Here is a 115,343-nt window from a genome sequence, read left to right as displayed (position 1 = left end):
CAGCTGCTTCGATTTCTTCTGGCGTTTCATCTTCAAAAAACTCTGCAGGTAAAGTGAGTTCAACATTTAAAAGCCCTTTTTCTACCTCTAAACTTTGTTCCTTTTGACTATCTGATTGCTTCTTATCTTCTTCTGCACTACAAGCCGTTAAAAATAATAGAGCTGTACTTATAATAAATAATGATTTTTTCATCCTATATACTCCTTCGTTTACCAAGTGAAGCCGTAACTTTTTACTTCGATTTTATTTACTTTTGAACCAATATTATCTGGTAAGGGCGGGTAGCTAAGTTCAAATCCTGCTTCACCGCCAGCAGCTAATCCTACATCAACACTGCCTGATAATCCGCCTAAAATTTTACCGTTTGCATCATATAAAATGGCCGCAAGACGTATATCTTCTTGCTGAACGTCTGTAGGGTTTTTAACAATACCAGTAACACTATAGCCGTAGTCACTGGGAATCCCTTTAACTGCACTAACTTCCATTAAGTTTGAATCTTCTTCAGTGGCATCAAAATTAAAATTAAAGGTTGTTTCAGCAAAATTATCCAGTGATGTTGCTTCATCGAGTGTTGTGCCTTCTACGATAATTGCTGATTCTCCAGGCTGAACAATTTCAGGAACAGCATAAATCATAGTTGAAGTTCCTAAAATACTACCGTCTTTTCCTTTGTAATTCATTTGGGTTTCACCAATATCAACTGGCACATCGCCTGTGTTTTTAAAAATGGCTGCTGTATTGATCCATATTGAGTCAATAGAGTCGCTCCATACATTAGATCCTGAATCTTCAATTTCTAATTTAGCATTGGCTTTTACTTCAGTATTTGCACTTTCTTCAGTTTTATCAGTTTTACTTTCTTTATCTGCAGATTGTGAAATTGTTTGTTTTGAATCTCCACATGCAGTCAATATGAAAAGTAAACTAAACATTAATATCGTAAGTTTTTTCATTTAATTTCCTCCTTTTATAATACTTTATATTAATATAATTCCTGAATAATTATAGCATAGTCTAAAAGTTATATTTAATTTTTCCATAAATCAAAATTATTAATTGGTTGTACCGAAAATTTTACATAAATAACCTAAAATTACCTATCATTTATGGTGATATTTAGGTACGATAAACTAAGAAATAAGTAATGGGGTGGGGAATTTTGTGGCGGCATTGACTGAAAGTAATATAGGTAAAGTATTAGAATGGACATACGAAAAAGTGATAAATGGAATTCCAGGTACAGATTCAGCATATGAATTGGCGGATAACTTTTTAAATAAACATGCAAATGTTGATGCAGCTATTAATAGCCTTGTGAATTTCCAAGTTACAAAATGTGCAACATCAGGTTTTATAACAGGACTAGGTGGGGTCGTGACTATGCCGGTAACTATTCCTGCAAATTTGGCATCCGTAATGTATGTTCAAATGAGAATGATCGCAGCGATAGCACATATGAGAGGGTACGATTTAAAGGATGATCAAGTTCAAACTTTTGTATATGCTTGCTTAACTGGCCAAACTGTAAATGAAGTGGTTAAAGGTGCTGGAGTAAGAATAGGCTTAAAAGTAGGGGAAGCACAAATCAAAAGAATTCCAGGTGAAGTAATCAAAAATATTAATCGAGCTGTGGGCTTCAGGCTAGTTACAAAATTCGGACAAAAAGGTGTATTGAATTTAGGCAAGATGGTACCTTTATTGGGCGGAGTGATTGGTGGAAGTTTCGATGCAGTGAGTACTAAAACCATTGCTTTTGCTGCAAAAGAAACCTTCAAATCAGGTGCTTATAATGATGGGACAATTATAATTGATATGTAGAATATTAATTTAATGGGGAATTAAAATGACGAGTAATGAACTTAGAGAAAAGTTTATGGACGTCTTAAAAAGAGAATTTCCGGCAGTTATTTATAAAAAAAGAAATCTAAAATCAGGATATATTAGATATTCACTTTACGTACCGGACAATAATAATAAAAAACGTTGGATGCAGCTAGATGCAAACACTCAATACCTATCAATTGCCATGGATCATAATTTTGGAGAAATAAAAAAAGATGATTTAGTTAATCTAGGTTTGAAATACGGATTAAATAGTTCATGCAATGCAATACATCTGCGAAAAAGTAATGATGCAGTCAATATTTCCATATTTATAAATGAGCCTTATGATTTTACTAAAGAAGTGTTTCTTCGTTTTTTTACATAAGCATTATCAATCTTATATAAGATAAATTAACAAATAGGACACTTTTTTAACCAATTGAAAAGGCAGGAGTTCGATAATCAATCGAATTCCTGCCTTTACTATTGCTGTAATTGTAATGTGCTTCCTAGCAACCAAAAACCTACAATATTTTACTATCTTCCCCGTACTTTTTTTAGCATTTCCTATCTACAGCTAGACTTCAAATAGTAAGATTTTATATGCTAATTTCAACAAGATTTGAACACAAAGGATGGGATACGATGCAGCAGCATAGTACGGCGGTTTATAATATTGAACAGTTTGGTGCGGTTGGTGATGGCTGGGCCAATAACACATCGGCGATTAAGCGTGCAATAGAGGCTTGTTCACAAGGCGGAGGAGGAACGATATATGTGCCTGCCGGTGTGTATGTTACCGGTGCGATTGAATTAAAAAGTAATATGCATCTGCATTTGGAAGCGGGTTCCGAGCTTTTGTTTTCAAATGATCGAGCGGATTACCCGGTCATTTCTTCACGCTGGGAAGGGGCGAGTCGTGATGTGTATATGTCCTGTATTTATGCCTGTCATGCGGAAAATATCGCCATTACCGGTTTTGGCACATTGAATGGACAGGGTGCCTATTGGTGGAAGCTGTTTAAAGAGGATTCTCTTGCATACCCACGCCCTAATTTAGTGAGCTTTGATCATTGTGAGCGTGTACATATCGAGCAGGTGAAAATGATCAATTCTCCGAGCTGGACCATCCATCCGAATGTTTGTGATAATGTGACGGTTTCGGGAGTTACGATTATAAATCCGGCGAATTCCCCGAATACGGACGGCATTAATCCTGAATCATGCCGCAATGTGAAAATTTCCGATTGTTCGATTGATGTCGGGGATGACTGTATTGCGATAAAAGCGGGTACCGAGGATGCGGAGCGCGCAATTCCTTGTGAAAATATAACGATTACGAACTGTACGATGCTGCACGGTCATGGCGGGGTTGTCTTTGGCAGTGAGATGAGCGGGGACATTCGCAATGTCGTCGTATCGAACTGTATTTTTGAAGGAACAGACCGGGGCATTCGCTTTAAATCACGGCGCGGCCGAGGCGGTACGATTGAAAATATCCGTGTAAGCAATATTGTGATGAATAATGTCATTTGTCCGTTTATACTAAACTTATACTATTATCATGGTCCAAGAGGTTTGGAGCCCTATGTTTCGGATAAGAGTGCGCAGCCTGTGACAGCGCTGACACCGAAGTTCAGGCATATTCATTTTTCAAATATTACTGCAACAAACGTAACGGCGGCTGCGGGATTCTTATACGGTTTACCTGAAATGCCGGTTGAGGATATTACATTCAGCCATATCCGTGTTGCGATGAAGTCGGGTGCTGAACCGGATCTGCCGGCAATGATGATGGATTTGGAACCGATGAAACAACGTGGTTTTTTCTGTTCCAATGCAGAAGATGTATTGTTTGAGCATGTGACGGTCCAACAACATGAAGGGCCGGCATTTGAAATAATAAATAGTAAAAATATCGTAATGGAACATTGTCGCTCCAAAGAGACGGCAAAGGATGAAAGACTTGTTCAAATGACGAATGTTATAAGCTAGCTGGCGTTAAGGGGGAATCACATTGAGCAGCTTAAGAAAAACCTATTTTTTTTATGTCTTCCCCATTTGTTTACTATTCTTGCTCTCGGGTTGTTCAAGTGAGGAAGCAGAAAAAGTGGATGGCACGCAAAAAGATGTGACATTAACTTTTTGGTTTGATGATGCCGGTCCGTTAAGAAATGCTATTTGGGAAGAAATGATCGCCGCTTTTGAAGAGGAGTATCCACATATTCATATTGAATACAAAGGCTTCGTGAAGGATATTGCAAAAGTGAAATTCAATTCGGCACTCGCGATGCAGTCACTGCCGGATGTAGGAAGTATATATACAAGCTGGTTACCGGAATATACATACCGTGAAGCATTGGTGCCACTCGATACCTATTTTGGAAATTGGCCGGACGGTGATAAAATTGAGGAATCTGTCATTAATTACAATCGTCAATTAACACCGGATAATAAATTGTACGGATTGCCTTACACGCGAAATATGGATGTCCTTTGGGTTCGCAAAGATTGGCTCGCCGACTATGGTCTGGAAACGATTGAAACATGGGATGACTTTTTTCATACCGTTGAAACCTTTACGGATAAAGAGCTGCAACAGTACGGCTACAGCATTCGTGGCGGGGAAGGGTCGTCACTGCAGCTGCAGCGGATGATGTATGCCTACTCCGGGATTTCGATGTATATCAAAAATGGTGAAAGTACGATTGATGATCCCCGCCATGTGGAGTTTCTGGAAAAATATTTGTCGCTATATGATTTGCATACATCCAGAAATGATATTGTAAAAGATTATAAAGGAATGCTCGATGATTTTGAGCATGGGGCTGTCGGTTTAATCCAGCATAATATCGGCTCTTATGCAGAACATCAAAAAGTGCTGTCTCCGGATCAGTTCCAGTCATTGCCATTGCCGAAGTCGGTCGATGGTCATTACACTGTCGAGGCAGGCAACACGATGGACATGGTGATGTTCGAGGGTACGAAACATCCAAAAGAGGCGTGGACATTTATTTCTTTTATCGCGTCGCTAAAGGGACAAAGCCATTGGAACAAACGGGTTGGACAATTGCCGACACATCAGGAAGTGCTGCAGGAAGATTGGGTGCAAAATTCGCCGCATTTGCAGTCGGCGCTTTCTGTCTATGAAGATCCGCAAACAAAAATGTACGAGCCACCTTTTTATTTAATTAGGTACAACTCCATCCGGTATACGATTGTTGAACCGGGGCTCCAGGAAGTGCTGAGCGGTACGAAAACAATCGAGCAGTTCTTGAAAGAGTGGAGCGTGGCCATTGAAAATGAATATGCACTATATGAAAAATATCATGCCCAAACATCGAAGCGCTGAGTAAGTGAAAAACTTGCTCGGCGCTTTTTTTATGACATCTAAATGTGAAGATTCTTAAAATTTTTATCTAACATCTTAATATTTTGAATATTTCGGGAAAGCGTTTTCAATTAGAATAATGTGTAAGAAGGGAGGAAATTTAATGAGTTATTCCCCAGAAGTAAATGAACCAGTATTGGAAAAAAAGAAAAGTGAAAAAGTCCGCAAATTTAATAAGGCGAAGTTGGTTCCTTATCTATTCATTACGCCGGCCGTACTAATGGTAGTAAGTTTCCTTTTCTACCCGATAGGAATGGTATTTTATTATAGCTTCCAAAACTACGATATTTCGGCACCTTACTATAATAGTTTTGCAGGGCTCGATAACTTCGTGAATATTTTTACCAGTGATAAGCTGTTCTTCCCGAGTTTACTCAACAGTTTGAAGTGGGTTGTTACAGAAGTGGGGCTTCAATTGGTATTTGGTTTGATTTTGGCTCTGTTGCTGAACCAGACATTTAAATTCAGAGGGATTATACGTGCGGTTGCTTTTATTCCTTGGGCGATTTCAGGTGTACTGGCATCTGTTATCTGGTCACTGATGTACAACGAACATATGGGTGTACTGAATGATATACTGATGCGTTTCGGCATTATAGATTCACCGCAAGCCTTTTTGGCAAGTACATCTACCGCATTTGGTGCAGTAGTTATTGCCGAACTGTGGAGGGGGATTCCATTCTTTGCGATTACCCTTTTGGCCGGTCTGCAAAGTATTCCGCAAGAATTGTACGAAGCAGCGCGCGTAGATGGTGCGAGCCGCTGGAAATCATTCCTGTTCGTAACATTGCCGCAGCTGAAAAATACGATAATTTTAACGACACTGCTGCGAGTGGTTTGGGAGTTTAATAACGTTGACCTGATCTTCAACTTAACAGGCGGCGGACCTGCCCATTCAACAACGACACTGACTATGTATATTGCAGAATTAGCTGTTCATGGCAGTAACTTTGGATATGGCTCAGCGCTTACAGTCATTTCGTTTGGTATTCTATTAGTTTTCGCGGCGCTTTATCTGAAATTATCGCGCTATGAAAAGGAGTGATAGCCTATGTTTTCTAAAAATAAAAAAATAGATAAGTTATTGACACTTTATGTGCCGCTCGGTATGTTATTAAGTTTTACCCTTTTCCCGCTCTATTGGACAATCAATACGGCATTCAAGCCTGAGGGAGATATTATGAAACGTCCGCTTGAATATGCGCCGCTTAATCCGACAGTGGAAAACTTTGTGATGGCGTGGAATAATGTCGGGTTTGCCACATTCATGAAAAACAGTTTGATCGTCGGCGTCAGTACAGTGATTGTCGTATTGATCTGTTCAACATTATCCGGCTATGCATTGGCCCGTTATCAGTTCAAGGGAAAACGCGCCTTTATGCTGATGCTGTTATGTACGCAATTTATACCGAGATCAATGATGATTATCCCGTTATTTATCATTTTCAAAAATTTAGGGCTGATCAGCAGTCCACTCGCTCTAATTATTACGTATACGGCGATTGAGATTCCGTTTACGACCATATTGATGAGCGGGTTCATCGCAAACGTTCCGAAAGAGTTGGAGGAAGCGGCGATGATTGATGGGTGTACGAAACTTCAGTCCATCCGTCATGTCGTGTTCCCGCTGCTGCTTCCAGGTATTGTCGCAACAGGGGTGTTTACATTCATTTACACATGGAATGAATTTTTAATTGCCTTAATGCTCACGAATCGTCAGGACCGGTTCACCTTGCCGGTCGGTCTGAGTACGATGATGGGCGAATTCAATGTCAACTACGGTGCGTTGGCAGCAGGCAGTGTCATTGCCTTAATTCCGGCAGTAATTTTATTTGCATATGCACAAAAGCATTTAGTCAATGGTATGGGTGGAGCAGTAAAAGGTTAATTGTACATGAATTTATAAGGGGTGAAGGTTGATGTTCAAAAGCAAGTTCAGAAAATCGATTGCAGTAGGTACGATTGCAACAGCACTATTATTGGCCGCTTGCGGGGATGATGAGTCGGCGGGTAAAAAAGAGGTGTCTGCAGAAAACGGAAAGCCGGTAAAAATTACGTTCTGGGATGAAAATGCCGGACCGCAGCGTACACCGATTTGGGAAGAGTTAATCTCCCGTTTTGAAGAAGAAAATCCGATGATTGATGTGGAGTATGTCGGATTACCGAAAGACTCGGCAAAATCAAAAATGGATGCAGCCATTGCAGCGGACGATACGCCTGACTTGGCGTCTGTCCAAACGAGCTGGCTACCTGAATTCTCGATTCGTGAAGCATTACTGCCACTGGATGATTACTTTGCTGATTCGGAGCTGAACGGTCTGATCAATGAAGGGGCACTGAATTTCAATAAAGAAATCGTAGCGGATAAAAAGCTATATGGAATTCCTTACACACAAAACCTGGATATCCTTTGGGTACGTAAGGACTGGTTTGAAGAAAAAGGAGTAAAAATTCCTGAGACTTGGGATGAGTTTTATGCTGCTGCAGAAGCAATGACGGATAAAGCGAATAATCGCTACGGCTACACAATCCGTGGAGGTGCAGGCGGGTCATTCCAGATTCAGCGTATGATGTATGCATACAACGGGTTTGAAGATTATTTGACGGAAGACGGCAAAGCAACGATCAATGATCAGAAAAACGTCGAGTTTATCGAAAAGTATTTATCGTTATATGAAGATTACACACCGAAAAGCGATATTACAAACGGCTATAAAGAAATGATCGCCGGCTTTGATACAGGTGTAGTGGCAATGGTACAGCACAACATCGGTTCATTCGGTGAGCACAAAGAAGCACTGGAAGAAAGTCAGTTCCAGGCGATCCCATTGCCTAAATCGGAAAACGGCAACTACGTGGCAGAAGGCGGTAATACGATCGGTATTTCAATTTTCAACGGGACAGATAATCCGGATGAAGCTTGGAAATTTGCAGAATTCCTGAACTCGGCTGCTAGTCAAAGTTTCTGGAATGAGCAAGTCGGTCAGATCCCAACGAACAGTGACGTGTTAAAAGAAGACTGGATTAAAAATTCACCTCATATTCAAACAGCATTTGAAGTGTATGATGATCCGAACACAGTTCTTTATAAGCCGCCATTCTATTTACCAGAATACCGTTCAATCCTGGATGGTACGGTCGATGCCGGAATTCAATCGGTTATGAGTGGTAAAGCGTCAGCACAGGAATTTTTAGATGAGTGGGCGGGTGCGATGGAAGCTGCAGAAGCTAAATACTCAGAGCACTTCGGCAAATAATACAAAAAAAGGGTGCGGTGCTTCAGCCACACCCTTTGTTTTTTGAAAAATACAAACAACGCTAAAGCTAAAGGAGATGGCATAAATGAGAACGACATCTGAAAATATTACGGTTAATACACCGCTTGCACTGGCGGAAAAAGCATGTAAGGCGATTATGAATACGTATACACCGGACCAGCTGCCACCGGCGAATTCCTTCCACTATCATCAGGGGGTATTTTTATACGGTATGCTTCGTGTATGGGAAGCGACAGGTAATCAGCAGTACTTTGAATATATGAAAGGCTATATCGATAGCCTGATTGACGAAGAAGGTAACTTATACTTTGCACGGGATGAGCTGGATTCTGTGCAGGCCGGCATTTTATTGTTCCCATTATATGAACAGACGAAGGACCGTCGTTATTTAATTGCAGCGAAAAAACTCCGTCATCTGCTGTATTCGATAAACCAGACGACAGAGGGCGGCTTCTGGCATAAAGACAAATATCCTTATCAAATGTGGCTGGACGGGTTATTCATGGCAGGTCCGTTTATGCTTATGTACAATAACCATTTTGTCGAAGAAGAGCTTGTGCAGAATGTCGTACGCCAGGAAAAACTGATGCGTACACATATGAAAGATGAGAAAACGGGCTTACTATTCCACGCATGGGATGAAAAAAAAGCTCAACCATGGGCAGACCCGGAAACAGGGTGCTCACCAGAGTTTTGGGGACGTTCTGTCGGCTGGTACGGGACGGCGCTCGTCGATATATTGGAACTGATCAACGGTGCACGCGGTCAGGAAGATATCGTCCAGTCATTGAAAGATCTAGTGCCTGCTATTAAAAAGTTCCAGGATGAGAAGACGGGATTATGGTATCAAATCGTGGATAAAGGTGATCATACCGATAACTGGCTGGAATCTTCATGCTCGTCCCTGTTTATTTACTTCATTGCAAAAGCGATTAAACTAGGATTAGTTGATGATTCGTACCAATCAGTAGTAAATAAAGCGTATGACGGGTTAATCGAGCATATGGTCGATGTGAAGGAAGATGTGGCCAATCTAAAAGGCATCTGCATCGGCACATCGGCAGGGGTATACGACTATTATGTGGACCGCCCGACATCAGAAAACGATTTACACGGTATGGGCGCATTCATTCTAGCAAGCATAGCTTTGCATGATATAACGGTAAAATAGTAATAGTTAAGAAAAGGTACCCGAATCAAGGGTACTTTTTTCTTGCCTCTGAAAAAATAAATGTCAAGTGTTTACATATTATGTTAGAATTATTGGAATATAAAGAAAATATAGATTATACTACTTTATTCTATTTGTATGCGCTTTAAGCTTGGAATATCTTATTTTTATATGAAAACGGAATGTTTGGTAGGTGTGGTATCTGGAACGACTAAGGACATTTATGTATAAATATATTTTTCATTCCTTTAAAACAACGATGAATATGTTATTTTTGCCGATTGTGATTATATGTATTTTAGTAACCGGCGGTGTGTCGACTTATATTGCTACCGCCCAAATTGAAGAGAATACGTATCAAAGTATGAATGATACGATTTATCAGACGAAGAATTATTTAGACCATACCCTTTCGGATTTGTTTTCGCAGCTAGTGTCCATTTCGTATGATACACGGCTCGTCAACTTATTGATGAAGGAGCAGGAGCAAATCGTACCGGAAGATTACATTCCGATCGATAAAAATCTGCAGATCATTTACGGACGTTACAGTACGATTTTGGAGTCGGCTACGATTGATCTGAACGAAGGGGAATTTTTGATTTATCAAAGTGAATTTACGAGGAAACCTGTCATTGATTATGATGACTTTTTCGTGAATTACCGGGCAGATAGTGAGAATTTTAAATGGAAAAATGTGCATGAAGACGTAGCGTTCCATACCGGAAATGCGGTGATGTCGATGTACAAGCTTTTGGAACTGAATGATCTGGAGAAAAGAGGTATTGTGCTCTTTAATATTCGTGAGGAATTTTTCGGAAAGGTGCTGAGCCGATCACTCATCGGGGAGAATGGTTATTTGGCGCTCATTTCAGAAGATGGTATCTATCAGTCGAAGGAACTTGAGTCTAAATATACGCTTGATGATGAGACCTTTCAGAAATTGCATCAATTATCAACTCCAAAAAATCAAATTACATATACAAATGAAGACAATGAAGAAATGATTGTCATTTACGATACGCTTGAATCCAATGGTTGGAAAATCGCGGCGATTGTACCTGAAGATGATCTTTTGAACAAAGTGGAGTATATCAAAATATTCGCTGTGTTTTTAGTAATCATCATGATCGGTCTCGTCGTATTTGTGACGAATATTTTTATTTCCTATATGTCGAAACCGTTTCAGAAATTAGCAAAACAGATGGATCTGGTCAATGAAAACCATCTTTATCTGGAAGAAAGAATTTCAGGACCGAAAGAGATGCGCGTGTTGAACCGCGGATTTATCGAACTGATCGACCGGATTAACGTGTTGATGGACCAGGTGATTTTGGAGCAGGAAGAAAAACGCCAGCTGGAATTTGCGATTATGCACGCGCAAATCAATCCGCATTTCCTCTATAATACGCTTTACTCGATTAAAGGGCTTTGTGACATGGGCATGACAAAGGAAGCGAGCCATATGGTCACGGCGTTATCGAATTTTTTCCGTATCGGGATTAGTAAAGGGAAGGAAATTATCTCGGTCAAAGAAGAAATCGAGCATATCGAAAACTATTTAATCATACAGGAGATGCGCTATGGGGATGATTTCACGTATGAGATCGATGTGGAAGAAAGTATTTTAGATAATGAGATTGTTAAACTTTCGTTGCAGCCGATAATTGAAAATGCGATCTATCATGGCGTAAAGCAAAAGCGCGGTCAAGGAAAGATTGTTATTAAAGGGTATTGCGACGCAAATTATGTTTACTTGGAAGTTTCTGATAACGGCACAGGGATTTCGGAGGAGCGGCTTGAAGCGATTCATGCAGAGCTGCAGCTGAATTATCAAGAGCAGAAGCAATATATCGGAATTGGCATAAAGTCTGTCAATGACCGGATTAAAATGCAGTACGGGGAAGCTTACGGACTCACAATCCGAAGCAAATATGGTGAAGGAACATCGATGATTATTACTATTCCGGTGACAACAGGGGGCTTGACAAAGGATGTATAAAATAATCGTAGTAGAGGATGACCGCATTATTCGTCGAGGCATTTGCCAGACGATTCCATGGGAGGAAAACGGGATAGAGGTTGTAGGTGAAGCAAGTGACGGGGAAATGGCACTTGAACTGATTGCACAGCAGCAGCCACATCTCGTCATTTCAGATATTAATATGCCTTTTTTAAATGGGCTCGATATGGCACGTCAATTAAAAGAAATTAGTCCACAGACAAAATTTATCTTTTTAACGGGTTATGAGGATTTTAGTTACGCGCAGCAGGCCGTTCAGTTAAAGGCATTTGACTACTTACTGAAACCGGTCGATTCGGAACTGCTGCTGGAAAAGGTGAAGGAAGCACTCGCTGAATGGTCCGAAACGTTTTCGAATGAACAGTTGCTCGTGGAGTCGCGTGCAATACGGCAACAGAAATTCTTTAAACAGCTCATGGCAGTTGGTGAAACGGAAACCGATATCGAAAAAGGGCTTTCAGATTTGGATGTACACTTAGATGGGACATGCTATTCGGCAATTGTTGTTCATGATGGATGCGAAGGACAGTTGTTTGATGAGCAGATTGTTCAACTTGCTTCGAAAAAGCTTGATGAAGATAAATTTCATCTGCTCTCGGTCGAGGACAATGAATGGGTACTGCTGATCGGACATGATGCAGCAGTAGAGGCTGTAGACATGGCAACCTTCTTGCTTGAACAGCTGCCGGATGTAACGTTGGCATATGGGCGTCCATATACGAATTTGTTCGAGATTGGCCGTTCGTTTATTGAGGCCAAAATGGCGCTGGATTTGCGCTATATTATGGGGACAGGCAAATTGTTTTCAATTGACGATAAAGTGACGAATGGTGAGCAGACAGCGGAAAATTTAAGAGCGTTTGATGTGAAACTGATTGCACAGATTAAGCAAGGAGTCCCGGAAAAGGTGGAAGAGCTGCTTGAAGAATTTCATGACGCAATCATCAACTATCAATCGTTATCGCTCACGGATCTTAAAGTGATGACGCTAAAATATGCAACACTGTTATCATTTGAAATCGACCGCTGGAGTAAAGACGAGGCATCGACCCATTCGGCTGATGTATATAAGGCAATAATGGAAATGAATTCACTGTACGACATGATGCAAATTATCCGGGAGCTTATTCAACAATGGTCGGAAACTCTTTATCAAAAAGAGGAAAGTAAGTTTAAAAGCCATGTTGATTTAGCGATCCACTATATGAATGAATATTATTCGGACAGCACATTAACATTGCAGAAACTGGCCAAAATGATTCATGTAAGTGCACCGTATTTAAGCAATCTGTTTAAACTCGAAAAAGGGTTTAATTTTGGGGACTACTTACTGGAATTGCGCATGAAAAAAGCGATGGAACTGCTGCGAGAAGAAAGTTTGAAAACATATGAAATCAGTGAGCAGGTAGGGTACAGTAACCCGCAATATTTCAGTATTTGTTTTAAGAAATACACTGGCCATACCCCGGCCGAATTTAAAAAGAAACTGAATCCTAATGTCAGCTAGCGGTATTAAATGCCGCTAGTTTTTTTATGTTTCAGACTGAAGCAATGCTTATGAGTACAAATATTTAAGAAAAGCGTTTGATATTTTAAGGACATCGTTACGTAACATTGTAAACCCTTACATCGTTTTTTATAATCGGGTTGTAACAATATTCAGAAAACAATAGTAGAGGTTATGGAAAACAGACCTAGATGATTAAAACTGTTCATTAACCGGAGGAGGTAGCAAAATGGAAACACGTTATGCCAATCACCCTGAAGAGATTAAACGCTATAATACGGACAAATTACGTGAGCATTTTTTAGTGGAAGCATTATTTGAACTTGGAAAGGTACATTTAACATATACACATGTCGACCGTATGATTTTTGGCGGGGTGACACCAGCTGATACGGAACTGACGATTGAACTGGATAAAGAATTGGGCGTGAGTTACTTTTTAGAACGCCGTGAACTGGGCATCATCAATATCGGCGGTGACGGGGTTGTCGTATTGGATGGTATTGAATATGACATGCAGCGCCGAGATGGATTATATGTGAGCCGCGGTACGAAACAAGTGCTGTTCCGGTCAAACGATGCAGCAAACCCGGCGAAATTCTATATCAATTCCACACCGGCGCACCATACATACCCGACGGTGAAGATTGATATTAACAACATCAAACCGTTAGAAGCTGGTGCACCGGGTACATTGAACGAACGAAAAATTTATCAATATATTCATCCGAATGTTTGCGAGAGCTGCCAGTTGCAGATGGGCTTGACGATGCTGTCACCGGGAAGTGTGTGGAATACAATGCCTGCTCATACGCATGAACGTCGCATGGAAGTATATTTATATTTTGATATGGAAGCTGATACACGTGTTTTCCACTTTATGGGGCAACCGGATGAAACACGTCATCTTATTCTGAAAAATGAACAGGCGGTAATTTCGCCGAGCTGGTCGATTCATACAGGTACAGCGACAAGTAACTATACATTCATTTGGGGAATGTGCGGAGAAAACATTACGTATGACGACATGGACCATGTAAAAATGGAAGATTTACGCTAAGCGAATGGAGGAATAATAGATGACACAGGAAGTAGCCGGTTTTTCATTAGATTACTTTAGCTTAAAAGGAAAAGTTGCCATTGTAACAGGCGGCAATAAAGGATTAGGCCAGGCATATGCGGTCGCTTTGGCAAAAGCGGGTGCAGACATTTTTGTTGTTGCACGCAGCGCGGACTGGAGTGAGACAGAACGTTTAATTAACGAAACAGGCCAAAAAGTGACGTTTTATCAGGGGGATTTAAGCGATCGTACGATTATCAAACCTGCTGTAGAAGCTTGCCTGCAAAAGTATGGCACAGTGGATATTTTAGTAAATAATGCCGGTACGATCCGCCGTTCACCATTACTGGACTACCAGGAACAGGACTGGGACACGGTAATGGAAATTAACTTAAACTCTCTATACCTCTTAAGCCAGGAAGTTGCGAAAGTAATGGTAGAAAAAAAGAGCGGGAAAATTATTAATATCGCATCGATGCTATCATATCAGGGTGGCAAATTTGTTCCGCCATATACAGCGAGTAAACATGCCGTTGCCGGTTTAACTAAGGCATTTGCCAATGAACTCGCAGAACATAATGTACAGATTAACGCGATTGCGCCAGGTTATGTGGCGACAGATAATACGGCGCCAATTCGCCAGGATGAAAAACGCAGCGCGGAAATTTTATCCCGTATTCCTGCAGGACGTTGGGCTACGACTGCAGACTTGATGGGATCTGTCGTGTACTTGGCTAGCCGCGCTTCGGATTATACGAACGGTCATATTTTAGCCGTTGATGGCGGCTGGCTGGCAAGATAACTACTAAAAATAATAGGAAATAATTATAAGCCGTATCACGCAATGCTGATACGGCTTTTACTAAAGGATGTGGGAATAATGAAAGCAAATTTAGGTATTCGTGCACATGATCTGGAAGCTGAAAATTTACAGGAACTCGCCGCAAACGTCAAAGCTAGAGGTTTCTCAGCTGTCCAGTTGGCGCTTGCAAAATCCATAACTGCATTTTCAACTAGTACAGGGGCATTATCACCTGGGTATGGCCACTATATAAAATCGGTATTTCAGCAGCACGATGTTCGGATCGCTGTTTTAGGCTGCTATATTAACATGATTCATCCAGATTTAACTGAAAGACAGCGTCAGCTTGATCGCTTTAAAGAGCATATCCGCTTTGCACGTGATTTCGGCTGCAGTATTGTCGGAACAGAAACGGGCAGTGTCATTCCGTCACTCGGGTACAGCGAAGATAATTTTACTGAAGAAGCTTATTCAGCAGTTGTAAATAGTGTGCGTGAGCTCGTAGAAGAGGCAGAAAAATTTGGTGTCATCGTCGGCATTGAAGGCGGTATCAATCATCCGATTCACACACCGAAACGGATGAAGCGTTTACTGGAAGATGTACCGTCGCCGAACTTGCAAGTCATTTATGACCCGGCGAATTTTATGAGCTTGGAAAATATCCATGATCAGCATTTCGCAATGGATGAAGCCTTCGAATTATTCGGCGATCGGATCGTTATTGTTCATGCGAAAGACTTCATTGTGAACAACGGTGAAATTGTAATGGTACCAGTCGGGACCGGCCAGCTCGATTATAAGTATTTAGCGGAACGACTGAAGAAGGAGAAGCCGTTCATCAATATTCTTTTGGAAAATACGCGTGATCCTCATATTGCCGAAAGCATTCGTTATATACAAGACCGGTATGAACAAGCTTAAAAGAGTGCAGTAGTGAAACACAATGTGCATATATGCCACTTATTATAAGATTTTAAACAATTATCTAAAAATTTTAAATTATTTCTGAAAGCGTTTTCTATTACTATTAAATTAAGAAATACATTAGCAGTGTTCACATGGAATCGATTGAGGGGGTAAGGAAATGGCAGAATTAAAATTAAATAATATTTATAAAATTTACGATAATAAAGTAACCGCTGTAGATAATTTTAACTTGCATATCGAGGATAAGGAATTCATCGTTTTTGTTGGTCCTTCGGGTTGCGGAAAATCGACAACATTACGGATGATGGCCGGTTTGGAGGAGATTTCAAAAGGGGATTTCTATATTGATGATAAGCGTGTCAATGACATCGCACCAAAAGACCGCGATATCGCAATGGTATTCCAAAACTATGCATTGTACCCGCATATGACGGTTTATGACAATATTGCATTTGGTTTAAAATTACGGAAGCTGCCGAAGTCGGAAATCGATGAGCGAGTGCGCAATGCGGCGAAAATTTTAGGCATTGAAAATTATTTAAATCGTAAACCGAAAGCTTTATCTGGTGGACAAAGACAACGTGTTGCATTGGGCCGTGCCATTGTACGGGATGCGAAGCTATTCTTAATGGACGAGCCGCTGTCAAATCTGGATGCAAAGCTGCGTGTCCAAATGCGTGCGGAAATTATTAAATTGCACCGTCGTATCGGAACAACGACAATTTATGTAACACATGACCAAACAGAAGCAATGACGATGGCGAGCCGTATTGTCGTAATGAAGGACGGTATTATTCATCAGGTAGGCGCACCGAAGTATATTTATGATAATCCGGAAAATGTGTTTGTTGGCGGCTTTATCGGTTCACCGTCTATGAACTTTTTAGATGGACGTGTAGAAGATGGCTATTACCAGCTAGGAGATAGAAAAATTATCATTCCTGAAGATAAAATGACGATGCTTCGTCAGCAAGGCTATGTCGGGAAGGAAGTTATTTTAGGAATTCGTCCTGAGAGCTTTTTCGTAGGAGAAGAGACGGCAGAGCTTGATCCTTCTGTTGTGTCTCAATATGAAATTGAGGTTGCGGAGTTAACAGGTTCTGAAATTATGCTGTATTTCAAAATCGGTGATCAGGAAGTTGTAGCATTGACGGATGCCCAACAAACAATTGAAGCAGGACAAAAAATCAGTTTTGCCGTTAATACGAATAAAATGCATTTCTTTGATAAAGAAACAGAAATCCGTATTCGTTAATAAAGGAGTGGAAGAAACAATAGAAAAGCTTCTAACTTAATAGAAGAAATAAGGCTGTCCAAAAGTCATTCACTTTTAGGACAGCCTTTCTTTCAACGATTACTTGTATGAAGGCAGGGGGAGAGCTCATGGAACGACACTATATTTTTACTTTAGGGGATGCACTAATTACATTTAATCCAGTGACTACAGGTCCGTTACGCTATGTTAATTCCTTTGAGCGCAAGTTAGGCGGGGCCGAGCTGAATTTTGCCATTGGCTGTGCCAGATTAGGGCTTCCCGTTAAGTGGATGAGCCGATTAGGCGGGGATGAATTTTCGAAATATATTTATAACACAGTGCGCGGTGAAGGCATCAATATGGAATATGTGGAGCATGTTTCCGGCTATCCGACTTCGCTGAATTTTAAAGAAATATTGGAAAACGGCTCCGGAAAGACGTTTTACTACCGGTATCAGTCACCGATTTTAACAATGACCGAAGAGGATATCGAGGAATCGATGTTTGATGACATAGCGTATGTTCATCTGACGGGCGTATTTCTGGCAATTGCACCTCAAAACCTGCAAATTGCATTGGCTATTTTACGCATCGCAAAAGCAAAAGGTATTCCGGTTTCTTTTGACCCGAATATCCGTTTGAAACTTTGGACATTGGAGCAAGCAAGGGCTGTCTATTTTGAGATTTTCCCGTATGTCGACATTTTATTGACCGGGCTGGACGAAATCGAAATGATTATCGGTACTCAGCCATTTGAGCAGTTTGCCGCACAGTATAACATTTCCGAACTCGTCATTAAGGACGGTGCAAATGGATCGAAAGCTTATGTAGACAGACAATGGCATATAGCGGAACCGTTTCAAGTTAAACCTGTCGATACGGTAGGTGCTGGTGACGGCTATGATGCAGCATATATTTTCGGGGTGATGAAAAACTATGATGTGACCGAGCGTCTGCGCATGGCGAATGCTGTTGGTGCAATGGTGACAACGGTAAAGGGTGACAATGAAGGTTTGCCTGAATACACAGATGTGGAAGTGTTTTTAGGACAGAAAACGCTAGTTGAAAGGTAAGGGTCTTATGAAAAAATATGAAGTGATTCACCAACTGAAAGAACATAAAATTGTAGCGGTCATTCGCGGAAGTTCGGTTCAGGAAGCGACAGAAATTATTCAAGGTGCTGTACAAGGAGGAATTCGCCTTATAGAGCTTACATATACAACACCATTTGTTCAGGGAGTATTTGAGAAAATCCGTTCTTTAGATGCAATCATAGGAGCTGGAACCGTATTAGATTCGGAAACGGCAAGACATGCCATTTTATGTGGTGCGAAATTTATTGTCAGCCCGAGCTTTAATGCGGACATCGCGAAATTATGCAACCGCTACGGCATACCCTATTTACCAGGGTGTATGACTTTAAATGAAATAGTAACCGCATTGGAAGCGGGCTGTGACATCGTAAAACTTTTCTCGGCGAACCATTTCTCACCCGGCTTTATCCGTACGGTGAATGGGCCGTTGCCTCATGTGGAAATTATGCCGACAGGCGGGATTAACGCCAACAATATGCAGGAGTGGCTCGATGCAGGTGCTGTCGCTGTAGGGATCGGCAGTGATTTAACGAAGGCCTATGCGACAGGTGGAATAGATGCTGTCGTAGCTGCAAGTCAGGAATATTGCAGGAAGCTGTAAGCAGAGTTTGGTTGACAGTTAGTTCACTCCTCATATTCTCCATTTAAAACGTCAAAACCTTTTATCAATGATTGGTTTTGACGTTTTATTATTTATTCTTAAACACCCACAAACCGTCTACAGTTAGTCAATAAAAAATTAATATTAAGAATCCGATATAACGAGTGGTAAAAGTGTAATTAATAACCAATAACGGGAGCGCATTAATTTTATTTTATCAGTATAATATTTCCATATGCATACATAACGAGTCTGCACAATGTTATACAAGAAATAAAATGAAGCAGGAGGCTGTTTATGAAAACGATGTTGCAGTTACCTTTCCAATTAAAAAGCTTTTTGGAATTGGGTGATGCTGTACTGATTACAGACAGTGATCATATTATTTTAGCTGTTAATGATACATATGAAGAGGTAACAGGCTTTGAAAGAAATAAAATCATCGGTGTGAAAGCGGGCTTTATTAAATCGAACCTTACGAGTAAAGAAACGTATCGGTCAATGAAAGATTCATTAAAGCAGCATATCCCTTGGTCAGGAATTTTTGTGAATCGAAAGAAATCCAGGGAACTTTGGCATTCATCTATTACCATTACGCCTTTCAAAATTGAGGATGAATGGTTTTATATAGGAGTTTTTCGCGCGTTAGAACAGCTGGAAGAGGGCTTATACTTATCGGAAGACAAGATGATAGAAGTGCAGAGAGAGCTGTTGAAAGTGCTGGCCATCTCCTGTGAAATCCGTGATCCCGGAACGGAAGAGCATTTACTAAGAGTTCAGGCATTGACGGAAAAACTTCTGAAGGCACACAATGAGAAAAACAACCTTCAATTAGAATCTAATTATATTAACAATGTGATTCATTCCAGCATACTGCATGACATCGGAAAAGCGGGTATGCCAGAAGGAATTTTATATAAACCGGGTGCATTGTCCATTTATGAAAGAAAAATAATCGAGATGCATCCGTTGACAGGGGCAGACATTCTTAACAAAATGTCGAAGGAAATCAATTATGATTTTATAAAAAGTATGGAAGTGGCAGAAAATATTATTTTGTATCACCATGAAAAATGGGATGGAACGGGCTACCCATTCCAGTTAAAAGGCGAGCAGATTCCACTTGAAGCAAGAGTCGTATCAATCGTCGATGTGTTTGATGCGTTAACGACGCGCAGACCGTATAAAGATTCCTGGCCTGAAGAAAAAGCATTGGCATTTATTGAGGATAACAAAGGTAAACATTTTGATCCGTTAATTGCGGAAACGTTTATCAGCCTGTTTTAAATATGGGTCCGGTATTACACCGGACTCATTAATTTTAAGATGAAATTTTTTAATAGTGGTGCTAACATATTAGAAGTTCTCGGCAGCTTATTAGAAGACCTCGACCACTTATTTGAACATCGGCGACTTATATTAGAAGATCGGTGTTTTATTAGAACCTTTTCGGGTTTATTAGAACATCTCACCACTTTATTAGAAACATAGTAAGTAAATAGTAGTGAAAGGGGAGGAAAACAAAAAACCAGTCCCCGGTATGGTTACCGGAAACTGGCCATTTCTCCTTCATAATAAATTAAGCCGTTTTCTTAATCTGCAACGCCATCGCTGCACCGAAGAATTCATAATGAATTTTCTCAGCAGGTACACCCAGCTCAACTAAGTATTGGATTACAGTTTCCATGAATACTGTTGGACCACATACATACACTTCTGTACCGGGCACCAGGAATTCCTCGATTTGCCCTTTTGTAATATAGCCGTCTAAATCTGAATATACCGCTTTATATTTACCGTCTGTCGCTGCAACGTTTTCTTCGATTGTTTCTTTAAATGCCGCTACATTTTCATTGCGTGCACATTGGATAAATGATGCTTGGCGGCCTTCAATTGTTTTTAGCATCCCTTGTAATGGTGTTACACCAACACCACCGCTGATGAATAGAACTGGGCTATCATTTTCCACTAATGTGAATACACCTGCAGGAGCACTAACATCCACTTTTGTACCGATTTCTGCTTTGTGCAGGAAGTTTGAAACAATTCCGTTTGGTGTTACATCATCTTCACGTTTTACAGAAATGCGGAAATAATCTTCCGAACCGTCTGTTAATGTATATTGGCGGTTCATTAAGTATTGTTCACCAGGTACTTGTGTGCGCAATGTAATGAATTGTCCAGCTTTGAATGGAGGCAGTTTCTCGCCGTTAACTGGTTTTAAGTAGAATGATTTTACTGCTTCGCTTTCTTCCACAACTTCTGCAATTGTAAATTCTTTGAATGCGCGCCAGCCTCCAGCATTTTCTGTTGCTGTGTATAAATCTTCTTCAACAGAAATGAATACATCTGCAATAACTCCGTAAGCTTTACCCCAAGCGTCGATAATTTCATCTGTCGCCGCATCTCCTAGAACTTCTTTGATCGCTTCTAATAAATACTTGCCGACAATCGGATAATGCTCCGGTAAAATGCCTAAACTTACATGTTTATGGGCAATTTGAACAACAGCCGGAACGATTGCCTCCAGGTGATCGATGTGAACTGCTGCTGCATAAACCGTGTTTGCTAAAGCTGTTTGCTGACGATCTTTCTTTTGGTTTGTATGGTTAAAAATATTTAATAATTCAGGGTTTTCTCTGAAAAGGTTTGAATAGAAAGTTTTAGTAATTGCTAATCCGTGTACCTCCAATACAGGTACTGTTGATTTAATAATATTAATTGTTTGTTGTGCTAACATATAGTGCACGTCCCCTCGAAATTGGTTTGTTTATTTCTTGCACCATCAATATACTGCTAAAAAAAACTTAAAGCAATATTAAAAATACATCTTTAACAGATCTGTCACAAAGATATATCAAAAATACATCTTTAACAAAATGGACACAAAACATTATAATGAATTCATCGATAAACATAAGCCGTTCTATTCGAACATTTTATTTAAAATGTTATACTTAAGTTGAAGAAAGATGGTGAACAGCGTGCGGTTAACAGTATATACAGATTATTCTTTACGTACGCTCATGTATTTAGGTGTACGGGGCAGAGAAAATTTAGTTACGATTCAGGAAATTGCAGATGCGTATCAGATTTCCAAAAACCATTTAATGAAAGTAACCCATGATTTAGGGAAACATGGCTATATTGAAACGATTCGCGGACGCGGTGGCGGCATTCGTCTGGCACTTGAACCTGAACAAATCAATATCGGTGATGTTGTCCGTAAAACAGAAGATGACTTTCACCTTGTAGAATGTTTCAATCCGGAAGGAAACCTTTGTAAAATATCACCGGAGTGCAGGCTGAAATTTGCTTTACAGGAAGCATTAAAAGCGTATTTGGCTGTGCTTGATACCTATACATTGGCGGATGTGCTCGTATCGAAAGACATTTTAAGTGAATTATTCGGCATTACCCAAACTAGTAAATAATCATTTACTAGTTTTTATATACATAAAAATAAACGGATAAAGAGGGAAGCTATGAAAAAAACAGTTTTTATTACAGGTGCGACAAGCGGTATTGGACGCATCATTACAGAATTGCTTGTAAAAGAAGGTCATACTGTTTATGCAACCGGCAGAAATGACAGTGCCATTAACTATTTAAATGGGATAGGAGCGGTCGCCTTTAAAGCGGATTTAAGAATTCCATCTCATATAGATGAAGTCGTATCGCAACTACCACCAATCGACATCGCCATTTTAAACGCCGGACTGGGCTATTTTGAAAGTGCAGTTGACTTGGCAGACCAGGAAATCGACCAGATGCTCGATGTAAATGTTCGTGCGCCGATATACTTGGCGAAGCGTTTGGCACCGGCAATGATTGAAAGAAAGAATGGTCATTTTATCTTTGTCGGCTCACAGGCAGGCAAGGTCGCTACGAAAAAAGCGAGTGTTTATGCAGCGAGTAAACATGCAATTACCGGTTTTGTGAATGGACTTCGTCTGGAGCTGGCGGAATACAATATACACGTTACCGGAATTTATCCGGGACCGATTGATACACCGTTTATTCAAAAAGCCGATGCAACGAACGCTTATAAAGAAGCAATAGGGAAATTTCTGTTACCGGCTGAAAAAGTCGCGAAAGAAGTTGTCCATGCAATCGGGAAGCGTCCGCGCGAAGTGAATCTGCCTCGTATTATGAGTGTAACGAGTAAATTGTATGCGGTAGCGCCAGCACTTGTAGAATTTGTCGGCAAAGGATTCTTTAATAAGAAGTAAGTGTGAGAGCATTCGATTTTTAATCATAAAAATTGAAATGCTCTCTTTTGAAATCTGCTGCAATTAATAGCATATTTATGCATGAACGAGAGCTTGTGAAAACTTCCGGAATGAATGTTTTTAGATTGTATCAAAAAGTGAAAAAATTTATATAAATGCAGTTGCGTTTATTTTTATAACGTGTTACTATTCGTGTATAAACTATTAATTCAATGTATAAACATACATCATTTGGGGGCAATTAACATGGCGAACAAGAAAGTCGTATTAGCATATTCAGGTGGTCTTGATACATCAGTAGCAATTCCGTGGTTAAAAGAACAAGGTTGGGACGTAATCGCAGTATGTCTTGATGTTGGTGAAGGTAAGGACTTAGAATTTATCCGTAACAAAGCACTTCAAGTAGGTGCTGTTGAATCATATATGATCGATGCAAAAGATGAGTTTGCAGAAGACTTTGCATTAATCTCATTACAAGGACACACTTGGTATGAACAAAAATATCCATTAGTTTCTGCATTATCTCGTCCATTAATTTCTAAAAAATTAGTAGAAATCGCAAATGAAACAAATGCCGATGCAGTAGCACACGGTTGTACTGGTAAAGGAAATGACCAAGTACGTTTTGAAGTATCAATTAAAGCATTAAATCCGGATCTTGAAGTATTAGCACCTGTACGTGAGTGGGGCTGGAGCCGTGACGAAGAAATCGAATATGCAGCAAAACACGGTGTTCCAATTCCTGCAACACTCGATTCACCATTCTCGATTGACCAAAACCTATGGGGCCGTGCAAACGAAGCTGGCGTAATGGAAGATCCTTGGGTTGCACCACCAGAAGAAGCATACGGTTTAACGGTTTCATTGGAAGAAGCACCAGATACACCGGAATACGTTGAAATCGAATTTATTGAAGGAAAACCTGTTTCAATTAACGGAATTCAAATGAAACTAGCAGACTTAATTCAAGAATTAAATAAAATTGCCGGTGAACACGGTATCGGCCGTATCGACCACGTTGAAAACCGTCTAGTTGGTATTAAATCTCGTGAAGTATACGAAATTCCAGGTGCGAAAGTGTTATTAACAGCGCATAAAGAATTAGAAGATATTACATTAGTAAAAGAATTGGCGCATTTCAAACCAATCATTGAACAAAAACTATCTGAAATTATCTATAACGGTCTTTGGTTCAACCCGATCCGTACAGCTCTAGAAGCGTTCTTAAAAGAAACGCAAAAGTATGTAAACGGAACAGTTCGTGTAAAACTTTACAAAGGTCATGCGATTGTTGAAGGACGTAAATCTCCAAATTCTCTATACTCTGAAGAATTGGCGACATATTCTAAACATGACCAATTCAACCACGCTTCAGCTGTAGGCTTTATCGAATTATGGGGTATGCCAACAGTTGTAGCATCAGAAGTAGCAAAAAGCACAAAACAAACAGTAAATAAATAATTAGATATACGGTTAATGAAGTGAGCGATTCGGAACCCGAGTCGCTTCTTCTATTATGAGGAACAAAAGTTGAGGAGTGAAACTACTATGGCAAAATTATGGGGCGGTCGTTTCCAAAAGTCTGCAGAAAGCTGGGTTGACGAGTTCGGGGCATCGATTGGCTTTGATCAGCAGTTAGTATTGGAAGATATTGAAGGATCTGTAGCGCATGTTACAATGCTTGGAGCACAAAATATTTTACCAAAAGAAGATGTCGAGAAAATTCTGGATGGTCTGGCACAATTAAAAGTAAAAGCCGAAGCAGGTGAACTGGAGTTTTCAGTTTCAAATGAAGACATCCATTTAAATCTTGAGAAAATGCTGATTGATCTGATCGGTCCTGTTGGCGGGAAGCTGCATACAGGGCGCTCACGTAATGACCAAGTCGCAACAGATATGCACTTATTTTTGAAGAAACGCGTACCTGAAGTGATCGGTTTAATCGAACATTTCCAAAAAACGATTATCGAACAGGCGGAGCAGAATGTGGATACGATTGCACCTGGCTACACGCATTTACAGCGTGCGCAGCCGATTAGTTTTGCCCACCATTTAATGGTGTACTTCTGGCAGCTGCAACGTGATAAAGAGCGTTTTACAGAATCGATAAAACGCATTGATATTTTACCGTTAGGTGCCGGGGCGATGGCAGGAACAACATTTCCGATCGACCGTCTAAAATCGGCTGAACTGCTTGGCTTTGCTGAAGTATATGCCAATTCAATGGATGCGGTAAGTGACCGTGACTTTATCGTCGAATTTTTATCGAATTCAGCACTATTAATGACACATTTATCACGTTTTGCGGAAGAAATTATTATTTGGTCGACAGATGAATTTAAATTTATCGAGCTGGATGATGCGTTCTCAACGGGTTCATCCATTATGCCACAAAAGAAAAACCCCGATATGGCGGAACTGATCCGCGGGAAAACAGGCCGTGCTTACGGGAACTTAATGGGGCTGTTAACAGTTTTAAAAGGTACGCCGTTAACATATAACAAAGATATGCAGGAAGATAAAGAGGGCATGTTCGATACGATGGAAACGGTATTAGGCTCACTGAAAATCTTCGAAGGTATGGTTCGTACGATGACGGTCAATAAAGCGCGTCTACACAGTGCGGTACATTCAGACTTTTCGAATGCAACAGAGCTTGCGGATTATTTGGCGACAAAAGGAATGCCGTTCCGTGAAGCGCATGAAGTAACAGGGAAGCTTGTATTTACATGTATTCAGCAAGGAATCTACCTACTGGATTTGCCATTGGAAGAAATGCAGAAAGAATCTGCATTAATTGAAGAAGATATTTATGCAGTACTTGCACCGGAAGCTGCTGTGAGCCGACGTAATTCATTGGGCGGCACAGGTTTTGAGCAAGTGGCACTTCAAATCCAAAATGCGAAACAGCTATTAGTTTAACAATGGATGTCCTGTAAAAATTTTTACAGGGCATTTTTGTTCCTTTTTTTGGTACTTTTACTTAGTCAATTTCAAAATTAGCAGTATAATAATAGGTAACTTAAAAAGAAAGGTGTCTTTTTATGACGAATGCGAAGACTTCACAAACATGGGTGCTTACGTTATTTGCACTTGGCGTATTTATGGCGGCACTCGATAATGGAATCATCAGTGCAGCTCTCACTACGATCAACAGCTCGTTTAATGTTGAAGCAAACTGGGGAGCTTGGGGTGTCACGTTGTATACTCTTGGCTTGGCTATCAGTGTTCCGATCGTAGGGAAACTTTCGGACCGTTATGGTCGAAAAAAACTGTTTATTGTTGAAATTGCATTGTTTGGTCTAGGTTCACTGCTCGTTGCACTAAGCCCGAACTTTACGTTTTATTTAATTTCCCGCTTTATCCAGGCGATGGGCGGAGGCGGTATTTTTATTATCGGTACTTCGTATGTCGTGAGTACACTGCCAGCAGAAAAGCAGGGGAAAGCATTAGGATTACTTGGCGGGATGAATGGGGTTGCCGCTGTTTTAGGTCCGAATATCGGAAGTGTCATTTTGGATCTGACAGGCAGCTGGCATTGGCTGTTTTTAATTAATGTGCCAATCGCAATTTTCCTTGTCATCATGGGTTTTCTCAAACTGGAAGAAACGAAAGACGCAGCACCCGGCAAGCTTGATATGACGGGTACGGTCCTACTTTCTGTCGCAATTTTAGGGATTATGTACGGACTGACAAATATTGAGGGCATCAACTTCTTTAGCTCTCTTATCGAACCAACAGTATATCCGTATTTGCTAGCTGGCATTATCGTACTTATTATCCTTTATTTCTATGAAACACGTCTTGAACGCCGTGGAGGGGACCCGATTTTACCGGTGGCATTAATGCGTCAGCCGACTTATTTACTGACATTGCTGCTAGGTCTTCTTTCAGGTGCGATGCTTGCGGCAATGATTTTCATTCCGGCCTTTTCAGAACAAGTATTGGGCATTAAATCCGAGCATGCTGGGTACTGGATGACACCATTTGCACTAGCTGCAGGTATTGGGGCAGCGGTTGGCGGTATTTTAGTTGATAAGCGTGGCCCGGTTTTAGCAGTACTGTTTTCAGGTCTCGTTGCTGCAATTGGCTTTTTCCTGTTCCCGACATGGATTGATGCCAAATGGCAGTTTGTTATTGCATCCGTAATTGGCGGTGTCGGCATGGGAGTTCTTCTAGGAGCACCACTGAACATATTGGCGACGGAAAAACTCGAAGCAAATAAAGGGACTGCTCTAGCGTCATTATCGTTAATCCGAACAATCGGGATGACGATTGCGCCGACAATATATGCAGGATTTATCGCACGCGGATTCAGCGAAATCCCATCGATTTTTAAAAACGATTTTCAAGGAATTTTGCAGCAAAATGTACAACAGGCGAATTTATCGGAACAGGCAACTGCGGAACTTGCTCAAGTGGGCAGTCAGTTCGCGGCGGGCGGTCAGTTTTCCGAAGACCAAATGATGACTGTCGTCCAAAATATTCAGGATCCGACATTAAAGGAAGTCATTTTGAATTCTGTCAATGAAGTAACAGTCATGGCGGCACAAAACGGCTATGGAGGCTTGTTTTACTCGGCAGTTGTCATTGCCATCTGTATTTTTGCAGTTGGTTTGATTTTAAAACCGATTCGAAAAAAATCATTGGAAATATAAAAAAGTGTTTTAGGTTGAACGATTTGGGGTAATTTATCTTTAGACTCATGCAAAGCTTGTGTGGGTGTGAAGTCTCTCCCCCAATAGTAGACTTACAAAAAGTGCCCTTTTGCGCATAAAAGGGCATTTTTTGTTGTCTGAAAGCGATGCATTTATTTTTGGGTAGCCTCAAATTAGAATATTCACAATGTTTTGCGTTATAATTAGCAGCAACAACATGAAACTTTTCATCAAAATTTACGTAAATACTAGTAATACATAGAATGGAGGAATCGAACATGGCTGAAAATCCATTATTTGATGATTTAAATAAACGAGCTGAGCAAGAGCCGGCACCGACGACTGATATAGTCGAACAACCGCAAAAACAACTTGTTTCGGAACAGGAGCTTTCTCAAATCCGTCAGCGTCAGGAACAATTAAAACAACAGCCGCAAGTTCAGCAGCTTGCAGAAAAAATTGACGTGAAAAACCAAATCGCGGTTCTCGAATTCGGTAAAGAAACGGCTCAGGGCATTTCAACGTTTTCAGATCGTATGCTTGCAACAATTAAACAAAGCAATTTGGAAAAATCAACTACACTACTAAACAATTTAAATAAAATTATGGACCGCTTTGATCCCCAGGATTTCCAGGAGGAGCAGAAAAAAGGCTTCCTGAAAAAACTGTTTTCAAAAAGCAAGGAGCAATTGGAGCGCATTTTATCTAAATATGACACGATGAACAAAGAAGTCGATGTCGTTTATAACGAAATTCAGAAGTATGAAGTGGAAATGAAACAAAACACGGTGCAGCTGGAACAAATGTATGATGAGAACTTAAACTACTTCCATACGTTAAGCGAGCATATTGCGGCAATCGATATTAAAGTAAATGATTTACGACAGCAACTGCCGGCATTGTCAGCGAAAGCGGATTCCGGTGACCATGAAGCAATTATGGAGCTTGAAACGGTTACACGCGGAATCGAGTTACTGGAGCAACGAGGCTACGATCTTGAAATGGCACAGCAAGTTTCATTCCAGTCAGCGCCGCAAATTCGTTTAATGCAGCAAGGGAACAACCATTTGATCGGAAAAATCAACTCAGCATTCGTGACGACAATTCCGATTTTCAAACAAGGTCTGATCCATGCCGTTACAATGCAGCGACAAAAGCTTGTTTCCGATTCGATGGCTGAACTGGACCGTCGAACAAATGAAATGCTTGTACGAAACGCGGAAAATGTGCGACAAAATTCAGTGAACATTGCGCGTCAGGCAGGCAGTCCGAGCATCAAAGTCGAAACGATCGAAACAACGTGGAAAACGATCATTTCCGGTATTGAAGAAACAAAACAAATTCAGGCAGAAACAGTGCGCAATCGTGAAGAAGGTCGTAAGCGTATTGAACAATTACAGCTTGAATATGAAAAATTAAAGAGCATGTAATCAATACATTATTCTTACAGGCATCGAGCAACCTTTGCTCGATGCCTTTTATCATTTTTCCGAACGCCCTTTACTTTTTTTGAAATGCCAATCTTTTAATATTTTCAATTATAGGAGGGTTGGGGGCTACCATCTATTGTGGCATACACCTAATATTCGATAAATATATATTCAAAAATACGAATTAACATTCAATTTAAAAGCTTGTTATATTAGGCAAATAAGCGGTCTAAAATTTCCTCTTGGTGATTAATTAGGGGTGAATTTGGTGAAATTGGGTAAATAACAACAAAAGAAGATTTACACAAGTATTGCCATGAGGGAAGGGAAGACAAAGATGGAAAAGAACTTAATGAAAATCGACGAATTTCTTAAAATGCCGAAAAGTGTTATACGCAGAGCAAATGAACGGGACGTATTGAGTATAAAGAATGAACTGCTGATATTAATGAATGAAAAAAGCGATATGTATGATAAGGCACATATCCGAAAATTAATTAATGAAATACAGTTTTTAAATGTGTTTGTAGTAAAGGATGATTTTGATAAAACCGTATTTTCCTACGAACCCCCAAAGTATGCATCACCCCGTGTAACGATTAAAGAAAGTGGCTGGATTGAGCTAATCAAATAATAAATACTATATTCCCGACAATGGAATCATGATAAAATTTGATTATGATTAGAACGTTGGAAGAAGGTAGTAGTTGTGGAACGATTGAAAGGCATAGCGATGATAATAGTAGGCTCGATGTTTTGGGGGGCTACCGGTCCAATGATGGAATGGCTCCTGCAAAATACAGCAATGACCGCAGAGTTTATGCTTGCAGTACGATTAACGATCGCAGGCATTTTAATACTTGGCATTGCAGCTATGCAGAAAAAATCGATATTCTCCATTTGGAAAAACCGGAACCATTCCGTACAATTACTTGTTTTCAGTGTAATCGGAATGGTAGGGTTACAATTTACGTTTGTAAAGTCGATTGAAGTGAGCAATGCGATAATTGCAACACTACTGCAGTTTTTAGCGCCCATCTTCATCGTCATTTATACATCGATTATTGGGAAGGTTCTTCCACCAAGCAGTCAACTGATCGGTATTTGCGGTACGCTTGTCGGGCTGTTTCTATTGCTGACAAATGGCTCGGTTTCTGGGTTACTTGTAAGCAATGAAGCGCTTGTATGGGGACTGCTGTTAGGATTTACGTATGCATTTTATACACTGTATCCTGCTCGGTTAATGGCTGAAGTAGGGGTAATCATTATAATCGGCTGGGGTATGATCATAGGCGGGCTTATATTTTCGGTAACGGGACAGCTTTGGAAACCGGGGCAATGGCTGTTGCTGCTGGAACCGGTAAATGTAGTCATCATTATTGCTACGGGCATTTTGGGATCCTTCGCCTATATTTTATTTTTAACAAGCCTGAAATACATATCACCAGTTGAAACGAGTATTTTATCGAGTTTCGAACCGTTGACGGCAATGGCGATTTCCGTTGTCTGGCTCGGTGCGACATTGTATAACTGGCAGTATGTCGGTATTTTATTAATGCTAGTATTTGTCGCCTATTTATCAATTGCCGGGAGCAAAAAGTCTCCCACTTCGAATGTCTAAGTGAATGTCACTTAGGCATTTTTGGGTATAGAAAACGAAGGAGGCGTTGTTATGGAAGCATTCGATTTTTTTACATTGCATGAAAAGGATATAAAAGATGATATTAAACGCTTAGTATTAGCCGATTCACCTTCGCAAAACAAAGAGTTGCTTGATCTATGCAAAGATGTACTACAGTCGATGTTTTATGACTATTTTCATGTAAAGGCAACGGAATATGCGATGGAGCATAACGGCAATCATCTCCGCTTTGAAATGGGCGAAGGAACCGAACAGATTTTAATGATCGGTCACTATGATACCGTTTGGGATAAAGGGGCTTTACCGTACCGGGAGGAAGAAGATAAAATTTTTGGTCCTGGTATTTTGGATATGAAATCAGGTCTCGTCAGTGCTATCTGGTTTTTTAAATATGTTCAAAAAATGAATCTACCTTTGAAGCGGCGGGTTGTTTTTTTCCTGAACAGCGACGAAGAAATTGGAAGCCCTACATCCAGAGCGCTAATCGAAGAAGAAGCAAAAAAGTCGGTGGCGGCTTTTATATTGGAGCCTGCTGTTACTGTTTCGGGTGAACTGAAAATTGCGCGGAAAGGGACATCCAGGTATTTACTGAACATTCGAGGGTTAGCATCGCATGCGGGCAATAATCCGCGGGATGGTGTCAGTGCGATTACGGAAGCAGCAAGGCAAATCCTGAATATTGATGCACTCAACGATTACGAGAAGGGGACAACGCTGAATGTCGGTATGATTCAGGGCGGCGGTAAACTGAATGTCGTACCTGATGAAGCGCACGTAGGAGTCGATGTCCGATCGGTTACTCGCACAGAGCAGGAACGTATCGACGATTATTTTGAAGAGCTTAAACCATATGATCAGCGTACGAAAATCGAAATCGATGGGGGAGTTAACCGGCCGCCGATGGAACGTGATGAAGACAGCGAAGAATTGTTCGAAATTGCGCAGGAAGAGGCGGAGGAACTTGGTTTTGATGTAGATGAAGCGTCAGTCGGCGGTGCAAGCGACGGCAATTTCACGTCGTTATACACGCCAACATTGGATGGTCTTGGACTAGTTGGGGACGGTATTCACGCAGAACATGAGCATATTTTAAAAGAGCATATCATTGAACGTTTTGCACTTTTTACGAATACATTGCTGGAAGTTGTGAATGAAATTGAGATGGAGGGAAATCGAAATGACGGCTGAAACACTGGCTCACTTGATAAAAGAATCGAATCGTACGGTCGTGCTGACAGGTGCGGGGATGTCGACTGAATCGGGCATACCGGATTTTCGCTCGTCAACAGGCTTGTGGCAAAATATCGATCCACGTATTGTTGCCTCTACAGAAAGTCTGCAAAAGAACTATGAACAGTTCCGTGAGTTTTACCAGATGAGGATTACCGCATTGGTCAATTGCAAACCCCATCAAGGACATCTAATATTGGCGGACTTCGAAAAGCGCGGACTTGTTTCGCTTATCGCAACCCAAAATGTCGACCAGCTTCACCAGCAGGCCGGAAGTAAAAATGTAGCGGAACTTCATGGCAATATCGTGTCAATTCGCTGTCAAAAATGCGGCAAACCCCATGGAAAAGAGCAGTTTTTGAATAACAGTATTTGCACATATTGTTCGGGGAAATTACGACCGAATGTAGTGCTGTTTGGTGAAACATTACCGACAGAGGCATGGGAACGTACGCTACACGAAATACACGAGGCAGATCTTGTCATAGTGATCGGCACAAGTTTGGAAGTATACCCTGTCAATCAGTTGCCGAGCATGTCGAAAGGGAAGCTCGTCTATATTAACCGCGAGCAAACATCCACGAGCTTACATTATTCTTTTGATTTAGTGTTGGAAGGGTCGGCCGGGGAGATTTTGGCGGATGTTCATCGAGAGTTGGGGGATTTCAAAAAGTTATAACAAAGCCTGTATGAAAATGCAGGCTTTTTACTTTGGCAGTAATGAAAGCTATAAACAACAAATTGCAAATTTACAAACATTTACTCAAGCACTCCTTTATAATAGAATTTAGTAATTATCCCTAAAAGGAGAATATGTAACATTATGCAATTATCTATTTACACGAAAAATCCGCATGCGAGAGCAATTTCACATTTACTGGCGAAAAACCCGGCTACCGTTTATGAGCGCAAAGTAAAAGGGCACGCAGTACGATTTGTATATCATAAAATGACAGATGACGAATTATACGCTTCCATCTTTGTTACACCTGATTCATTGGCGCTTGTAAAAGACAATGAAGCGTTTGATATTACCCATTACATTAATGACCGTGAATTTGCTGTAAGTACCATTTTCTTATCGCTTATTCGTTCAGCTTTAGGCACAGCGCTGAACGGAAAGCCTAAAGAAGAATATTTACAATTTGCAGCAATGGACTTTCCGTTTACATTTGAGTTTGGTCCAATTTCATCAAAGCTCACAGACGAGGAACTCCGAAATTTATGGGAACCGTTAGGCTATGAAGTAACGATTAACACAATGACTGACGCTAAACGCGCACGATTCTTAACGCTTGCAAATACCATTACGTTAAAGAAAGCACTACAGCAAATTTTTATATTAATCCCGGTTATGGATGACTATAAGCATTATTTTATTGATGAAGCCGAGCGGGAGCGTATAGAAAACTACGGTGAGGGCTGGCTTGAAACTCATCCGATGCGTGAATTTATTTACAAAAAAGCATTGCGCTTTAAACAATTGTACATGACAGAAGAGAATGAGCAAAAAGTCGATAAACCATCTTTAAATACGCGTCGCTATGAAACAATTGCCGAGGCAGTTACAGCATTAAAACCTAAAACGGTTATCGATATGGGGGCAGGAGAAGGAAAGTTATCGATGCTTCTTGCGCATATCGATACGATTAAAAAACTGTACAGTGTCGATCCTAGTAATCATGCACTTGCTAAAATGCAAAAACGTTTTGCCGATCAGCAATTTGCTACAAGACCTATTATTAAGTGGGGATCACTTTACTATGAAGATAAAGAGTTTACAGAGGCGGATGTCTTTATTTTATGCGAGGTTATTGAACATATAAATGAGGAACGACTGCCTCAAATGATGCAGCTCATCACACAAAATTATACGCCTAAGCATTTAATTATTACGACACCAAACGCAGAGTATAATACGGTTTACGAACTTGAAGATATGCGCCACGATGATCACCGCTTTGAATGGAATCGCAAGCAGTTTGAGGCATGGTGTAAAGCAGTTGCGCCAAACTATGATTTACAATTTGAAGGGATCGGTTCTGTACATGAACAATATGGTGCTCCTACTCAAATGTGTATCATGACAAGGAGAGATTCACATGCAATTTAAACTTCCAAACGGGGCCATCGTACTTGTAATAGGGCCATCAAATAGCGGGAAATCCACATTACTGCAATCATTAGTCGATTCAGGTCAGCTCCTTGAAAGCGAGATCATTAGCTCTGACTACTATCGTCGGCTTGTGGCGGATATAGATTTCATCGATTTTACAGCGGTATCTAAAGATGATGAGGATATTGTTTATGAAGAATATCAGCGTATTTCAGAGCAGGCGTTTCATGTGCTTCATACGGTTGTGGAAGCCCGTGCAAAGCTAAATAAAGTATCGATAATTGATGCCACAAATTTACGCGGCTTTGAACGTGCCAAATATTTTGAAATTGCTAAACGTCAACATGTACCTGTTTTAGCGCTAATTTTGAATACAACAAAAGAGCAGCTGCTTGCACGTGATGTATTGCGTGATAACCCTAGAGGTCGTAAACGTGTGCTGCAGCAATTTAATACGTTGAAATATGAGTTGAAAACAATAAAGAAAGAGCCATTCGCCAAAATTTATAAAGTAAATGACGAAAGAATCGAGATAGTGCGAGAACCGAATAAGCTTTGTTTAGAAATCGAAAGCGGTTTTGATATTATCGGGGATATTCACGGCTGCTATGATGAGATGCTTGTGCTCTTGAAGGATCTTGGATATGAGCAGCGCGGCGATGTATATGTTCACCCAACTGGACGCCGGTTAATTTCTGTCGGCGACATTATGAGCCGCGGCCCTAAATCAATTGAAACAATGCAATTTTGGTTGAATCAGATTGAAGCAGGATTAAGCTATATGACAGACAGCAATCATGGCTGGAAATTAGCGCGCTGGTTGGACGGGAAAAATGTATCTCTAAATCATGGGGATGAACTTGTCGAGCAAGAATTTACCGAGTATGAGAAGGTGCATGGCGAAGAGGCTGCTAAGGCACTAAAAGAACAATTTGCTAACATGCTTTTAAAAGCACCGTCACATTATATTTTAACGAAAAATAATATGACAAAAGCTGTTGTTACACACGCCGGCATTAAGGACCATTACACCGGGAAGGAATCTAAACGCATATCTGATTTTTGTCGATACGGTGATATTCAGCAAACGGACAGCTCCAGTAAGCCTGTTCGCGGTGATTGGTTCTCGCAGCATAAAACGAGCGAACTGATCATTTGGGGACATGACGTGAAAGTACAGCCGTTTAAAGCAAACCGAACAATTAATATTGACCAAGGTGTTGTATTTGGCGGGGAGCTTACGGCATTTCAATATCCTGAGCAGACATTAAAAAGTGTTAAGGCATTCGCGAATTATGCCGGGACTGAGGAAAACCCTATTTTAGAGGCGAAAAATAAGCGGTTTAGTCCGCCAAATGTTGCACAATTTATAAATGGCTTTGCGGTTCATACAACGAGCGGGGATCAAATAACAATCCCGAGAGAAAATGCATTGGCAGCAATGGATACATTTTCTCACTATACATTGCCCTTGGAGCAGGTAATTTACATTCCGCCAACAATGAGTCCAACTCCCCAAACATCTGCGTTACCGGATTACTTGGAACACCCTGCAGATGCTTTTCATTACTATAAGAAAAACGGTATTCAAAAATTGATTGCCCAGAAGAAGCATATGGGTAGCCGCGCTGTTATCTTTATTGCAAAAAATAAAGAAGTTGCAAAAGAGCTCATTAACAGTGATAGTCTGGGCTACATTACAACTCGTACAGGCCGCGCCTTCTTTGAACAAAAAGAGCAGCAACAGATGGTGGAGAATATTCATGCTGAGCTAGTCGGTAAAAATTACTTCGAGCAATTTAATACAAATTTCGTCTTAATGGATGCCGAAATATTACCATGGAATTTAAAAGCACAAAGCTTAATCGATCAACAATATGAAACGGTCGCTGAAAATGCGTTGATGGATCGCTATAAACTTATCGAAAAGTTGAAAGCAACAGAGCATGTGGACGTGACGAGCTGGATGGAGGAATATACCGATAAATATAAAAATGCTGCACGCTTCGATGCGGTTTTCAAAAACTATTGCTGGCCAACAAATGAGCTTTCAGGCATACAAATAGCACCGTTCCATATTCTTGCACATAGCTCATCAGCAAACTTCCACCAGTCTCATAGCTGGCATATGAAAATGAATGCGTATTTGGCCGAAAACAGCTCGCTATTTATAGCGACAGAATACCGTTTGATTGAAAGCGAGCAGGATGAACAGGAAGTAATAAATTGGTGGAAGGACATGACTGAAAATGGTCATGAAGGCATTGTTATTAAGCCATTTGATTTCCTGGCTTATCATAAAGGGAAATTACTGCAGCCGGCTATAAAAGTACGTGGCCGTGAATATTTACGCATCATTTATGGCATGGACTATACAAATGAAGACACTATGAAGAAGTTAAAACAGCGTAACCCTTCCCGGAAAATGAAGAACGCTTTATTGGAATTTAAATTAGGTCTGGAAGGGATTTCACGCTTTGTAAGTTTGGAAAGCAGCAATCGTGTACATGAATGTGCACTTGCAACGCTTGCGTTAGAAAGCGATACAATCGATCCGCGCTTATAAAATAATATGAGACTCTCTTTAATTCAGTTAATTGGATTGGAGAGAGTTTTTGTTTTGCTGCAAGACTTTAAATTGCTAGGCAAACAAGTAGAAATTAGCCACTGTATAATTAGGTGTATAAATCCTAAAAAGGAACTTTTTTGAAGGTGTTTCGTTAAAATAACTGATCTTTGAGTGCATGAATCAACATAAAGGGAGGTTGAAAAGTTGAAAAAAGTTATAATTACAGTGGTTGTGATATGTTCAATATTGTTAGGCGGGTGTAATAAAATTGAGGTAATAGAAAGCGAGCAGGAAGTTATAGTTTCTTATAAAACCTTATTTGCGGAATTACAAAATGAAATTATAGTATCAGTTACAGAGAAAACGGAACTTGAAAGTGATGCGCTCGCACTAATGATAGATGGTGGAGCAAGTGATTTAACAGTTTCAGTAGGTTACCCGAAAGATTCAAAAATTGATGCTACGTTGATTCAACAAATAGTAGAAGACTCGATCAATAATATTTCTGAAAAAGATACAACTAGCGAAGAGAGAGTAAAAATAACTATTAAAATCGAGAAATACTAGCAGATAGTATGGTTGAAAAGAGTATGTGGAGGTTTGAAGTTGTTTAAGTATGTGTTGCAAATTATAGCTGGGATCTTAACATTAGTAGTATCAACTTTTATTGCATGGTATGAAGGAAGCGCAATTATAGAAAATACATTAGAATGGAAGTACTCAACACCTTTTACTAGTTTGTTTCAAAGGGAGATTATTAATGGGCATGATATTAGCCAACTCGATTATTTCGTTTATGCAGCTAAATTTCAGCCTTTCTTTCCCACAATTATGATAGCAAGTGTCCTCTATATTCTAAGTGTAACTGGCTATTTTCTTATAAAAAGAAAACCGAAATGGGAAATTGGTTTCTGTGGATTAATAGGTATTATACTCTTATTATTTAGTAGCTTGTTTTATAATTCCACAACTATGGGGGGGAATGTTTTTTTCTGGATTTCCTCAATAAGCGGACTTTTATTTATAGTAATTACAGTTTTACAGTATAAGTTGCATAATACTAAAATGTTAACGGAGGTTAAATAATGCCAGTTATTATGACGAGTGTTTTTTCGGCAATCATCATTTTTATTACTGTTTTTTCTATGATTAAAGTATTAAGTATAGCCTATAAAAGAAAAGAGATTTCTATGTCAAAATATAGAGTGTATGCAACATCTTTTATAGTAGCAGGGATTTTAGTTGCTGCAATACTACCTTTTGGTTATCAAAAAATATATGAAATGATCCTCTAACTGTGTCATGCAATTTAGCATAGTGAAATTATGATTGGAGCTGGTTAAAGCAGTGAAACTATTAATATCTATGAATGAAGTTGAATACGATACATACATAAAAGATAAAACGGAGAGGTATGCTCTTACCCTTGAAGAAAATACTTTTGAAATGATAAGTGAAACTGCTTTTGTTAGAGCAGAAAAAGCGATAAAAGGATATTTGCCAAATGGATTCAACACAGAAAATCATGAATTCTATAATATTTTAGAAAATGAAAAAGTGGTAGGTTATGTATGGATAAAAATAGTAAAAGAAAACAAAAGTGCCTTTTTATATGAAATCTATCTCAAAGAAGAGTTTCGTTCTAAAGGGATTGGGAAAAAGGTGATGACTGAGCTTGAATCCCTTTTAGCTGTTCGTAAAATTGCCTTTTTTAAATTACATGTTTTCGGAAATAATGAACATGCTCTAAATTTATATAATAATCTGGGTTTTCAAGTAGCAGGTATCAACATGTATAAAGAAATAGACAAATAAATATCTATTTTAAATCTATGAATTTATTTTAATATAGGGAGGGGTAGTAATTAGCCCAGCAACTATCGGCTTCCTTAAACTAGCGCGACAATCTGTAAGAAGGTGAGTAATAAAACAAATGAGCCAGTATATGGATACAAAAATTTTGTATTATAAAAAATTTAAAGGTGAAGAAATGCCTATTAACTACATTAATTGGGCTAACAGTATGTTGGAAAACGAAAACTCTACAACATCCCTAAATATCCTTGCTTTTTTGAGAGAACCGTTAAATATTTTTGAAATTGAAGAATATTTTAAAAGAGCTTTGGGTGAATTAGGTATGAAGGAGCCTTCACATGTGGAATGTGCTAAATACTACATACGTCATTTATTGAAGGAAATATTAAATGATAAAAATAATGCAATAAACTTAGCTTATGAAATATATGAAGTGGTGCGTGAACACTTCTTTAATGAGGAGTTAGAGATATGGTATATATGGTATGGAATAAGTGAAATGATAGACGACTTTCGATATGGAGATAATCCAAGAAACATCACTCATGAATACCTGATTTCCATTATTGTACACGAAACGAAAAAACAATTAAGTAACAAGTTTTATATTTACTAAGATGATTTTTCTGAAAAAACGTATTTCAACAAACCTGTGTTTTCCTTGAAAATGTAAAGGGTCTTTTTCCGTTAAGTACTGGTTTGCAACATCGGTATAAAATGCTGCATTAACAATATCAAAAGAATAGGCACGAAATGCTGATATAACTACATTCGTGCCTTACTGCTGTATTCCCGATCTTTTAGAAACATTATTTTGTTTGAAGATGTGTAAGCTTATACTCCATAAAAGGATATATTCTACCAGGTATAACTGTTGATTCCACATAAATTATTCTTTTTGCACCCATTTTTAAGTAAAATTCATACGCATTTGGATCACTATTAAAATGGAAGCTACTTAATCCAAATTCTGCCGCCTTCAGTAAAATATCTTTCCATAATAATCTCCCTAAGCCTTGACCAATGTATGTAGGGGCTACAAATAAGGATTCTAATTTTTTCGTTTCTATACACAAACAATAGAACCCTTTAATAGCCTTATCTTCTTCTAGCAGATAAATAACTTTAGACTGGATATCGTCTACTGTAAGTGTTAAAATATCTTTCCATGCATTCATAAAATCATCTGAATAACCCCAATAGCCTTTTGCTTTAAAAGCTATATCCGTCAGTGTCGCTGCATCCTCGACATTTGCTTTTCTTATCTTATTCATAACTTATTCCTCTTGATTCATATTTTCAATATGCCGCATTCATTCCAATTAACAAATTCTTAATTCCTGATGAAGGATTGGGCTTAAACTTTTAGTATTTACTGCATCTTTTAATCTCCCTTATTTCGTAATGCGCTGTACAGACGGAAAAAACGAGAAATAGTTTCAATATATTTTAGATTTTTATGAAACGCCCATATCTCCATATATGCCAGTCCTTGAATTAGAATGGTCCTTGTCATTATCAGGCGTTTTCCTTGAGGAAGGGTCTTTTTTTATTGAAAGCCACACATTCAATTAAGAATAATTGAGGATAATTTTGGTTAATAGTTGTAAAATAGTAAAAGAAAGAGAATGTTTGGTTATAAGAGGGGAATTCAAATTGTCATATTTTAAAGTTATCGTTGATGGAAATTCTAAACAAGGTTTAACGGAAAGAGAACAACTAATTTTACATTTTTCAACAATGACAAATGCAATTATTACAGACGCAGGTGTAATGTTAAACCCGCCGGATGAAGGTACAATAGGGATTACTTTTGCATAACCTGAAGCGCTAGATGCTGAAAAGGAAGTTGAAGTTCGGGAAAGTATTGTTAAAAGATTGAACAGCTTTTTTGTAATGTCAAATCTTGAATTAAATGCAGTTATTACTTGAAAAATCAATCATCAACAATTGGGCACTTTTGCAGGAAGACTGTCAGAGTGGCCTTTTCTGAGGAGGAAAGATGAAAAGCAAAAAAATTATAAAAACGATAAACTGGGTTACATTTATTATAATTTTATTGGTCGGATTTTTTACAGCAGGGTTTTCGCTGTATGACTTAAGTACACAGGTTGCCTTAGGGGAAGAAGGGCAGTCTCGCGCAGGATTCCGGTGGGGGATATTCCACATCATCATTTTAGTTATAATAGTAATGTCGGCTGCCTTTTTAGGTTTTACTTGGAAAATATTATTCCCATTTAATGTACCCATTGCAATAATAATAGCTGGTTTATGCTATCAACTATTTTTCCTTACGTTCACTATTGGTTGGATCGGTTTAAATGGAACATTTGGCTTCGTTATCGCATTTTTGATTGGAATAATATTAATTATTTCTTACACAGTTTTAAAATTTCTAGAAAGCCGTAAGCGCAGTGAAACGAATTAAAAGGTTCAATGCTATTTTATTCAATTAGGGCTGTTAAGAGGGGGCATTATTATGGGCGGAGATTCTATTGTTTGGTTGGTTATAATTTTGTCTATTTTAATTTGTGATGGAATAGCCGTGTATTTATACCGTATAAAAAAATTCCCTATATGGGCATCGGCAATTTTTATAGCCCTTTTAGTTCCAGTGATCGTTTATATTTTTGTTTCTTTAGGAATTGATTATTTTAAAAAAACCAATACCGATCTGGATGATACAGGAGAAGGAATAGCTTTTGCAGGTGGATTTATTGCAATAGTACTGGCATTCAATGCGATAGTTATGTTTGGAACTGGAGTTATTTTAAATATCTACACTTTCATAAAAAAGAAATAAAGGGTATAACTGCATTTGAAATAATCCTTTGGGTGATAGTTTGTTTAGAATAATTTTTTCGGTAGTATCCGCATTTCTTTGTATTTTAACAATTTCATTATTTAATAAAATACCTTTTCATTTGGGGGGGATTTTTAATAAATACAAAATATAAGAGGTTTAAATTGTGAAATATAAGCTTTGGAATGGTGCATCAGCCATTATAAATAAAGATAATCGTGTAGTTGTATCAGTGTCTATAACCTTCAGAGAATGTCCTTAACACATCAATTCGCAACATCGCATAAATTTATGTGGTCTTGTTAAAATCGATGTTAAAACTTGTGTGAAATGTTAGCATATATCGATCGAAATTCTTTCTTTTGAAAGGGATATGGAAAATTTACGCTAAAATGAATTTATATATTGTGAAGTAATGTACTTAAACAAACGGGGCAGTTTAGTTTAATAGCGGAAAAAAGGGGGCGTCGTTTTTGCAAAAATGTATAAAATGCAATAGTCAATTTGGTTGGAGAAAAATCTTTCAATCTTATAAATGGACATACGGACCACTTGAATGTGACAATTGTGGTTCTATACATAAGATAGCTATTTTTGGGAGATTTACGGTTGCATTCCTGACGATGTTACCATTTCTGATAGTTCAATTTTTTCTTATTCCTTCCGATAATGTCTTTTTAACCATTGGTGGGGCAGGTCTTATGGCAACGGTCTGTTTTTTACTCTCGCCATTTGTTGTTCGATACAAAGAGAGATTGTGAGGAAAACTTTTAGTAACGGAGGGCTTTAGTTTAATTAGGTTAGTAAAATATTATATCAAAATTTTTCGCCCTTTTTTGATTGATTCGAGATATGTTTCGTGTAATGCCATTTGATGTATCATGAATTCTCCTCCAGTTACATTTAATTTTTATTCTAAATGTAATAAATCACTTTTTGTATTGGATGTAGAAAACCCTTGTTGGGTAATATCATGTTTATTACGAGCGAAATATGTATATTCCACTTGTGGTTCATTATCAAATATGACACCAATAAAATATGGATTCGAGGATTCATAACCATCTTCACGATGAGGCACTGTTCGAAATTCCCATGTTTCCCCAGGGTACTTTTTCTCCAAATGCAACTGTATATAACTTACCTTCTTTTCAATTTGCATATCTGTCCAAGATGGACGTACGAAATAAATGATGCCAAAAGACACTAAAAATAATAGAGCCAACCCCTGAATCCTTTTTCTCCGCTTTCCTTTAAAGATAAAAGAAATGAATAAAATAAAAACTAAAATTCCACTGGCTAGCATCAATTGAATAAATTCTATTGGGTGCAATGAATCCCCCCCTTTTTCAGTTAGTCCGTTAATCAAATTAAAAAGTCCCCAAACCTGAAGTGACTATTCTTCCGATTCACTATAAGGATATACATACATATCAATATCAATAAATGCATTGATATCAGAATCAAATTGACTAAATTCAGGTGAAATTACCAAACCGGGTGTTTGACCATCATGCATTGTTATCATTAACCACTAGAACTCTTTAATAAATGCGTTCAGTAAAAGAATTAAAATTCCTAATACAACACAAATATCAACAATGACTATACCAATTTTGTTATTATTCTTTTCTTCGTTACGCTGTTGTTTTATTTCCCTATATAAACCTTGCACTTTTCTTTGCATTTGAATTTTATCGTGTTTATTTTTGCTCAATCATTTCTCCTCCTTTAATTATAATAATATTTCTAGAAGACTTTTCTGTATTCCTTTAAATGTGCCGAAAGCGGTGGCAACTTTTGAACAATGACTTCTACCAATTCCGTTATATAATAGCTGGATTGGTAGTCCTCATTCGGGTTACAACGCTTGGGGAATGCTAAAATTGAACTAATAAAGGTTTGACAAATAGAAGGGGAGAATAAAAATATGAAAGAATTTTGCTGTGAGTATATGGATTATCATGCAAATTTCAATTGTGATATTCATAAAAATCCTTATGATTGTCCTGATAATATAATTATATTTTATGAAAAATCTAATGACTACGGAATAATAATTCATGATGGTGGTTCTTCAAGAATAGAAATTAACTTTTGTCCATGGTGCGGAAAAAAATTATAATATGTTCCCAATTTGTCAAAGGCATTAGGGAAATAAGCAAAAGATTATCAATGATGAATAGTGAAAATTAAACTTAAAGGTGTTCTATGAAATATTCATTGGCAATGAATATACTTAAACTAAAACTAATTAGTTCCATTGGTAAATAATCCTAAGTAAACTGAAACCAAATGAGAGTTCAACCGTATTAGTAGTATTAGTTTACTGGGGTGATGCTAAAATGCTGCAAAAGGTGTTAGAAATAATTATAGGGGTTATCTTAACTATTCCACTATATGGGGTATTAATTTGGAGTTATTTCTACCCTGAAGAAAGCTTACTAGTTGGAAAAGGGTGGATGTACAAAGAGGAACCTGAAATATCGGACGGCGCTATTCGGTACATAAAAATTGCATCAGTAACCAGTATTATTGGTTTAACACTATTTTTCGGTATTTTCATATTAGCACAACTTAGAAATTGATACTTTGCAGGGAGATTGAGATTTTGGAATGGCATTACAAGTAAATAAAAAGGGTAATACATAATCGTGCACTTTCCTTTAAAAAGGAAGGTGCATTTTCCAGTAAAGGCCATAATTAGCTCACATTTAAGTTGATAGAAAATATCTGTTGTTACTCTTCTCTTTTCAGCCAATCTTCTAAAGTCATCATCTTAAAATCTTCTTGGAAATCTATTCGGATGGGAGCGATTAATTCAATTGAATTACCATCTGGGTCATCAAAGTATATTGCAGCATGTGCATGTGGATGATTAGGTAATACTAGTGGTTGACGATCTTCATTAAAGCCAAATGAAGTACGAATAGCGATTCCTCTTTCATTCAGCCATTTTTTAGATGAGATGATATCCTCTTTCTCTACTCGAAATGCGATATGACGTATAGAAGGATGATAGGCTAGCTCAACTTTTTCGCTTTCCCATAAACCAAGCCAGCTTTCATCTTTTACAATCCAAAAAAAAGCTAAATTATCTTGTTTGTAAGCTAACTCTAATCCTAAATTTCGGTAAAATAAAATGGAGTTTTTTAAGTTACTTACTGGTAAATGTGCTTCATATAAACCTTTTATCATAGTGACACCCCTAGTTTCAAATATTGTATTCATATTACCGTTTTATGGGAGTTGCCGCTTCATTCAAAGGTCTAATATTCCTTCATTAAGTCCTCAATCTATCTTCTTTAATCAGCATACATGCCCTGATGCTCAAACATATTTGTCTATTTATGTTAAAATATAACAGAATGAAATATATTTAAACTAACGAATCGTATAGTAAATCAAGAAAGATTGCTGAAATCTCGAGTTGTTTATGGAGATATTAAATGTCTATTTCAATACATCTGATTTATAAGAAAGGAAGAGAAAAAATCATGTCGATTTTTTATAAAGAGATTGGAGAAGGATTTCCAATCGTTATGTTGCATGGTTGGACACTTGACCATCAAGTGATGTTACATGCAATGGAACCTTTATTTGAGAATAGAAGCGGTTGGAAGAGAATATACATAGACCTGCCTGGTATGGGTCATTCCCAGTCACAACAATCTATTCAAAATTCTGATGATATTTTAGCATCAATATTGCTTCTTTTGGATGACATTATCCCTAATCAACCGTTTATAATTTGTGGTAATTCGTATGGTGGATATATTGCAAGGGGTATAGTCCATTCACGACAGGATACAGTTCGTGGATTATTGCTGATGGCACCATTAACTATACCTGAAATCGATAAAAGGGTAGTACCACAGCATACCGTCTTAAAAAGAGATTGCAACTTAATATCAGATTTGTCTCCGGAAGATGCTCACGAATTTTGCTCTATGGGTGTAGTGCAAGGTCAAACTGAGTGGGAGAGGTTTCAAAAGGAAATTTTAGTTCCTTCTCAAAAAACAAATTACGAATTTTTAAACCACATTCGTCAAAACGGGTATGGATTTACCTTCGATATTAAATGTAAACTTGAGTATCCCACGCTCATTATTACAGGGCGTCAGGATAATGTAGTCGGTTACCATGATGCATGGCGATTAATTGAAGATTATCCAAGGGCAACTTTTGCCGTACTTGATATGGCTGGTCATAATCTTCAAATCGAACAAACTGATGTCTTTAACGAATTAGTTCATAACTGGTTAAACAGGCTTGAGTTAGAAAATTTTAGACCGGTATCACCTTAATGATTAAGATTGCGAAGAAACTTAAAATAAGACTCTTTTCAAAAGGAGAATATCATGAGCTATATTGAATCACTTAGAAGTATTATTGGAACAGCACCAATTATTGCTCCCGGATCAGCGATAATTGTGATGAATAACGATAATGAGTTATTACTACAATTGCGTTCCGACACAGAAGATTGGGGAATTCCAGGAGGCGGTATGGAATTGGGCGATAGTTTTGAAGAGACAGCTAAAAAAGAGTTGTATGAAGAAACAGGACTTATTACAAATCACTTAGAAATTTTAGGAGTAGCTTCTGGTAAGGAGTTTTATTATAAATTTCCTCATGGGGATGAGATATACAATGCCACTGTTATCTTTAAAGCTATGGATATAAGTGGAAAGTTGAAAAAAGATGAAGAAAGTTTAGAGCTGGCATATTTTCCATTAGATTCTTTACCCGTTTTAAATTATACTACCCAAAAGATTTTAGAAAAGATTGAACTCATAAAGTAGTAGAGTAGGTTTGTATTCCTTTCCGCGGAATAATCCGTGTAAACCTAGATTTTTGCAGTATTTAAGACTCGTGAACAATCGTGCGCCATTCACATTATATACTTTTGAAGTAAATGAAAACGCACAACAATTTTTCGAAAAGAACGGCTTAAATCATATCTAGAGGGCACGAAAATGAAGGAAATTTACCTGATGTTCTTTATAAATGGATTTCCAATAAATAATGGAGAAAATGGAGTGATAGTTTGTTAAGAGTAATTTTTTCAGTTGTATCCGCATTTCTTTGTTTTTTAACAATTTCATTATTTGCTGAAATGCCTTTTCGTTTGGGGGAAAAGATTTTTAACTTAATAGTTGCTCCTAATTTATACTTACCATTTGGATTAGGTGTTTTAGGATTTTTATTTGCTATGTTCGGTATGAAAGGATATATAAGGCTTACATTACTAGGATTAAATATAGTTGGTTTGGTTGGCTATCTTGTGATATTTCTAATGGCAACAGTGGGTTTTCAAGAGCCATAATATTTTCTACTTATCTTCTAAACAGTATGTAATAGCTAACAATGGAAGGGGCAGCGCATTTGTATCAATATTTTAATAGTTTCGTCATTAGAGAAGGCACTGAAGGGATACCTGCGGAGTTTATTGAATCCTTGTTTAAAGACGCCGGATGGGCAAAAAATATTCCATCATGGCAAAAAGAAAAATACTCACTAATTTTCAAGAATTCAACTTGGGCATTTACTGTCTGGGATAATGAGAGAATGATTGCGATGGTGAGGGTGATATCTGATCAAATCATGGCAGCGAATATTATGGATTTAGTCGTTTTAACAGAATATAGAGGCAATGGGATAGGAAAAAAACTTGTTGAGTTATGTATTCAAAAGCTTCCGCATGGAGACTGGTTTGTGCACACTTCAGCAAATAATTTCAAATTTTATGAGAGCTGTGGAATGGAATTAAAAGATTTATCTACCCATGGGACGTGTGTCTATTATGGTTATATCCAAGCAAGGAAAGATGGACACCGTTAAACAATAGCCATATTTGTGAAAAATCTTGGGAAGAGGCGGTTTCAATGCGAAATGTTATATGGATTAATGGCAGCCATAAAGATGATACCCGTGTTTTTGATTCGGATTTTGAAGTGGAAGAATGGGCGAGAGCATTATATCCGGATTTCGTTGCGTATTTAAGTGAACAAACAAATGTAGGTTATGCAACACCTGACGAGAAAGTAATTAACTATTTAGCATCTCATTTTCCTCAATGGGCCGATTATATCAATTTAAAAGTCGGCGTTTGTACAGCGGAAATAGAAAGAAACGGTCAAATCATTTATAAAATTTGGACGGTGAAATTATAATATCGTGCGCAATTCTTGAAAAGGAATTGTGTTTTTTCTTAATATGGCGATAATTTAATTTCGGACAAGATACCATTTGAAACCAAAATACAAGAACCATAGGATAGTCTTGTAGAAGGATAATTGGACAACAAGGGAGTTGATGTGTTGATTATAATGGTAAATGGAGCATTTGGTGTAGGTAAAACTACAATTGCAAATAGGCTCTTAAACGAAATTGAAAATAGTATGATTTATGACCCTGAAGAAATAGGTTATATGTTAAGAAATGTTATTCCCATCGATATCAAAAGAACAGAATCCACTAGAGGCGATTTTCAAGATTTGGATTTATGGAGAGAGTTAACAGTTGATATGGCAAAGAAGTTAATTTCTAAATATGAAATCAATCTAATCGTACCAATGACAATCAGAAAAATTGAATACTTTCAATACATATACAACGGATTTAAAAGTATTGATGAACAAACCTATCATTTTTGTTTGAATGCAAGTAAAGAGACCATTTACGAAAGGTTAAGACTACGTGGGGAGGAAGAAGGTAACTGGTGTTTTCAACAAACCGATAAATGCTTAGAAGCCTACAATCGATACGATTTTGGAGAATATATAGATACTGAAAGAAATAGTATCGATGAAATTATTCAAGAAATAAAAGGAAAGTTAAAGCTTTCTTAAGTAATAAATTCAATTATATTAATCTGTAATTCTTTAAAAATAGAGGGGTGTTCAATGAAAAAATTCGCTGCTGCAATACTATCTTTAGTGTTATTAACAAGTTGTTCTCAAAAGGAGCTTGTTATAGAGGACAAAATACAATTTGAAATTCAAAATGTAAACGAGCAGGAACTTGAATTATTGATTAATCGTGCAAGTAACTTTACTAAACAAGAGATTGATCAGTATTATGCAGTGATTGTTGTAGACTATCAAATATTAAACGGGAATGAGTTTAACAAGTTAACCGTAAAACATGATTTTGATTGGGCTGCATTTATGGATGAAATTGAATTAGAATATGGACCTATGTACATGAATGGTGAAGGTAGATCAAGCAATTATAAAAATGGCAGCTTTAAGCAGGATTCTATGCGTTTTATTTATTATACGAAAGATTTTTCGAGAGAGCAGTTACAAAGTATTTTTGAAACATATAAGCTTAATTTATCATGGCAACAGAAAGATGATGGTGAAATTATGGAAAAGACGATTCAAATTGGGGATTACTTTCAGGATAAGCGCTGAGTTATTCTACCGTAAAGGATGATGTTAATATGGAAATTTTATATCCAGTAAGTGCTTTATTGTTCTCGATCCTATGGTTTCTAAATTTAACTCAGCTCTTAGAAAAGTTACATCAAGGGAAAAATATACATAATCAAAAGATATTAGGCTGTGTTTGGACTGCTTGTTTAATTTTATCAATCATCATTTCTACATCTATCGGTTTATAACATCTTAAACTGACAGATGACGAATTTACTTTACTTTAAAGTTTAATATTTTTACAATTGTGCAGATTTTTATAGGATAGAAAGGGAAGTTAAAATGACAACACAGATTACACTAGCGCCTGTACAACATGACGAGCTACAGCAATTGAAAGAAGAATTACAGGAAGCTTTTATGAAAGGTTTGCAGGATAGTTTTATAGATGTAGAGGACCCGACGGAAATGGGACCATTACCGTCTGATGAGGACTACGAGCATTCATTGCATGCAAAAGGCTCGGTTGTACGCCAACTGATGCAAAATGGTAAAAGAATCGGTGGCGTTGTCCTTCAAATAAATGAAGAAACAGGACGAAATGAAGTTGATTTCTTGTACACATTATCTTCAGCACACGGCAAAGGCATCGGTACGAAAGCATGGTTTGCAATTGAATCAGCATTCCCGGAGACGAAGGTATGGGAACTGCATACACCATATTTTGAAAAGCGTAACATACACTTTTACGTCAATAAGTGCGGCTTTAAAATAGTCGAATTTTATCATAAAGGAAATCCTGGTCCAAATGTGGAAGGCGAGGAACCAACATCAGATGAAGAGTATGAGTTTTTCCGCTTTGAAAAGGTCATGACAAAAGAAAATAGTGACTTAGAAAAGCTAGACCAATCTTTAACAGGTCTCATTTCGGAAAATACGAGAGCGATTATGCTGTTAGAGCAAAATGACTATGATGAATCCTATACGCTATTTAAAAAGCTGGCTAGAGAAACACCGTCTGTTCAAAGTCTTAATAATTTGGCATGGTTTATGCTGCGTGAGGAAGAGAACCGAGATGAAGCAAGGACATTATTAGAGCAAACGTTGGTCTTTAACCCGAAGTCTTCCTTTCCGTATATGCTGCTCGGTGAAATTGCATTACATAACAAAAAATATAATGAAGCAAAGCATTATTTATTGCAGGCACTCAGCTTCAGCGAGACGGAGGAAGTGACCTATAATTTAGCAATGGCGCATTTTCAGCTCGGTGAATATAAGCAAGCAGCGAAAGTCTTTTCTCGCTGTGATGGTGATTCAGGAATTACACAATTACACGAGGTCGTTTCTTGGCTGTATGCAGGTCATGTTGATAAGGCAAAGGCACTTTTAGCCAATTGGAATGATGAAGCGGATGATTACACAGGTGCTATGGAAATTGCAGATGTTTACGTAGAGCTTGGTTGTTACAATGAAGCACGAGTACAGTTTGAAAAAGAATGGAACAGCTATTACACTTCACCTTATTGCGTCAGTCGCTATGCGTATACCCTGTGGCAATTAGAGGACTACGATGCTTGTCGGGCAGTCGTTCAACAAGCTATTCAACAGAAAAAAGAAGAACGAATCGATGAACAACAAAGGGAGCTAGATGAGCATTGGACAGCGCAGGATCGTGACGAGTGTGTAATTGAATTAATCGAACAGCAACAAACCATCGAAACGCTATGGCATCGCTTAGAAAATGGTGTTGTACCACCCTTTGAATATGATATGTACCCTAATGGCGGCTGTCAGCTATTTGGCTGCATGCAGCATGGCCATCCTGAATATGAAGAGGTGACGTGATGGACGTCGAATTAATTAGGCACTGAATGAATCACATTAGCGCTTTCCAGAAGAAATACATCAGGCGGCAATAGAGTCCGAGATGCTTAAAATTTAAGCTATACGACTGGCTAGCAACCAGTAGTGATTAAATATGTTAGTTGAAGTGGATGGGTATGATCAGCAAGTGCTGTTATCTGGACCAAGCTATACATTAGAGCAGTTAAACAGATTTTATAGACAAGCAAAAAAGCAGGCAACCTCAAGCATAGAAATTACGCATTTTTGTGTTCATATTATCAATTTAGCCGAATTCCGTATGATGCAACGATTCAGGTGGGATTTGTGATTGATACCGATACAAGGAGGATTTATTCACCGACATATTAAATAATGAGGGATAAGGAGAGTTGAGTTGGTAAAAGGAAATACAGTACTGAAGCAATTCATCCGTGAAAATTGACTTACTTAATAAAAGAAGGTGTTTAAACGTGTTTACAAACGAACAGTTGAAAGCAATGATTCGTCAGGAAATCATTAGCGAGCAATATCCGTATTCGGAGCAAGATGACCAGGTACTCAAAAATTATTTGAAGGCGGTTCTTGCTGAGCTAGCACAAATGAACATTCGCTATAAAGTAGAGCCCGACCATTTCGGCAGCGGCTTTGCTTCGTACATACAGTGGTTTGTTTATGAGGATTCAGGAGTGCAAATAGAAGAAGACCGCTTTACACGTACGGAAAACATAACGGGGCTCCATGTACTCATTAGCCGATTGGCACCCGTCATTGGGATTGGTGATGCGGACCAAACAAGCTCGTATATCCTGAAAACAGGCGCGTATTCAAACGGAGGTCAGTCTGTTATTTGTGAACCAAAAGATCTTTCGGTTGATTCAACACGGCAACAGCTTGCCAATCAACTAGAGCGTCTATTTATGAAGTATCAATTTACGATTTTACGAAAAGAGGATTTGGAATCACCGTTACCGTTTAATGCCGACATCCCAACCATTTGGCGTAAAAAACGTGATTATTTAGTTTGGGATGCGGTGTTATATTGGGAGGATTAGATGAAAAATTAGCTATCTGTTTTGGTTAATGAGCCCATTTGTTCAGTAAAACAAAGAGAACTGTTAATATTGTAAATATATTGAAACTATTAAGTGATGTAATCGTATATTAGGTACAAGATGATTTTTTGGGGGTGAAAATGGTGGAGGTATTTTTATCGATCAATATTATATATGGAGTTTTAATATGGACCTATTTCAACCCAGAGGAAAGTTTGTTATGGGGAAAACGCGGGATGTTCAAAGAAGAACCTCAATTAACTGAGAGTGTAATTCGCAACACAAAATTTAAAGCCTTAATCAGTATTATTGTAATAACGCTAATCATTATTATTTTTATATTTACTCAATTTTAAATAAGTAAAAAACAGCAATCAGGAGTCATACTTGAAAAATTGATGCTCATTTATTCAATGATAATAACAACTTAAAGAATTATCTTTTCTCCAATATTTTTTAGATCCCTTTTTAAGTTAAAAATAATAAGTATTTTATGAGACCTTTCTGTGACTCGACCAAAATCCACCACTTGCTGGATTTCCACTATGTCATTTGTATAAACTTTTTGTGAATCTCTAACTTCAATAATTTTCTCGCCTATATTAGTAGTATCCCAATTCAAAATGTTTAGTTCTACTGCATCTTGATAAGAAGTTTTTTGACTCAAGTCTTCATCTCCTGTATTTTTTAATAATTATAACATCTCCCATCAATTAAATGGAATAAAAAGGATTTTATCTGGATTAGGGAACCAAATTATTACAATTCATGTCTATATTAGCAATGGAAGAAAAAAGGTCTGGAGGCAATATGATGTGGATATTAATAGGTGTTATTGCAATAGTGGCAACTTTTATAAACTTGTTTATGTACATAACCGGTAAAGATTACAAACTTGCGATGGCAATGGGGCTATCATTTACAGCATTAACACTTTGTGCCGAATACACTATAATAACGAATTGGGTAGAAGTAAAAGATTGGGCGGCAATTGAAGATGTAGTTCCAAGTATGGAAAAAGCATTATGGTTTTTATCTATTGTTTCTATCTTATTAAATATAACACCGATATTTCTAGAAAAAAAAAGAAATAGCAGCAATTAACGTATCGCAATTGGTACTTTAAAAAACCGTGGAACACTAAGTATTGGATAGCATAAAAAAGGCTTTAATTTTTTATGCTATTTTTTCTCACAAATCACCGGAGACCAAAACCCATCTTTCTTTACCACTACTTCTTCTGCTTGATCGAAGTTTTCAAAGCATTTCTCAATAATAAGTTCATTTGCTTGATGATTCTTATAAATTTGGTTAAATGCTATACCGCCAATAGTTAGAATAAAAATACTTCCAACTATGGCCATTAACATACTACGTTTATTATTATTCAATGGCAATATCTCCTTTCTTGTAAATCCATATATATTTTTTCTAACTCACTCATCTATTGAACGAAATACTGATAAAATAATTTATCCACTTGTAATACAGGGAAGCTTTCAGGTAATTCGTTAGGATTTATCCTTGTAAATCCATTCTTTTCGTAAAATCGGTGAGCGGCTAAAAATTGTGGTGTAGTTCCTAGATAGATAACCTCTACTAAATGTTCTTTTGCCCATTCGATTGCACTGTTTAATAAAAGACTTGCAGTTCTAAATTTGGCTCCGCGATAGTTTTTATCAACAAACATCTTCCTTAATGCAACTCGGTTATCACCTATATCCAAAAGACTTATTGTACCTACAACCTTTTCATTATAAATAGCTACCCAAAAGTTACCGTTTCCTGTCTGATAAAATTCTTCTATTTTAAACAAATCGGGTTGATCATTTTTAGTTATCGGAATGTTGTATTCCTGCTGCTGAATATGAAGAATTAAATCTACCACTTGAGCTTGATATTCATTACTATACTGTTTCACAATGGGGTAGTTCATTTTCTGTTTACACCGCCTATAAATATATGTATTTTCTAAATTTTACAATATAATTCAGTATTAGCAACTCTATATTTAGAAACTCTAAAGATATGAAAGTATATTTTGTCGAAATTATTATTTAATATAGACTAAAAGAATAACTTGGAGTTGACGAGAGGACCAAATATGGGGATTGATTTTCATAATGAAAATTCCCGCAATACTTATACAAATCGAAAAGCAGTTAAGTAATTTAGTCGGATGATTAAAAGAATAGAAGGAGCTAGGAATCAATGATAGATAAAGAACTTTATAATACAGTAAAAGAATTAGTGAATGTGAGATATCCGATTGGTTGGGGTGGTGCAGCAGCGGTTCGTGTTGAAGATGGGACGATTTATACAAGTGTGGCACCAGAAATTATCAATGATGCAACAGCTCTTTGTATGGAAACGGGTGCTATTTTAGAAGCGCACAAATTCAATAAAAAAGTTACACACAGCATTTGCTTAGCAAGGGAAGATGAACATTCACCATTAAAAGTACTTTCACCTTGTGGTATCTGCCAAGAACGCTTATTTTACTGGGGACCTCAAGTACAATGTGCGATTTCAAATGATACAGGAGCAATTATTTTTAAAACTTTAACAGAACTGCAGCCTTACCATTGGACAGATACATATTACGAAGAAATGGACGAACATTGGCAGAAATTATAGTCGCTTAGAATTAAATTTCTATACATAAAATCGAATTTGTTAGAGGTGAGTGGAGATGTTAATCAAACCTGAAAAATTACAGCCGGAAGACCGGATTGCTACAGTAAGTCCTTCTTGGGGTGGTGCGGGTGAACCAGGTGCGAATGTTGATTAAACAATATTCGTACCTTTTTGTTGTTTAAATCCGACATTTTGTGGAAGAGTTGATTTTATTTCGGTATATTAAATGCAAGGAAATAAAAAAGATTTTATTTTTGATCTTACCGATTGAATTAATAGAAATATCACATGTTATGGAAGGGAGAATCATATGGGGAGTTTTAATACTTTTAAAGACAAACGTTACTGGATTCTTTTAGTTCCATTCCTAATCATCTTAGTCCTGTACATTTATTTTACTCCTAGTTATATCCTTGAAAAGCCGTATGTTTCAGCACTTTCACTTTTTATTTTTCCGACATTATTTTGGGCTACATATCATCTTTGGAAATATTTTGGAGATAAAAAGAAAAGAAATGATATGGAAAGTGGTAGCGACTTGTAACTTGTATGAGATGACATCAGATAACCTTGTGCTGTTTTTTTATCATAGTACAAATCAAATAGCCCCCAACTTACAATAGATGGGGGTATGCTGTTATTGCCGCTTCTTCGTTTTCTTATTATTAAGTCTCTCGGCAGCTGTCAACGGTTCGTTTGCTAGTTCGTGATCAAGCTCCCTTGATAAATTTTTTCTTATTGCTTGCTCATCACTAGTGCTGCGATTGTTTTTATTGTTAGAACTCATTCTATACACCTCCATGATCGTAGTTTGCCACAGGGTGTCATGAGTATGCATTTTAGTTAAGACACGCTAAGGTCATTGGACTCATTAATACTACTCCGATTAACAAAGGCTATTCTTCAACAGAAGAGCAGCTTTTTTTTATAAAGGGTGTATGCTAGGGTTCAAGACATGAAAAGATACATGAATGATTTTCCGGATGATCTTTTTGATGAAAAGAAGATCAAGAAAGCAGTAAGAAGAGGGAAAATGAAAACAATCATTACGGTTATTATTATTTCTTTCTTGGTATTCGTCGTTTTAAACATAGCTAATTCTGCAATTTTGGCAAACTATAGTGAAAAGGCATTTAAGCAGTGGGATGCTTATGTCCGTCTCAGCACGCCAAACGGTTACATAAGTGAAACCGTAGAGTCCAGAGGTTTATTGGGCGGAGTAAGCAACTATGAAATTTCGAAAGACTTTAAAATCAAATCGGTTGTGATAGAACGAAAACAATATTCATTTGGTCTGTTGCCATCTGTTCTAACATCTAGATACTCAGGTGGAAAAATAGGGTTGAAAGATAGAGAGGCAAAAGAAAATGATGGGTCTTCAACATTTATTAGGGAATATGATACGCTGGGGTTGGAACAAAGAAAGAAATTGTAGAAATATTAAAAGAGCCGATGATAAAAGCTTCATCAATAGGAGGAGTCATTGAAAATTATTAGTTTATGTGAACCTGATATTCTAACGGAAAGGTAATAGAATCCTTACTAAAGAAGGGTTTAATCCGTAAAGGAAATTTTGCGGAAAGTAAAAAATCCAGTTTTCTTACAAAGGAAAACTGGATTTTTGTTTCGTTTCCAATGGGTACGGTATTTTACAAATCAGCGCACAGCACAAAACTATTTAACGATAAGGGAGGCTTTGCCTGCTCATTCATTAAATAGGCATAACTATGAATCAATGACTGGATTTTAGTCGGAACCTCCGGGAATTCATTTAGCAAGTAATTACTGTAGTCGACTTCCCAAGACCCGTCCTGCAAATAGCTGGCGTCGACGGTTTGTTCAACATTGATCGAAAAGCCTTCACTATGCATAAGTTCCTTTATTTGTGTTTTATGAAAGAGATTTTGGATATTCCCATCATTTTCTGTAAAAGCTGTATAAAGCAACGCAATATTGGCTGCGCAAAAATGGGCACGCTGGGCATCCAGCGTATAATCGATATCCCATTCAGCAAAACAGATTCGATCTGCTACTTGCTTGATTTTTTGCATGTAATTCTTTAAGAGCTCAATACTTTCGAAATACCATGAACAATGGGATAGTACTACGACATCAAATTTCTCGTCGAACTCCATTTGCAAAAAGTCCGTTTCAAAGTGGAAGTCGATTCGCTGTCCTAATGGGGATTTAGAAATCGTTTCTGCAGCTTCGCCTAATGTGATTGGTGCACCGTATTTAGGAGATGCGATATCGATTGCAACAATATGTCCTGTTTCTCCGACGGCATCTGCCAATACGACCGTTGTGTCACCTTGACCGCATCCGATTTCAAGTACTTTCATACCTTTCTTAACTTGAAAGGTTTTTACAAGCTCAATACGATGTGTTAATTGTGTGCGTTGGATTGTATCGTCCCCGATGATTTTCATACAGTTTAATAAATGTTCCAATGTTTTCAGCTCCAATAATGTTTGATTTTTAAGCCTATTTTTCAGCTCAATATTAGTTCTGAACGTTCCACCTGTTTTATAACATCAATTCATCGACTCCTTTTTATAAGTCTATTAATACATGGTGACGAGTAAGAGAGCAATGATTATTTGAAAGTAAAATTACAGAAATAAGAAAATAAGATGTTTTAATAAATAATTTGGTAATGGCTATTGTTGAAATAGGTAAATATTAGTATTTTGTAAATTCCAAGTTGACTAATAAGGAATGTTTGTAATAAGATGATTTTAATTCAATAATCAAGTTAGTTGATTGGAAAACCAAAGACTACAATTATCTCTTTTTCTATAAGGGGAAAATTGTGGTCTTTTTTCTTTTTTCTTATTTACATAACTTACTTACATTAGAGGGGGATTACCATGAGCAAATTTAGTTACGTATCACATTTAGAATGTCCGAAATGTGATGAAAAATATAGGGAAGATCAAATTCATCACTTATGTAATTGTGGATCACCATTATTAGTTCGTTATGACTTAGAAAAAGTTAAGAAAAATGTTTCACGGGATGATATTTCAAATCGTAAAAATAGCTTATGGCGCTATCATGAACTACTACCTGTACATAGTGAAGAAAATGTCATTTCCCTTGGTGAAGGTATTACACCATTTGAAAAACTCAATACTTTGGGCGCAGAGTACGGTTTAAACAATTTATATATTAAAGATGAAGGCATTATTCCAACCGGCTCTTTTAAAACGAGAGGAGCTAGTGTAGGGGTATCAAAAGCATCAGAGCTTGGCGTTAAACAATTAGCGATGCCGACGAATGGTAATGCAGGTGCAGCATGGGCACTTTATGCATCGAAAGCGAACATCAAAGCAACGATCGTTATGCCACTGGATGCGCCCGAAATTACACGAAAAGAAGTGTATATTGCAGGCGGTGATTTGCATTTAATTAACGGTTTAATCAGTGATGCAGGGAAGGTAGTTGGCCAATTAGTACAAAATGAAGGAGTTTACGATGCTTCAACACTAAAAGAGCCTTACCGTATCGAAGGTAAAAAAACGATGGGATATGAAATTATTGAGCAGTTTGGCTGGAATGTACCGGACGTCATTTTATATCCGACAGGCGGCGGTGTAGGGATTATTGGGATTTACAAAGCAATTGTTGAGTTACAGGAATTAGGTTGGATCGAAAAAGGGAAATTCCCTCGATTAGTGGCTGTCCAAGCTGAGGGTTGTGCACCGATTGTAGAAGCGTGGAAGAAAGGCCAAAAAGAATCGGTTTTCTTTGAAAATTCTAAGACGTGTGCGTTCGGTATTAATGTCCCGAAAGCATTAGGAGATTTCTTGGTACTAGAAAGCATTTATACGACGAAAGGCTGTGCGATTGCAGTTTCAGAGAAAGAATTATTAGAAGCACAGAAGCAGGTAGCTTCTTTAGAGGGAAATTTTATTTGTCCGGAGGGTGCGGCTACATTTGCGGCTGCGAGAAAATTGCGTGAGCAAGGATGGATTCAAGCCGATGAACACGTAGTTTGTCTTAATACGGGATTAGGGGTTAAATATCCTGAAACGGTTGAAATTGAAGGTGTGCAAACACTACAGCCAGGAGACAAGATTTATGTAAATAATTAATCGTTAGCTAGCGGGGAGATAAATTATGGATTGGCAATATTTCAGTGAAGTATTACCACATTACAAAATGGCACTTTGGCTAACGGTAAAGCTTGCTACAATCGGGATTTTCTTTGCGGTAATTGTAGGTGTTATTTGCAGTGTCATTCAATACTTCAAAATTAAAGGGTTACATCAAATAGTTCAAGTATATTTGGAAATTGCTCGTAATACACCGCTGTTAATCCAGTTATTTTTCCTGTATTTTGGCTTGCCGAAAATAGGCATCACGCTCAGTGGCGAAATGTGCGGAATTATCGGATTAACTTTTTTAGGTGGTAGCTATATGGCAGAAGTTATCCGATCTGGAATGGAGGCAGTTTCGAAAACTCAATTAGAAAGTGCAAAGGCATTAGGGCTGAGTAATATACAGTTAATGCGTTATGTCATTATTCCACAGGCAATTTCATATAGCGTGCCAGGTTTGGGTGCCAATTGTATTTTCTTAATTAAAGAAACATCTGTATTTAGTGGAATTGCAATTTTAGAGCTGACTAATACGACAAAAAATTTAATGGGAATCTACTACAAAACGAATGAAGCTCTTTTCATGCTCGTCATTGGTTATTTAATCATTTTACTTCCTCTTACATTCTTCTTGATGTGGTTGGAAAGGAGAGTGCGAAATGCTGAATTCGGGGCTTAATGTCCTTTTTGAAGGAATAAATTTTCTTCGCTTATTAGAGGGGCTTGTTCATACGTTACGTATTGCTTTTATAGCAGTTATTATTTCGCTAGTGATGGGGACGATTATTGGGGTTATCCGAACATCCAATAATAAGTTTGTTCAGTTTCCATTTAAAATTTATTTAGAGTTATTTCGTATCATTCCAATTCTAGTCTGGCTTTTTGTCATTTATTATATTGTACCGGTAAACTTCGATGTGGAATTAAGTGCAGAAACAGTTGCACTCATCGTTTTTAGTTTATGGGGGGCAGCAGAAATGAGTGATATTGTGCGCGGTGCAATTATTTCATTGCCTAAACACCAGGTGGAGTCAAGTAGAGCATTGGGTCTTGGGAAAATTCAAATGTACCGTTATGTACTGGTGCCTCAAGCTGCAAAACGTTCGATTCCGCAGATAATCAACCTTATTACACGTATGATTAAAACTACAGCATTGCTAACGATGATCGGTGTAGTCGAGGTGATTAAAGTAGGGCAACAAATTATTCAAGTGAATAACACTGAATATCCGACAATTTCGTTTTGGATATACGGAGTGATATTTTTGTTATATTTTTGCATCTGTTTTCCATTATCACGTATTTCACGAAAACTGGAACAGAAATGGGCGATGTAAGGAGTTGGACATAATATGGCAGAACAAATGCCGATTTTACAAATTAATGGCCTTGTCAAAAAATTTGATGACAAAGTCGTCTTAAATGGCATCGACTTGCATGTTGAGCAAGGGAAGGTTATTGCAATTTTAGGGCCGTCTGGTTGCGGGAAAAGCACATTTCTACGCTGTTTAAACGGGCTGGAGGAAGTGCAGAGTGGTGAAATTATCTTTGAAAACCAAAATCTTATTAAAGAAACTTCCAGATGGCGCGAAGTACGCCAAAAAATCGGAATGGTTTTCCAAAGCTATGACTTGTTTCCGAATTTAACGGTGATGGAAAATATTTTATTGTCTCCTACGAAAGTGCAAAAACGTTCGCGACATGAAGTTGAGGCGCAAGCAAATGAGCTGCTTGAACGAGTTGGACTGGCGGATCGTGCAAATGATTATCCGCGCCAATTATCTGGTGGGCAAAAACAGCGAATTGCAATTGTCCGTGCACTTTGTATTAACCCGGAAATTATGCTGTTTGATGAAGTAACCGCTTCTCTTGATCCAGAGATGGTACGGGAAGTATTGGATGTTATCGCGCAGCTGGCCAAGCAGGGTATGACAATGCTTATTGTGACACATGAAATGAATTTTGCAAATCTAGTAGCGGATGAAGTGATATTTATGGATAAAGGAAAGATACATGAACGAGCATCTGCGAAGGATTTTTTCTCAAATCCTAAAACGGAGCGCGCCAAGCAATTTTTGAATATATTACAATTTTAGGAGGAGAAAAATTGAAAAAGATTTATTTATTCTTTTTTGCGGGGATATTAACTTTAGTATTAGCTGCATGTAGTGGTGATAATGAGGCAGTATCAGGTAATGCAATATCAGAAACAGATTCAGCAATTGATAAAATAAAAGAGCGTGGCACATTACGTGTAGCAGTATTTAGTGATAAACCGCCTTTTGGTTACGTTGATTCAAATGGTGACAACCAAGGCTATGACATTTTACTAGCAAAACGTGTTGCGAAAGATTTATTAGGTGATGAGTCAAAAATTGAGTATATCATTACAGAGCCGCAAGCACGTGTTGACTTATTAAAATCAGATAAAGTAGATATTGTTTTAGCAAACTTTACAGTAACACCAGAACGTAAAGAGCAGGTTGATTTTGCCAATCCATATATGAAAGTAGCAGTAGGTGTTGTGTCACCGGAAGGGTCGCAGATTACCTCGGCAGAACAATTAGAAGGTAAAAAACTAATTGTCCCAAAAGGTACCACTGCAGAAACATACTTCATGAAGAATCACCCTGATGTGGAGTTAGTTAAGTATGACCAAATTACAGAGGCTTTTGAAGCGTTAAAAGATGGTCGTGGCGATGCATTGGCACAAGATAATGCACTATTATTCAGCTGGGCAAATAATAATCACGGATTCGTAGTAGCACTGCCAACATTAGGTGAACAAGATTACATTGCACCAGCAGTTAAAAAGGGCAACAAAGATCTATTAGATTGGTTAAATAGTGAGCTTGAAACATTAGGCTCTGAACAATTCTTTACCCAAGCATATGAAGAAACATTGAAGCCAGCATTCGGTGATTCAATTAGTGCGGATGAAGTAGTAGTTGAAGGTAAGACAGAATAAGTAACATTTCCTATTCTAATAAAGCCTAAAGAAATTACAAAACTAGGTAAATCGAAGAAGCTACTGTCTGTATTTTACAGGAAGTAGCTTCTTAATTTGGGTTTAAATAAAGTACTTCTTTTAATTCACAAAATGTTTCTCTTCCTCTGGAGATAAATAATATTATGTTAAATTAACTGTATGTAGCTATTTACAAAGGAATAATCTCAAGAAAATAGCTGAAAATCCGAACGATTAACTTTAATCTAATAAAATAATTCGTTTTTAGGTTGACAACGCTTTCAATGTTTTGTAAAGTAACAGATGTCGAATGATTATTATAAAAACACGAAAAATGTTCGTATTTAGGAGTGTAGTGAAATGATAGATACAGTTTTTGATTATGAAGATATTCAATTAATCCCTGCAAAGTGCATAGTGAAAAGTCGTACAGAATGTGATGCAACAGTAACTTTGGGTAATCATACATTTAAACTTCCGGTAGTTCCGGCAAACATGCAAACAATTATTGATGAGCAATTAGCAGAAAAATTAGCTGCACAAGGCTATTTCTATATTATGCACCGTTTCCAACCTGAAAAGCGTGCGCAGTTTATCCGTGATATGCACAGTAAAGGCTACATCGCATCAATTTCTGTTGGTGTAAAAGATGAAGAGTATACGTTCATCGAAGAGCTGAAAGATGCTCAGCTTGTACCGGACTATATTACGATTGATATCGCACACGGTCATTCAAACCAAGTCATCGAAATGATCGGTCATATTAAAAAGCATTTACCGAACAGTTTTGTTATTGCTGGAAATGTCGGTACTCCTGAAGCAGTACGTGACCTTGAAAATGCAGGTGCGGATGCGACAAAAGTTGGTATTGGTCCAGGTAAAGTGTGTATTACGAAAATTAAAACTGGCTTTGGTACAGGGGGCTGGCAGTTGGCAGCACTTCGCTGGTGTGCAAAAGCTGCTTCAAAACCGATTATCGCGGACGGCGGTATTCGTACACATGGCGACATTGCCAAATCAGTACGTTTCGGTGCATCAATGGTAATGATCGGTTCACTTTTTGCAGGTCATGAAGAATCACCGGGTCAAACCGTGGAAATTGACGGCAAACAAGTGAAAGAATACTTCGGTTCTGCATCGGAATTCCAAAAAGGCGAGCGTAAAAACGTTGAAGGCAAGAAAATGTATGTTGACTCAAAAGGATCGATTTTCGATACGTTAACTGAAATGGAACAAGATCTGCAGTCATCAATTTCATATGCAGGTGGTAAAACATTATCTGCGATTCGTAACGTTGATTATGCAATAGTAAAAAATTCAATTTTCAACGGCGATAAAATTTAACTTATTTTATTGCGCAAAAGAAGTTAGCCCTGGCGGATTTCAACTTCATTATGCTGAATTGAAATTTAAATTTTCTGATAATAAGTGTTGACATTTTATTTCATTGCCGGTAAACTTCATTTCAAGGTAATATCTAGGCAATGATTGGAAGTAGTAAATAGCTTGTATACTTTAAGAGAGCCAGTGGGTGGTGCAAACTGGCAGATACAACTGTTGAACTCGTCCATGAGCTACGACCTGAAATTAGAGTAGGGAAGTCGGAAGTCTCCGTTAAAAGACTGGCAAACTATTTGTCGATAAGTGGAATGTTTCAGCAATGGACATTCAATTTAGAGTGGTACCGCGAGTTTAACCTCGTCTCTATGGAATTTTTCATAGAGGCGAGTTTTTTTATTTTTATTTACTGTTTAAAAATCAATTTGAGAAGAAAAGGGGAAATGAAAATGAGCAGAAAAATTTGGGTTTTTGATACAACATTACGTGATGGTGAGCAAGTGCCAGGGGCTAAACTGAATTTATATGAAAAAGTGGAAATTGCCCAGCAGTTAAAAAAGCTCGGTGTTGATATTATTGAAGCCGGATTCCCAGCGTCTTCACAAGGTGATTTTGATGCAGTAAAAGCTGTGGCGCAAAAGGTCGGCCATAATTCGAATATGATGATTACGGCACTTGCCCGTGCTGTAAAAGATGACATTGATTCTGTTTACAATGCAGTCAAATATGCAAATAATCCGATGATTCATATGGTTCTAGGGACATCCGATATTCATGTGGAGAAGAAGTTCAGTAAATCGAAGGACCAGATTCTGCAAATCGGGGTAGACGCAGTGAAATACGCGAAAACGTTACTGCCGCAAGTACAATATTCAACGGAAGATGCATCCCGCTCTGATTTTGAATACCTTTGGAAAACGATTGAAGCGGTCATGAAAGCCGGAGCAACGATGATTAACGTACCGGATACAGTCGGGTATGCCGAGCCGGAACAGTGGGGCGAGATGATTGCCAAGCTGAACGATCGAATGAAAAACCTGGATGATTCCGTACTGCTTTCAGTTCACTGCCACAACGATTTAGGGATGGCGACTGCCAATACGTTAGCGGCGATCAAAAACGGTGCAGATAAAGTAGAAGTGACGATGAACGGTATTGGCGAACGTGCCGGAAACGCGGCATTAGAAGAAGTGGTTATGGCAATTAAAACACGCGGGGACGTTTACGATGTGTTCACAGATATTAATACAAAGGAAATAATGAATACATCTCGCTTAGTGTCGAGCTTTATGGGACTGGATGTCCAAGTAAACAAAGCGATTACAGGTGACAATGCTTTCGCCCATTCATCAGGTATTCACCAGGATGGCTTACTGAAATCACGTGATGCTTATGAAATCGTTCATCCGGAAGATGTAGGCCTTGATGATATGGAACTTGTCTTAACAGCACGCTCTGGTCGTCATGCAGTAAAAAATGCACTGTCTAAACTGGGATTTGATGATTTTGCGGAAGAAGAGTTTGAAGGCATTTTTGAAAGCTTCCTAAAGCTGGCTGATTCGAAAAAAGAAGTTTACAATCATGATTTATATGTCATTGTTGAAAACTACTATGAAAAAACAGAAAAGAACAATCCGAATAAAGAATCATACTCTGACCAATTTTATGATATTGAAGACTTACAGATTATTTCAAACGCTGCTTTCCCGTCTGCCAGCGTAAAAATCCGCCGCGGAGAAGATATTTTCAAATCAAGTGCGGTCGGCTCCGGTCCGATTGACGCCCTTTACTCAGCGATTGCGGATGTTACTGGAATCAAGGTAAAGCTTGTTGAGTACAATATCAGCTCCGTATCACGCGGCCAAGAAGCATTAGGGAAAGTTAAAATCATTATCGAATACGGCGGGGAAAACTATATCGCAAAAGCAGCAGATACTGATATTTTAAAAGCTTCTGCAATGGCTTATATTAATGCGGTAAACAGCGTCATCGTATCAAAAATCGCCCCGCAACCCGTTACGACGACAGCTACAGTGTAACTAAACAGGTAGAAGTGAATAAGATTTAAAAATGAGAGCCAGTTCAAATTTTACGATAAGTAAAGTTTGGACTGCTTTTTTAGCAGCTTTGTCATTATTATTCTTAGACTGCATTACCAACGGACTATATGTAAAAGAAAAAGGTAGTGCCACTTGAAATTTCAAACGGCACTACCTTATTAAACTATTATTATTTATTAAACTGTTCCATTAATAGACGATAGCTGTTCAGGCGCTGATCAATCGTATATAAATTACAGTTTATCATCGCTTCGTCAAAGCCATAGTATTCCTGTTCTTCTCTAATCTGATTCGCTACTTCCTCAGCAGAGCCGATCAGCATAAGCGGACGGTTTTGCTCCAGAAGCATTTTATCCATCTCAGTAAGCGGGATGTCATTCGCTTCTTCAGGAGAAAGCACGTTTATAATCTTTCCGCGCATTAAGTTAAGACGACTGATCTGCATCGGCATTGATAAGTATTCCGCTTCTTCAGCCGTTTCAGCTACACTGATTGCATAGGTAGTAATAATTTGCGGCTGTTCCATGAAGTACGAAGGCTGGAAACTGTTACGGTATGCATCGAATATCCCTTTAGACATTTGTCCATTGAAGAACTGGGCAAAGGAATAGCCCACACCCGCTTCACCCGCTTTTTTCGCACTTTGTCCGCTTGATCCAAGCAGCCAGCTTTGCGGAAGCTGTATTTTGAAAGGAGCGGCTACAACATTATCATAAACCGCTTCACCTGTACGCTGTTCATTCATTAATTGTAAAATGACTTCGAGTTTATCATATTGTTCCGTCAGATCAGGTCTGCGTCCACTTGCAAGCGCGGTCATTGCGGGCATATCCCCGCCAGGAGCGCGGCCTGCGCCAAAATCAATGCGTCCCGGTGCCAATGCAGCCAATGTTTTGAAAACTTCTGCCACTTTATACGGGGAGTAGTGCATCATCATAATGCCGCCCGTTCCGACACGGATACGCTCTGTTTTCGCAGCTATATAAGCAGCTGTTACTTCAGGCGCAGAGCTTGCCAGTGTTGTTGTATTGTGATGTTCTGCAAACCAGATTCGTTCATAACCGTGCTCATCACCAAGTTGGGCAAGCTTCACTGCATTAGCTAGTGCATCGGTTGATGTCATGCCTTTGGAAATAGGTACTTGATCTAATATACTAAGTTTCATTGAAATTCACCTCAACTGTTCGTTACAGTTTACGATAACGAATTGAACGGCAAATGTAAAATTATTGGCCTCTCGTATAGGCCTTAATGATTGCAAGACGTTCGCGAATACGTGATTTTGTGTTGATGACTTTTGGAGTAGGGGCTGCGACCACATCTGCCTTTAGACCGAGTTTTCGGGCAAGAATTGTTGCACGTTTCAAGTGGAAATCATTTGAAATAATCGTGATGCTCGTTGTATTTTCGGGCAACAGTTTTTTTGCGAACAACAAATTTTCATAAGTCGATGTAGACTGATCTTCCAATAAGACCCTATCTTCAGCAATCCCGTGTTCGATTAAATAGTCTGCCATAACCGACGCTTCTGTACGATCTTCATCAGCACCCTGGCCACCTGTAACAATCGCTTTTAAAGTGGGATATTTTTGCAGATAATCCACTGCCGCATCTAAACGGTTTTTTAATGACAGGGAAGGGATGCCACCTGGTTTTACTTTTGCGCCTAAAATGACAACATATTCATTTGAACCGTCTGCCTCATTTTTTAACGCTGCTTTCATTTCATAGTCAAGCCAGTAGAAAATTAACACGAGTATAATTAGAATAAATAATAGTGCGAAAATAATTCTTTTCAAAAAAATCCCCCCTTTATGTAGTATACGATGCATAAAGGGGGAATGTTTCGCTATTGCGGAACAATTATGAAATGGCTTCTTTTTCTTCTCGGATGACTCTGCGCTGTTGTCGTACTTGTACGGATAAGTAGTTGATATAGCGGATAAAGACGTAAAATACAATTATTGCAGAGAATGTTAATTGAAAATAAAAATACGTTTCCAGCCAGCTTGTCGACATCCCATTTTGCTCGAAATAATGAATGACACCATAAGTGGCAGTCGCAGAAATAACTAATGGGAATGTAAAGGCAGCATAGCTTGGATAAAAAGGCAGCTGTAATGCACTCGGTAATTTCGAGAGTACTAAAAGATACAATATTTGCGCGACAATGAATAATGTCAAAACAATACCGAAATGACTTTCAAACTGCTGGAAATAAGCAGCTAAACTGATCGAAGCGGGTGCAGTTAAAATCGTAAGCATCGGAATCGTAGGCTCCGGCAAATCTTTTCTAATAAATACACGGAAAATAAGAATCGGTACTAACACAATAAAAGCGCATATCGCAAAAATAACAATCGCTTTTGTGAATAGGCCTGAAAGATCACTCGCTGTTAAAGGCAGAACCGCTGTTCCGACAAACATAATAAGCCAGCTTGGATAAATATCCGAAATCGTAATCCGTTTTTTCCAAATAAATGTTCGAATAAAATAAAAGATAATAAAAATTTGAGTCGTTGCAGCAAGAATCCAGATCATATGTATAACGAATTCGCTTATACCGTAATAGTGCAAACCACTACTTATCGATAAAGTCCCCATCGTAAAAGTGGGGGATACTGACGCAATAATCGGATTTTGCATTTCTGCAAGGATACTGGAAAACGCAAAAATCAGTTTTCCAATGATTAATAGAAATAAAAAGATTCCTATAAAAAAACAGACATGACCGAAAGCGGCTTTGTCCATACTTAAAAATAAATTTCCCAATGAAACCAGTCCGAGCATTAGCCCGCTGATTGGAATTGGGACGACTTGAAATAAATTTCTCACGATGGCCTCCAAAATATAACAACAATGTGCACAAACTATGAAAATATACATGAAATGTACACATTGTTTCTACTAAATCCATTCTACTGCGTAATTTTTAATCCGACAACCGCAATAATAATAAACGAAATAAATAGAATTCTCTTCCAGTCTTTGGATTCGTTATAGATAAACATCCCTACAAGGGTGCCGCCGACTGTACCAATTCCTGTCCATACAGCATAAGCAACTCCCATAGGCAATTCCTTCATTGCCATTGAAAGGAGTGAGAAACTGAAAATAAAGGAACCGATTAGAAATGAATAGGAGCCGAGTGACTTTTTCTGGGCAACTTTGTTCATTCCGATGACACCACCGACTTCAAAAAGTCCGGCAAAAATTAAATAAACCCAAGCCATTATGCATCCCTCGTTTCTTCCGGTTCATTTGAAATGAGTTTCAACCCAATAACACCGATTAATAATAATCCGATAAATCCTATTTTCGTTAAGCTAAAGGGCTCGTTGAAAATGACCGTTTCCGCTATGACTGTACCGGCCGTACCAATTCCCGTAAATACCGCGTAAACGGTAGCGACCGGCAGTTTCTCTGTTGCGATGATTAAAATATAAAATGATACAACGATCAATGCGGCAACGCCGACCCATAGCCACACTGTATTTGCGTATTTCAGTCCCATTGCCCAAACAATTTCAATGATGCCTGCCAATAGGACGAGTATCCAGTATTTTGTCATGATGTCTACACCTCAGCTCTTATTCCTCTGTAAAATATTGTCCATCCAGCCTGCAAACGCTTTTCACAACGTTCACTGCCACCATATAGCATTTCGACATAAAGGCTATCAAGCAATGCCAAAAAACCAATTGCTGCTTTATTTGCAGAAACGGACAATTTTTGTTCTTTTAAATAATCCGTGAACAGCCTTTCTAATTCGTCTAAATAGATGTAGGTTTGTTCACTTAATAGCTGCTCCAAATGCTGTGGCATTAAGAAAATCGAACGCATGAAAAATTTAGTTTCCGCAATGGATTCAAAGCGTTGTGGAAAAGACTGCAGAAATGGCAGCAATACTTTTTCGACAGAAAGTTGTTGATGCTTTTCGATAAATTCTTTTGCAAATAACAGTTCAGCTTCCATTGCCTGTTTCGAAATTGATAAATAGAGCGCATCTTTACTTTTAAAATACGTATAGATCGATTGTTTCCGTATTCCTACTTCTTCTGCGATCTGGGCCAGTGATCCGCCACTGTATCCGTGTTCGCTGAAATTAAGCAGAGCGGCTTGTATTATTTTCTCTTTAGTCACAATATCACCTTCCTGACGTTCGTAAGGTAAGAGTAACAAAAATTGTTTGCGATTGCAAACGAGTTGGATTACAGTGATTAAAAAGAGGTGAGGACATGGAGCGTTGCAGTTGGGTCAAGCTGGATGAACCTGTATATGTGAAATATCATGACGATGAGTGGGGCGTGCCCGTTTATGACGACCGGAAGTTGTTTGAAATGCTTTGTCTTGAAGGGGCACAGGCAGGCTTAAGCTGGCTGACAATATTAAAAAGAAGAGAAGGGTATTTGGCGGCATTTGATCAGTTCGACGCGGAAAAGATTGTACAATATGATGAAGAAAAACTTGAAGCATTAAGAAATGACGAACGCATTATCCGCAACCGGCTGAAAATCAAAAGTGTTGTCACGAATGCAGAAAGCTTTTTGGCTATTCAAAGACAATATGGCTCCTTTTCGAATTATATTTGGTCTTTTGTCGACGGCAAGCCGGTGATCAATTCATGGGAATCATCCGCACAAGTACCTATTACGACAGAAACAAGCGATCGTATGAGCAAGCAACTGAAAAAAGACGGATTCAAATTTGTCGGCAGCACAATATGCTATTCCTATATGCAGGCAGTTGGCATGGTGAATGACCATACAACGAATTGCCACTGTTTCAAAAGGTAAAAGAGGGGGCGGGCTCCAACAGGAAACGAATGCGGAGTTTCTAACCCCAGTTTTTAGAAATAATCGATTTGAGGATTATATAGCCCGAAGTGAGGATTATTTTGCCGGAACTGAGGATTATATTTTGGATCAGCATAATTTAACCAGATAACTTTTAAAACAGGCTGTAGCAGAAGTTTAAGGTACATTCGGTTCTGCAGATATTAAAACAGCCTTTTTACTTTTCTTGACTTCGTAATTAAAAAAATATTCTTTCTCTACTTCAAAAGAATAATCATTAGTTTTTGGAATAACGAGTTCTTTTGTTTCTCCACCCCAATTTTGAATGATAATCGAATTCTCCTTAATTTCCTTCACAGTAGCAAACTCTGCAACTACAGTATTGCTGCAACCAAACCAAATAATAACAGGAACAATGAGTAATAAAAGTAGTTTTTTCAAAATTATCTCCTCTGTATGGATTTTACTAATTTATTTACGCATTCACGTTAAATAAAATTAGAACAATAAATGTTGAAAAAGGGATACAGTTAATAGAATTGCCGATAAAGTTCCTGCGGATAATAAAGTGATCATCTTTCGTTTGTTCACCGCTTTTGTAGGCTTTGTAGCTTCTTTAGATACAGTAATCCATATCATAGTTGAAACTATGGCTAGTATTATTAGAGCATCATTGGACATAAATAGTTCCTCCCCAGTAATTCTAGTTTTTTATCGCTTGTTCTACATATGCTAAAAAATTTTTATAGTTGGATTTACCATCAAAATATTGCTTCACTTCATAAATGGGACACAATATGTGATCCAATTTTTTAGAATAAAGAACAGATTCATCGTCTACACTCAATCCATAATTATTTAGATGTTCGGTATTTTCTTGAATCGAATTAAAATCAAACCAGCGATATTGCCCGTCTTTGTGATTTTTAATTACTTCGCCTAAATAGGCACCAATACGTGTGATGAAATTTTCTGAATGCTCTTTCAAAAGCTGCTGTCCAAATTCTGTATGGATTAACCGTTCAGCATACTCATTAACGAGACGAACACTATCTATTGAAAAATCCAAATTAGCTTTCGTTAAATGTTCCTGATCCCATTGATCTGGTGAAACATCTTTAAATAACAATTCCGCATTAGATTTCTTACCATTTTTAATTAGTTTGGGCTTTAAGAAAAACACAGTTCCCACCTCATCCTGAATTTGACATGTTGACTCCAATTATATCAGATATACATAAAAAAAAGACAAAACATATTAGTCGCTCTAAAAATGTTTTGTCTTTTCTCTGTTTAGTTTTCCCTTACTTCACAAGCATTGCAGGGCATTGGACGCGCTTCATCACTTTATGTGATACGCTGCCTAGCACCATTTCCTGCAGGCTGTTTAAGCCGCGGCTGCCGATCACCACTAAATCCACATTTTGCGTGTTGGCAAATTTGATGATTTCAGGTCCTGGTGAGCCGTGAATGATTTCCACCTTATAATGGACTTGATTCCCGTTGAACAGTTCCTCGATTGGCACGAGCTTTCGACGACGTTCCATGTAAAGACTTTCGATGGAGCTTGAATGCAATACATCCGTTTTCGCTTTTTCCATATCAATGATAAAGATGATTGTCACCAATGTTTCAGCATTTATTTGGGCTATTTTTAAAGCTTCTTTTGCTGCACGTATCGAGTTTTGCGAACCATCAGCGGCCAGTAAAATATGTTGATACATAAGCCACCTCCTAATCGATTAATGTCGTACCGGTTAACTTCTTCAATAGCTGTTTACTTGACTCATCAATATTCAAGTAGGTTACTTCTATATTTTTCGCTTTCAACTGGTCTTTCACCTTCATTAAAGCACCGATTGCCGAATCATCCCACACTTTACATAGTGAAAAATCGATGACAATTGATGACTGCTCATTTTGAACCGTTTTGAAATAGTCGATAAATCCTTCTGTTGAAGCGAAGAATAGTTGCCCTTTGACAAAGTATGTTTTCCCTTGCTTTGAAATACTTACACGTGAGATTTCGTTGACGAAAAACAGTGCACTGACAATAATACCGGCTACAACACCTAACGCTAAGTTATGTGTATACAGGACAACCGCGATTGTCAGAAGCATTACAAACACATCTTTTTTCGGTGCTGTCACAGCATATTTGAATGATTGCCAGTCAAATTGGGTAATACATACAACAACCATTACACCAGCAAGTACCGGCATTGGAATTTGAACGACATAATCGCCCAGAACGAGTATTAAAAACATTAAAAATACACCAGCAACAAAAGTGGAGAGTCGGCCACGTGCGCCGGATTTTACGTTAATCACGGATTGTCCGATCATCGCACAGCCGGCCATACCACCGAAGAAACCGTTAATAACATTGGCAATCCCTTGTCCGCGCGCTTCTTTATTTTTATCACTTTCAGAAGCCGTCATATCGTCCAAAATTGATGCTGTCAATAATGATTCGACCAATCCGACAACAGCTAAAGCCAACGAATAAGGTAAAATAATCATCAACGTTTCTAAGTTAAACGGAATATCCGGAATTAAAAATGTTGGCAGTGATTGTGTAATTGTTCCCATATCTCCGACTGTATTTAAATTAAAGCCTGAATAAATGGCTACTGCCGATAAAATTACAACAGCAATAAGAGGGGCAGGGATCCCTTTAATGACAAAAGGGATTGCGTAAATAAGTGCAATTGTCGCAAGCAGGAATGCCCAAGTAACGAAGTCGCCACCAATAAAGTGCGGTGTTTGAGCCATGAATACTAAAATCGCTAATGAGTTAACAAAACCGATCATGACTGCATTTGGAATAAACTTCATCAGGCGTGCTATTTTCAGCATTCCGAAAATGATTTGGATAATTCCAGTTAAAATCGTTGCAGCGAGTAAATACTGCAACCCATGGTCTTTTACAAGCGAGACGATAACGAGGGCCATCGCTCCTGTTGCAGCGGAAATCATCGCAGGACGACCACCGACAAAGCTGATTGTTACAGCGATTACAAATGAGGCATAGAGTCCGACCATCGGATCTACACCGGCTAAAATAGAAAAAGCAATTGCTTCAGGGATGAGGGCCAGTGCGACAACAAGTCCTGCCAGCACATCTGAGCGTACATTCCCAAACCATTGCTCACGGATATTGTACATATATTGTGTAGCTCCTTTTAAATATTCTTCTACTATAATAGCACGCAAATCATGCCCGGCAATAGCAACATTATGATGAAATTTAATTCCCTCTATAAATTTTCCGTGTGTTAATACCTAGTCAGCGTTGTATTGATTAAGTATGAGGAACCAATTATTTCGATTTTCGTAATTACTTCTCCACATGGAAATCACTGCGTTTATAATAGAATAACAATTGTTTGTAAAGGAGTGACCCGTATGACTGAGCGATTCAGCGAACAGCTAAACAACTTTGATGAACATAATCCGTTGGAACAATTAATTGAACGGTTAAAACCTTTGCATAGTATTCTGTCTCAAAATAGTTATGTAAAAGATACGACATCCCGTTTAAAACAGATTATAGATGATGCTGACAGTCAGCCAATCGTGCTCTTTCTAGGAAAAGAGCGGGTTGGGAAAACGACAGTAATCAACAGTTTAATCGGCAGAAATCTGCTGGAAGACCGCCCCACAGAACCGACGAGGACCAATACATTTTTAAAATACGGTAATGAGGAATATATAAAAGCTGTATTTTTAAATGGAATGGTAGTGACATTTGATATTGCCAACCTTTCACTATTCACCATTTCAAATACGGAAAGTGCACAAATAATTCGTAAGCACCTGGATTATTTGGAAGTGTATATAACTTGCGAGCTGTTAAAGAAAGTGACAATTGTTGACTCGGTTGCGCTGGAAGCAGGCGCAAATAATACAGCATACTTTTCACCAGCTCTATTACAGCGCTGTAATGAAGTTTTCTGGGTATTGCAAGCGGGTTCACCTGCTACGGAAGCAGAATTGAATTTTATCGAAAAGCTGAACAAAATGGGAATTACTGCTCATTTAGTCGTAAACGGGATTGACCAGGTAGATGGGGAAGTGGAAAACTTTCTTGATATGGAGAAAGAACGTTACGGCTATTTTATAGGAGAGGATGTACCAGTATCGGCTTTACAGGCCCAGGAAGCACGTAATACGAACAGCACACAGCTGCTTATTGATTCACGCATTACACAGCTGTCACAACTGATGTTCCAGTTAATTGATAACAAGCAAAAAAAGACGCGACATATAACAGAGCGGTTTATACAATGGCTGGAACGTCTCCGTATAGAAATTAATACAATTCCTGCAAGAGAACCGTATATTTCGGCATTTGAATATGTCATACAGCATCAAAGTGATTTTCATAGTGATGCAGCTCAATTACAAAAGGATAAAGCGCTCATCGACTCTCTTGACAAACAATATGAATCGGTTAGTAAAGTGTTCAAAGAAGTACAAACTCTTTTTCAGCTTTTACAGACACTGAATGGCCATTCCTATTTACGCGATCCAATCATCGATATGTATGAGGAAATGGCGGTACTTTATCAAAAAAATGTACGTGATTACCGAAAATTGCATGTAGAATATTCAATGGAATATGGACAACTTGAAAAGCAGTTCAAAAAACAAACGGGGACGTCGCTCAAATTCCCGTTAGAAGAGAGTGAACTTACACCGTTTTTGTCCGAGCATATTCAAACGTTAAATAAAGTCCAAAAAAATTGTGAACAAAAACTGGTGCTCATTAAAAAATACGAACAATTTGTACTGGAAAAACTGGATTCAGTACAAAGTCGTCTGAACGAGCTGGTGGAAAACCAATTATTATCAATACACAATCAGTTAAACGAATTGGAATCGAAACGCATTCGTGAACGGGCCAACATGACAGCCTCTGTAAATAAACTGGCCGAATTCAATTGCATTGCCGAAGCACAAAGCTTTATAAAAGATGCACTAGAGCCTCTTTTATTGGAAAGAGTACTGCCGATTAAAGAGCAGGAAAAAATGCAAATTCAACAGACGATTAATCATCTTGTTACGGTTGATTTTACGTATGAAACACCAATTGCAACAGAACCGGATGAAATATTGGAACCGCTGAATTTGAAAGAAAAATATCAACTGTTTGAGCTGCGGTTAACCGAAGAAGATATTATCTCGGATATTCCGGAATTACCTGAAAAAATCGAATTTTAAAAAATTGGCTGCGCGGGATTTTTAACTCGTGCGGCCATTTGCTTTTTAAGGGAGTGCTGCGAATTCCTTGTAAACAATAGCCTTTCCAATGCAAAGTTTTTATGAGAAAATTGTACTCGCAGAAAGGAAGTATTTAAATGAATACAATTTTTAAACCTCATGATGAATGGGAACCATATATTGATATCGACCAACATGGTAAGCTAACTTTATCTAATATAGAGTTTACGACAACAAACTTATGTAATATGAGATGCTCTCATTGTGCAGTAGGATATACGTTATTGACAAAAGAATTACCGGCCATCCCGGCAGATGAAATTATTCGTAAACTGGAAGAGGTTGAAACGTTACGAACAATGAGTTTTACAGGTGGAGAACCACTATTAACTAAAAAGGGAATTAAGGATAACCTGTTACCGCTATTGAAATATGCGAAGAGCAGGGGGATAAAGACACAAATCAACTCCAACCTTACATTACCGATGTCTCATTATGAGCTGGTTGCACCTTATTTAGATGTCATGCATATTTCGCACAACTGGTGTGATGAAAAGGAATTTGTTGAAACAGGATTCGCGATGATGGAAAAAACGCCGTCAGTTGAATATAGAGGGAACTTATATCGCAATATTTTTGACAATGCAAGAGAACTATCAAAAGGCGGCATGTTCGTTTCCGCAGAAACAATGTTAAACCGCAACACAGTGCCGTTTATGGAGAAAATCCACCATGAAGTAGCCAATGAAATGCTATGTAAACGACATGAGATTCACCCGATGTATGCAAGTGATTTTGCTGAAAGCTTAGAAACGATCGGTTTGGATGAATACAGAACAGTTATCAATGAAATCCTGGATTACAGAAATAAAGATATTTGGGTTTTATTCGGAACATTGCCGTTCTATCCGTGCAGCCGTGATGAGCGCGATATCGCATTAATCAACCGAATCAATAATGCATCGAATACAACAATGAGAAATGATGTTGACGGTCGTTCAAGAATGAACCTGAATATATTCTCAGGGGATATTTCGGTTACCGATTTCTCGGATGACGGTCAAGCATTCGGTAATATTAAAAATGAATCATTAACTCAAATCTATAAAAGATGGCTAGATTCAAATATTTCCAAATCGATCAATTGTCATTGTCCTGCGGTGAAATGTTTAGGGGCAAACGTCATAGTTAAAAACATGTATTATCCGTCTACTGAATTTGTCAGTGGGATTGTGAAATAAATAATTTAAATACAACAATCTATCCAGATGTGGGTAGATTGTTTTTTATTTTTTGTTTCACCAATACTAAAAAACCTACCTGCAACAGAAAAAGTCGCAGGTAGTAATGTCATTAGCTGATTTCATCAAGATTCGATGAAATTTCGCTGTTATTTTCACTGTAAAACTTTGAACCGAACGAGTTGTCGACCATTGTTTCGGACAGATAAATTTTCGAATAGTTGACCGCCTGGATGTTGAAATCAAACTTCGCATTTTGAATAATGCATTTCGAAGCATGGAGAACCGATTTGTTTTGTACAAATATATCGGATTCATGGCCTTCAATAATCTGTGTTGTGTTCAGCTCAACAGAAGATTCGGAGTCAATCCATAACTGGGAATACATATGATTGGAAATGAACGTATCCTGAATCAACGCCTCTGCATGGTTTTCAATTATTAAACCGTTCCGTTCACCTTCCATCAACTCGCTGTCTTTTAACACAAGAGAACTGTCATTGATGATGATTTGCGGCATTTTATGACAAGAAATTTGGCTTTCGATAATATGAACCGATGCATCTTTCATCGCCACAATCCCGTTCGTTTCGCCGCCGCTAATTTGGGAATGCTGAATTGTGGCATTCGTATTGCCGACCATTTCAATTTGAATTCCCGTGCCATCTTTCACAACCGATTCGGTTACTTCAAGTTCACATGCATCCATGACAAAGATACTTTTGCCGCCGATTAATTCGCTTTGGTAAATCGTTACCGTACTGTTATTTTTCCCGGCTATATGTGCTAGGTCATTATGATTGAAATGGCAATTGTCCACAGAAGTTTTCGCATGATTGACCGCTAAAATGCCATTGCCTTTATTATGGTGTACCGTCGTATTTAACAGGAATAATTCCGCTTCCATTACCGTTAGCGCCGCATTTTTATGACCTGTAATCGTACTGGAAACAATCGAACATGAAGCACCTTTTTCTGTATAAACTCCAATCTGTTTTCCTTCCTGAATTGTCGCATCTTTTATTGTACAAATGGAGTTATCAGTAATGAAAAGCTGCGGCAGCACATTATAGGCAAACACCGTACTATTGAAGTTTGCGACCGATTTTTCCTTTATATGAATCCCGACGCCTTGGCAGCTGTATACTTCACAGTTCGTCATATTTAGGAAAGACTCGAGCAACAGCTGGACATTTGCGATTTTATGAAAAGCAATCAATGTATTCTCGATCATTGCTTCAGAATAGTCCCGTAAAATAATACCGGATTCATTGCCGTATTGTATTTGGCAATCTGTCACGTTTAGGGAACTTCTTTGCAACCAGATTTGGGGAAGGTGGTGGTGTTGGATTGCTGTTTTCGTTAAATGAATGTTTGAATGGTCTGATGCATATATACCATTACCTTCGCCATGCAGAACTTCGCAGGCATCCATTTCCAATAGGGCATGGTCCTGGATAATGAGCTGTGTGCCGGAATGATGCTGGACTTTCACACGAGTTAAATATGCCCTTCCATGAGATTTAACCCAAAGTGCCTGATTCGCTTTTGAAAGGGTACAATCCGTTAAATGAAGCATTGAATTTTCCGCTAATATATGAACTTTTTTATTGTTTTCAAAGTGACAATGTTCAAACTGGGCTGCACTATTGTAAATCAATGTCACTGCCGCATCCGATGCATCCTTGAATGTTGTTTTTTCACAATGTAATGTTCCGCCGTTCATTGCTAACAGTACATTCGTACGTCCACCTTGAATTACACAGTTTTTTAATATAATTTTACCTTCGACATAAATTTGCGTTGTAGGTTGAATCGTCATGTTTTCAAATGTGACTGTCGCAGATTCAGCGATCACGATAGATCCTTTTAAGCAGACAGTTGCATCCTTTTGCGCTGCAACCGTTCTGTTTTCCTCAAAAGTTAAAGTTTCTTTATATGTCCCGGATGCAACGATAATTTCATCATGGCTCGTTGTTCGTTGCACTGCTTTTTGAATAGTTTTAATGCGTGAAAAAATTGAAGATGACACTCTTACTGCCGCCATACGATTCCTCCTACCAAACATGCTATATGTAATATGTTCACGTAAAATAACAAAATTAATCATTTGCAATTAAAATTGTGTAAAAACATGAAAATAATATTACCTTTGCTCTTACTAAAATAGTGCAAAGTCACCTGAAATATTCCTAGTTCTTTAAAGGAAGAAATATGACAGGCAAAAGGTTTAAAAAACGTACAGGAAGTGTAACGTTATTAGGAGAGGATTACATAAATGTGCGGGTAAACGGATTTACGTAAAAAGGGAAAGGTGGTCAATCAATGTGTGAACAGCTGCAAACGATCCGTCAGCAACTGAATGAATGTTTTTATGATCGGGAAGAAGAAATTGAAGCCTTATTAATTGCCCTATTATCACGGCAGCACCTTTTATTTATCGGTCCAGCGGGGACGGGGAAAAGTGTGTTATCGTCCATGCTTGGTTCAATTGTTGAAGGGAGTCATTGTTTCCAGCATTTATTGACGCCTTTCAGTACACCTGAAGAATTGTTTGGTGTGCTTTCTTTAAAAGATTTGGAGCAGGGAATTTATAAACGGAATGTGACTAATATGCTGCCGGAAGCCCATTTTGCGTTTATTGATGAAATCTTTAAAGCAAACTCCGCGATTTTGAATTCACTGCTGACACTAATCAATGAACGAATTTATTATAACAACGGGGTTCCGATTGCTTCTCCACTTTTGACGATGGTCGGTTCATCCAATGAATATATCGAAGAAGGGGAAGGGCTGGAGGCATTATTCGACCGTTTTTTGCTGCGCTATGAAGTTAATTATATTCGCGAAGAAGAAGCCTTTATTGCAATGTTAAAGGACGATAGCGAAAAGGAAGTAACGAAAATAACATTGGACGAGCTTTATGAACATCAGCAAAAGACGAAACAGATTGCGATTTCAGATACGATTTTTAAAGTACTTGCTAAAATTAGGCAGGCGCTTCAAGATGAAGGCATTCGTCCGTCCGATCGACGTTTTAAACAGTCACTGTCAGTTTTAAAAGCAAAAGCGTATTTAGACGGGCGGACAGAAGTGATCCGGGAAGACTTGCCGATTTTGACGAATATTTTATGGGAAACGGTTGAACAAAAATCATTAACAGAACAAACCATTAAAGAAGTGGCCTTTGATACGGTCGAAGCGTTTATTCACAGGACATCGACAGAGTTTGAGATGATTATTTTAACTGCGAGAAATGCGATGCTTCAAAAATCCCCGTTTGCCAAATCGGAGCTGAGTCAACTGCTCCTGCAAGGGAAAACATTATTTATGGAAGTACAAAATATGAGCCGTCAAATCCCGAGTCGTCCGGAATTAAACAGTCTCAAAACGGAAATGCATAAACAATTACTTCGAATAACTTCAGATGTTATCGGGTTTTAAAGAATACAGAAGGTGGGATGCTCTTTGAGTGAGAACATACATGTAATCTACAGCCGAACTGTTTTTGAGGGGAGCACTGAGCAAAAGACACGGTTTAACGAATTGTTGAAAATGGCCACTTTGTTGAATGACAGCAGCATTGCAGGGGAAAAAATTGTTCCCGGCTTTACGAATATCATCGGGGATTGCTGGCATGCTTTCTATTATAAAGCACCTGTACTAAATAAAAATGCAAAGCAACTGGACAAAATGCAATATGATTTTATGAAAGAGCTGCTGAAAAATGAAGAGTACATCCAATGGCATGAGCTGACAAAAGGTGACGAGCTGTTAAGTGTCCTTACTTCCGTCAGCATTGCAGAACAGCTTCTTAAAAGCTTTCAATATTATGAGGAACAGAAAAACCCATTTCAGATCGAGCAACTGGAAGCCTTTCAAAATCAGCGACAAAGCCCGAATATGACAAACGATTTACCGGAAAAAAGGGAATATTTAAAGCAGTTATCGAAAACGTCTATCGGCATGATGCTGCAGCAAAACAAAAAGAATATTCATCATACAAAAACAGCAGTCATGAAAGTCGGGACGATGGACGGCAAAAAAATGGATCAAGTTCCTTTAAGCGATCAGTTTAAACTGGCGAGAATGATTAGCGAGCGAAAGGAATTGCATAAAATTGCCGAATTAGTCGGCCGTTTTAAAAAAATTGCGACAAGAAAGCAGAAGTCTAAACAAGACGAGACGATTCAGCATCAATCGGTGACTTTTGGTCATGAGCTATCCCGATTGTTGCCGGCTGAATTGGGCAACTATATGTTAGGATATAGCAAGCTCGATTTTTTAAAGCGGTTAAGCGAGCAGCAAACACTCGTTTTTAATAAGAAGGGGAAAGATCGTCAAGGAAAAGGACCGATTATTGTATGCATGGATGAAAGCAGTTCCATGACATCAATTAAAGCCCAAAGTAAGGCGTTTTGTATTGCCTTGCTGAACATCGCTAAAAAACAGAAAAGAGATTTTGCGATTATTCCTTTTGCAACAAATGTGGGGGAAATTAAATTTTTCCGAAAAGGTCAGGCAAAGACGCAGGACCTCATTCAGTTCAGTGACAGCTTCATCGGTGGCGGTACAAATTATGAGCTGCCATTACGTGAAGCATTGAAGCTATTAAAGAAAAGCGAATTTAAAAAAGCGGATTTGCTGTTCGTAACAGACGGGTCCAGCTTTTTACCATCACGTTTTATAGAGGAATTTGCACACACAAAAAAGCTGAAGCAATTTGAATGTACTTCCATAGTTTTAACAAATTTATTCAATACCGTCGATCTGAATGTTGTCGAGCGCTTCTCGGATCGTGTTATTGAAGTAAATGAATTATTTGAAGCAGAAGATGCATTTGTTTTATAAAAACGGGTATATTCAGAAGGTGTGCGTCTATTAGAAGAGCTTTTACCTAGTCAAATGATCATACGTCTCTTACAATATTGTTATGCATTTGGTTAGGAGGCGTCTTTTTGTTAGTGGAGGATTATGAAAAGTTTTTTGAAATGACGACGGAAGAGCGAAAACAATCTATTCAGGAGCACCCGTCGATACTGAATGATATACTGGAGACAATCGGTCATGAAGAAGCAGCAATCCGTGACCAGCTGAATTACCGCCTGTTCATTTTGCTGTTGTCGGAAAATGCACTCGGTGAGACAGTTATTGCCGATTTTGTGAGCAAACTTTCTTCAACAGACGGATTACTTTATAAAGTTGGCGAAAAGGGGACATCTTCTGTTTTTCAGCGTTCCTATGCGGCTCTTTATTTAGCGGCAATCGTGAATGCGGATCGACAGCTTGTCATTTTATCGAGTGAGCAGTTGGAGCTCCTTGCACAAAATGCGGTGGCGCTATTAACGAAGGAGCAGGATTTGCGAAGCTTCGTCGATCCGAAGTCGGGCTGGGCGCATAGCGTTACAAATACAACGGAGTTAATTAACGCCATTATTGCGCATCCGCTTTATCCGATTCGCTTTACGGCTCAAATATTGCAGGCAATCCGCGCAAATATTTGGAAGGGCTATGTATTTGTCGATGATGAAGAAGAACGTTTCTGCAATATCATTCAGGCATTGTTAGCTAAAAACATCGACGAAGAACTGTTTATAGAATGGTTTGAACAGCTGTTTGACCAGCTGGAAATGGTCGCCTATGAGCGCGGCTATGATGCACTTTGGTTTAAAGCTAGAACAAACCAGCTGAACATGGCAAAAACGCTCTACTTTTATTTGAAATTTGCCAATCGGAATGAAAAATTGCGCAGTATTGTGTCCACGCTCATTCAGCGCTGGCTCAAATTAAACTAGTAACATTATTTTAGTACAATAATATATTTAAATTTATTCAAATTTATACACATATGTACTAAAAAATATGCCATTTAAAATACAATCTGAAATTGTTGAGGAATACTGTGTGAGAAGAACTTTCTGACAAAGTAGGATTTCTGAAGGTATTGCAGAAGAAAAGGGCATTTCCGATAGGTCATAATTTTAACTTATCGCAAAAGATAATAATAATGCAATTTACTTATGTTTGAATGTGCGCTATTATTGACTGTGGAGAAAAGAGCATTACAACCTTTTCAATTAAGAAAAACTAGGGGGAACACAACATGGCAAACTTACACAACAGTCGTTCGACTTTTGAAGTTAACGGTAAAACTTATAACTATTTCCGTTTAGCTGCAATTGAAGAAGCTGGTATCGCAAAAGTATCACGCCTACCTTATTCAATTAAAGTATTATTAGAATCAGTATTACGTCAATACGATAACTATGTAATTAAAGACGAGCACGTTAATGAATTAGCTAACTTCGGTAATCACAATGCAGATGCTGAAGTACCATTCAAACCTTCTCGTGTAGTATTACAAGACTTCACTGGTGTTCCAGTAGTAGTTGACTTAGCTTCATTACGTTCTGCAATGAAAGAAATGGGTGGAGACCCAGCTAAAATCAACCCTGCAATTCCGGTTGACCTTGTAATTGACCACTCAGTACAAGTAGACAAATACGGTAACGCAGCAGCATTACAAGCGAACATGGATTTAGAGTTCGAGCGTAACGCTGAACGTTATAACTTCTTAAAATGGGCTCAAACTGCTTATGATAACTTCCGCGCTGTACCACCAGCAACTGGTATCGTACACCAAGTTAACTTAGAGTATTTAGCTCCAATCGTTCACGTTAACGAAACAGAAGAAGGTTTAGTAGCATTCCCTGACTCAGTAGTAGGTACTGACTCTCACACAACTATGATCAACGGTATCGGTGTTCTAGGTTGGGGTGTTGGTGGTATTGAAGCTGAAGCTGGTATGTTAGGTCAACCATCTTACTTCCCAATTCCTGATGTTATCGGTGTTAAATTAGTAGGCGAATTACCAAACGGTACTACAGCTACTGACTTAGCATTAAAAGTAACTCAAGTATTACGTGCTCGTGGTGTAGTAAACAAATTCGTTGAGTTCTTCGGACCTGGCGTACCTGGTTTACCACTAGCTGACCGTGCTACAATCTCAAACATGGCTCCAGAATATGGTGCTACTTGTGGTTTCTTCGCAGTTGACGAAGAATCATTAAACTACATGCGCTTAACTGGCCGTGACGAAGAGCACATTGCTGTTGTTGAAGCTTACTTAAAAGCTAACGACATGTTCTTCAACCCGGACTTAGAGCCTGTTTACACTGATGTTTTAGAAATTAACTTAGCGGACATCGAAGCTAACCTTTCTGGTCCTAAGCGTCCACAAGATTTAATTCCTTTAACTGAAATGAAACGTGTTTACCGTGAATCAGTAGTAGCTCCACAAGGTACTCAAGGTTTCGGTTTAACTGAAGAAGAATTCTCTAAAACATCTACTGCTAAATTTGCAGAAGGTGACGTAGAAATTCCTGCAGGTGCTGTAGCAATCGCTGCCATCACTTCTTGTACAAACACATCTAACCCATACGTATTATTAGCTGCTGGTTTAGTTGCTAAAAAAGCGGTTGAGTTAGGAATCAAACCTGCTAAGTGGGTTAAAACTTCTTTAGCTCCAGGTTCTAAAGTAGTAACTGGTTACCTAGAAGAGTCTGGTTTACAAGACTACTTCGACCAAATCGGTTTCAACACTGTAGGTTACGGTTGTACAACATGTATCGGTAACTCAGGTCCGTTATTACCAGAATTAGAAGAAGCAATCAAATCAAACGATTTATTCGTAACTTCTGTATTATCAGGTAACCGTAACTTCGAAGGCCGTGTACACCCATTAGTAAAAGCTAACTTCTTAGCTTCACCACCATTAGTTGTTGCTTACGCTTTAGCTGGTACTGTAGATATCGATCTACAAAAAGACGCAATCGCTGTAACTCCAGAAGGCAAAGAAGTATTCTTCGCTGATATCTGGCCATCAACTGAAGAAGTTAACGAAGTATTAAATAAAGTTGTTACTCGTGAATTATTCCAAAAAGAATACGAAACAGTATTCACTGCTAACGAAGCTTGGAATGCAATCGAAACTTCAACTGAAAACTTATATACTTTCGATGATAAATCAACTTACATCCAAAACCCACCATTCTTCACTGGTCTTTCTAAAGAGCCAGGTGCTATCCAAACATTAGCTGGAATGCGTGTAATGGCTAAGTTCGGTGACTCTATCACTACTGACCACATCTCTCCTGCAGGTGCAATCGGTAAAGATACACCAGCTGGTAAGTACTTAATCGAAAACGGTGTTGCAATCCGTGACTTCAACTCTTACGGTTCTCGTCGTGGTAACCACGAAGTAATGATGCGCGGTACATTCGCTAACATCCGTATCCGTAACCAAATCGCTCCAGGTACAGAAGGTGGTTTCACTACTTACTGGCCAACAGGCGAAGTTGAGTACATTTACGATGCTTGCATGAAGTACAAAGAAGCAGGTACTGGCTTAGTAGTATTAGCTGGTAACGACTACGGTATGGGTTCATCTCGTGACTGGGCTGCTAAAGGTACATTCTTACTAGGCGTTAAAACTGTAATCGCACAATCTTACGAGCGTATTCACCGTTCTAACTTAGTAATGATGGGCGTATTACCATTACAATTCATGGCTGGCGATTCAGCTGAAACTTTAGGATTAAAAGGTGACGAAACAATCGACGTTAACTTAACTGATGATGTTAAACCACGTGATATCCTAACTGTTACTGCAACTTCTCCAGAAGGAAAAGTAACTGAGTTCAAAGCGTTAGCTCGTTTCGACTCTGAAGTAGAAGTAGACTACTACCGTCACGGTGGTATCCTACAAATGGTATTACGTGCTAAAGCTGCACAACAATAATTCCATTCTATAACATGAAAGACAAAGTCAATTTCGATTGGCTTTGTCTTTTTTTGTGTAAAAGGACCTAAAGAATGTATTTTTTGTTAAATAACAGTAAAATTTTCCGGAAAATGTGGAAATTTTTATAATATTTCGTTACTATCAAAAGGTAGGTTAAAAATTTTGGGGGGTCTTTTGGATGAAGAAAAAAAGAATGTATTCAGCAACAGCTTTAGCAGCATTTACGGCAGTAGCTGTAGGAGCAACAGGTGTTATGGCAGAAGAGACAATTTTTACGGATGTAACAGTTAGCCATCCATATGCAGAAGGGATCAATGCTTTAACATCTGCAGGTATCGTAAAAGGATTTGAAGACGGTACTTTTAAACCAGATACAACGGTTACTCGCGGACAAGCTGCGAAAATGATTGCGGGTGCTCTTAAACTTGATACAACAAATGTAAAAAATCCTAACTTTAAAGATATTAAAACGTCAAACCAGTATTATAGTCAAATAGCGGCATTAGTAGCTACTGGATTTGTTAATGGTTATGAAGACGGTACATTCCGTACAGCGGATAAAATTACACATAATCAATTAGCTAAAATTTTAACGAATGTTTCTGCGGTATATCCGATTGATGCAACTTCGTTATTAACAGAGTCTAAAGTTGTATTCAACCCTACGAAACAACTTACTCGTGGTGAATTGTCAAGCGTATTGGCAACAATGCTTGCAGCAGCTGCACCAGCACCACAACCACAACCTGAACCGGAAACAAACAATTATAAATTATCAATTATGCATGTGAACGATACTCATGGACGTGTTGATGCATTTCCAAAATTAATGACGGCGGTTAATGAACAACGCGCAAAAACACCAGATGCGCTTCTATTGCATGCGGGTGACGTTTTCAGCGGTACTTTATACTTCAATGAGTTTGAAGGACAAGCTGATCTACCGTTTTTAAATGCATTGAAATTTGATGCGATCACATTAGGGAACCATGAATTTGACTTAGGTTCTTCACCAGAAGGACATAAAGCATTAGCTGAATTCATTAAAGCTTCACAATTCCCGGTTTTAACGGCGAATGCTGACTTTACAAAAGACAGCCTGTTTACAGGTATGTTCTCCGATTTAGTATCAAGCGAGCCAGAAAACGGCAAAATTTACGCTGGTATGATTAAAGAAGTGAACGGCGAAAAAGTCGGGATCTTCGGATTAACGACAGCTGAAACAAAAGATATCGCTTCACCAGGCAGTGTAGCATTTGAAAATTATATCGACGAAGCGAAAAAAGCGGTAAAAGCGTTTGAAGATAAAGGTGTCGATAAAATTATTGCTTTAACACATATCGGATTTGACGATAACCCTGCATATGACAATGATCAAATTCTAGCAAAATCAGTACCTGGCATTGATATTATCGTAGGCGGTCACTCACATACAGAGCTTAAAGAGCCATTCGTAGTTGATACAAACACAGTTGGTGAGAAAAAGGACGCAACATTAATCGTTCAAGCAAAAGAGTATGCTGGATTCCTAGGTACAGTGAATGTTGAATTTGACGAAAATGGTGTCATCGTTAAACATGACGGTCAATTAGTTGAAATCGGTAAACTTGCTGATGACGCTGAAGGTTTAAAAATACTTGCTCCATTTAAAGAAAAAGTAGATGCACTTTCTAAAGCAGAAATCGGTGTTACTTTAGCAGAGGATTTAGTGAGCCCTCGTGCATCAGACGATAATCCAGTGAGTGTACGTAATAGTGAAACGGTATTAGGTAATATCATTACAGACGGTATGCTTGCAAAAGCGAGAAAGTATACGGATAAAAAGGTTGTAATGGCATTGCAAAATGGCGGCGGTATTCGTGCTGCAATTCCAGCAGGCAATATTACAACTGGACAAGTAATTACAGTGTTACCGTTTGGTAATACATTAGCATTAATGGATGTTACAGGTGCTGAATTAAAAGAAGCATTTGAACACTCTGTGAAAGATGCTCCTAAAGAGAATGGCGGATTCCTGCATATCTCAGGTGCTAAACTAGAATACGATTCTTCTAAAGAAGCGGGCTCTCGTATCGCTTCATTAAAATACTATGATGAAGCAACAAAAGCATATGTAGATGTTGCCGATAACGAAACTTACACAGTTGCTACAAATGCATTCACTGCTAAAGGTGGCGACGGCTTCAGCTCGTTTGAAAAAGCATATGGCGAAGGTCGTGTAACAGACTTAGGTTTATCGGATTGGGAAAACTTAAAAGAACAATTATTATCAATGAAAGAAATTAAGTTTACTACTGAAGGCCGCATTGTAGATACAGCTGCGCCAGTAGAAAAATAATTTAACAGCTAAACCACTAATTTGGGCAACCATTTTAGTGGTTTTTTTATTTTTTTTTTGCAAAATACATTATGTAAATTAAACCTTTCAACATATCACTGGATAACAATAAAATTAGAATATTCAGATAAATAAAGGGGGTCCCGAAATAGAATGTTATTTAACGATTATATTGTCCTATTTTTTGAATATTAATATGAACAAAATTCACGTACTAACAAGAAAATATTTACATTTTCTAGTAGAAATATGTAAAAACTTAGAATATATTATTGTTATACGCAATGAGTATTTATTCATTCGTATAGGTCTAATTTAACAAAAAGGGGGGTTTTTATGGGGTCGTTTCAGTTGTTTGGGAAGGAATTGCAGTCACTGAAAAATCGTAAAGGTTTACTCATTGCGTTGATCGGTGTCATGCTCATTCCAATTGTTTACGTAGCAGTACTTCTGTCAGCTACATGGGGACCATATGACAACCTGGATAACTTACCGGTTGCGTTCGTCAATAAGGATGCAGGCGGAGTTTCGGGTGGTCAAGCTATCAATGTCGGCAATGATTTAATGGAAACATTAAAAGAAAGTAATTCATTAGGCTGGCATTTTGTGACGGAAGAAGAAGCGATGGAAGGATTGGATAAGCAGGAATTTTACCTAGTGGTAGAAGTGCCGGAAGACTTCTCACAAAAGGTGACAACCGTTCTTGATGCAAATCCGCAAGTACCGGAATTGCGTTATATCCAAAATGAAGGATTAAACTTCATGGGAGCGCAAGTGACAAACAGTGCTGTTGAAAAACTTCGCGAACAATTAGGGGACAAAATTACAGCGACTTATGCCAGAACGGTATTCTCCAGATTTACGGATATCGAAACAGGATTTGCTACTGGGGCAGATGGTTCGAAGCAAATCGTCGACGGCACTGAGCAGCTGGCAAATGGGACGAACACATTATTAACATCGTTGACGGAAAAATCGGCAGATATTAACAAGCTTGCTGTCGGTGCGAAAACGGCAGATGCGGGGGCAGGCCAACTTCTTTCCACGATCAATGGGGGAACGGGCGATATTAACAAGCTAGCGTCCGGATCACGTCAAGTGGCATCGGGTGCTACACAATTAAAAGGCGGATCTCAGCAAGTATTAGCAGGACTTAATTCATTAAAAGGCGGTTCAACGGAAATCTATACAGGTTTACAGAAATTACAGCCTAGTTCCGAAAATCTCCTGAATGGGTTGCAGCAGCTTTCTGCTGGAGCGAACCAGCTTTATGCAGGTATCGCTGTAGGAGACGGTACGCAGGCGAATCCGGGGTTGGCAAAAGGCCTGAACCAGCTGGCAACCGTATTGAAGTCAAAACAGGCGGATATCGAACAAATGGCACAAGGTGCAGCATTACTGCAAACATTGGCGCAAGCACCTGGCATGGAAGCATATCGTGAAAATTTACTTGCTTTAAGTGCAGGCTTGGGAGAGCTTGGTACCGTTTATCCGGTTGCCGTTCAAAGTGCCAATGCATTAAGCAATGGTGCCAACCAGATGGCGCAATCCATGCCTGCATTGACAACAGGTCTTGAAAATGCAATTGCCGGTCAAAAAACGATCGTGTCCGGTATTGGTTCATTAACGGCTGGACAAGAAAAAGCTGTAAAAGGAATCGATGCACTTGTTTCTGGTCAGACAGCAGTCGTTTCTGGTGCATCTACTTTAGCGGGTGGTGCATCACAAGTAGCAAATGGTAATGCATCGCTAACGAGCTCGTGGAACAAATTAGGTGCAGGTGTTTCCAACCTGAAAAGCGGTTTAACGCAAATCAGCACAGGTAATGAAACTGTTGCAGTTGGTTGGCAAACGATGACAGAAGGCGTTACGTCATTAAATGATGGGGTTAACCGTCTTCAGGCAGGTTCATCGGAATTGGCGACTGGTTTGGAAGGCGGTCGTGAGCAAGTGGCGGCATTACGAATTACTGATGATAATATTGCGATGTTTTCTTCGCCGGTCACATTGGCAGGGGAAAAGGTCAATGAATATGAATATTATCGCGATTCAACAGCTCCGTATATTTTATCTTTGGCACTATTTGTAGGTATGCTTGTGTTGTCCATGTTTGTGGACTTTAAAAAACCGGCTGTATTGCCAAAGTCTGCTGTAAGCTGGTTTGTCAGTAAATGGCTGCAATTAGCACTGTTTGCTACAATTCAGGCTGTATTGGTTACGGTATTTACATTAGTCGTATTACAGCTTTCTGTAGATCATGTGGTGCAGTTTATTTTATTCGGGATTTTTGTCAGCATTGTATTCATGTCGATTATTTTCTTCCTTGTATCGGTTGCCGGCAATATTGGGCGATTTATCGCACTTGTACTGGCTGTTGCACAATTATCGATTACAGGTTCGAATTTACCGATTCCGATGCTTCCTGAAAATTTACAGGCGGTAAGTGCATATTTACCGTTTACGTATTCGATCTCAGGATTTAAATCGGTTATTTCATTAGGTGATCTTTCATTACTATCATCGAATGCTTTAGTCCTTGTTATTTATTTAGTCGTTGCTTCTGTGTTGGCATTGATTGCGTTTATCGTAAGCTATAAATCACTTACGACGAAGTACACACCGGAAGTGCAGCCGACTGCATAACAAAAAAGACCCGTCTACTCTCAAAATAGAGAGTGACGGGTCTAATTATGTTGAATTAAAACTCTACGTGAGCAATCATGCCTTCTTCATCATCAATAGCAAGTGAAATACGGGCTGACATTGAATCACGGCCAAGCTGCTCATCAATATACAGACGAAGTGCCATAATGAAATTCACAGAGTTGTATACTTCCAGTTGTCCGTTGTAGAAAGCTTCCGCTGAATATCCGGCAACATCATCATACATCAGCTCCACTTCCACATCTTCTGGTGCTGTGTTTTTGAATTTTGCATGGAACAGACAAACGGCATTAATTAAATCTTGTTCAAGTAATGTTAGTTTTTCCACGTATCCGTAACCTCTTTATCTTTTTTGCGTTTGATTAACTGGTAAATCTTCACAAGGAAGAAGACAATTGCCGCAATTGCTGCTACGTTGATTAACAGACCTAAAATGTTACCTAACATACCCATGCCGGCAAATAAGCTACCGAATAATAAACCGGCTAAACCACCAAGCATTAAGCCTTTCATTAAACCGCCTTTGTTTGATGCTGTATTTGAATCATTCTTTTTCGTTGTATTATTGTTTTGTTTAGTTGTTGTCGGGTTTGTAGCATCATTATTGTTTTTTTGAATATTAGTATTGTTATTGTTGCTGTTGAAGCCTTTTTTACCTGACTTGTAACCTTTTGCTTCAACTGACTGTGCATCATTAGCAAATAAAATCGTAGTCCCTACACTTGAAAATACAAGTGTGAATGCTAATAAAACCGCTGATAATTTCTTCATGTTTTTCCCCCAATTAGTCTATTTTTTACTTTCTTAGTATATCAAAAATCTACCTGAATAGAAAATGAAAACACTTTTCAGCAAATAATACAAGCAATACGCGAAAGATAACATTTCTTGTGAAAATCACAAAAATTATTGTATTCATAATTATGAAACTGTATGATGAAATATAATTTAGACGAAAATTCTGAATTTACATCATTATGTAAAGAATACACGTCAAATAATTAAGTTGGGGGAATAAATAATGAGTAAAATTCGCATTGGTATTGTAGGTTACGGAAATTTAGGTCGAGGTGTGGAAGCAGCAATTGGTCAAAATGCTGACATGGAATTGGTAGCTGTATTTACGCGTCGTGATCCTGCTTCAGTTGCCATCCAATCACCAAATGTACCGGTTTATTTAGTGGATGATGCACCGAATTACAAGGAACAGATTGATGTTATGATTTTATGTGGTGGATCTGCAAAAGATTTACCTGAGCAAGTGCCGCATTTTGCGCAATGGTTCAACACGATCGACAGCTATGATACACATGCAAAAATCCCGGAATTTTTTGATACTGTTGATGCTGCTGCACAAAAAAGTGATACAGTCTCCATCATTTCGGTTGGCTGGGACCCGGGGCTATTTTCATTGAACCGTCTATTAGGTGAAACAGTTCTGCCTGAAGGAAATACATATACGTTCTGGGGAGACGGCTTAAGCCAAGGCCACTCAGATGCAGTACGCCGCATTGAAGGAGTAAAAAATGCAGTACAATATACTTTACCGATTAAAGAAGCGGTTAACCGTGTTCGCAACGGTGAAAATCCTGAGCTGACAACACGTGAAAAACATGCCCGTGAATGCTTTGTTGTATTAGCTGAAGGTGCAGATGCAGCAACAATCGAAAAAGAAATTAAAGAAATGCCAAACTATTTTGCGGACTATGATACAACGGTGAACTTTATTACAGAAGCAGAATTTAAAGAAAATCACCAAGGTATGCCACATGGCGGGTTTGTTATCCGTTCTGGTCAATCAGGCGAATCAGACAAGCAAATTATGGAGTTTTCTTTAACGCTTGAATCGAATCCGATGTTCACATCTAGCGTTCTCGTTGCCTATGCACGTGCTGCATACAAATTGCACGCGAAAGGAGATAAAGGTGCAAAAACTGTATTCGATATTCCGTACGGTTTATTATCACCAAAATCCCCAGCAGATTTACGCAAAGAATTACTGTAATTTTCAAACAAGCGTCGTCTAATAAATTTAGGCGACGTTTTTTCAATTTTTGCTAGACAAATCGTCGATAAAGACTTTTCTTTCGCGGTTTTGCAACGTAGAATAGAGAAGTTAAGTCTCTGAAATATGGTTGAACACTTTAGAGCGATTTAAAATCCCCTCATGAATCTGAAATTACAGCAGATTTAAATGGTATACAGAAAGGATGTTTAATGTGCAGGATAAGCGTTTTAAAATCGCACATAAAGAAGCACTGATCGGTGTCGTGCTTGTCATCATCAATTTTGCAATCTGGTTCGGATTTGCATATGGACTCGGTTCCGGTGACCCGCTAGAATATGATTACGTATTCGGATTCCCGGCTTGGTTTTTCTATAGCTGTATCGCAGGAACAATTTTCATGATTATTGCCATCTGGATTGCGATGAAGCTTTTCTTCAAAGACATTTCACTTGAAGAGGAGGATGAGCAAAAATGATACATTGGTCTGTTATTATTCCATTATTAATATTTTTAATCATCATTTTTGGCATCGGTATTTGGGCAAATCGCCAAGTACGCACATCTAATTCGTTTTTACAGGAGTATTTTTTAGGCGGCCGAGAAATGGGCGGGTTCATCCTGGCGATGACGATGATGGCGACATATGGGAGTGCCTCAAGTTTTATCGGGGGCCCGGGTGTGGCCTATAATACAGGGCTTGGATGGGTTCTGTTAGCAATGGCACAGCTGCCTGCAGGTTATTTTGTTTTAATGGTGCTCGGCAAGAAGTTTGCGATTGTTGCACGCCGTATTGAAGCCATTACATTAATCGACTTTTTAAAGAAACGCTATGACAGTCATACAATCGTTATTTTATCGGCGATCAGCATCATTATTTTCCTTTTTGCATCGATGACAGCACAATGGGTAGGTGGTGCACGTCTGATTGAATCATTGACAGGACTATCCTATATAAATGCATTGCTCATTTTTGCGGTAGCTGTTTTGGCTTATGTAATTATCGGTGGTTTCCGGGCTGTCGCGTTAACGGATGCATTGCAAGGATCGATTATGATTGTAGGTACGGTCATCCTTCTTATTGCTACAGTCATTGCCGGTGGTGGTGTTGACACGATTATGCAAGGACTGGTAGCAGAAAATCCGAATTTAGTGACTCCATTTGGTGCAGAACAAAATCTGACACCATTATATGTATCAACATTTTGGATTTTAATTGGACTAGGTGTGATCGGTTTGCCACAAATTGCAGTTCGTGCGATGAGCTACAAAGATTCGAAAAGCTTACATAAAGCAATTCTAATAGGTACAATCGGGATTGGTACAATTATGTTCGGCATGCATTTAATTGGTGTATTTGCACGTCCGGTTATGCCTGGAATTGAAGTCGGCGATAAAGTGATGCCATTGCTGACATTGGAAGTGCTGCCGCCGGTATTGGCAGGAATCGTACTCGCAGCTCCAATGGCAGCCATCATGTCGACGGTCAATGCATTGCTGATTCTAGTTAGTTCAACAGTTGTAAAAGATATTTATTTAAACTATATCAATCCGAAAGCAAGTGATGCACAAATTAAAAACCGCAGCTTCTGGGTGACGAGCATTATTGGGATCGCGGTAGTTATTTTCGCCGTCAAACCGCCAGAGCTGTTAATCATGCTGAACTTGTTTGCGTTCGGCGGACTGGAATCAGCCTTTTTATGGAGTGTTGTATTTGGCCTGTATTGGAAGAAAGCAAATAAATACGGGGCTATCAGTTCGATGATTGTCGGCCTGACATTATATATTGTCATCTACCGTTTTGCGGAAAATATTTATGGCATGCATTCCGTAACAATTCCGATTATAGCTTCTCTTATCACATTTGTAGCAGTAAGTATGATTGCTCAAAAGGTGAAAAAAATAGAAGATTACCATTTTTAATAGCCAGAATCGTTTTGGCTCTGTATGATAGAAACCAGAACTATCAATTGATAGTTCTGGTTTATTTGACGTTAAACGCTTATTATTGTAAACTAGGTTACATAAAGTAACTTAATAAAAAATAAAGGTGATAAGATGAAAAAAATAATGGCTATTTTAGAAGATAAAATTCAGCTTGTACGCCGTGATGATCTGCAAAATATTGCAGTAGTCGGACCGGTAAAGCTACCTATAAAACAAGAAAATCTAGAAGCAACATTCCAATGGTATTCATGGACGACTGTTGAAAAAAATCAGACAAAAGAACAGGTCGTAGAATCTGTATCGTCTATGCATTTAGCTTTTGGCCAGCAGTCTTCTGTACTGGTGTATGGAGATTTTGCCAACCAGGATGATGCATTGATCCGCATGCACAGTATTTGTCATACAGGTGATATTTTTGGTTCGCAGCGTTGTGACTGTGGCTATCAGTTGCATGAATCGATGAAAATGATTGTCGAGCACGGCTGTGGCGCAATCTTTTATTTAGCAGATCATGAAGGGCGCGGTATTGGACTGTTTTCAAAATCATTAGCTTACCTATTACAGGAAGAAGCGTTTGATACAGTGGAAGCAAATCATGCACTTGGTTTTGAAGATGATGTCCGTTCATATGATGATGCAATCCGTGTACTACAGGTGCTTCGTTCAAAACCGGTAACACTCATTACGAACAATCCGAAAAAGCTTGCAGCGCTGCAGAAAAACGGATTACTTGCGGATGGCCATATTCCTTTATGGGGCGGTCTTACGGAAACGAATGAACAGTACTTGAAAACAAAAGTAGAAAAGTCTGGGCATATCGCGATGGTTGAAAAGCTAACTGTGTAAGGAGAATTTCTAATGAAAACTGATCAGGACTATATGCAACTTGCGCTTCAATTGGCGGCAAGTGCCAGAGGGAATACCAATCCAAATCCGTTAGTAGGAGCCGTCATCGTGAAAGATGGCGTCATCGTCGGTACAGGACTTCATCGAAAAGCAGGGGAACCCCATGCTGAAGTTCATGCGGTGAACATGGCAGGCGAGCTTACAAAAGACGCGACCATTTATGTCACATTGGAACCGTGTTCGCACTACGGTAAAACACCACCATGTGCGAAGCTGCTGAAAGAAAGCGGATTTAAACGCGTTGTTGTTGCAACGGAAGATCCAAACCCTGAAGTGGCAGGGCGCGGTATTCGCCTGTTGCGTGAAGCGGGAATCGAAGTGGAGGTTGGAGTTCTTCAGGAGGAAGCTCAAAAGCTGAATGAACGTTTTATTCATAATATGCTGACAGAGTGTCCATTTGTCGTTGCAAAATTCGCCATGACACTTGACGGCAAAATCGCGACATATAACGGGCATTCACAATGGATTACAGGTGAAGCAGCACGTGCGGATGTCCATGAATTGCGTCATGAAGTGGACGGGATATTAGTCGGTGTACAAACAGTTTTAAATGACAACCCGAAACTGACTACTCGTTTAAAGGATAATCGACAAGGTCGTAACCCGATTCGGGTAGTCTTGGACAGTACTTTGAAAACACCGGTTGATGCGCATATTGCGGATACGACAGAAGCTCGTACAATCATTGTCACTTCACTTGATTCAGATACGGTAAAGGCACAGCAGCTGGAACGCAACGGTGTTGAAATTATCCGTGTGGAAAAAGAATCAACAGGCTTGAAAATAGAGGATATGTTGAAAGCATTATATAAAAAGGGCATTACGCATCTGCTTGTTGAAGGTGGCGGCAATGTGAACGCATCATTTTTACGAGGCGGCTTCATTGACCAGTATATGGTATATGTCGCTCCGAAAGTATTGGGAGGGAAAAACTCCATTACGCCGTTTACCGGATCTGATGTGGAAACCATCGATTTGGCTAGCCAGCTTGAATTCGGTGAAGTCACTCGCATCGGGGAAGATTTGCGTATTATAGCCTATCCAAAGAAGGCTGGTTTATATGAATAGAAAAGTGGATGTTTGCATTGTTGGCGGTGGTCCGGGCGGTGCACTGCTTGCCAATATTTTGGCGAAAAATAATGTGTCGGTACTTTTAATTGAGCGGACTAATGACTTTGCGAAGGCATTCCGCGGGGAACATTTAAATGAAGAAGGCGAGCGGATTCTTAAACAGTACGAGCTTTTCGAACGAATTGAACAGCTCGGTTTGCTTCGCATGGAAACATTGGAATATTGGATGAGCGGTGAAAAGTTTAAAACAATTGAACCGGATCCGGCTGTAGGCCATTTAGGTATCCATGTTCCGCAAACTCATTTACTTCAGGCAATTATTGAGCAGGCAAAAGGCTATCCAAAGTTTAGCTACTTATTGAATACAACGGTTAAAGAGCTTATTCAAAACGAGCATGGACAATATACAGCGGTTCGCGCTAAACAAGGTGATGCTGATATTACAATTGAAGCACAGCTGATCATCGGTGCGGATGGACGCTATTCCACAGTGAGAAAATTGGCGGATTTGGATGTAACAATCCGTGATCATGGCTATGACTTGCTTTGGGCGAGAATACCGGCACCTGAAAATTGGACTCCTTCAATTAAAATGGCCTTAGTTGACGGCATGCAAATTTCCTTGTTTACGCAGGCAAAAGGATACGTCCAAATCGGCTGGAATATCGAAAAGGGAAGCTATCCGGAATTACGTAAACAGCCGTTTATACTGTTTATAGAAAAACTCGTAAAAGCATTTCCTCAATTGGCACCCGTCGTACAGGAGCATATTCAGTCCTGGAAAGACTTTGTGCTGCTTGATGTATTCAGCAGTACGACCGAACAATGGGGAAAAGAAGGTGTCGCATTAATTGGTGATGCTGTTCATACGATGACTCCGACTGGCGCTTACGGATTAAATAGTTCGTTAATGGATGCCCATGTGCTGGCACAAATGCTGCTGGAAAATGAGGAATTTGATTTTGTCAGCTGCGCAACGGCACGAAAAAAACAAATCGAAAAAATTCAGGCTATACAAATAGAAAAAGAGCAAAAGTTCCATGAAGCTTTTCTCGTATTAAGTTAGGTGAGATATATGAAATTTGGTTTTGATATTGATGATACATTAATCGATTTACGTCGACATGCTTTTCAATTATATAATAAGAAATTGAACAAGATGATTGGCGAAGATGTTTTCGATACAATCCCTACTGTCGAAATTCACGCACCATTTGGATTAACAAATGAAGAAGGCAGCCAAATGTGGAAAGATACGATGGAAGAAATCTATTTCACGGACTGTCCAAGCTTTGAAGGGGCAAAGGAAGTTTTAAATGCTTTGGCAGATGAAGGACATGAAATCTATTATATAACGTCTCGTCCAAAAGGGTATTGTGAACAGACCCGTGCATGGGTAAAAGCACAAGGATTCCCGGTTGTTGATGAGCGTTTTTACTGCGGCATGGCAGACCATGAGAAAATCGATATCATCAAAAGTTTGGAACTGGACGTTTATGTAGATGATAAGCCGGCTGTTTTAAACACATTGGCGGGGAGTTCAACGAAAGTCATTGTGAAAAATCAGTCCTACAATCAGGCAGTAGAGTATACGCGTCTGACAAGTTGGGATGAATTCAATAAACTGATCGGTTATGCCTCGGTGTAATCGAAAGGAGAAACTCCCGGAGTATTTCCGGGAGTTTTTTTTATATAAAAAGTGAAAATAGTTTGAATTTTTTCCTTTCAAGTGAATGAATATGTGGTATTGTTAACAGTGTATAGACATACCGGTTGGAGGATTTTACTATGATAACACAACAACATTACGAAGCAAGCGTTCATTACAATGGGATTATATTACTGTCGGCTTACTTACAACGCCAGTATGTATATCGTACAATTCAAGTACGTCTGAACGGAGCAAGTGCAGAACCATTAAATAAAGTGAAAAATATGCTTGAACATACAGAGCTGATGCTTAATATTTTTGAGGAATCAAAAGATCTGATGGAAGGCCAGCGCAACAAACTTAAATCATTTGCAGATGAGGTAGCCCTTTTGATGCAAAATTATATTAAAGAAGATCCGGATTTTAAAGAACGTCTAGCAGTTGTCGGCTCAACACTTTACTCGGAGCAGCTGATGAATAACGGAATTATTAAACTCGGCTATATTTTCAAGCAAAATATCGGCAAAGATTTCCCGGCACGCGTCAAGTTTTATGAAGAACGTACAAAAGTTATCGACGTGATGGTACAGCTCGTATCGGAAGGTAAAGAAATCGAAAAGGGCATGCAGGACATTTTAAATAAATGGTATGACGGCATTGCCAATCAGAAAAAAGGCATTATGGAAGATTTATCGAAAATTAACGAAATGCTCGAATTTAAAGCAGAATAATTAAAGATTTGTGCAGAAAAGTAGAAGTAAATTAATAAACGGATATTTTGTAAAATTGATTGGAATGGAGGGCGACTCCAGCGGGAACAGCACGACGCCTGAGACTACAGGCTCAGGCCGTGCCCGCGGAAAGTGTCCCGGAATGGTAATCAATTTTTAACGCATAGAAAAAATGCCATTTTTCTCTCTCAGAGGAAAATGGCATTTTTGGGCTATGTCTCACAATTTATGCGCGTTCAAAAAATACTTTATCGATATTGTATTTTGACTGGAATTGATTGATCGCATATGTTTCGTAGATTTCACGTTCCATTGGATCTTCAATTTCATATACTTCAATTTTGTGAATTTCAGCACGGTGGTTTTTCATTGGAGATACATTATCTTCAAAGTGCTTTTTAATACGCTGACGGATTTTACGTGCTTTCCCTACGAATAAAAGCTCGTTCTTTTCGTTGTAGAAGAAGAAGATTCCGCCTTTATCACGCGTAATTTTATGGAAATCAATAAACCCGAAGTACGGAGTAATTTCCACTTCACCTGGTTTTAACACTTGTTCGCGTTGACGAATTACTAAATCTGGTTTTGGCATTTCAATATTAATCAAACTGTTCACGTCCCTAAATTATTCTAAAAGTTTATTTTACACGATATTTCGGTAAATTGCTATTGATATAGTAGTCCAAGCATTGGAGAATTGAAAAATAAGTAGGGATTTTACCGTTATTTTCAAAATCAAAGGGACTACTAACTATATGAATATTCATATTATCCGACACTATATTTTTTTTGATTAAATCACCCCTTCGAACAAACTAACAATAAACTATAATCTACATACCCTTAAGCTAATAAAAAAATCATTTTTAACACTCTAAGGTCAAGCAAAAAATTCTAACTTATTTGCTTGTTTGGATAGATTTTGAATTTTCGCTTTCTTTTTCATGGAAGATTGCTTATGGTAATAATAGTTTGTTCAGCAATAAGCAATTATACATATTAATTTTAAACTGCAGTTTTAACAGAGAGAAGGAATCGTATGCAAAAATTTAAAGGTGAGCTGCTCATGCTCATCACCGCTGTTATGTGGGGAAGCGGTTTTGTAGGAATGGCAAAAGGGCTTGAACATTGGACTGTATTTCAATTGATGGCCGGGAGATTTTTACTGGCCTCCATTATTTTAAGTTTCATTTTCTATAAAAAATTAAAACTAATTTCTAAGGCAGTAGTATGGAAAGGGGCAATTCTCGGCGTAATCCTATTTGTCGCGTTTGCATTACAGACAATGGGTTTGGAATATACAACACCTTCTAAAAATGCATTCCTGACAGCGATTAATGTTATCATCGTTCCAATAATCGCTTATGTCATCTATAAAAGAAGAATTGACCGGTTTGAATTTATCGCAGCTGGTGTAGCAGTTGTCGGAATTGGATTTTTATCATTGCAGGATTCAATGACGATTAATTTTGGCGATTTCCTGTCAATTCTTTGTGCAGTCGGATTCGCTTTTGATATTTTTTATACAAATGTCTTTGTAAAAGCGGAAGATGCTTTAGCGCTGACGATTGTTCAGTTTTATACAGCGACTGTACTGAGTGTAGTAAGTGTCATCATACTTGGGGAAGTACCGACTACTTATACTTCAGAAGGCTTGGGGATCATCGTTTACTTGGCGATATTTTGTACAGCTGTTGCATATGTGTGTCAAAATATCGGAATGCAATATGCAAACCCAACGAAATCAGCCATAATTTTATCGACGGAATCATTGTTCGGTACGATGTTCTCTGTGCTTATTTTAAACGAACTTTTAACAGGTCGTATGCTTGTTGGATGTATCCTCATCTTCTTTGCGATATTGTTTGCGGAAGTCAAACCGACCTTTAGACGAAAGAAATCCTATGTTTAACAAACAGCCATTTTAAGCGATCCGTTTAAAATGGCTGTTTTTGTTTATTATTATAGAAATCCGGAAAAGGATAAGAGATGAAATAAGGGGAGGACTGGTTAAATGTTAAATTATACTCGAAATGGTTCAGGGGAAGTTGTCGTATTAGTACATGGATTTTTAGGGAGTGCAGCAATATTTGAAAAAATTATGGAGCCATTAACAAAGCAATTTGACGTAATTGCAATCGATTTGCCAGGACACGGAAAAAGCGAAATGCCGGAAGGGGAATATACAGTATATCGCTATGCCGAAGATATTATCGATGTATTAGTAACAGAAAAAGTTGAAAAGGCTTATTGGATCGGGCATTCGATGGGTGGCTATATTACATTGGCCGCAATCGAGAAACAATATTCTAAAATCGAAAAGGCTGTCTTGCTGTATTCATCCGACTCATCGGACACACCGGAAGCGATCGATAAGAGAACGAAGCAACAAGAAGAGATTCAGGAACATGGAACTGGATCGTTCGTTGATGGTATTATTCATAACTTCCTTGCGCCTGATGCAAAAACGGAAGATGTACTGTTCGCAAAAGAAGTTGCCTATGAAGCAAAAGAAGAAGGGCTCGTTGCGGCACTTGGTGCAATGAAGTCACGTCCAAACCAACGTGATCTTGTCGATACGTTACCGATCCCAATCCTTGTAATCGAAGGAGAACAGGACAAAGCGGTTACACCGATTACGACTTCCAACCCGAATGTGGAAAAAGTAAAAACAAATACAGGGCATCTCGGGATGGTGGAAGATGCTCAAACCGTAGCAAGAGAAATCATCCGTTTCCTGAACAGCGAAAACTAAAAAGAGAGGGATCCATATTTATTGGGTCCCTCTCTTTTTAACTGTACTGCTTTTTCAAATATAATGTAATCCAATTAAAGCATTCGTTTTTCTCTAAATTGGCGACAAGACCCATAATGATCGCATTTCTTGGATTATCGCTTTTCAGTTCTTCTATTAATAACTGTATGGAATCGAGTTCTAATTTATTCGTTGTCTGTTGTTGAAGTGACAACAAATCCTCCATTATATGGTCAATCGAATAATTTTCGATTCGTTTGTAAAACTGGGAAGGATGTTCAAGCAGTGCGATTTTACTTTTCGTTGCTAATAAAGTAGTCTTCTCAACAAGTGAATCAGCAAATTTCCCCGAATCGAATGGCTGGCATGAATCGAAAATATACTGCATATACGATTGTACCATCCCATTTATTATAACGACTAAATCGTATTGTCTTCCTTCGATTTGCTCGCCAAACACTTCGAATAACAGCTTCTCCAAATTTTTATTGGAAAGCTCTACATAATAATGAATCCGTTCAATTAATGCTTTATTGATGGCAGAAACGTTTTCCTTCATCAAAATATCCGCAAATCCAGCATAGTGTGACAATACTTTCATAGTATGAACAAAGTAGATATGGAGCTTATCTGAAGGTGTATGGCCTTCACTGACTGCCTGGTCAACTTCGCGAATTATATTGTTCATAAAATGTTCAATAATAGAAAAAACGAGCTCGTCTTTGGATTTAAATGATAAATAAAAAGCCCCTTTAGAAATGCCGCAATGATCGGTAATTTGCTGCACTGACGTAGCTTCTATCCCTTTTTCGGCAAATAAATGTAGTGCTGAATCGATGATCAATTGTTTTCTTGTCATAATATTTTCAAGCCCCTTTCAATTGACACGTGACCGACTAGTCATTATTATAGAATGGTGGTTACATATAGTCAAGAAAGGTAAGGTGGAACCGTGAAAGGCTTAGTAAATTTCGTATTGAAAAATAAGCTTGCCGTATGGTTACTAACAATCATAATCGTGTTTTCCGGTATTTATTCATCCACACGTATGAAAATGGAATCGATTCCAGATATTTCGATCCCGTTCTTAATCGTGATGGGTGTTTATCCTGGTGCAACACCCGAGCAAGTAATGGATGATCTTTCAATTCCTTATGAAAAGGCAGTTGAAAGTCTGGAAGATGTAAAGGCTGTATATTCTACATCTTCATCAAATGTTTCACAAGTTCAAGTGGAATATGAATATGGCGTGGATATGGATGAAAAGAAACGTCAGTTAGAAGCTGCTTTAGATAATATTGAGCTTCCTGAAGGTGCACAAGAACCTTCAATCATGGCAATCAGTATGAACATGATGCCTGTCATTGCATTATCAGTAAGTAGTTCGGATGAAGATATTGTTGAACTGACGTCGACAGTAGAGAAAATAATTTTGCCGAAACTAAACAAAATTGACGGTGTTGCATCTGCGACAGTTACAGGTCAACATCTTGAAGAAGTTGCCTTCACATATGATGAAGAAAAGATGGCACAATTAGGTCTAACAGAAGACTCTGTTAAGCAAATGATTCAGGCAAGTGACCTTGCAGTCTCGTTAGGATTATACGAGTTTGAAGATGGCGAGCAAGCTGTTGCAGTTGACGGCAAGTTCAAAACAGAAGAGCAGTTAAAAGAAATGCTGATTCCTGTTACGCCTTCTGAAACCAACCCGGTTCCTTTCGTGAAACTAGGGGATATTGCTGAAATCGAAAAAGTAGGTAAAGTGCAGTCTGTATCTCGAACGAATGGTAAAGATGCGATTGCAATCCAAATCGTAAAAGGTCAGGATGCCAATACGGTTACTGTAGCAAATGCAGTAAAAGATTTAATTGAAGAAGAGCAGGAAGCCATTTCTGGTCTTAAAATCGATATTTCTTTAGACCAAGGGAAACCAATTGAAGATTCTGTCTTTACAATGGTTGAAAAAGCGGTGTTTGGTGGTTTAATCGCAGTATTGATTATCCTATTATTCCTACGTGACTTTAAATCAACAATCATCTCAATCATCTCCATTCCGGTGTCAGTATTCATGGCATTAATGGCATTGCATTGGTTGGATATTACATTGAATATTATGACGCTTGGAGCGATTACTGTTGCGATCGGACGGGTAATTGATGACTCGATTGTAGTAGTAGAAAATATTTATCGTCGTATGCACTTGAAAGAAGAGAAATTACAAGGCCGTGCGTTAATTCGTGAAGCAACAATTGAAATGTTCAAGCCGATCATGTCTTCAACATTAGTAACAATTGCTGTATTCGCACCACTTGTATTTGTAGGCGGTATGGTAGGGGAATTATTCGTACCATTCGCATTAACAATGTCATTTGCATTAATCGCATCATTAATCGTAGCGGTTACAATCGTACCAGCACTTTCACATACATTATTCCGTAAGAAAATTTACGGTGAAAAGTCTGAAAGTCAGCATAAAGAAGTTGGTAAGCTTGCAGTAACATACCGTAATTTCTTGGAAAAAACATTAAACCATAAATGGATTTCATCGATTATTGCGGTAGTTCTATTAGTAGGTTCACTAGCGTTAACACCATTAATCGGATTTAGTTTCATGGGCTCTCAAGAAGAGAAAGTGATGTACTTAACATACACACCAGGTACTGGCGAATTAATGGATAAAACACTGGGAAATATTGAAGAAGTAGAACAGGAATTACTGAAGCGTAAAGATATCGATGTTTTACAATTATCGGTGAACACAGAAACTTCTACTGATGCTGCTGCAATGATGACTGGCGGCGGTGCAGGCGGTGGTTTAATCTATGCGATTTTCGATCCGGACATGGATGATTTCCCGAAAGCGAAAAAAGAACTAGAAGACTATATCTTTAATGTTGGCCAATCAGGCGAATGGAAAACACAAAACTTCGCGATGGGTATGTCATCGAATGAAGTTAGCTATACACTATACAGTGAAGATTTAGATAAGTTAAACGAAGCAGTTGCTCAAGTTGAAGATGTTCTAGTGGACATTAAAGGACTTGATGAAGTTGAATCAAATGCTTCAGCACCGTATGTAGAAAATGTAATTAAAGTAGATCAGGAAAATGTATTACAATACGGCCTGACTACTGCCCAAATTTTAATGGCTTTACAAACAAATACAGCAAAAGAAGTACTGACAACTGTTGAAAGTGACGGCGCTGATATTAATGTAGTTGTTCAACGTGAAGCAAAATCTGCGGCAGCGGATATTGATGAATTATTGGAAACACCGATTCAAACGGCAACTGGTCAGACAATGACAATTGGTGACATTGTTAAACTTGAAGAAGGCACAACTTTAAATTCATTATCTCGTCAAAAAGGTGAATACTTTGCGACAGTATCGGCAACGATTACAGACAAAGATATTTCAAAAGCAACATCTGCAGCAGATGAAAAAATTGCTGATTTAGATTTACCGAAAGGCGTTACGACTGGTGTAGGTGGTGTTGCAGCAGATATGACTGAAACATTTACTCAACTAGGTGTTGCGATGATTGCAGCGATTGCAATTGTTTACTTCATATTGGTAGTAACATTCGGTGAAGGTTTAGCACCATTTGCGATTTTATTCTCATTACCATTTACTGTTATCGGTTCATGGATTGGATTATTCGCAACAGGTCTTACAATTTCAGTTTCAGTTATGATGGGATTACTGATGTTAATCGGTATCGTAGTCACAAACGCAATCGTACTTGTTGACCGTATTATCCGTATGGAACATGAAGGTATGAACATGCGTGAAGCGATACTGGAAGCCGGAGCAACTCGTTTACGTCCGATCTTAATGACGGCGATTGCAACAATTGGTGCTATGTTACCAATGGCATTCGGTGGAGCTGGCGGCGGTCTGATTTCTCAAGACTTAGCTGTAACAGTAATTGGTGGTTTATTATCATCAACATTATTAACATTGATCATCGTACCGATTGTATATGAAGTATTATCAAAAATGCTGAAGAAAAATCGTAAAGATGTAAAAGACAATTAAAACGAGCAGCCTGTAAGAAGTCATTTCTTACAGGCTGTTTTTTAGTGTAAAGTAATGGGTATAGATGAAAAGTTTTGATATACATAAAAGGAGGCATGAGATGAAGAAATTATTGTTGTTAAGTCTAGTAGTTGCAGCGATTTTCAGTTTCAATGCGAGTTCTGCCAAAGCAACTTCAGACACAATCGGACTTGGCAAATACCCTGTGCAAGTAGTTGCGAAGAAGAATACGGAATTAAAAGATGAACAGGGTAAGTTCATCAAAACTGTAGCAAAAGGAGACAAGCTATTACTGCAGGCGATAAAAGGGAAGTCTGGAGTAATTAAATATTCTTCTAAATCAGCTTACATTCCTTTAACCGATGTTCATTATATCCAATTAGTCGATGGTGCGAAAACAATTCCCTATGACGAAATGGCAGCAAAGCTAAAGCTTGTTTCAGCAATGTATCCGTCACTGACGAAATTGCAGGAAATCGGAAAATCGGTTGAGGGACGGCCATTATATTCATTGAAAGTTGGCTCGGGTAAAAAGGAAGTATTAATGGATGCGTCTTTTCACGGACGTGAACATATGACGACAAATGTTTTGATGGAAATGATTGATTCGTATGTTAAGGCTTATGTAAACGGAACGAAAATCGAAAAATACGATGTAAAGAAACTATTAAGTGAAGTGAGCATCGTATTTGTGCCAATGGTGAATCCGGACGGAGTAACACTTGCACAAGGCGGCAAAGTAAAAACATCGATAACAAAACTGAAAGCGATGAACAATAACAGCACCAATTTCAATCGTTGGAAAGCAAACATTAACGGTGTCGATTTGAACCGTCAATTTAATGTAAACTGGCATTTAATTAAAAAGACAAAACCTTCCTTCAAAGAATATAAAGGTAAAGCGCCAAATACAGAACCGGAAGCGCTCGCAATTAAACGACTAATCGATCGCGGCAATCATTTAGCGTATGTCTCTTATCATTCTTCCGGTCAGATTATATATTGGAGCCAAGCGAAATCAAAATTCAGCCGAACGAAAAAGTTGGTAAAAGGGGTATCAAACATTACCGGTTATAAATTGATGCCTGTAACCAAAAAAAATGAACCGATTGCAGCATCTGAAGATTACTTTACAAAAGTAAAAGACCGCCCTGCGATGACGGTCGAAATCGCACCATTTGCAGGGGAAGCATCAGTACCGTTAAAACGTTGGAATAATGTTTGGAAGCAAAATAAAACAATCGGACTGTACGTAGCCAATGAAGCGCGAAATTGGTAAAAAAACTGGTGAACCCCAATTGCGGAAGTTCACCAGTTTTTAGTTTGCTTATTGAGTTGGTATTTTTCTTTTATGCTTTGGAACGAAAAGTACGATGATAAAGGCGATGATCGTTAATATGAACATATAGAAATACGTTGAGCTTGCCGCATTTGCATAACTTTCATTTGCCCGTACGGAAGAGTCAGTTAACTGCAGAGAATATACAGTTACGATAACAGCTGTTCCGATTGCCCCTGCGAGTTGCCTAATTGTATTATTCACTGCAGACCCGTGTGATGCCAGTTCTCTCGGAATCGCATTAAGCGCAGCTGTATTTAAAGGCATTGTAATGAACGCTAACCCGATCCGCAAAATAATAGTACGTACTAAAATATATACATACGTAGTTGTTGAAGATAGGTCAATAACAAGCCACATTGAAATCGCGATTAATAGTAACCCGAAAATAAATAATGGTTTCGCACCATATTTATCAAAAAGTTTTCCTGTAACTGGTGACAATAGTGCATTAATAATCGCACCGGGAAGCAGCAGCAACCCTGCATCCAATGCGGAAAATCCTCGCCCATCCTGTAAATACATCGGAAGTAAAATCAAGTCTGCATACATGATGATCGTAATTGCGACATTAATAATTGTCGTCATGGAATACATTTTATAACGGAATACCGATAAATTCAGTAAAGGATCCTGTGAAGACAGTTGACGTTGGCAAAACAGAAAGATAATGATCAATCCCGCACCAATCGTTGTTAAAATAACCCCATCATCCCATCCGCGACTTCCGGCACTACTAAAGCCGAACAACAAGAAACCAAAGCCGAAGGTTGAGTAAAGTAAGCTGATCAAGTCGATTTTTGATTTTGCGCCTTCATTTACATTCATCAAGTATTTATACGCTAAGCCAATAATAATAACGATGAAAGGAATTAAACTGATAAACAGCCAGCGCCATGATAAATAATCAATAATAAATCCGGCAAGCGTCGGAGCAATGGCAGGTGCAAATATAATTGCAAATCCCACTCGTCCCATAATCGCGCCCCGTCTTTCTTCAGGGAACAAGTAGACGATTACGGTCATCATTAAAGGTAAAATAATGCCGGCACCTACAGCCTGAATCATACGCCCTGTTAAAAGCATGCTGAAGTTCATGGCACATGCTGCGACAACAGAACCAGCTAATAAAAATAGCATCGCACTAATAAACAGTTGACGTGTTGAAAATCGCTTCATTAAAAAAGCAGTAATTGGAACTAAAATTCCGTTCACGAGCATAAATCCGGTTGCCAGCCATTGGATTGTCGTAGGCGCAACTGAAAAGGTGGTCATTAAATCACTTAATGCAACATTGAGTAACGTCTGATTTAAAGTGGAGAAGAAACAGCCAGCAATCATGACAATCAGCAATATTTTTCTTGTTTGTTCAGATAAATCGTTTTGCATTTTAAAACTCCTTACGCTACGATAACTTTATAGACAATCTGTCTAATAAGTATCATAACAAGTAAAACAAGCATTTGACTATAAACAATAAATCACGAACTGTAGACTAATCGACAAATCAGCAAAATATGTAGATATAGTAGCGTTTAATAGACAGGAATGATAAAAATGAAGAAAATGGATCCTCGTACAATTCGTACGAAAGAAATGTTGAAGAGAGCGGTATTTAAACTTTTAAACGAAGGGGTTATGCTTAACCAGTTATCTGTACAAAAAGTAACAAAGCAAGCTACGTTAAATCGTACAACATTTTATTTGCACTATGAAGATATTAATCATTTGCTGGATGATTTAACAAAGGAGATTTTTAATGAAGTAACAGAAAAAATAACAGATTTAAACCATATTCATTTGTTAAATGAAAAGGAACATTTAGTTGAGCTGCTCAATTATTTAGCCTCACAAAAACATGCTCTACGATTACTTTTCCAGTTTGAACAATTTGAGAAAATGCTATTTCAATTGATGAAGCAATTAATTGATACAAGAAGGCTGAACAGTGACCGGGTTACATCGAATTCCCTTGTTGACAGCCATATAAAAGCAGCTTCCATTGTTGGCGTGATTTCTTGGTGGTTGAAAGGAGGCGGGCATTTTACTGCTGGATATATTGCAGATCAAATTCATCTCATGTACAGAAGATAGTTTAGCTGCTCCTTGCAACTAAACTATAACTTATACGAAATTGAGAACATGAGAGGTAAAGTCGGCAGTTATTCACTTGGAATAAACCCGAGCGTTTTTAAATTCTTAATTGCTGATTTTCGGTAAAATCTGTTTAGTCACAACTACTTTTATGAGTGATGCTCGCCATATACGGGCGTATGTAATTGACAATTTTCTGAATTCGTAATATGTTAATATATGAGTATATGTTCATATATAAAAGAAAAATGGGGGCGTTATAAATGGGAGAGCACCATCATCACCATCATTCACATAGTACGAACAAGAAAGTCCTTTTCATATCCTTTTTAATTATTACCGGTTTTATGATTGTCGAAGCGATTGGTGGGGTGCTGACGAACAGTCTTGCGCTGCTGTCTGATGCAGGGCATATGTTAAGTGACGCCGTGTCGCTTGGAATTGCATTAATGGCTATTATTTTTGCACAAAAAGTAGCAAATGCCAGTAAAACATTTGGCTACAAACGTATCGAAATTTTAGCGGCCACACTGAATGGCCTGACATTAATTGTCATCGCCCTGTTTATTTTTTACGAAGCCATTGGGCGATTTATGAATCCTCCTGAAGTTGCTTCAACCGGAATGCTCATCATCAGTAGTATCGGATTGGCGGTTAATATTTTAGTTGCATGGATTATGATGCGCGGGGCAGATACGAAAGATAATTTAAATATGAGAGGCGCGTACTTGCACGTAATCAGCGATATGATCGGTTCAATCGGTGCCATTGTTGCCGCTTTACTTATCCTGTTCTTTGATTGGGGATGGGCGGATCCATTAGCCAGCGTTTTTGTAGCTGCACTTGTGTTACGTAGCGGATATCATTTAACGAAAGCTTCATTGCATATCTTAATGGAAGGTACACCTCAGGATGTAACTGTCGAAGAAATTATTCAAACGATTGAAAAGTATGATGAAATAACAGCGCTTCATGACTTGCACATCTGGACGATCACGAGCGGATTAAATGCCTTGTCTTGCCACGTTGTTGTAAATGACGACTTGACGATTAAAGAAAGCGAGCAACTTTTAGATAAAGTCGAACATGATTTGCTTCATCAAAATATTCAGCATGTGACGATTCAGGTAGAGACAAATACGCATCAGCATGATCGTTCGGTTTATTGTACAGCAAAGCAGGATATAAGCCATCAGCATCACCACCACCATCATCATTAATCAATTACGCCTGGCGTATAGGAGAAAAGAGTGTTTAATCGTATGACAATGGAAAAAAGAACCCAACATGAATTGGATGAAGAAACATTGTTTGTCGTGTCGCAAACGTTCAAAGCGTTAAGCGATCCAACACGTATCCGTATTTTAAACATGTTATGCTGTGAAGAACATTCGGTAAATGACATTGCGGAAAAGCTTGATTTAAATCAGTCGGCGGTTTCTCACCAATTGCGTTTTTTGAAGAACTTGCGTTTAGTAAAGTTCAGGCGTGAAGGGACGACATTGTACTATACAAGCGCAGATGACCATGTTATCAACTTGCTTCATCAGGCAATTGATCATGCCCATCATTAAGTAAATAAAAAACACGCAAAAGTTTTTTGATAAACTTTTGCGTGTTTTTTATTTGGTTTCGTCACTTTAGGATGTTGGGTATATCTATAAACGGAAGTCGCAAACTAAAATCATTGCCCATTTAAGGTTAAGGCCGAAGCAAGACTATCGATTAAATCTATAATAATGGAGGTTTTTTTCTATATGAAAGTTGTAGCAATTGTAGGAAGTATCCGCAAAGAATCATATAATCTAAAAATCGCAAAATATATTCAGGGCCGTTATGCAGATCAATTCAACTTGGAAATTCTCGACCTTGCACCTCTACCAATGTACAACCAGGATATCGAAATGGAAGCTCCCGAAGCTGTACGTAATTTTAAGGCAAAAGTAAAAGAAGCAGATGCAGTTCTTTGGATAACACCTGAATACAACGCAACAATACCCGGTGTTCTGGGAAATGCAATTGACTGGCTAAGCCGTGTGGACAAGGTAATGAACGGCAAACCATCTATAATCATGGGGTCATCAATGGGAATGTTAGGTTCTGTCAAAGCTCAAATGCATTTACGCGATATTTTATTTGCAATCGGCTTAAATTCACCGGTTTTACCTGGTAATGAAGTGTATATTGGGGCCGTTCATGAAAAAATCGATGCGCAAGGACAGCTGACAGATGAAGTGACAATCGCATTTTTAGATGGCGTCATTGCAAACTTCCTGGAATGGATGAGACAGTTTTAATATTATTGGCATCTCTTTTTTTTTAAAGAAGAGGTGTTTTTTTTATGAAATGAGTTTATATGACAATATTAACACAATAATAGGAACGTCGAGCGTAAGATAAAGCGTGAAAGGTCCGGGATCAGCGTTTTGTCAATAGATTAATGTTGTGAAAAAACAGGTTTTTAAGTAAAAGAAAACTCCCTAAATCCGCTTTTTTATTTACTATAGTTTTTTTCTATCAAAATTATAGGAAGTATCTAATGGACGAAAGACGAATCTCTCATTACAATGTAGATAAGGCGATTAAAAAATAAGGTGTAAAGGATTTTTTAATTGGCTATATGGATTTACAGAAATTCATCGTAACAACGAACTAAAAATACTATTTTGGGGTGATTGTTAATGGGAAAAGATTTAAGTCAATTCATCAGAAATGAAGCGTTTTTAAACAAAGTTGTATCAGCGGAGGAAGCTGCGTCTTGGATTGAAGACGGCATGAATCTGGGTATGAGTGGTTTTACGCTTTTCGGAGAGCCAAAAGAATTTCCGCTTGCACTTTCTAAACGAGGAGAGCAAGAAAATTTCAAAGTAAATCTTTATACTGGTGCATCTTTAGGGCCAACTGCTGACCAATCAATGGCAGAAGCAGGAATCATCAACTTACGTGTACCTTATCAAGGAAATGCAATTATGCGCGGTAAAATCAATAACGGAGAAATTTTCTATATTGATCAGCATTTATCACATACAGCGGAAGAAGTTCGTAAAGGTTCCCTTGGTAAAATTGACTATGCAATCATTGAAGCAGCAGCAATTACAGAAGACGGCCTAGTAATTCCAACAGGTTCTGTAGGGAACTCACCGATCTTTGTAGAAAAAGCTGAAAATGTCATTATCGAAATTAATACAACTGCCCCAAAAGCATATGAAGGGCTTCATGATATTTATGTTCAGAAAGCACAAGGCGAGCGTAAAGAAATTCCTATCTATAACACAGGGGATCGAATTGGTGAAATCGGAATTAAAGTAGACCCTGCAAAAGTAAAAGGAATTGTTTTATCGGAGCAGCCGGATATCCCTTCACCATTATTCGAGCCAAACGAAGAAACACAGAAGATTGCCGATAATTTATTAGCATTCCTGGCAAATGAAGTGGAAGTAGGGAATTTACCTGAATCATTAGCACCGCTACAATCAGGCGTTGGTTCGGTAGCAAATGCCGTATTAAACGGCATGCAAAAGTCTCAATTTAAAGATCTTGAAGTATTCTCGGAAGTACTGCAGGATGGTGTGTTTGACCTGATTGATGCGGGTATCGTTAAATTCGCGGCAGGTACAGCATTCTCGCTTTCCAAAAAGCGCGTGGACTCACTAGCGGAAGACTTGGAAAAGTACAAAGATAAAATTATGTTCCGACCACAGGAAATTTCGAATAACCCGGAAGTAATTCGTCGTTTAGGTGTTATTTCGTTTAACACAGCAATTGAAGTCGACATTTACGGTAACGTCAACTCAACACATGTTAACGGCACAAAGATTATGAACGGTATTGGCGGTTCTGGTGACTTTGCACGTAATGCGCGCATTACAATTTTCGTAACATCTTCATTAGCGAAAAACGGTGCTATTTCAACAATCGTTCCGTTCGTTTCACATATCGACCATACAGAACATGATGTCGATGTCATCGTAACGGAGCAAGGCTATGCGGACCTTCGTGGACTTCCACCAGTGAAGCGAGCAGAGAAATTGATTGAAATTGCACACCCGAAATATAAAGAACAGTTACGTGCTTATTTCGAAGAGGCAAAAGAAAAAGTAGGCGGCCAAACACCGCATATCCTTGAAAAAGCATTCTCATTCCATAACAATTTAAAAGAGAATGGGACAATGTTATTTGAAGACGACAAAATTAAACACTAATGAGTAAATCGATAAAGGTGGCGTTTTAACATGGATGTAAGATTTCCAATTGGTCCATTGCAAGTACCTGAACAGGTGACACTTGACAATGTAAAGGAATGGTTACAACAAACGGAATCATTTACGACACGTTTAAGAGAAGTTGTCGATTCATTAAATGAAGAGCAGTTAAATAAAACTTACCGTGAAGGTGCATGGAATGTTCGTCAGCTTGTACACCATATTGCCGATTCACAGCTGAACATGTATCAGCGGCTGAAGCTGGCGCTAACGGACGACAATCCGACAGTACCGGGGTTTAATGAAGAAAAGTGGGCAGTTCTGCCAGACAATGACTTACCTGTAGAAAGCTCGATTAAAATGCTTGAAGGTATTAACGAGCGCATCGTTTCGTTAGGGCAACATTTAACTGAAGACCAGTTGAAGCGGGAATTTACCCATGAAACAAACGGGCCGGTCACAGTTGCCGCAAAAGTTGCAAAATTGGCATGGCATGAGGAGCATCATTTCGCTCATATTAAAATAGCGCTTGAAAATTAATCTGATTTTTATCGAATTGGCTTACCCGAATAGGTAAGCCGATTTTTTAATGGAAATTTACTATTTTATCTCCTTGTATAAAAAGACGAGTCGTTCAATTTCTTCAAAACCATTATTTTTATAAAATTGTTCAGCCGGTATATTTCGGTTTGTGAGCAGTGTCATCGATTCTACTGATTTCTCTTTCAGCTGGATTACTAAATAGTTCAGCATCGCTTTACCAATACCTTTATTTTGCAATGTCTGATCGACGCACATTTCATGGATGAAATATTCATCGCCACTATACCATTTCCGCTGCACACCCATTATAAAGCCAAGCAGTTCATCATGTTCAATAGCAATTACGCCTAGAAAGTTCGGAGTATGGTAGTAATCGGATAAATACTGAAATGCACTATCATCATTCCAGTTATCATTCCATGGCTCTGCATTAAATACTTTTCTAAATGTTGCTGCGCATGTTGCTAAATCAGCTGCTACCATTCTTTTAAACTCCACAATTAATTGCTCCCTTTATAGTTTTTTTGTAAAGCATATAATGCGATTTGCCTCTGTAAAGCCTAGTTTAAGGTGAACATTAAAACTATCTACATTAGACAATTCACAGTCGCTTGCAAACTCTGTGCATCCTTTTGTTTTAGCCCACTGTTCACACGCTTGCACTAAATCTTGCGCAAAATGCAGTCTGCGGTAGGACTCATCGACATATAAGCCTTCCAAATAACCAACCGGACTGGAATGTGTTCCTTCCACATAATCAAACCGGAGCTGACATTGTGCAAATCCAATCGCTTTTCCATCATCAAATGCTAAGAAAACGGTACTGTTCGGATTGGTAATAACGTCTTCCATGTTCTGTACGAATTCATGTAAATCATTGCCTGGCCAAAGGAGTAAAGCAAGTTGAGCTGCTGCAGTTGCTTGGTTCAGTGTCGCTTCGTTAATCATAAGTTCCTCCTGTTTTATAGAGATGAGTATATTTACTATTATAGAATAAAATGGAATTGAAAAGTGGTTATATACGGAATTAAAAGACTAGTTAATTTAATAATCGGAAGGGAAAATGCAAGTAGAAATGGAAATCTTTTATGTAGCCGATAAAATAAAGGAGAGAAATCGCTTTGAGTAAATCATTTATTGAACAAGTACACTATATTCGAATTCCTGTAAAACATCTGGAATTATCTGCACATTGGTATAGAGATGTATTAGGATTCCAATTACTAAACAATAATCAGGAAAGAGCAATTTTAAAAATAAATGAAGGATCGTTCTTACTGATTTTAGTTCCTACTGAAGATGAAACATTTTCACATTTTACAATCGATAATAAACAAGAATTCAGTATTGGCTTTACCAGTCCCGAACTATTCAAATTTTATCAACACTTAATTGAAAATAAAGTTAAGGTAGAGGAGATAAAAGAAGATAATGGTCATGCCTTTTTCCATTTTTATGATCCAAATGGTAATAAACTTCAAGTTCACTGGTGACTTTAAATTATGCAATAAGTTAGATAGGTAAGAAGAAAACATAATTAGATATTTGAACCTAAAATAGCAAGCCATACGATAAACGTAGGCTTACTTTATAATGGCTTTAATGCTTTTGTCTGTTCAATATAAATAAAGGCATCGTACCTTGAACCAACGTTTGACGGAACATAATTCCCATACGCTTCATATTCAGGATGATAGACAACACCAATTGCACGATGGCCAATCCGATCATTGAATAATTTCCGATTCTCATCAGTAAAAATCAGTATTTTATCTTGTCCTCCAGCTGCGTGGAGCTGTCCTTCCCATGTGTTGAGTTTGGAAGAGGGAACTTGGATTATTTGCAAAGGATCTCCCCAGCTGTCAGCAGCGATGACCGTACCTTCATACGTCCCGAAGCCGATCGCAAAAGTATTGTCCATTCCATATTGTTCACGAATAAGTTGACCGACGTTGATCATCTGATCTTCTTTCATGCTTGTGGCGGATGCATCTCCGATATGTGTATTATGTTCCCAAATAATGATTTTTGCATCATCACCGTGATACTTCAATAATTCATTGATCGCTTCCACCATATGTGAATCGCGTGTATTCCAGGAGATTGCATCCTGCATCATTTCGCGGTAATAAGTTTCAGCATTTTTCGCGACAAGCGCATTCATCATGACATTTA

Annotated in this window: 121 protein-coding genes, 1 pseudogene and 1 other annotated feature (2 of these 123 only partly in view); of the genes and pseudogenes, 89 read left to right on the top strand and 33 right to left on the bottom strand. The window is 38.5% G+C overall.

The annotated features are described in order from the left end of the window. Nucleotides 1-193: the 5' portion of a hypothetical protein gene (locus M3166_RS05890; RefSeq protein ID WP_251688238.1), read on the bottom strand. It extends 425 nt beyond the left edge of the window; 193 of the gene's 618 nt are visible here — the first part of the coding sequence; its start codon is at nucleotides 191-193; its stop codon lies off the left edge, out of view. Nucleotides 194-210: 17 nt separating this feature from the next. Next, nucleotides 211-957, bottom strand: coding sequence for an FxLYD domain-containing protein (locus tag M3166_RS05885; protein ID WP_251688236.1), 747 nt, complete (start codon nucleotides 955-957; stop codon nucleotides 211-213). A gap of 208 nt (nucleotides 958-1,165) precedes the next feature. On the opposite strand from M3166_RS05885, the gene M3166_RS05880 reads away from it, so the two are divergent. The 17 genes from M3166_RS05880 (at nucleotide 1,166) to M3166_RS05800 (ending at nucleotide 20,224) form a co-directional block, all read left to right on the top strand. Continuing rightward, nucleotides 1,166-1,822, top strand: a complete 657-nt coding sequence (locus tag M3166_RS05880; RefSeq protein WP_251688234.1) for an EcsC family protein — start codon at nucleotides 1,166-1,168, stop codon at nucleotides 1,820-1,822. A 25-nt stretch (nucleotides 1,823-1,847) separates the two neighbouring features. Continuing rightward, a complete protein-coding gene (locus M3166_RS05875) occupies nucleotides 1,848-2,213 on the top strand; it encodes a hypothetical protein (RefSeq protein WP_251688232.1) in 366 nt (121 codons plus the stop codon). Nucleotides 2,214-2,473: 260 nt separating this feature from the next. Continuing rightward, the gene (locus M3166_RS05870) at nucleotides 2,474-3,823 is read left to right on the top strand and encodes a glycoside hydrolase family 28 protein (protein WP_251688230.1); all 1,350 of its coding nucleotides are present in this window, start codon (nucleotides 2,474-2,476) and stop codon (nucleotides 3,821-3,823) included. Nucleotides 3,824-3,938: 115 nt separating this feature from the next. Further along, complete coding sequence (locus tag M3166_RS05865; protein WP_251688228.1) at nucleotides 3,939-5,180, top strand: ABC transporter substrate-binding protein; 1,242 nt, start codon at nucleotides 3,939-3,941, stop codon at nucleotides 5,178-5,180. Nucleotides 5,181-5,322: 142 nt separating this feature from the next. Then, nucleotides 5,323-6,264, top strand: coding sequence for a carbohydrate ABC transporter permease (locus tag M3166_RS05860; protein ID WP_008407851.1), 942 nt, complete (start codon nucleotides 5,323-5,325; stop codon nucleotides 6,262-6,264). A 6-nt stretch (nucleotides 6,265-6,270) separates the two neighbouring features. Beyond that, nucleotides 6,271-7,107, top strand: a complete 837-nt coding sequence (locus M3166_RS05855; RefSeq protein ID WP_008407849.1) for a carbohydrate ABC transporter permease — start codon at nucleotides 6,271-6,273, stop codon at nucleotides 7,105-7,107. Nucleotides 7,108-7,138: 31 nt separating this feature from the next. Next, nucleotides 7,139-8,476: an ABC transporter substrate-binding protein gene (locus M3166_RS05850; RefSeq protein WP_251688226.1), complete on the top strand. Its 1,338-nt coding sequence runs from the start codon at nucleotides 7,139-7,141 to the stop codon at nucleotides 8,474-8,476. Between the two features lie 85 nt (nucleotides 8,477-8,561). Continuing rightward, entirely contained in the window at nucleotides 8,562-9,668 is a 1,107-nt protein-coding gene (locus M3166_RS05845; RefSeq protein WP_251688224.1) for a glycoside hydrolase family 88/105 protein, read from the top strand. Nucleotides 9,669-9,891: 223 nt separating this feature from the next. Continuing rightward, nucleotides 9,892-11,670, top strand: a complete 1,779-nt coding sequence (locus M3166_RS05840) for a sensor histidine kinase (protein WP_251688222.1) — start codon at nucleotides 9,892-9,894, stop codon at nucleotides 11,668-11,670. Then, nucleotides 11,663-13,198, top strand: a complete 1,536-nt coding sequence (locus tag M3166_RS05835; protein WP_251688220.1) for a response regulator — start codon at nucleotides 11,663-11,665, stop codon at nucleotides 13,196-13,198. Before M3166_RS05840 ends, M3166_RS05835 begins: the two co-directional genes overlap by 8 nt. 229 nt (nucleotides 13,199-13,427) lie before the next feature. Beyond that, on the top strand, nucleotides 13,428-14,258 hold the full coding sequence (gene kduI / locus M3166_RS05830) for a 5-dehydro-4-deoxy-D-glucuronate isomerase (RefSeq protein ID WP_251688218.1): 831 nt from the start codon (nucleotides 13,428-13,430) through the stop codon (nucleotides 14,256-14,258). Nucleotides 14,259-14,277: 19 nt separating this feature from the next. After that, complete coding sequence (gene kduD / locus M3166_RS05825; protein ID WP_251688216.1) at nucleotides 14,278-15,060, top strand: 2-dehydro-3-deoxy-D-gluconate 5-dehydrogenase KduD; 783 nt, start codon at nucleotides 14,278-14,280, stop codon at nucleotides 15,058-15,060. A 78-nt stretch (nucleotides 15,061-15,138) separates the two neighbouring features. Next, nucleotides 15,139-15,981 carry a sugar phosphate isomerase/epimerase family protein gene (locus tag M3166_RS05820; protein WP_251688214.1) on the top strand — a complete coding sequence of 281 codons (843 nt, stop codon included), beginning with the start codon at nucleotides 15,139-15,141 and terminating at the stop codon, nucleotides 15,979-15,981. Between the two features lie 163 nt (nucleotides 15,982-16,144). Beyond that, nucleotides 16,145-17,242, top strand: coding sequence for an ABC transporter ATP-binding protein (locus M3166_RS05815; RefSeq protein WP_251688212.1), 1,098 nt, complete (start codon nucleotides 16,145-16,147; stop codon nucleotides 17,240-17,242). Between the two features lie 128 nt (nucleotides 17,243-17,370). Further along, a complete protein-coding gene (locus M3166_RS05810) occupies nucleotides 17,371-18,315 on the top strand; it encodes a sugar kinase (protein WP_251688210.1) in 945 nt (314 codons plus the stop codon). Nucleotides 18,316-18,322: 7 nt separating this feature from the next. After that, the gene (locus tag M3166_RS05805; protein WP_251688208.1) at nucleotides 18,323-18,937 is read left to right on the top strand and encodes a bifunctional 2-keto-4-hydroxyglutarate aldolase/2-keto-3-deoxy-6-phosphogluconate aldolase; all 615 of its coding nucleotides are present in this window, start codon (nucleotides 18,323-18,325) and stop codon (nucleotides 18,935-18,937) included. 297 nt (nucleotides 18,938-19,234) lie between these two features. Next, complete coding sequence (locus tag M3166_RS05800) at nucleotides 19,235-20,224, top strand: HD domain-containing phosphohydrolase (RefSeq protein WP_251688206.1); 990 nt, start codon at nucleotides 19,235-19,237, stop codon at nucleotides 20,222-20,224. A 292-nt stretch (nucleotides 20,225-20,516) separates the two neighbouring features. On the opposite strand, the gene hmpA is transcribed toward M3166_RS05800, so the two are convergent. Then, nucleotides 20,517-21,677 carry an NO-inducible flavohemoprotein gene (gene hmpA, locus M3166_RS05795; RefSeq protein WP_251688204.1) on the bottom strand — a complete coding sequence of 387 codons (1,161 nt, stop codon included), beginning with the start codon at nucleotides 21,675-21,677 and terminating at the stop codon, nucleotides 20,517-20,519. Nucleotides 21,678-21,921: 244 nt separating this feature from the next. Here hmpA and M3166_RS05790 point away from each other — a divergent pair, with 244 nt between their 5' ends. The 17 genes from M3166_RS05790 (at nucleotide 21,922) to M3166_RS05710 (ending at nucleotide 39,245) form a co-directional block, all read left to right on the top strand. After that, nucleotides 21,922-22,371, top strand: a complete 450-nt coding sequence (locus M3166_RS05790; RefSeq protein ID WP_251688202.1) for an RrF2 family transcriptional regulator — start codon at nucleotides 21,922-21,924, stop codon at nucleotides 22,369-22,371. A 51-nt stretch (nucleotides 22,372-22,422) separates the two neighbouring features. Beyond that, nucleotides 22,423-23,169 carry an SDR family NAD(P)-dependent oxidoreductase gene (locus M3166_RS05785; protein ID WP_251688200.1) on the top strand — a complete coding sequence of 249 codons (747 nt, stop codon included), beginning with the start codon at nucleotides 22,423-22,425 and terminating at the stop codon, nucleotides 23,167-23,169. Nucleotides 23,170-23,415: 246 nt separating this feature from the next. Further along, nucleotides 23,416-24,630 carry an argininosuccinate synthase gene (locus M3166_RS05780; RefSeq protein WP_251688197.1) on the top strand — a complete coding sequence of 405 codons (1,215 nt, stop codon included), beginning with the start codon at nucleotides 23,416-23,418 and terminating at the stop codon, nucleotides 24,628-24,630. 87 nt (nucleotides 24,631-24,717) lie between these two features. After that, entirely contained in the window at nucleotides 24,718-26,091 is a 1,374-nt protein-coding gene (gene argH / locus M3166_RS05775) for an argininosuccinate lyase (RefSeq protein ID WP_251688195.1), read from the top strand. Between the two features lie 122 nt (nucleotides 26,092-26,213). Then, on the top strand, nucleotides 26,214-27,827 hold the full coding sequence (locus M3166_RS05770) for an MFS transporter (protein ID WP_251688193.1): 1,614 nt from the start codon (nucleotides 26,214-26,216) through the stop codon (nucleotides 27,825-27,827). 278 nt (nucleotides 27,828-28,105) lie between these two features. Next, nucleotides 28,106-29,257, top strand: coding sequence for a toxic anion resistance protein (locus tag M3166_RS05765; RefSeq protein WP_251688191.1), 1,152 nt, complete (start codon nucleotides 28,106-28,108; stop codon nucleotides 29,255-29,257). Nucleotides 29,258-29,594: 337 nt separating this feature from the next. Continuing rightward, nucleotides 29,595-29,891, top strand: coding sequence for a hypothetical protein (locus M3166_RS05760; RefSeq protein ID WP_079526514.1), 297 nt, complete (start codon nucleotides 29,595-29,597; stop codon nucleotides 29,889-29,891). A gap of 75 nt (nucleotides 29,892-29,966) precedes the next feature. After that, on the top strand, nucleotides 29,967-30,878 hold the full coding sequence (locus tag M3166_RS05755; protein WP_251688189.1) for a DMT family transporter: 912 nt from the start codon (nucleotides 29,967-29,969) through the stop codon (nucleotides 30,876-30,878). Nucleotides 30,879-30,929: 51 nt separating this feature from the next. Then, nucleotides 30,930-32,087: a M20 family metallopeptidase gene (locus M3166_RS05750; RefSeq protein ID WP_251688187.1), complete on the top strand. Its 1,158-nt coding sequence runs from the start codon at nucleotides 30,930-30,932 to the stop codon at nucleotides 32,085-32,087. Continuing rightward, the gene (locus tag M3166_RS05745) at nucleotides 32,077-32,808 is read left to right on the top strand and encodes an NAD-dependent deacylase (protein ID WP_251688185.1); all 732 of its coding nucleotides are present in this window, start codon (nucleotides 32,077-32,079) and stop codon (nucleotides 32,806-32,808) included. The genes M3166_RS05750 and M3166_RS05745 overlap by 11 nt, the downstream gene beginning before the upstream one ends. 144 nt (nucleotides 32,809-32,952) lie before the next feature. Next, nucleotides 32,953-34,242, top strand: coding sequence for a methyltransferase domain-containing protein (locus M3166_RS05740; RefSeq protein ID WP_251688183.1), 1,290 nt, complete (start codon nucleotides 32,953-32,955; stop codon nucleotides 34,240-34,242). Further along, entirely contained in the window at nucleotides 34,232-36,811 is a 2,580-nt protein-coding gene (locus M3166_RS05735; RefSeq protein WP_251688181.1) for an AAA family ATPase, read from the top strand. The genes M3166_RS05740 and M3166_RS05735 overlap by 11 nt, the downstream gene beginning before the upstream one ends. Nucleotides 36,812-37,018: 207 nt before the next feature. Further along, complete coding sequence (locus M3166_RS05730) at nucleotides 37,019-37,381, top strand: topoisomerase (protein WP_251688179.1); 363 nt, start codon at nucleotides 37,019-37,021, stop codon at nucleotides 37,379-37,381. Between the two features lie 39 nt (nucleotides 37,382-37,420). Continuing rightward, nucleotides 37,421-37,900 (top strand): YjdJ family protein, encoded by a 480-nt coding sequence (locus M3166_RS05725; RefSeq protein ID WP_251688178.1) that lies wholly within the window; start codon nucleotides 37,421-37,423, stop codon nucleotides 37,898-37,900. Further along, nucleotides 37,900-38,109 (top strand): hypothetical protein, encoded by a 210-nt coding sequence (locus M3166_RS05720; RefSeq protein WP_251688176.1) that lies wholly within the window; start codon nucleotides 37,900-37,902, stop codon nucleotides 38,107-38,109. The genes M3166_RS05725 and M3166_RS05720 overlap by 1 nt, the downstream gene beginning before the upstream one ends. Before the next feature lie 52 nt (nucleotides 38,110-38,161). Then, complete coding sequence (locus tag M3166_RS05715) at nucleotides 38,162-38,629, top strand: GNAT family N-acetyltransferase (RefSeq protein WP_251688174.1); 468 nt, start codon at nucleotides 38,162-38,164, stop codon at nucleotides 38,627-38,629. 130 nt (nucleotides 38,630-38,759) lie between these two features. Continuing rightward, nucleotides 38,760-39,245: a hypothetical protein gene (locus tag M3166_RS05710; protein WP_251688172.1), complete on the top strand. Its 486-nt coding sequence runs from the start codon at nucleotides 38,760-38,762 to the stop codon at nucleotides 39,243-39,245. A gap of 193 nt (nucleotides 39,246-39,438) precedes the next feature. Here M3166_RS05710 and M3166_RS05705 read toward each other — a convergent pair whose 3' ends face one another. Next, a complete protein-coding gene (locus tag M3166_RS05705; RefSeq protein ID WP_251688169.1) occupies nucleotides 39,439-39,903 on the bottom strand; it encodes a GNAT family N-acetyltransferase in 465 nt (154 codons plus the stop codon). A 382-nt stretch (nucleotides 39,904-40,285) separates the two neighbouring features. On the opposite strand from M3166_RS05705, the gene M3166_RS05700 reads away from it, so the two are divergent. From M3166_RS05700 to M3166_RS19490, 4 genes are all read left to right on the top strand, one after another. Continuing rightward, nucleotides 40,286-40,450: a hypothetical protein gene (locus M3166_RS05700; protein WP_251688167.1), complete on the top strand. Its 165-nt coding sequence runs from the start codon at nucleotides 40,286-40,288 to the stop codon at nucleotides 40,448-40,450. A 181-nt stretch (nucleotides 40,451-40,631) separates the two neighbouring features. Continuing rightward, a complete protein-coding gene (locus M3166_RS05695; protein ID WP_251688165.1) occupies nucleotides 40,632-41,057 on the top strand; it encodes an RND transporter in 426 nt (141 codons plus the stop codon). A 51-nt stretch (nucleotides 41,058-41,108) separates the two neighbouring features. Beyond that, a complete protein-coding gene (locus tag M3166_RS05690; protein WP_251688162.1) occupies nucleotides 41,109-41,432 on the top strand; it encodes a hypothetical protein in 324 nt (107 codons plus the stop codon). A 473-nt stretch (nucleotides 41,433-41,905) separates the two neighbouring features. Beyond that, nucleotides 41,906-42,193 carry a TIGR04104 family putative zinc finger protein gene (locus tag M3166_RS19490; protein WP_353056555.1) on the top strand — a complete coding sequence of 96 codons (288 nt, stop codon included), beginning with the start codon at nucleotides 41,906-41,908 and terminating at the stop codon, nucleotides 42,191-42,193. A 149-nt stretch (nucleotides 42,194-42,342) separates the two neighbouring features. Here M3166_RS19490 and M3166_RS05685 read toward each other — a convergent pair whose 3' ends face one another. The 3 genes from M3166_RS05685 to M3166_RS05675 all read right to left on the bottom strand — a co-directional run bounded on the left by M3166_RS05685 (nucleotide 42,343) and on the right by M3166_RS05675 (nucleotide 43,149). Beyond that, entirely contained in the window at nucleotides 42,343-42,657 is a 315-nt protein-coding gene (locus tag M3166_RS05685) for a hypothetical protein (protein ID WP_251688160.1), read from the bottom strand. 171 nt (nucleotides 42,658-42,828) lie between these two features. Continuing rightward, the gene (locus tag M3166_RS05680; RefSeq protein WP_251688158.1) at nucleotides 42,829-42,960 is read right to left on the bottom strand and encodes a DUF4279 domain-containing protein; all 132 of its coding nucleotides are present in this window, start codon (nucleotides 42,958-42,960) and stop codon (nucleotides 42,829-42,831) included. 6 nt (nucleotides 42,961-42,966) lie between these two features. Continuing rightward, nucleotides 42,967-43,149, bottom strand: coding sequence for a hypothetical protein (locus M3166_RS05675; protein WP_251688156.1), 183 nt, complete (start codon nucleotides 43,147-43,149; stop codon nucleotides 42,967-42,969). A gap of 213 nt (nucleotides 43,150-43,362) precedes the next feature. Between M3166_RS05675 and M3166_RS05670 the strand changes: the two genes are divergently transcribed. Both M3166_RS05670 and M3166_RS05665 read left to right on the top strand, forming a co-directional pair. Continuing rightward, nucleotides 43,363-43,557: a DUF6980 family protein gene (locus M3166_RS05670; RefSeq protein ID WP_251688154.1), complete on the top strand. Its 195-nt coding sequence runs from the start codon at nucleotides 43,363-43,365 to the stop codon at nucleotides 43,555-43,557. A 220-nt stretch (nucleotides 43,558-43,777) separates the two neighbouring features. Next, a complete protein-coding gene (locus M3166_RS05665; protein ID WP_251688152.1) occupies nucleotides 43,778-44,020 on the top strand; it encodes a hypothetical protein in 243 nt (80 codons plus the stop codon). Nucleotides 44,021-44,171: 151 nt separating this feature from the next. On the opposite strand, the gene M3166_RS05660 is transcribed toward M3166_RS05665, so the two are convergent. Continuing rightward, nucleotides 44,172-44,630, bottom strand: a complete 459-nt coding sequence (locus M3166_RS05660) for a VOC family protein (protein ID WP_251688150.1) — start codon at nucleotides 44,628-44,630, stop codon at nucleotides 44,172-44,174. 299 nt (nucleotides 44,631-44,929) lie between these two features. On the opposite strand from M3166_RS05660, the gene M3166_RS05655 reads away from it, so the two are divergent. From M3166_RS05655 to M3166_RS05600, 11 genes and pseudogenes are all read left to right on the top strand, one after another. Next, nucleotides 44,930-45,739 (top strand): alpha/beta fold hydrolase, encoded by an 810-nt coding sequence (locus M3166_RS05655; protein ID WP_251690021.1) that lies wholly within the window; start codon nucleotides 44,930-44,932, stop codon nucleotides 45,737-45,739. A 54-nt stretch (nucleotides 45,740-45,793) separates the two neighbouring features. Continuing rightward, nucleotides 45,794-46,237 carry an NUDIX hydrolase gene (locus M3166_RS05650; protein WP_251688148.1) on the top strand — a complete coding sequence of 148 codons (444 nt, stop codon included), beginning with the start codon at nucleotides 45,794-45,796 and terminating at the stop codon, nucleotides 46,235-46,237. A gap of 245 nt (nucleotides 46,238-46,482) precedes the next feature. Next, nucleotides 46,483-46,761, top strand: coding sequence for a hypothetical protein (locus M3166_RS05640; RefSeq protein ID WP_251688146.1), 279 nt, complete (start codon nucleotides 46,483-46,485; stop codon nucleotides 46,759-46,761). Between the two features lie 41 nt (nucleotides 46,762-46,802). Beyond that, nucleotides 46,803-47,276 carry a GNAT family N-acetyltransferase gene (locus M3166_RS05635; protein ID WP_435368054.1) on the top strand — a complete coding sequence of 158 codons (474 nt, stop codon included), beginning with the start codon at nucleotides 46,803-46,805 and terminating at the stop codon, nucleotides 47,274-47,276. 44 nt (nucleotides 47,277-47,320) lie between these two features. After that, a complete protein-coding gene (locus M3166_RS05630; RefSeq protein WP_251688142.1) occupies nucleotides 47,321-47,608 on the top strand; it encodes a hypothetical protein in 288 nt (95 codons plus the stop codon). 156 nt (nucleotides 47,609-47,764) lie between these two features. Continuing rightward, the gene (locus M3166_RS05625) at nucleotides 47,765-48,286 is read left to right on the top strand and encodes an AAA family ATPase (protein ID WP_251690020.1); all 522 of its coding nucleotides are present in this window, start codon (nucleotides 47,765-47,767) and stop codon (nucleotides 48,284-48,286) included. Nucleotides 48,287-48,340: 54 nt separating this feature from the next. Next, a complete protein-coding gene (locus tag M3166_RS05620; RefSeq protein WP_251688140.1) occupies nucleotides 48,341-48,853 on the top strand; it encodes a hypothetical protein in 513 nt (170 codons plus the stop codon). A 303-nt stretch (nucleotides 48,854-49,156) separates the two neighbouring features. Next, nucleotides 49,157-49,705 (top strand): annotated as a pseudogene (locus M3166_RS05610) (GNAT family N-acetyltransferase); the annotation flags it as partial. Next, a complete protein-coding gene (locus tag M3166_RS19345) occupies nucleotides 49,685-50,659 on the top strand; it encodes a tetratricopeptide repeat protein (protein ID WP_353056569.1) in 975 nt (324 codons plus the stop codon). The pseudogene M3166_RS05610 and the gene M3166_RS19345, both read left to right, overlap by 21 nt. A 133-nt stretch (nucleotides 50,660-50,792) precedes the next feature. Further along, nucleotides 50,793-50,987: a hypothetical protein gene (locus M3166_RS05605; protein WP_251688136.1), complete on the top strand. Its 195-nt coding sequence runs from the start codon at nucleotides 50,793-50,795 to the stop codon at nucleotides 50,985-50,987. Nucleotides 50,988-51,129: 142 nt separating this feature from the next. Next, nucleotides 51,130-51,711 (top strand): hypothetical protein, encoded by a 582-nt coding sequence (locus M3166_RS05600; RefSeq protein WP_251688134.1) that lies wholly within the window; start codon nucleotides 51,130-51,132, stop codon nucleotides 51,709-51,711. 427 nt (nucleotides 51,712-52,138) lie between these two features. Here the strand turns inward: M3166_RS05600 and M3166_RS05595 are convergent, their stop codons facing one another. Next, nucleotides 52,139-52,378 (bottom strand): hypothetical protein, encoded by a 240-nt coding sequence (locus M3166_RS05595; RefSeq protein ID WP_251688132.1) that lies wholly within the window; start codon nucleotides 52,376-52,378, stop codon nucleotides 52,139-52,141. Nucleotides 52,379-52,524: 146 nt separating this feature from the next. Between M3166_RS05595 and M3166_RS05590 the strand changes: the two genes are divergently transcribed. Next, the gene (locus M3166_RS05590; protein ID WP_251688130.1) at nucleotides 52,525-52,815 is read left to right on the top strand and encodes a hypothetical protein; all 291 of its coding nucleotides are present in this window, start codon (nucleotides 52,525-52,527) and stop codon (nucleotides 52,813-52,815) included. Nucleotides 52,816-52,892: 77 nt separating this feature from the next. Here M3166_RS05590 and M3166_RS05585 read toward each other — a convergent pair whose 3' ends face one another. Together M3166_RS05585 and M3166_RS05580 are read right to left on the bottom strand one after the other, a co-directional pair. Next, nucleotides 52,893-53,102: a hypothetical protein gene (locus M3166_RS05585; protein WP_251688128.1), complete on the bottom strand. Its 210-nt coding sequence runs from the start codon at nucleotides 53,100-53,102 to the stop codon at nucleotides 52,893-52,895. Nucleotides 53,103-53,155: 53 nt separating this feature from the next. Then, the gene (locus M3166_RS05580) at nucleotides 53,156-53,647 is read right to left on the bottom strand and encodes a GNAT family N-acetyltransferase (RefSeq protein ID WP_251688126.1); all 492 of its coding nucleotides are present in this window, start codon (nucleotides 53,645-53,647) and stop codon (nucleotides 53,156-53,158) included. 275 nt (nucleotides 53,648-53,922) lie between these two features. On the opposite strand from M3166_RS05580, the gene M3166_RS05575 reads away from it, so the two are divergent. Next, nucleotides 53,923-54,348 (top strand): cytidine deaminase, encoded by a 426-nt coding sequence (locus M3166_RS05575; protein WP_251688124.1) that lies wholly within the window; start codon nucleotides 53,923-53,925, stop codon nucleotides 54,346-54,348. Nucleotides 54,349-54,985: 637 nt separating this feature from the next. On the opposite strand, the gene sspO is transcribed toward M3166_RS05575, so the two are convergent. After that, a complete protein-coding gene (sspO, locus tag M3166_RS05570) occupies nucleotides 54,986-55,135 on the bottom strand; it encodes a small acid-soluble spore protein O (protein ID WP_251688123.1) in 150 nt (49 codons plus the stop codon). 168 nt (nucleotides 55,136-55,303) lie between these two features. On the opposite strand from sspO, the gene M3166_RS05565 reads away from it, so the two are divergent. Continuing rightward, nucleotides 55,304-55,783, top strand: a complete 480-nt coding sequence (locus M3166_RS05565) for a sigma factor regulator N-terminal domain-containing protein (RefSeq protein ID WP_251688120.1) — start codon at nucleotides 55,304-55,306, stop codon at nucleotides 55,781-55,783. Between the two features lie 214 nt (nucleotides 55,784-55,997). On the opposite strand, the gene M3166_RS05560 is transcribed toward M3166_RS05565, so the two are convergent. Beyond that, nucleotides 55,998-56,798: a class I SAM-dependent methyltransferase gene (locus M3166_RS05560; protein WP_251688118.1), complete on the bottom strand. Its 801-nt coding sequence runs from the start codon at nucleotides 56,796-56,798 to the stop codon at nucleotides 55,998-56,000. Between the two features lie 420 nt (nucleotides 56,799-57,218). Here M3166_RS05560 and M3166_RS05555 point away from each other — a divergent pair, with 420 nt between their 5' ends. The 7 genes from M3166_RS05555 to M3166_RS05525 all read left to right on the top strand — a co-directional run bounded on the left by M3166_RS05555 (nucleotide 57,219) and on the right by M3166_RS05525 (nucleotide 64,796). Next, nucleotides 57,219-58,445 (top strand): threonine synthase, encoded by a 1,227-nt coding sequence (locus M3166_RS05555; RefSeq protein WP_251688116.1) that lies wholly within the window; start codon nucleotides 57,219-57,221, stop codon nucleotides 58,443-58,445. Between the two features lie 25 nt (nucleotides 58,446-58,470). Beyond that, entirely contained in the window at nucleotides 58,471-59,130 is a 660-nt protein-coding gene (locus tag M3166_RS05550; RefSeq protein ID WP_251688114.1) for an amino acid ABC transporter permease, read from the top strand. Further along, nucleotides 59,111-59,788 (top strand): amino acid ABC transporter permease, encoded by a 678-nt coding sequence (locus tag M3166_RS05545; RefSeq protein ID WP_251688112.1) that lies wholly within the window; start codon nucleotides 59,111-59,113, stop codon nucleotides 59,786-59,788. The genes M3166_RS05550 and M3166_RS05545 overlap by 20 nt, the downstream gene beginning before the upstream one ends. A 15-nt stretch (nucleotides 59,789-59,803) precedes the next feature. After that, nucleotides 59,804-60,547, top strand: a complete 744-nt coding sequence (locus M3166_RS05540) for an amino acid ABC transporter ATP-binding protein (RefSeq protein WP_285848760.1) — start codon at nucleotides 59,804-59,806, stop codon at nucleotides 60,545-60,547. Nucleotides 60,548-60,558: 11 nt separating this feature from the next. Next, the gene (locus tag M3166_RS05535; RefSeq protein WP_251688110.1) at nucleotides 60,559-61,419 is read left to right on the top strand and encodes a cysteine ABC transporter substrate-binding protein; all 861 of its coding nucleotides are present in this window, start codon (nucleotides 60,559-60,561) and stop codon (nucleotides 61,417-61,419) included. Nucleotides 61,420-61,782: 363 nt separating this feature from the next. Beyond that, the gene (guaC, locus tag M3166_RS05530; RefSeq protein ID WP_353056568.1) at nucleotides 61,783-62,763 is read left to right on the top strand and encodes a GMP reductase; all 981 of its coding nucleotides are present in this window, start codon (nucleotides 61,783-61,785) and stop codon (nucleotides 62,761-62,763) included. Between the two features lie 131 nt (nucleotides 62,764-62,894). After that, nucleotides 62,895-63,128, top strand: a binding site (T-box leader). Nucleotides 63,129-63,206: 78 nt separating this feature from the next. Next, a complete protein-coding gene (locus tag M3166_RS05525; RefSeq protein WP_251688106.1) occupies nucleotides 63,207-64,796 on the top strand; it encodes a 2-isopropylmalate synthase in 1,590 nt (529 codons plus the stop codon). Nucleotides 64,797-64,986: 190 nt separating this feature from the next. On the opposite strand, the gene M3166_RS05520 is transcribed toward M3166_RS05525, so the two are convergent. The 6 genes from M3166_RS05520 to M3166_RS05495 all read right to left on the bottom strand — a co-directional run bounded on the left by M3166_RS05520 (nucleotide 64,987) and on the right by M3166_RS05495 (nucleotide 68,960). Continuing rightward, the gene (locus M3166_RS05520; protein ID WP_251688105.1) at nucleotides 64,987-65,982 is read right to left on the bottom strand and encodes an LLM class flavin-dependent oxidoreductase; all 996 of its coding nucleotides are present in this window, start codon (nucleotides 65,980-65,982) and stop codon (nucleotides 64,987-64,989) included. Nucleotides 65,983-66,043: 61 nt separating this feature from the next. After that, on the bottom strand, nucleotides 66,044-66,616 hold the full coding sequence (locus M3166_RS05515; RefSeq protein ID WP_251688104.1) for a YdcF family protein: 573 nt from the start codon (nucleotides 66,614-66,616) through the stop codon (nucleotides 66,044-66,046). Nucleotides 66,617-66,680: 64 nt separating this feature from the next. Continuing rightward, a complete protein-coding gene (locus tag M3166_RS05510) occupies nucleotides 66,681-67,652 on the bottom strand; it encodes a TDT family transporter (protein ID WP_251688103.1) in 972 nt (323 codons plus the stop codon). Nucleotides 67,653-67,735: 83 nt separating this feature from the next. After that, on the bottom strand, nucleotides 67,736-68,050 hold the full coding sequence (locus tag M3166_RS05505; RefSeq protein ID WP_251688102.1) for a DMT family transporter: 315 nt from the start codon (nucleotides 68,048-68,050) through the stop codon (nucleotides 67,736-67,738). Next, nucleotides 68,050-68,388 (bottom strand): DMT family transporter, encoded by a 339-nt coding sequence (locus M3166_RS05500; RefSeq protein ID WP_251688100.1) that lies wholly within the window; start codon nucleotides 68,386-68,388, stop codon nucleotides 68,050-68,052. The genes M3166_RS05505 and M3166_RS05500 overlap by 1 nt, the downstream gene beginning before the upstream one ends. A gap of 5 nt (nucleotides 68,389-68,393) precedes the next feature. Further along, a complete protein-coding gene (locus M3166_RS05495; protein ID WP_251688098.1) occupies nucleotides 68,394-68,960 on the bottom strand; it encodes a TetR/AcrR family transcriptional regulator in 567 nt (188 codons plus the stop codon). A 95-nt stretch (nucleotides 68,961-69,055) separates the two neighbouring features. On the opposite strand from M3166_RS05495, the gene M3166_RS05490 reads away from it, so the two are divergent. Continuing rightward, nucleotides 69,056-69,613 carry a DNA-3-methyladenine glycosylase I gene (locus M3166_RS05490; protein WP_251688096.1) on the top strand — a complete coding sequence of 186 codons (558 nt, stop codon included), beginning with the start codon at nucleotides 69,056-69,058 and terminating at the stop codon, nucleotides 69,611-69,613. Between the two features lie 177 nt (nucleotides 69,614-69,790). Here the strand turns inward: M3166_RS05490 and M3166_RS05485 are convergent, their stop codons facing one another. The 5 genes from M3166_RS05485 to M3166_RS05465 form a co-directional block, all read right to left on the bottom strand. Then, entirely contained in the window at nucleotides 69,791-70,054 is a 264-nt protein-coding gene (locus M3166_RS05485; RefSeq protein ID WP_251688094.1) for a glycosyl transferase, read from the bottom strand. Between the two features lie 57 nt (nucleotides 70,055-70,111). Further along, nucleotides 70,112-70,294, bottom strand: coding sequence for a hypothetical protein (locus M3166_RS05480; protein WP_251688092.1), 183 nt, complete (start codon nucleotides 70,292-70,294; stop codon nucleotides 70,112-70,114). Between the two features lie 22 nt (nucleotides 70,295-70,316). After that, the gene (locus M3166_RS05475) at nucleotides 70,317-70,796 is read right to left on the bottom strand and encodes a hypothetical protein (RefSeq protein ID WP_251688090.1); all 480 of its coding nucleotides are present in this window, start codon (nucleotides 70,794-70,796) and stop codon (nucleotides 70,317-70,319) included. Nucleotides 70,797-70,917: 121 nt separating this feature from the next. Continuing rightward, nucleotides 70,918-71,337 (bottom strand): universal stress protein, encoded by a 420-nt coding sequence (locus M3166_RS05470; protein WP_251688088.1) that lies wholly within the window; start codon nucleotides 71,335-71,337, stop codon nucleotides 70,918-70,920. Between the two features lie 10 nt (nucleotides 71,338-71,347). After that, entirely contained in the window at nucleotides 71,348-72,781 is a 1,434-nt protein-coding gene (locus M3166_RS05465; RefSeq protein ID WP_251690018.1) for a SulP family inorganic anion transporter, read from the bottom strand. A gap of 240 nt (nucleotides 72,782-73,021) precedes the next feature. Here M3166_RS05465 and M3166_RS05460 point away from each other — a divergent pair, with 240 nt between their 5' ends. After that, nucleotides 73,022-74,839 (top strand): dynamin family protein, encoded by a 1,818-nt coding sequence (locus M3166_RS05460; RefSeq protein WP_251688086.1) that lies wholly within the window; start codon nucleotides 73,022-73,024, stop codon nucleotides 74,837-74,839. A gap of 137 nt (nucleotides 74,840-74,976) precedes the next feature. Beyond that, nucleotides 74,977-76,080 carry a radical SAM/CxCxxxxC motif protein YfkAB gene (gene yfkAB / locus M3166_RS05455; RefSeq protein WP_251688084.1) on the top strand — a complete coding sequence of 368 codons (1,104 nt, stop codon included), beginning with the start codon at nucleotides 74,977-74,979 and terminating at the stop codon, nucleotides 76,078-76,080. 112 nt (nucleotides 76,081-76,192) lie between these two features. On the opposite strand, the gene M3166_RS05450 is transcribed toward yfkAB, so the two are convergent. Then, entirely contained in the window at nucleotides 76,193-78,127 is a 1,935-nt protein-coding gene (locus tag M3166_RS05450; protein ID WP_251688082.1) for a right-handed parallel beta-helix repeat-containing protein, read from the bottom strand. Nucleotides 78,128-78,405: 278 nt separating this feature from the next. Between M3166_RS05450 and M3166_RS05445 the strand changes: the two genes are divergently transcribed. The 6 genes from M3166_RS05445 to M3166_RS05420 all read left to right on the top strand — a co-directional run bounded on the left by M3166_RS05445 (nucleotide 78,406) and on the right by M3166_RS05420 (nucleotide 89,864). Beyond that, the gene (locus tag M3166_RS05445; RefSeq protein ID WP_251688080.1) at nucleotides 78,406-79,524 is read left to right on the top strand and encodes an AAA family ATPase; all 1,119 of its coding nucleotides are present in this window, start codon (nucleotides 78,406-78,408) and stop codon (nucleotides 79,522-79,524) included. A gap of 24 nt (nucleotides 79,525-79,548) precedes the next feature. Beyond that, nucleotides 79,549-80,931 (top strand): vWA domain-containing protein, encoded by a 1,383-nt coding sequence (locus M3166_RS05440; RefSeq protein WP_251688078.1) that lies wholly within the window; start codon nucleotides 79,549-79,551, stop codon nucleotides 80,929-80,931. A gap of 113 nt (nucleotides 80,932-81,044) precedes the next feature. After that, entirely contained in the window at nucleotides 81,045-81,875 is an 831-nt protein-coding gene (locus M3166_RS05435; RefSeq protein WP_251690017.1) for a DUF2785 domain-containing protein, read from the top strand. Between the two features lie 308 nt (nucleotides 81,876-82,183). Then, a complete protein-coding gene (gene acnA / locus M3166_RS05430; RefSeq protein WP_251688076.1) occupies nucleotides 82,184-84,880 on the top strand; it encodes an aconitate hydratase AcnA in 2,697 nt (898 codons plus the stop codon). A 181-nt stretch (nucleotides 84,881-85,061) separates the two neighbouring features. Next, nucleotides 85,062-87,221: a 5'-nucleotidase C-terminal domain-containing protein gene (locus tag M3166_RS05425; RefSeq protein WP_251688074.1), complete on the top strand. Its 2,160-nt coding sequence runs from the start codon at nucleotides 85,062-85,064 to the stop codon at nucleotides 87,219-87,221. Between the two features lie 336 nt (nucleotides 87,222-87,557). Then, a complete protein-coding gene (locus M3166_RS05420) occupies nucleotides 87,558-89,864 on the top strand; it encodes a YhgE/Pip domain-containing protein (protein WP_251688072.1) in 2,307 nt (768 codons plus the stop codon). 55 nt (nucleotides 89,865-89,919) lie between these two features. On the opposite strand, the gene M3166_RS05415 is transcribed toward M3166_RS05420, so the two are convergent. Together M3166_RS05415 and M3166_RS05410 are read right to left on the bottom strand one after the other, a co-directional pair. Continuing rightward, nucleotides 89,920-90,213 (bottom strand): YxcD family protein, encoded by a 294-nt coding sequence (locus M3166_RS05415; protein ID WP_251688070.1) that lies wholly within the window; start codon nucleotides 90,211-90,213, stop codon nucleotides 89,920-89,922. Beyond that, nucleotides 90,201-90,656, bottom strand: a complete 456-nt coding sequence (locus M3166_RS05410; protein ID WP_251688068.1) for a hypothetical protein — start codon at nucleotides 90,654-90,656, stop codon at nucleotides 90,201-90,203. The genes M3166_RS05415 and M3166_RS05410 overlap by 13 nt, the downstream gene beginning before the upstream one ends. Before the next feature lie 250 nt (nucleotides 90,657-90,906). Between M3166_RS05410 and M3166_RS05405 the strand changes: the two genes are divergently transcribed. The 8 genes from M3166_RS05405 to M3166_RS05370 all read left to right on the top strand — a co-directional run bounded on the left by M3166_RS05405 (nucleotide 90,907) and on the right by M3166_RS05370 (nucleotide 98,196). Beyond that, nucleotides 90,907-91,890, top strand: a complete 984-nt coding sequence (locus M3166_RS05405; RefSeq protein ID WP_251688066.1) for a diaminopimelate dehydrogenase — start codon at nucleotides 90,907-90,909, stop codon at nucleotides 91,888-91,890. 205 nt (nucleotides 91,891-92,095) lie between these two features. Beyond that, complete coding sequence (locus tag M3166_RS05400) at nucleotides 92,096-92,368, top strand: YhdT family protein (protein ID WP_251688064.1); 273 nt, start codon at nucleotides 92,096-92,098, stop codon at nucleotides 92,366-92,368. Beyond that, nucleotides 92,368-93,813 carry a sodium/pantothenate symporter gene (panF, locus tag M3166_RS05395; protein WP_251690016.1) on the top strand — a complete coding sequence of 482 codons (1,446 nt, stop codon included), beginning with the start codon at nucleotides 92,368-92,370 and terminating at the stop codon, nucleotides 93,811-93,813. The genes M3166_RS05400 and panF overlap by 1 nt, the downstream gene beginning before the upstream one ends. A gap of 135 nt (nucleotides 93,814-93,948) precedes the next feature. Further along, nucleotides 93,949-94,683 (top strand): GTP cyclohydrolase II, encoded by a 735-nt coding sequence (locus M3166_RS05390; protein WP_251688062.1) that lies wholly within the window; start codon nucleotides 93,949-93,951, stop codon nucleotides 94,681-94,683. 12 nt (nucleotides 94,684-94,695) lie between these two features. Next, a complete protein-coding gene (gene ribD, locus M3166_RS05385; protein WP_251688060.1) occupies nucleotides 94,696-95,811 on the top strand; it encodes a bifunctional diaminohydroxyphosphoribosylaminopyrimidine deaminase/5-amino-6-(5-phosphoribosylamino)uracil reductase RibD in 1,116 nt (371 codons plus the stop codon). Then, a complete protein-coding gene (locus tag M3166_RS05380) occupies nucleotides 95,804-96,880 on the top strand; it encodes an FAD-dependent monooxygenase (RefSeq protein ID WP_251688058.1) in 1,077 nt (358 codons plus the stop codon). Before ribD ends, M3166_RS05380 begins: the two co-directional genes overlap by 8 nt. 9 nt (nucleotides 96,881-96,889) lie before the next feature. Further along, nucleotides 96,890-97,462, top strand: coding sequence for a 5' nucleotidase, NT5C type (locus M3166_RS05375; protein ID WP_251688056.1), 573 nt, complete (start codon nucleotides 96,890-96,892; stop codon nucleotides 97,460-97,462). A 140-nt stretch (nucleotides 97,463-97,602) separates the two neighbouring features. Beyond that, a complete protein-coding gene (locus tag M3166_RS05370; protein WP_251688054.1) occupies nucleotides 97,603-98,196 on the top strand; it encodes a transcriptional regulator in 594 nt (197 codons plus the stop codon). A gap of 226 nt (nucleotides 98,197-98,422) precedes the next feature. On the opposite strand, the gene M3166_RS05365 is transcribed toward M3166_RS05370, so the two are convergent. Beyond that, nucleotides 98,423-98,803 carry a nucleotide excision repair endonuclease gene (locus tag M3166_RS05365; RefSeq protein ID WP_251688052.1) on the bottom strand — a complete coding sequence of 127 codons (381 nt, stop codon included), beginning with the start codon at nucleotides 98,801-98,803 and terminating at the stop codon, nucleotides 98,423-98,425. Nucleotides 98,804-99,235: 432 nt separating this feature from the next. Here M3166_RS05365 and M3166_RS05360 point away from each other — a divergent pair, with 432 nt between their 5' ends. Both M3166_RS05360 and M3166_RS05355 read left to right on the top strand, forming a co-directional pair. Next, entirely contained in the window at nucleotides 99,236-100,108 is an 873-nt protein-coding gene (locus tag M3166_RS05360) for a DMT family transporter (protein ID WP_251688050.1), read from the top strand. A 102-nt stretch (nucleotides 100,109-100,210) separates the two neighbouring features. Beyond that, entirely contained in the window at nucleotides 100,211-100,951 is a 741-nt protein-coding gene (locus M3166_RS05355) for an alpha/beta fold hydrolase (protein WP_251688048.1), read from the top strand. Between the two features lie 37 nt (nucleotides 100,952-100,988). Here the strand turns inward: M3166_RS05355 and M3166_RS05350 are convergent, their stop codons facing one another. Continuing rightward, nucleotides 100,989-101,810, bottom strand: a complete 822-nt coding sequence (locus tag M3166_RS05350; protein WP_251688046.1) for a TetR/AcrR family transcriptional regulator — start codon at nucleotides 101,808-101,810, stop codon at nucleotides 100,989-100,991. A 93-nt stretch (nucleotides 101,811-101,903) separates the two neighbouring features. On the opposite strand from M3166_RS05350, the gene M3166_RS05345 reads away from it, so the two are divergent. Both M3166_RS05345 and M3166_RS05340 read left to right on the top strand, forming a co-directional pair. Then, nucleotides 101,904-104,990 (top strand): efflux RND transporter permease subunit, encoded by a 3,087-nt coding sequence (locus M3166_RS05345; protein ID WP_251688044.1) that lies wholly within the window; start codon nucleotides 101,904-101,906, stop codon nucleotides 104,988-104,990. Between the two features lie 100 nt (nucleotides 104,991-105,090). Continuing rightward, nucleotides 105,091-106,269 (top strand): M14 family zinc carboxypeptidase, encoded by a 1,179-nt coding sequence (locus tag M3166_RS05340; protein WP_251688042.1) that lies wholly within the window; start codon nucleotides 105,091-105,093, stop codon nucleotides 106,267-106,269. A 48-nt stretch (nucleotides 106,270-106,317) separates the two neighbouring features. Here the strand turns inward: M3166_RS05340 and M3166_RS05335 are convergent, their stop codons facing one another. Next, entirely contained in the window at nucleotides 106,318-107,718 is a 1,401-nt protein-coding gene (locus M3166_RS05335) for an MDR family MFS transporter (RefSeq protein ID WP_251688040.1), read from the bottom strand. A 159-nt stretch (nucleotides 107,719-107,877) separates the two neighbouring features. On the opposite strand from M3166_RS05335, the gene M3166_RS05330 reads away from it, so the two are divergent. The 6 genes from M3166_RS05330 (at nucleotide 107,878) to M3166_RS05305 (ending at nucleotide 113,165) form a co-directional block, all read left to right on the top strand. Continuing rightward, the gene (locus tag M3166_RS05330) at nucleotides 107,878-108,423 is read left to right on the top strand and encodes a TetR/AcrR family transcriptional regulator (RefSeq protein ID WP_251688038.1); all 546 of its coding nucleotides are present in this window, start codon (nucleotides 107,878-107,880) and stop codon (nucleotides 108,421-108,423) included. A gap of 263 nt (nucleotides 108,424-108,686) precedes the next feature. Beyond that, the gene (locus tag M3166_RS05325) at nucleotides 108,687-109,643 is read left to right on the top strand and encodes a cation diffusion facilitator family transporter (RefSeq protein WP_251688036.1); all 957 of its coding nucleotides are present in this window, start codon (nucleotides 108,687-108,689) and stop codon (nucleotides 109,641-109,643) included. Between the two features lie 42 nt (nucleotides 109,644-109,685). Then, the gene (locus M3166_RS05320; protein ID WP_079528762.1) at nucleotides 109,686-109,997 is read left to right on the top strand and encodes an ArsR/SmtB family transcription factor; all 312 of its coding nucleotides are present in this window, start codon (nucleotides 109,686-109,688) and stop codon (nucleotides 109,995-109,997) included. Nucleotides 109,998-110,180: 183 nt separating this feature from the next. Further along, nucleotides 110,181-110,720, top strand: coding sequence for an NADPH-dependent FMN reductase (locus M3166_RS05315; protein ID WP_251688034.1), 540 nt, complete (start codon nucleotides 110,181-110,183; stop codon nucleotides 110,718-110,720). 384 nt (nucleotides 110,721-111,104) lie between these two features. Continuing rightward, on the top strand, nucleotides 111,105-112,625 hold the full coding sequence (locus tag M3166_RS05310) for a succinate CoA transferase (protein WP_251688032.1): 1,521 nt from the start codon (nucleotides 111,105-111,107) through the stop codon (nucleotides 112,623-112,625). Nucleotides 112,626-112,655: 30 nt separating this feature from the next. Further along, nucleotides 112,656-113,165, top strand: coding sequence for a YfiT family bacillithiol transferase (locus M3166_RS05305; RefSeq protein ID WP_251688030.1), 510 nt, complete (start codon nucleotides 112,656-112,658; stop codon nucleotides 113,163-113,165). Nucleotides 113,166-113,225: 60 nt separating this feature from the next. Here the strand turns inward: M3166_RS05305 and M3166_RS05300 are convergent, their stop codons facing one another. Together M3166_RS05300 and aac(6') are read right to left on the bottom strand one after the other, a co-directional pair. Then, complete coding sequence (locus M3166_RS05300; RefSeq protein WP_251688028.1) at nucleotides 113,226-113,666, bottom strand: GNAT family N-acetyltransferase; 441 nt, start codon at nucleotides 113,664-113,666, stop codon at nucleotides 113,226-113,228. A 15-nt stretch (nucleotides 113,667-113,681) separates the two neighbouring features. After that, on the bottom strand, nucleotides 113,682-114,116 hold the full coding sequence (aac(6'), locus tag M3166_RS05295; protein ID WP_251688026.1) for an aminoglycoside 6'-N-acetyltransferase: 435 nt from the start codon (nucleotides 114,114-114,116) through the stop codon (nucleotides 113,682-113,684). Nucleotides 114,117-114,289: 173 nt separating this feature from the next. Between aac(6') and M3166_RS05290 the strand changes: the two genes are divergently transcribed. After that, complete coding sequence (locus M3166_RS05290) at nucleotides 114,290-114,661, top strand: VOC family protein (RefSeq protein WP_251688024.1); 372 nt, start codon at nucleotides 114,290-114,292, stop codon at nucleotides 114,659-114,661. A 95-nt stretch (nucleotides 114,662-114,756) separates the two neighbouring features. On the opposite strand, the gene M3166_RS05285 is transcribed toward M3166_RS05290, so the two are convergent. Continuing rightward, nucleotides 114,757-115,343, bottom strand: partial view of an erythromycin esterase family protein gene (locus tag M3166_RS05285; RefSeq protein WP_251688022.1) — the 3' portion only. Its footprint extends 655 nt past the window's final position; the window shows 587 of its 1,242 coding nt (coding positions 656-1,242); the start codon falls outside the window, past its right edge — the gene reads right to left on this strand; its stop codon occupies nucleotides 114,757-114,759.

Origin of the sequence: Solibacillus isronensis, assembly GCF_023715405.1 — a bacterium.
Classification (GTDB): Bacteria; Bacillota; Bacilli; order Bacillales_A; family Planococcaceae; genus Solibacillus; species Solibacillus isronensis_B.
This window is presented reverse-complemented; position numbering and strand designations above follow the sequence as displayed.

What these genes read in the sequence shown, in the direction of transcription:
- M3166_RS05460 (WP_251688086.1), top strand. Translation starts at nt 73,022, where the DNA reads ATGACTGAGCGATTCAGCGAACAGCTAAACAACTTTGATGAACATAAT.
- M3166_RS05555 (WP_251688116.1), top strand. Translation starts at nt 57,219, where the DNA reads ATGAGCAAATTTAGTTACGTATCACATTTAGAATGTCCGAAATGTGAT.
- M3166_RS05750 (WP_251688187.1), top strand. Translation starts at nt 30,930, where the DNA reads ATGGAAGCATTCGATTTTTTTACATTGCATGAAAAGGATATAAAAGAT.
- M3166_RS05360 (WP_251688050.1), top strand. Translation starts at nt 99,236, where the DNA reads ATGCAAAAATTTAAAGGTGAGCTGCTCATGCTCATCACCGCTGTTATG.
- M3166_RS05770 (WP_251688193.1), top strand. Translation starts at nt 26,214, where the DNA reads ATGACGAATGCGAAGACTTCACAAACATGGGTGCTTACGTTATTTGCA.
- M3166_RS05665 (WP_251688152.1), top strand. Translation starts at nt 43,778, where the DNA reads ATGCTGCAAAAGGTGTTAGAAATAATTATAGGGGTTATCTTAACTATT.
- M3166_RS05380 (WP_251688058.1), top strand. Translation starts at nt 95,804, where the DNA reads ATGAATAGAAAAGTGGATGTTTGCATTGTTGGCGGTGGTCCGGGCGGT.
- M3166_RS05315 (WP_251688034.1), top strand. Translation starts at nt 110,181, where the DNA reads ATGAAAGTTGTAGCAATTGTAGGAAGTATCCGCAAAGAATCATATAAT.
- M3166_RS05470 (WP_251688088.1), bottom strand. Translation starts at nt 71,337, where the DNA reads ATGTATCAACATATTTTACTGGCCGCTGATGGTTCGCAAAACTCGATA.
- M3166_RS05845 (WP_251688224.1), top strand. Translation starts at nt 8,562, where the DNA reads ATGAGAACGACATCTGAAAATATTACGGTTAATACACCGCTTGCACTG.
- M3166_RS05635 (WP_435368054.1), top strand. Translation starts at nt 46,803, where the DNA reads ATGGAAGGGGCAGCGCATTTGTATCAATATTTTAATAGTTTCGTCATT.
- M3166_RS05550 (WP_251688114.1), top strand. Translation starts at nt 58,471, where the DNA reads ATGGATTGGCAATATTTCAGTGAAGTATTACCACATTACAAAATGGCA.
- M3166_RS05370 (WP_251688054.1), top strand. Translation starts at nt 97,603, where the DNA reads ATGATAACACAACAACATTACGAAGCAAGCGTTCATTACAATGGGATT.
- M3166_RS05320 (WP_079528762.1), top strand. Translation starts at nt 109,686, where the DNA reads ATGACAATGGAAAAAAGAACCCAACATGAATTGGATGAAGAAACATTG.
- M3166_RS05670 (WP_251688154.1), top strand. Translation starts at nt 43,363, where the DNA reads ATGAAAGAATTTTGCTGTGAGTATATGGATTATCATGCAAATTTCAAT.
- M3166_RS05350 (WP_251688046.1), bottom strand. Translation starts at nt 101,810, where the DNA reads ATGACAAGAAAACAATTGATCATCGATTCAGCACTACATTTATTTGCC.
- M3166_RS19345 (WP_353056569.1), top strand. Translation starts at nt 49,685, where the DNA reads ATGACAAAAGAAAATAGTGACTTAGAAAAGCTAGACCAATCTTTAACA.
- M3166_RS05525 (WP_251688106.1), top strand. Translation starts at nt 63,207, where the DNA reads ATGAGCAGAAAAATTTGGGTTTTTGATACAACATTACGTGATGGTGAG.
- M3166_RS05760 (WP_079526514.1), top strand. Translation starts at nt 29,595, where the DNA reads ATGGAAAAGAACTTAATGAAAATCGACGAATTTCTTAAAATGCCGAAA.
- M3166_RS05465 (WP_251690018.1), bottom strand. Translation starts at nt 72,781, where the DNA reads ATGTACAATATCCGTGAGCAATGGTTTGGGAATGTACGCTCAGATGTG.
- M3166_RS05500 (WP_251688100.1), bottom strand. Translation starts at nt 68,388, where the DNA reads ATGACAAAATACTGGATACTCGTCCTATTGGCAGGCATCATTGAAATT.
- yfkAB (WP_251688084.1), top strand. Translation starts at nt 74,977, where the DNA reads ATGAATACAATTTTTAAACCTCATGATGAATGGGAACCATATATTGAT.
- M3166_RS05810 (WP_251688210.1), top strand. Translation starts at nt 17,371, where the DNA reads ATGGAACGACACTATATTTTTACTTTAGGGGATGCACTAATTACATTT.
- M3166_RS05420 (WP_251688072.1), top strand. Translation starts at nt 87,558, where the DNA reads ATGGGGTCGTTTCAGTTGTTTGGGAAGGAATTGCAGTCACTGAAAAAT.
- acnA (WP_251688076.1), top strand. Translation starts at nt 82,184, where the DNA reads ATGGCAAACTTACACAACAGTCGTTCGACTTTTGAAGTTAACGGTAAA.
- M3166_RS05545 (WP_251688112.1), top strand. Translation starts at nt 59,111, where the DNA reads ATGCTGAATTCGGGGCTTAATGTCCTTTTTGAAGGAATAAATTTTCTT.
- M3166_RS05355 (WP_251688048.1), top strand. Translation starts at nt 100,211, where the DNA reads ATGTTAAATTATACTCGAAATGGTTCAGGGGAAGTTGTCGTATTAGTA.
- M3166_RS05505 (WP_251688102.1), bottom strand. Translation starts at nt 68,050, where the DNA reads ATGGCTTGGGTTTATTTAATTTTTGCCGGACTTTTTGAAGTCGGTGGT.
- M3166_RS05490 (WP_251688096.1), top strand. Translation starts at nt 69,056, where the DNA reads ATGGAGCGTTGCAGTTGGGTCAAGCTGGATGAACCTGTATATGTGAAA.
- M3166_RS05860 (WP_008407851.1), top strand. Translation starts at nt 5,323, where the DNA reads ATGAGTTATTCCCCAGAAGTAAATGAACCAGTATTGGAAAAAAAGAAA.
- M3166_RS05445 (WP_251688080.1), top strand. Translation starts at nt 78,406, where the DNA reads ATGTGTGAACAGCTGCAAACGATCCGTCAGCAACTGAATGAATGTTTT.
- M3166_RS05815 (WP_251688212.1), top strand. Translation starts at nt 16,145, where the DNA reads ATGGCAGAATTAAAATTAAATAATATTTATAAAATTTACGATAATAAA.
- M3166_RS05765 (WP_251688191.1), top strand. Translation starts at nt 28,106, where the DNA reads ATGGCTGAAAATCCATTATTTGATGATTTAAATAAACGAGCTGAGCAA.
- M3166_RS05655 (WP_251690021.1), top strand. Translation starts at nt 44,930, where the DNA reads ATGTCGATTTTTTATAAAGAGATTGGAGAAGGATTTCCAATCGTTATG.
- M3166_RS05650 (WP_251688148.1), top strand. Translation starts at nt 45,794, where the DNA reads ATGAGCTATATTGAATCACTTAGAAGTATTATTGGAACAGCACCAATT.
- M3166_RS05660 (WP_251688150.1), bottom strand. Translation starts at nt 44,630, where the DNA reads ATGATAAAAGGTTTATATGAAGCACATTTACCAGTAAGTAACTTAAAA.
- M3166_RS05855 (WP_008407849.1), top strand. Translation starts at nt 6,271, where the DNA reads ATGTTTTCTAAAAATAAAAAAATAGATAAGTTATTGACACTTTATGTG.
- M3166_RS05720 (WP_251688176.1), top strand. Translation starts at nt 37,900, where the DNA reads ATGCCAGTTATTATGACGAGTGTTTTTTCGGCAATCATCATTTTTATT.
- M3166_RS05740 (WP_251688183.1), top strand. Translation starts at nt 32,953, where the DNA reads ATGCAATTATCTATTTACACGAAAAATCCGCATGCGAGAGCAATTTCA.
- ribD (WP_251688060.1), top strand. Translation starts at nt 94,696, where the DNA reads ATGAAAACTGATCAGGACTATATGCAACTTGCGCTTCAATTGGCGGCA.
- kduD (WP_251688216.1), top strand. Translation starts at nt 14,278, where the DNA reads ATGACACAGGAAGTAGCCGGTTTTTCATTAGATTACTTTAGCTTAAAA.
- M3166_RS05705 (WP_251688169.1), bottom strand. Translation starts at nt 39,903, where the DNA reads ATGAATAAGATAAGAAAAGCAAATGTCGAGGATGCAGCGACACTGACG.
- M3166_RS05450 (WP_251688082.1), bottom strand. Translation starts at nt 78,127, where the DNA reads ATGGCGGCAGTAAGAGTGTCATCTTCAATTTTTTCACGCATTAAAACT.
- M3166_RS05785 (WP_251688200.1), top strand. Translation starts at nt 22,423, where the DNA reads ATGAAAAAAACAGTTTTTATTACAGGTGCGACAAGCGGTATTGGACGC.
- M3166_RS05425 (WP_251688074.1), top strand. Translation starts at nt 85,062, where the DNA reads ATGAAGAAAAAAAGAATGTATTCAGCAACAGCTTTAGCAGCATTTACG.
- M3166_RS05410 (WP_251688068.1), bottom strand. Translation starts at nt 90,656, where the DNA reads ATGAAGAAATTATCAGCGGTTTTATTAGCATTCACACTTGTATTTTCA.
- M3166_RS05400 (WP_251688064.1), top strand. Translation starts at nt 92,096, where the DNA reads ATGTTTAATGTGCAGGATAAGCGTTTTAAAATCGCACATAAAGAAGCA.
- M3166_RS05840 (WP_251688222.1), top strand. Translation starts at nt 9,892, where the DNA reads ATGTATAAATATATTTTTCATTCCTTTAAAACAACGATGAATATGTTA.
- M3166_RS05805 (WP_251688208.1), top strand. Translation starts at nt 18,323, where the DNA reads ATGAAAAAATATGAAGTGATTCACCAACTGAAAGAACATAAAATTGTA.
- kduI (WP_251688218.1), top strand. Translation starts at nt 13,428, where the DNA reads ATGGAAACACGTTATGCCAATCACCCTGAAGAGATTAAACGCTATAAT.
- M3166_RS05710 (WP_251688172.1), top strand. Translation starts at nt 38,760, where the DNA reads ATGGATACAAAAATTTTGTATTATAAAAAATTTAAAGGTGAAGAAATG.
- M3166_RS05695 (WP_251688165.1), top strand. Translation starts at nt 40,632, where the DNA reads ATGAAAAGCAAAAAAATTATAAAAACGATAAACTGGGTTACATTTATT.
- M3166_RS05850 (WP_251688226.1), top strand. Translation starts at nt 7,139, where the DNA reads ATGTTCAAAAGCAAGTTCAGAAAATCGATTGCAGTAGGTACGATTGCA.
- M3166_RS05575 (WP_251688124.1), top strand. Translation starts at nt 53,923, where the DNA reads ATGATAGATAAAGAACTTTATAATACAGTAAAAGAATTAGTGAATGTG.
- argH (WP_251688195.1), top strand. Translation starts at nt 24,718, where the DNA reads ATGGCAAAATTATGGGGCGGTCGTTTCCAAAAGTCTGCAGAAAGCTGG.
- M3166_RS05390 (WP_251688062.1), top strand. Translation starts at nt 93,949, where the DNA reads ATGAAAAAAATAATGGCTATTTTAGAAGATAAAATTCAGCTTGTACGC.
- M3166_RS05885 (WP_251688236.1), bottom strand. Translation starts at nt 957, where the DNA reads ATGAAAAAACTTACGATATTAATGTTTAGTTTACTTTTCATATTGACT.
- M3166_RS05480 (WP_251688092.1), bottom strand. Translation starts at nt 70,294, where the DNA reads ATGTCCAATGATGCTCTAATAATACTAGCCATAGTTTCAACTATGATA.
- M3166_RS05780 (WP_251688197.1), top strand. Translation starts at nt 23,416, where the DNA reads ATGGCGAACAAGAAAGTCGTATTAGCATATTCAGGTGGTCTTGATACA.
- M3166_RS05605 (WP_251688136.1), top strand. Translation starts at nt 50,793, where the DNA reads ATGTTAGTTGAAGTGGATGGGTATGATCAGCAAGTGCTGTTATCTGGA.
- M3166_RS05375 (WP_251688056.1), top strand. Translation starts at nt 96,890, where the DNA reads ATGAAATTTGGTTTTGATATTGATGATACATTAATCGATTTACGTCGA.
- M3166_RS05305 (WP_251688030.1), top strand. Translation starts at nt 112,656, where the DNA reads ATGGATGTAAGATTTCCAATTGGTCCATTGCAAGTACCTGAACAGGTG.
- M3166_RS05870 (WP_251688230.1), top strand. Translation starts at nt 2,474, where the DNA reads ATGCAGCAGCATAGTACGGCGGTTTATAATATTGAACAGTTTGGTGCG.
- M3166_RS05625 (WP_251690020.1), top strand. Translation starts at nt 47,765, where the DNA reads ATGGTAAATGGAGCATTTGGTGTAGGTAAAACTACAATTGCAAATAGG.
- M3166_RS05820 (WP_251688214.1), top strand. Translation starts at nt 15,139, where the DNA reads ATGAAAGCAAATTTAGGTATTCGTGCACATGATCTGGAAGCTGAAAAT.
- hmpA (WP_251688204.1), bottom strand. Translation starts at nt 21,677, where the DNA reads ATGTTAGCACAACAAACAATTAATATTATTAAATCAACAGTACCTGTA.
- M3166_RS05405 (WP_251688066.1), top strand. Translation starts at nt 90,907, where the DNA reads ATGAGTAAAATTCGCATTGGTATTGTAGGTTACGGAAATTTAGGTCGA.
- M3166_RS05540 (WP_285848760.1), top strand. Translation starts at nt 59,804, where the DNA reads ATGGCAGAACAAATGCCGATTTTACAAATTAATGGCCTTGTCAAAAAA.
- sspO (WP_251688123.1), bottom strand. Translation starts at nt 55,135, where the DNA reads ATGAGTTCTAACAATAAAAACAATCGCAGCACTAGTGATGAGCAAGCA.
- M3166_RS05580 (WP_251688126.1), bottom strand. Translation starts at nt 53,647, where the DNA reads ATGAACTACCCCATTGTGAAACAGTATAGTAATGAATATCAAGCTCAA.
- M3166_RS05325 (WP_251688036.1), top strand. Translation starts at nt 108,687, where the DNA reads ATGGGAGAGCACCATCATCACCATCATTCACATAGTACGAACAAGAAA.
- M3166_RS05340 (WP_251688042.1), top strand. Translation starts at nt 105,091, where the DNA reads ATGAAGAAATTATTGTTGTTAAGTCTAGTAGTTGCAGCGATTTTCAGT.
- M3166_RS05680 (WP_251688158.1), bottom strand. Translation starts at nt 42,960, where the DNA reads ATGATAACAATGCATGATGGTCAAACACCCGGTTTGGTAATTTCACCT.
- M3166_RS05690 (WP_251688162.1), top strand. Translation starts at nt 41,109, where the DNA reads ATGGGCGGAGATTCTATTGTTTGGTTGGTTATAATTTTGTCTATTTTA.
- M3166_RS05335 (WP_251688040.1), bottom strand. Translation starts at nt 107,718, where the DNA reads ATGCAAAACGATTTATCTGAACAAACAAGAAAAATATTGCTGATTGTC.
- M3166_RS05565 (WP_251688120.1), top strand. Translation starts at nt 55,304, where the DNA reads ATGAAAAGATACATGAATGATTTTCCGGATGATCTTTTTGATGAAAAG.
- M3166_RS05745 (WP_251688185.1), top strand. Translation starts at nt 32,077, where the DNA reads ATGACGGCTGAAACACTGGCTCACTTGATAAAAGAATCGAATCGTACG.
- M3166_RS05520 (WP_251688105.1), bottom strand. Translation starts at nt 65,982, where the DNA reads ATGAAACTTAGTATATTAGATCAAGTACCTATTTCCAAAGGCATGACA.
- M3166_RS05835 (WP_251688220.1), top strand. Translation starts at nt 11,663, where the DNA reads ATGTATAAAATAATCGTAGTAGAGGATGACCGCATTATTCGTCGAGGC.
- M3166_RS05620 (WP_251688140.1), top strand. Translation starts at nt 48,341, where the DNA reads ATGAAAAAATTCGCTGCTGCAATACTATCTTTAGTGTTATTAACAAGT.
- M3166_RS05310 (WP_251688032.1), top strand. Translation starts at nt 111,105, where the DNA reads ATGGGAAAAGATTTAAGTCAATTCATCAGAAATGAAGCGTTTTTAAAC.
- M3166_RS05800 (WP_251688206.1), top strand. Translation starts at nt 19,235, where the DNA reads ATGAAAACGATGTTGCAGTTACCTTTCCAATTAAAAAGCTTTTTGGAA.
- M3166_RS05735 (WP_251688181.1), top strand. Translation starts at nt 34,232, where the DNA reads ATGCAATTTAAACTTCCAAACGGGGCCATCGTACTTGTAATAGGGCCA.
- M3166_RS05590 (WP_251688130.1), top strand. Translation starts at nt 52,525, where the DNA reads ATGTGGATATTAATAGGTGTTATTGCAATAGTGGCAACTTTTATAAAC.
- M3166_RS05875 (WP_251688232.1), top strand. Translation starts at nt 1,848, where the DNA reads ATGACGAGTAATGAACTTAGAGAAAAGTTTATGGACGTCTTAAAAAGA.
- M3166_RS05330 (WP_251688038.1), top strand. Translation starts at nt 107,878, where the DNA reads ATGATAAAAATGAAGAAAATGGATCCTCGTACAATTCGTACGAAAGAA.
- M3166_RS05630 (WP_251688142.1), top strand. Translation starts at nt 47,321, where the DNA reads ATGCGAAATGTTATATGGATTAATGGCAGCCATAAAGATGATACCCGT.